This window comes from Streptomyces sp. NPDC050619 (genome assembly GCF_040654815.1).
Lineage (GTDB): Bacteria > Actinomycetota > Actinomycetes > Streptomycetales > Streptomycetaceae > Streptomyces.
This window is the reverse complement of sequence record NZ_JBFAIR010000026.1, coordinates 1-113963: the sequence shown is the minus strand read 5'-3', so window position 1 is coordinate 113963 and position 113963 is coordinate 1. Positions and strand designations below refer to the sequence as shown.

The window sequence follows — 113963 nt, the reverse complement described above, 5'->3', positions numbered from 1 at the left end:
TCGTGGTCGGCCCACAGGCGGCGGAAATCCTCGCTCTTGACGGAGAGTTCGCCGACAAGGTCGCACAGCTCACGGTCGTCGGGGTGGGAGCCCGCGTTCAGGCGCAGATGGGACGCGGTCTGGGCGGCCACCGCGGCCCAGTCGGGGTACAGGTCGCGGGCGCTCGGGCGAGGAAGACCTGCCGGGGGACGTTGCACTCGTCGGCCGGCAGCCGGCTGAAGCCGCCCACCGCGTCGCCGAGGGCGTTCCAGGCGAGGACGTCCATGCGGCGGCCCAGTACGAAGGCCGGAGTGCGGTCCATGCTGTCCAGCAGCAGCTGGACGCCGGGGCGGACGCGGGCCGCGGCCGGGCGGCGCGCGGCCTTTGTGCCGGGCCGGGCCACCGTGCGCAGGTACGTGTGCTCCGTCTCGTCCAGCCGCAGCACCCGCGCGATCGCGTCCAGTACGGCGTCCGAGACTCCCCAGACTTCGTCCGGAGGGGCCCCCAGGCCCGCGTCCCTGTTCCAGGCGGATGTTGTAGTCGACGCTCACCCCGGCCAGCTGCGCCACTTCCTCGCGGCGCAGTCCGGGCACGCGGCGCCGCCTGTATGAGGCCAGCCCCACCTCCGCCGGCTGGATGCGAGCGCGGCGCGAGCGCAGAAAGTCTCTACGCGGTCTACGGGGCCACCAAGGCCGCGGTCACCCATCTCTCCGCCTTGCTGCGCATCGAGTTCGGGCCGCGTGACGTCCGGGTCACCAACGTCGAGCCGGGGCTGACGGAGAGCGAGCTGAAGTCGCACATCGACAACCGCGAGCTGTCCGGGCAGCTGGACGGGATGTTCGACGCGCTGGGCGGGCTGGCGTCCGAGGAGGTCGCCGATGTCGTGGCGTATGTGGCGAGCCGGCCGCGGCGGGTGAATCTGCGGCAGATCGTCGTGCTGCCCACGCGGCAGGCGTGAGGACCGGGCCAGGGCTGCGGGAGCGTGCTCGTCCGTGGGCGGTCAGTCCTCCCAGTCGCTGTCCCGGGAGGACTTGCCGTGGCGCCGGCCCTGGAAGAGGCCCGGGTTGGTGCGGACGGCCTGCACGACGTTGACGCCGACGATGCCGGCCCAGGTGACCAGCAGGCCCGACAGGTCGGCGACGCCGGCGCCGATCCCGGACAGCGGGATCGCCAGGACCAGCGAGACGATGCCGAAGCCGTAGCGCTCGCCGAAGGAGTCGGTGGTCTTCGGCGACCGGGAGCCCCGGGCCGCGACCATCTGCTGCTCGGCGAGCTGCCGCCGCAACCGGCGCTCGACGGCGCCGTCTATGCGCTGGTCGACCTTCTCCAGGAACGAGTCGACCAGCGCGGACTCGTACTCCTCACCCAGTTCCCTGCGGGCCTGCAGGGTGGCGTCGAGTTCCTTCTTGATCTCGGTGTCCCGCGCGTCCATTCCGGTCATGGAAACCACGGTAGGCAGCGGGAAAGCCCGCCGCACTGGGGTTAGCCCCCCTGTTGGGCTGAGGTCTGCACGGCCTGCGGGCTACTTCGCCAGCCCATGCTGCTTCGCATACGCGTTCGCCACGTCCTCCGGGTCCTTCTTGTCCTTGTCGACCTGGCGGTTGAGCTCGGTGAGCTGGGCGGTGGTGAGGACGTTGCCGAGTTCGGCGAGGGCCTTGCGGACCGTGGAGTCGGCCTTGCGGTCGGCGATGAGGGGGACGACGTGCTGGCCGGGGATCAGGTTCTTCGGGTCCGTCAGCACCACCCAGTCGTTGGCCTGGATGTCGGTGTCGGTGGTGAAGAGGTTCGCCACGTCCACGTCGCCCTTCTTCAGGGCGCCCTTGACCAGCGGCCCGGAGGAGTCCAGCGACTTGAACTCCTTGAACTCGACGCCGTACACGTCCTTGAGGCCCACCACGCCCACCTGACGTGTCTTCACCTCGGCCGCGGCGCCGAGGACCAGCTTGCCGTTCTGCTTCTTCAGGTCGGCGAGAGAGGTCAGGCCGTACTTCTTGGCGGTCTCCTGGGTGACCACGAAGGCGTCCGAGTCCTCGGCCATGCCGTACGGCAGGACCTGGAGGCCGGCGGGGAGCGCGATGGCGAGGGCGTTCTGCATCTGGCCCTCCTCCGTCGCCGTCGCCTTCGGGGCGAGGTAGTGCAGGAGGGCGCCCTGGTACTCGGGCAGGAGGTCGATGTCGCCGCCCTTGAGGGCGGGGATGAGGATCTCGCGGGTGCCGAGGTTGGGGCGGACGGTGGTCTTCACGCCGGCCGCCTGCAACACGGCGGCGTACAGGTATCCGAGCACCTGGTTCTCGGTGAAGTTGGCGGTGCCGATGGTGACGCCGCCCTTGCTGGAGCCGCCGCCGGAGGTGGTGGAGCCCTGGTTGTCGAGGGAGGTGACGCCGCTGGAGCAGGCGGAGAGGGCGGGTACGGCGACGGCCGTGCCGGCGAGTGCGCCGAGGAGAGTACGACGGTTCATTCGGGGGTCCCTAGGCGGTGCGGTGGCGGAAGAGGAAGCGCTGGAGGCCGGCGAGGGCGCCGTCCAGGACTACGGCGACCGCGGCGACCAGCACCGCACCGCCGAGCACCTGCACGAGGTCGCGCTGGGCGAGGCCGTCGAAGACGTAGCGGCCCAGGCCGCCGAAGGAGACGTACGCGGCGATCGTGGCCGTGGCCACCACCTGGATCAGCGCGAGACGCAGGCCCGTCATGATCAGGGGGAGCGCGAGGGGGAGTTCTACCTGGAAGAGGACCTGGTGGCCGCGCATGCCCTGGCCGCGTGCCGCGTCCTTCACGTCCGGGTCGACGGCCGTCATGCCCGCGTAGGTGTTGGTGACGATCGCCGGGACCGCGAGGGCCACCAGGGAGACGTACACCGGAGTCATGGACAGGCCGCTGGCCAGGAAGACCAGGACGACGAGGCCGACGGTCGGCAGGGCGCGGCCGAAGGAGGCGAGGTTGATCGCGAGGAACGCGCCCTTGCCGGTGTGGCCGATCAGCAGGCCCAGCGGGAGGCCGATGACGGTCGCGATGAGCGTGGCAAGCAGCGAGTACTGGAGGTGTTCGGCCAGGCGGTGCGCGATGCCGTCCGAGCCGGCCCACTGGGCGCCGCTGGTCAGCCAGCTGCCGAGGTTCTTGAAGAGTTCGTACATCAGGCTCGCCGCCTCTTCCACGGGGTGAGGACGTACTGGACGGCGACCAGGAGCGCGTCCGCGACCACGGCGAGGAGGAGCGTGAGCACCACTCCCACGATCACCGGGGTGGGGAAGTTGCGCTGGAAGCCGTCGGTGAAGAGCTGGCCCAGGCCGCCGTCGCCGATGTAGGTGGCCACGGAGACGAGGGAGATCGACATGACCGTCGCGATCCGGACGCCCGCCATGATCACGGGGAGCGCGAGCGGGAACTCGACGGTGAGAAGCGTGCGCAGGGGGCGCGTGCCCATCGCCTTCGCGGCCTCCTTGGTCTTCACGGGGACCGAGTCGAGGCCCTCGACCGTGTTCCGCAGCAGGACGACCAGGGTGTAGATCGTCAGGCCGATGACGGTCGTGGTGCGGGTCAGGCCGCTGACCGGCAGCAGGAGCACGAAGATCGCGATCGACGGGATCGTGAACAGGACGTTCGAGGCGCCGAGCAGGAAGCCGCGCAGGGGGCGCACCCGGTGGGCGATCACCGCGAGCGGGAGCGAGATCAGCAGGCCGAAGAAGACGGCGGTCAGGGCGGCTTGGAGGTGGGAGATCGTGAGGGTGGTGAGGTCGTCGGTGTGGCCGGATATCCACGACCAGTCGATGGTCATGCGGCCACACCCGTCTCCGGGGTCTCCGCACGGGCTTCCGCGTGGGCCTGGCCCGCATGCGCGTGGATGTCGTCGCGGGAGGAGACGCCGGTGAGCGCTCCGGCCGCGTCGACCCGGGCGATCAGCCCGTTGGGCGAGGCGACGGATTCGTTGAGCGCCGCGAGCAGCGAGTCGTCGTCCCCCAGCGGTCGTACGGGTATCTCGGCGTCCTTCGACGCCCAGTGCAGCGGCTTGTTCGCCTCGTCGAGGACGAGGGCCCAGGGGCCGCCCTCGGGGGCCGGGCCCTGGGGGACGTCGGAGAGGGTCTTCAGCGACAGCAGTTTCAGGCCACGCTCGGCGCCGAGGAAGTCGGCGACGAAGTCGTCGGCCGGGCGGGCCAGCAGCTCGGTGGGCGTGGCGCACTGCACCAGGTGGCCGCCGGTGCGGAAGATCGCGATCTGGTCGCCGAGCCGGACCGCCTCGTCGACGTCGTGCGTGACGAAGACGATGGTCTTGTTCAGCTCCTGCTGGAGGCGGACCAGTTCGTCCTGGAGCTGGGTGCGCACCACCGGGTCGACCGCGCCGAACGGCTCGTCCATGAGGAGGACCGGCGGGTCGGCGGCGAGCGCGCGGGCGACGCCGACGCGCTGCTGCTGGCCGCCGGAGAGCTGGTGCGGGTAGCGGCGGCCGGACTCGGCGGTGAGGCCGACGGTCTCGAGGAGCTCCGCCGCACGGGCCCGTGCCTTGCGGCGGCCGTGGCCGAGCAGCAGCGGGACGGTGGCGATGTTGTCCAGCACCGTGCGGTGCGGGAAGAGGCCCGACTGCTGGATGACGTACCCGATGGATCGGCGCAGGTCAGCGGCGTCCTGCTGGGTGACGTCCTTCCCGGCGACCCGGATGGTGCCCGAGGTCGGTTCGACCATCCGGTTGATCATCCGCAGGGTGGTCGTCTTGCCGCAACCGGAGGATCCGACGAGGACGGTCACGCCGCCTTCCGGCATCTGGAGGCTGAGGTCGTGGACTGCTGTCGTGCCGTTGGGGAAGCGCTTGTGGACCGCGTCGAACTGGATCATGAGTTGTCCCTTGCCCGGGCTGCATAACGTCATGCAGAGTTCTCGGTAGGTGAATAGGTTGTCAACGCCTCGGTGTTAATCCGAGGTAACGGATGACCGGCAAGCAAGATCAGGTGTCCGGGTCGAGGAGGGTTTGGGCTTGATGTCGTCTCGTATCGTGGACGCCCCGTGGACTGCGGGCTCTGCTCTTGTCGTCCTCGACGGGGCCGCCCTCGGCGTCGCGGACGTCGTGCGCCTCGCCGACGGCGCCGCGCGGCCGGTCCCCGGGAGCGAGGCGACGCGGCGCGTCGAGGAGTCCTGGGACGCCGCCCGCCAGATCGCCGCGACCGGCCGCGTCTACGGCCGCTCCACCGGCGTCGGCGCCAACCGGAACGAGGACGTGCCCACCGAGGCGGCCGCCGAGCACGGCCTGCGCCTGCTGCGCAGCCACGCGGGCGCCATCGGCGAGGAGCTGCCCGCCCGGCAGGTGCGGGCCATGCTCGCCGTCCGGGCCAACCAGCTCCTGGCGGGCGGGGCGGGCCTGAGGCCCACCGTCGTCACGGCCCTGTGCGAGGCGCTGGAGAGCGGCGCGTACCCGGCCGTGAACGAGTTCGGGTCCGTGGGGACCGGCGACATCGCCGCCCTCGCCCAGGCCGGTCTCGCGCTCGCCGGGGAGCACCCCTGGCGGGGCACCGGCGCCCCCGAGCCCCAACCCCTCGACAACAACGACGCGCTGGCCTTCATCAGCAGCAACGCCCTCACCCTCGGCCAGTCCGCCCTCGCCCTGCACGAACTGCGCGGGCTCCTGGAGGCCACCCAGATCGTCGGCGCCCTCTCCCTGCTCGCCGTCGACGGCTCCCACGAGGCGTACGCCGCCCCCGTGCACGCCGCCCGCCCGCACCGCGGCTCCAGCGAAGTCGCGCGCCGGATGCGGGAGTTGATCGGTGCCGCCGACCGGCCGACCCCGCCGCTCGGCCGCATCCAGGACCCGTACGGCTTCCGCTGCCTGCCCCAGATCCACGGCCCGGCGCACGACGCGGCCGACGCCCTGGAAGGGGTCCTGGAGATAGAGATCAACGCGGCGGCGGAGAACCCGCTGATCTGCGCCGAGGACCTGGCCGCCTACCACCACGGCGGCTTCTACCAGGCCCAACTCGCCCTCGCCCTGGACCACTTCCGGCTGGCCATGACCCAGGTCGCCCGCCTGTCGACGTCCCGGCTGTCCTCCCTGAACGAGCCCGGGTTCACCAGGCTGCGGCCCTTCCTCGCCGACCAGGAGGCCGCCTCCTCCGGCGTGATGATCCTGGAGTACGCCGCCGGAGCCGCCCTCGGCGACCTGCGGGCCTTCTCGGCGCCCGCCTCGCTCGGCCACGCTGTACTCTCCCGAGGCGTCGAGGAACAGGCCAGCTTCGCCTCGCTCGCCGCACGTCAGACACTGCGGGTGTGCGGCGCGTACCGTCTCGTCATCGGCTGCGAACTCGTCGCCGCCGTACGGGCGCTGCGCCAGCGCGACCACAAGCCCGACCCGGAGCTCGGGGTGGGCCGCGCGCTGGAGCTCGCCGAGTCGGTACTCGACGAGGACCCGGCCGACCGGCCGCTCACGGACGACGTGACGACGGCGGCCCGACTGCTGGACCGGTTCACGGACATCTGGAGGGGGAGCGAGTCATGAGCGCGGACGTGGTGGACAGGGACGCGGACGGGGGCGTGGGTGTGGGTGTGGGTGCGGACGGGGGCGCGGGTATGGCTGAGGGCGTGCGTCCGGGGCCGGGGGTGGGTCCGGGTGGTCCGGGTGTGGGTCCGGGTGTGGCGGACAGTCCCGCAGGGCGGTTGCAGGCGCTGTTCGAGGGGCACCGGCTGACGCCGACCCAGCGGCGCATCGCGCACAGCATGGTGCGGCGGGCCGCCGACGTGCCGTTCCTGTCCAGCGTGGAGCTTGCCGAACTGGCCGGGGTCAGCCAGCCCTCCGTCACCCGCTTCGCCGTCGCTCTCGGCTTCGACGGCTACCCGGCCCTGCGCAAGCACCTGCGCGAGGTCGCGCCCCTCGAATCGTCGGCGGACTCGGCGTCGTACAACGAGTACCAGCAGGCCGTCGAGGCCGAGATCGAGAACCTGCGGCACCTGGCCGAGGTGCTGGCCGACCCGCGGCCGGTGCAGCGGGCGGGACGGCTGCTCGCGGCCTCCCGGCCGCTCCCCGTCCTCGGGCTGCGGGCGGCGGCCTCGCAGGCGTACGGCTTCGCGTACTTCGCCGCCAAGGTCCATCCCGACGTACGGCTGCTCCACGAGGGCGGCACGATGATCCACGACCGGATCGACGCCGCCGTGCACGCCGGCGCCTCGACGCTGCTGTGCTTCGCCCTGCCCCGGCACCCGCGCGAGGTCGTGGACACCCTCGCCTATGCGAAGGAGGCGGGGCTGACCGTGGTCACGGTCGCCGACTCGGCCTTCGCGCCGGTCGCCAAGGTGTCCGACCTGCTGCTTCCGGCGGCCGTCGGCACCGGGCTCGCCTTCGACACCGCCTGCGCGCCGATGCTGCTCGGCCGGGTCCTGCTGGAGGCGATGTGCGACGACCTGCCTCAGGCGCAGGCCCGGCTGGAGGAGTTCGACGCGCGCGCGGCGGCGCGGGGGCTGTTCGTGGAGTGACCGCGGTGTTCGTCGCGTGACGGCGGATTTGGCGTGCTCTCAGACTCGTCTCACGTTCCCTCGCTAATCTTCTTGGCCAGGAAATCGGCCAGGAAAGCTGTGCCGGAGCGACGAGGAGGCGGAACGTGACACGCGGAGATCGCAGAGCTCATGGCCTGGCTCGGGTGGCCGTCGTCGTACGGGCCGGAGCCGCGCCGATGTGGTGGCTCGGGGTGGTCGCGGCGGGTGTCGGCGTACTGGTGCCGGGCATCACGGGGCGGCGGATCGGGGTGATGGCCGGGGCGGTGCTGTTCATCGTCGCCGCGGCGGTGGTGGCGGGTCTGCACCGCAAGCGGTATGCCGCCCTGTCCCACGGCGCCGCCCGCGCGGCCAAGCACGACGTGCTCCAGGACCGTGCCGTGAGCGTGCGCAACTGGCGCCGGGGACACCGCTGGTGGCTGCTGCTCGCCTGGGTGGCCGCGCTGGGCAGCTCGTTCGCCGTGCCCGCCGCGGGCGGCATGCTGCTCGCCGGATGCGGCACCGGGCTGCGCCTGAAGGCCGCCTGGCTCGGCCGGCGCGAGCGGGCCGAGGAGGCGCTGCTGTGGGTGCGGGTGGACTGGCTCGCGGCGAACGGCGGCCGGCCGGCGGGGAAGGCCGTGAAGGCGTACCGGAGCACGGGCATCGCGGCGGGGGACGCGGCCCCGGGCGGGGCACGGCGGAAGACGGCGGCGTTGGTTTAGCCAGGATGGCCCTGCTGTTCTGATGCGGCAGGGACTGCTACGCCCTGGAGGGGCGCGGGGCTGTGACACTGTGCGGCTTCGCCGCGCGGGCGCGACCGGCCGGAGCGCACCCGGGTCTACGACCGGCCGGAGCGCACCGCGGTCTACGAATTGCTCGAGCCTTCACGGCGCGTAGCCGTCGGCAGTCCCGCGAGGGCGGACACTTGGGCACCTCCCGACTCCGCCACGATCTCCTCGACCGTCTGCGCCTCCCGTACGGTCGCGAAGGCGACGCCTCCAGCCCCGTCCGGTGCGAACCCGTAAATGGCCGGACGGGCCAGGGAGTTGTACGCGTAGTGGTGCGCGAAGTAGTACGCGCCCGTGTCCAGCGCCGCCGCGTAGTCGCCCTGCGCGAGGAGCGGCAGCGCCCGCCCCACGGCCAGCAGGTCGCCCGCGAAACACGCCGGACCGGCGATGTCCTGGACCACCTCGGGTCCCTCCTTCGGCCGCCCCTTGCCGTCGTACGCGGCGATCCTCAGCGGCCAGGCCCCCGGCACGTACACCGTCCGCGTCGCGACCTGCACGCCCGCGTGCGTGACCGCGACCGGCCTTCCGCCGGCGCTCTTGGCGTACTCGACCCGCGCCACCACCGTGCCGTGCTTGGCCAGCAGCGACCGCCCGAACTCGGTCACCAGCCCGTACCGCCCGTCGAACAGCCCCGGAACCTCCTCGCTCAGCACCCGCGCGTACTCCGCGTACGTCGGTGTCGTCGCCTCCGAGGCGAAGTTCACCGGCAGGCCGCCGCCGATGTCGATCGTGTCGATCTGCGGCCGCCCGATGCGCTCGTTGATCTCCTCCGCGAGCCCGTACGTCTCAGCCACCCCCTGCGCCATCAGCGACAGCGGGACGCCCTGCGACCCGGTGTGCGCGTGCAGCCGGGTCAGCCAGGGGCGCTCGGCGTACGCCCGGACCACCCACTCGCGCGCGCCCTCGTCCCGCAGCGCCACCCCGAACTTCGAGGTCGCCGTGGCGGTGGACAGGGCCTCGATGGATCCGGCCCCCACCTGCGGGTTCACCCGGATTCCGATGGGGGAGCGGCTGACCGCGGACCGCATCAGGCCGTCGATCCGGTCCAGCTCCTGCGGATTGTCCGCGTTGACGGCGATTCCGAGCGCCAGCGCCTCCCGCAGCTCGGCCGGCGTCTTGGCGGGCGAGTCGAGCACCGTCTGGGCCGGCGGCAGCCCCGCCGCCCGCGCCAGCGCCAGCTCGCCGGGGCTCGCCACCTCCGCGCCGATGCCCTCGTCCCGCAGCAGCCGCAGCACCGGCACGAGCGGGGTCGCCTTCACCGCGAAGGCGTGCAGCACGGGGGTGCCGGGCGCGGTGACCGCGTCGAAGGCCGCCCGCAGGGCCGCCGCGGACTCCCGGATGCCAGTGACGTCGAGAAGGCCCACGATGGGGGAGCCCGGGTCGAGCAGCCCCTGCTCCACCGCGGCCCGCACCGCCTCGTCCCGGCGGGTGGCCCGCTCGCCGTTGCCTTGGCTCAGGGCACCCGCGCTGCCGTTGTCCTTGCCCGTGTCCACAACATCCCCCGTCCTGTCGTTTTCTGCGCCCATGGGTCCAGCGAAACATCCCTGCCCCATCAACCCTGACGCCTGAACGTATTGACTAGTTCTATTCAGGAAGCCAGGATGTGAATAACGGCAGTAAACAATCCACTGGGAGCAATCCGCTAGGAGGCAGACCATGTCAGGACCCCTCCCACCCGTCTCCCGCCACCACCCTCAAACGAGGCCCTACGGGCCGCCCCATGGTTCTGTACGTGCGCCGCGCGGTACGGAACTGAGCGCCCTGGGATGGCAGCAGGAAGCCGCTCTGCGGATGCTGCAGAACAACCTCGACCCGGAGGTCGCCGAGCACCCCGACAAGCTCGTCGTCTACGGCGGCACCGGCAAGGCGGCCCGTGACTGGCGCTCCTTCGACGCCATGGTCCGCACGCTGCGGACCCTCAAGCAGGACGAGACCATGCTCGTCCAGTCGGGCCGCCCCGTCGGCGTCATGCAGACCCACGAGTGGGCTCCGCGCGTCCTCATCGCCAACTCGAACCTGGTGGGGGACTGGGCGAACTGGGAGGAGTTCCGCCGCCTGGAGGCGCTCGGCCTGACCATGTACGGCCAGATGACCGCCGGCTCCTGGATCTACATCGGCACCCAGGGCATCCTCCAGGGCACCTACGAGACCTTCGCCGCCGTCGCCGCGAAGAAGTTCGACGGCACCCTCGCCGGCACGATCACCCTGACCGCCGGCCTCGGCGGCATGGGCGGCGCCCAGCCCCTCGCCGTCACCATGAACGACGGCGTCGCGATCTGCGTCGACTGCGACCCCCGCGCCATCGAGCGCCGCATCGAGCACCGGTACCTCGATGTGAAGGCCGACTCCCTGGAGCACGCCCTCCAGCTCGCCGTCGAGGCCCGCGACGCCCGCCGCCCGCTCTCCATCGGCCTGCTCGGCAACGCGGCCGAACTGCTCCCGCGCATGCTCGCCGAGGGCGCCCCCATCGACATCGTCACCGACCAGACCTCGGCCCACGACCCGCTCGCCTACCTGCCGGTGGGCGTCGAATTCGACGACATGGCCTCGGCCGCGGCCAAGGACCCGGCCGGCTTCACCACCCGGGCGCGGGAGTCGATGGCCCGGCACGTCGAGGCGATGGTCGGCTTCATGGACGCCGGCGCCGAGGTCTTCGACTACGGCAACTCGATCCGCGGCGAGGCCCAACTCGCCGGGTACGACCGGGCATTCGCCTTCCCCGGCTTCGTCCCCGCCTACATCCGCCCGCTGTTCTGCGAGGGCAAGGGCCCCTTCCGCTGGGCGGCGCTGTCGGGTGAGGCCTCCGACATCGCGAAGACCGACAAGGCGATCCTCGAGCTCTTCCCCGAGAACGAGTCCCTCGCCCGCTGGATCAAGCTGGCCGGCGAGCGCGTCCACTTCCAGGGCCTGCCCGCCCGTATCTGCTGGCTCGGCTACGGCGAGCGCGACAAGGCCGGCGAGCGGTTCAACGACATGGTGGCCTCCGGCGAGTTGGCGGCCCCGCTGGCCATCGGGCGCGACCACCTCGACGCCGGGTCGGTGGCATCGCCGTACCGCGAGACGGAGGCCATGCTCGACGGCTCGGACGCGATCGCGGACTGGCCGCTGCTGAACGCCATGGTGAACGTGGCGTCCGGTGCGTCCTGGGTGTCCATCCACCACGGCGGCGGCGTCGGCATGGGCCGGTCGATCCACGCCGGGCAGGTGACGGTGGCCGACGGCACGAAGCTGGGCGGGGAGAAGATCCGCCGCGTGCTGACCAACGACCCCGGTATGGGTGTCATCCGGCATGTCGACGCCGGGTACGACATCGCGGAGTCGGCGGCCGAGGAGCGGGGTGTGCGGGTTCCTATGCGCGAAGGTGACGACGCGTGACCTTCCTCAGCATGTGGGCGGAGCTGCTGCCGATCGGCCGCAGCCCCGTCTCCGGCGGCTACCGCCGCTTTGCCTGGACCGGTGCCGACGCCGAATGCCGGGCCTGGTTCAAGGCGCAGGCCGAGGCGCGGGGGCTGACGTACGAGCTGGACCGGAACGGGAACCAGTGGGCCTGGCTCGGGGATCCCGCTGCCGGGGACGCCGTCGTCACCGGGTCGCATCTCGACTCCGTGCCCGATGGCGGGGCCTTCGACGGGCCCCTCGGCGTCGTGTCCTCCTTCGCCGCCCTCGACGAACTCCGCGCGCGCCAGGTCACGTTCACCAAGCCCCTCGCCATCGTCAACTTCGGCGATGAAGAGGGCGCCCGGTTCGGGCTCGCCTGTGTCGGGTCGCGGCTTGCCGCCGGGCAGCTCACCGTCGAGCAGGCGCATCGGCTGACCGACGGGGATGGGGTGACCCTGCCGCACGCCATGGAAGCCGCCGGGTACGACCCCGAGACCATCGGCCCGGACCCGGAACGGCTCGACCGCATCGGCGCCTTCGTCGAACTGCACGTCGAGCAGGGGCGGGCGCTCGACCTCAGCGGCCACCAGGTCGGCATCGCCAGTGCCATCTGGCCGCACGGGCGGTGGCGGTTCGACTTCCGGGGCGAGGCCAACCACGCCGGGACCACCCGGCTGGTCGACCGGCGCGACCCCATGCTGTCGTACGCCGAGACCGTGCTCGCCGCTCGCCGCGAGGCTCAACTGGCCGGCGCCGTCGCCACCTTCGGCAAGATCGTCGTCGAGCCGAACGGCGTCAACGCCATCCCGTCCCTGGTGCGCGGCTGGCTCGACTCCCGTGCCGCCGATCAGGCGAGCCTCGACACGGTCGTGGGCGGGGTCGAGAAGGCCGCCCGCGAGTACGCCGCCGCACACGGGGTCGACCTCGACGTGGTCCGGGAGTCCTTCACGCCCGTCGTCGAGTTCGACCACGCCCTGCGGGACGAACTCGCCCGGATTCTCGGCCAGGAGACGGATCTCAAGGTGCCCGTCCTGGGTACCGGTGCCGGACACGATGCCGGGATTCTCTCCGGGAGGATCCCGACCGCCATGCTGTTCGTGCGCAACCCCACCGGCGTCTCGCACTCCCCGGCCGAGTACGCCGCCGAGGACGACTGCGTGGCCGGGGTGACCGCACTCGCCGACGTACTGGAAGGGCTGGCCTGCACGTGACGTCAACGGAGCGGACTCGTACGTACTGGCTGGAGCACGCCTGGCTCGACACCCACGTCGAGCCGGGGGTGCTGCTGGAGGTGGCGGACGGCCGTGTCGCGGCCGTGAGGACGCAGACGCCCGCTCCGCCGCCCGGAGCGGAGGTGCTGCGCGGACTGACCCTCCCCGGTCTGGCGAACGCCCACTCGCACGCCTTCCACCGCGCCCTGCGCGGCACCGTCCAGGTCGGCTCCGGAACCTTCTGGACCTGGCGCGAGGTCATGTACTCCGTCGCCGACCGGCTGACCCCGGAGACCTACCACGCGCTCGCCCGCGCGGTGTACGCGGAGATGGCCCTGGCCGGCATCACGTCCGTCGGCGAGTTCCACTACGTGCACCACACCCCGGGCGGCACCCCGTACGCCGACCCCAACGCGATGGGCGAGGCGCTCATCGACGCCGCCGCCGAAGCCGGTATCCGCATCACCCTCCTCGACACCGCCTACCTTTCCTCCGGCTTCGGACAGCCGCCCACCACCCACCAGCTCCGCTTCTCCGACGGGGACGCGGACGCCTGGGCCGCTCGCTGTTCAGTTCTCAAGGATCGGGATCACGCACGGATCGGGGCCGCCGTCCACTCCGTACGGGCCGTGCCCGCACGGGAGTTGGCGACGGTGACGCGGTGGGCCGAGGAGCGGCGGGCCCCGCTCCATGTGCACCTGTCCGAGCAGACCGCCGAGAACGACGCCTGCCGGGAGGCGTACGGCCGCACGCCGACCCAACTCCTCGCCGAGCACGGGGTGCTGGGCCCGCGCACCACCGGAATCCACAACACGCACCTCACGGACGAGGACATCGCCCTGATCGGCGGCAGCGGCACGGGCACCTGTATGTGCCCCACCACCGAACGCGACCTGGCCGACGGCATCGGACCGGCGGCGGCGCTCCAGGGCCAGGGCTCCCCGCTCTCCCTCGGCTCCGACAGCCACGCCGTCATCGACCTGCTCGAAGAGGCACGCGCGATGGAGCTCAACGAGCGCCTGCGCACCCGCACCCGGGGCCACTGGACGGCCGCCGCCCTGCTGAGGGCCGCCTCCGCCGACGGGCACGCGGCCCTCGGCTGGGACGAGGCGGGCACCATCGAGACCGGCGCGCTCGCCGACCTCACCACGATCGCCCTCGACTCCGTCAGGACAGCGGGGCCGCTGCCCAGGCTCGGCGCCGAGACGGCCGTATTCGCGGCGACCGCGGCGGACGTACGGCACACGATCGTGGGCGGGCGGCACGTCGTACGCGACGGGGCGCACACGCTCGTACCGGATGTGCCGCAGGCCCTCGCTCAGGCTGTCGAAGCCCTGCGGTCCTGAATCCCACCGCCGCCCAAGCCCACGAGGACACGATGAGCAGCACTGTCATCACCAACATCGCCACGCTGGTCACCAACGACCCCTCCCTCGGTGACGGAACTCCCCTCGGTCTGATCCAGGACGCGGCCGTCGTCATCGACGGCGACCGCATCGCGTGGACCGGTGAATCAAGCAAAGCACCCGCCACTGACAATCGGGTCGACGCCGACGGCCGGGCGGTCCTCCCCGGCTTCGTCGACTCCCACTCCCACCTGGTCTTCGCGGGCGACCGCACGCAGGAGTTCAACGCCCGGATGTCCGGCCGGGCCTACAGCGCGGGCGGCATCCGTACGACGGTCGCGGCGACCCGCGCGGCCACGGACGCCGAACTGGAGGCCAACCTCACCCGCTACCTCGCCGAGGCCCTCCGCCAGGGCACGACCACCTTCGAAACCAAGTCCGGCTACGGCCTCACCGTCGCCGACGAGTCCCGCGCCCTGCGTATCGCCGCCGCGCACACGGACGAGGTCACCTATCTCGGCGCGCACATCGTGTCGCCCGACTATGCCGAGGACCCGGCCGCGTACGTGGCGCTGGTGACCGGAGAGATGCTCGACGCCTGTGCCCCGCACGCCCGTTGGATCGACGTCTTCTGCGAGAAGGGCGCCTTCGACGGCGACCAGGCCCGCGCGATCCTCACGGCGGGCAAGGGGAAGGGCTTGCATCCGCGGATCCACGCCAACCAGCTGTCGTACGGGCCGGGTGTCCAACTGGCCGTCGAACTGGACGCGGCGAGCGCCGACCACTGCACGCACCTTACGGACGTGGACGTCGACGCGCTGGCGAGCAGCCGTACGGTCGCCACCCTCCTCCCCGGCGCCGAGTTCTCCACCCGCGCCGAGTGGCCGAACGCCCGCCGCCTCCTGGACGCGGGGGTGACGGTGGCCCTGTCGACCGACTGCAACCCGGGCTCGTCCTTCACCTCGTCCGTTCCCTTCTGTATCGCGCTCGCCGTACGGGACATGGGGATGACGCCGGACGAGGCGGTGTGGTCGGCGACGGCGGGGGGTGCGCGGGCGCTGCGTCGCGAGGACGTCGGCCGTCTCACGCCGGGGGCGTACGCCGACCTGACGCTGCTTGATGCCCCTAGCCATGTGCATCTGGCCTACCGGCCGGGGGTTCCGCTGGTCAGCGGGGTGTGGCGGCGGGGGGAACGGGTGGTGTGACGCCGCTCAGCTTGTGTAAGCAGTTGTAATAAGGAGTTAGTTGTACAGGGAGCGATCTCCGCGCCCTACGACCCCAACTGGGCGGCGGCCGCGGTCCGCACCCGGGCGCCCAAAGTCTGCAACCGGGCGTATGCGGAGTCGAAGGTGACCCCGGGTGCCAGTTGGAAGTGCTGATGGGCGCCACCCTGGGCCCGCCACTCCCGCGCTTCCTTGACCAGTTCGGTCAGCAGCACATGGAACGTCGAGTTCGGGTCCCCGTACTGTTCGGACCAGACCATCAGATGGCTGAGCACCGTGTCGTATTCCTTGTCCGAGTGGGGCGCGGTGTGCCATTCCAGCTTGTTCGCGGTCTGCTCCTGCCATTTCGGCGGCAGCCCCGATTTGGGCAGTAGTTCGATGAGGTCGCCCGCCTTCTGGAAGACGTAGGTCGCATACTGCTCCTTGTCCTGCGGTGTGGGGCCGGCCGGCACCGCGTCCTGGCCGTACACCTCGTAGTTCAGGACATGGGTCATCTCATGGACGAGGACCGCGATCTGGTCCTCCCGTGATCCGTGCTGCATCATTTCGATGCGGTATTTGCCGGGGCGCGCGGGGACCGGAACGGTGGTTCCGCCCTGCGCCGGCGCATCAGCCTTGGTGACGTGGCGACCGCGTGGGCGGGTGGCTTCCGCCCCCGGACCCGTGAACTCCTCCACCTTTCCCACCTCTGGCATGAGGTCCCTGAGCAGCGTGCCGAGCTCGAAGTCGTTCGTCATGGACTCGTACCGCTCCAGCAGCTGGGAGACCACCGCCGGGGTCAGCTTGCCGAGCTTGTCCTCCATCTCGAATTCCTCGTCGGCACCTTGCTGGGCGGACTGCCCTTTGGGCATGCGCTGGACGGCCACGACAGGCCGGGAGGGTGCACGCTGCACCGAGCCGCCCGCGTCGCCGCCTTCGACAGGCGCCGCACTGGTCTGCCGGGGGACCGGCCCGGACATGACGCGTGCGGCGTTGGCCTCGGCTGCCTGCTCGAACTTGTCCGAGGGGTCGGACACCCGCAGACCGCCACCGTTGTCCGTGCCCGCCACCGGCCCCTGCCGTTGCTGGATCACGTGTGTGAGCTCGTGGGCGAGCGTGTGCTTGTCGCCGCCCCCGTCACCGATGACGACATGGCTGCCCGAGGTGTAGGCGCGTGCTCCGATCTCCGCCGCCGACCTCCGGGCCGCACCGCCGGTGTGGAGCCGCACATCGGAGAAGTCCGTGCCGAGGCGGCCCTCCATCTCCGTCCGGAGAGGTCCGGACAGCGGCGTTCCGGCAGAACGCAGCACCTCGTGCGCAGTGGAGCGCTGGACCGGCGCGGGCTCAGGATGTCCGCACGAGGAGTCGTGAACGTGCTGCTCCTGCTCCTGCTCCTCTTCCTTGCGCCGTTGCAGCATCCGTACCACTGCGTCGTTTCCCGCGCTGCGCTGTAGGGCGAGTAGTTCGGGCCCGGGGTCGACGTGCGCAAGGGGATCGGCGACCGGACCCGCGCCCTTCCGCCGCGCGGCGGCTCCGCCGTGCAAGGGGGCGTTGGGTGTGCGGGATGTGTGCTGGGCTGACGTCTCATGGGCACGCATGCACGAACCGCCTCCGTAGGCAACGCAAAGACTCAACCGTACTTGGGGGATCCAGGGCGCGAAACGATCGCCGGGGCAATCTTTCAGGGTGCGTCCATGAAATATCTGGGGCAACCTCAGAGGTTGGCCTGTTCATGACTCAAGGCCCGGCACCTCGCCCGTTATCCGACGAAGCCCTCTCCGACCTGCTCGGCAAGCAGCAGTTCGGCACCCTTGCCACGGTCAAGCGCGGTGGCCGCCCCCACCTGACCACCATGCTCTACAGCTGGGACCCTGAGGCCCGCGTGGTGCGGCTCTCGACGACGGCCGACCGCATCAAGCTCAAGCACCTGCGGCGCAACCCGTATGCGGCGCTGCATGTGCAGGGTGGCGACGTGTGGTCATTCGCCGTCGCCGAGGGCGAGGCCGAGGTTTCCGAGGTCACGACGGTTCCTGGCGACGCGGTCGGGCGGGAACTGCTCGGGGTGATCCCGAATGCTGCGAAACCGGAGGACGAGGACGCGTTCCTGGAGCAGTTGGTCGCCGAACGCCGGGTGGTCGTCCGGTTGAAGGTGGACCGGCTGTACGGGACGGCGCTCGACATCGACGGGTAGGTCATACGCCGAATATGCCCGACTTCAGGCCGCGTATGAGGTGGGCCAACGGGGCGGTGGTGGTGGTGAGTTCGGTGTCGGGGGTGTCGCTCTCGCGGAGGTGGAAGTGATCTGCGCGGGTGGCGACTTCGACGCAGGTGTTGCCGTCTCCGCCTTCCGAGAAGGAGGACTTCTGCCAGTGGGCGGCCTGGGTCATGCTGACGCCTCACAGTTCCATTGCGACTTGGTGGATGAAGTCCCGGGACGCAGCCGGGCCCAGTGCGGTCTTCTCCACCTTATGGAACAGCTGTCGGAAGCGCTTCAGTTGGGTTTCGGTGTCCAGGAAGGCTGTGCCGTGGGGTGAGTCCCGGAGCACCGTGTCCAGTCGGGCAATGGGCCCACCGACGTACATCATCGCGCTGCTGGCGCCGGCGAATCCGTCCGTGTCGAACGGGACGACGCGTACCGTTGCTCGTTCGTCCTCGATGTGGCGGACAACTTCAAGGAGTTGGGCGCGGGCGACCTTGCGGTCGGCGACACGGATCCGCAGTGCCGACTCGTGGATGATCGTCTCGTACGTGGCGGCGCTGTCGCCTTCGAGAGCCAACCTCCGCCGCATTCGATGCTCGACGCGCGGGGACAGTTCGCTCGGGGGCAGCTCCGGGACCATGTACTCGAAGACGGCGCGTGCGTAGTCCGGGGTCTGCATCAGCCCCGGAACATGGGTGATCACGACCTCACGCAAGAAGGTCGCGTGGTGCTCCAGCTCGGCCACGTCGAGGAAGACCGGCGGCAGAACGCCTCGGTACTCCTCCCACCAGCCCCTTGTCCGGTCGGCCGCCATTGCCACCAGGGCTTCGATCAGCGCTTGGTCCGCGCAGGCGCAGTGCGCCGCCAGCCTGCGCAGACGCTCCTCGCTGATGCCGGAGCTGCCTGCCTCGATCTGGCTCATGTGGGTCGAACTCGAACTCAGCAGGCCTGCGACTTCTTTGGCCGACAGCCCCGCCGCCTCCCGCAGCCTGCGCAGTTCTGCGCCTAGGCGCACTTGGCGTGCGGTGGGCCTGTTCCGCATCGTCATCCCGGCTGGATCTCCTCAATAACGGTTGCTCTGCGCGTGGTTGGGACGCCTCGTTCGGGTGTCAGATTACGCGATCGACTTGCAAGGGTTGGAATTACTACCCTACGGTCGGTGATGCGACGCACACACTGCGAAGTCACGAGATACCGGAAGCGCACCACTCCGTCCTGCCGCGACGGCTACGGCACTGCCACCGCCCGCACCTCGCAGTGATCCCATCCCTGCCGTCCCTTTGGAGTTGACGCATGCCCGAAACCGAAGCCTGGGAGTACTCCCTCTCCATCCCGCACGACCCTCGGGCCGTGACCGTCTGTCGCCGCACCCTGCGCCTGATCCTCACCATGCACGGCCTGATTCGCCTCGCGGACACCGCCGAACTCCTCGCGAGCGAACCGGTGGCCAACGCCGTACTCCACACCAAAGGCCCCGCTACCCTCCGCGTCCGCTGGTCGGCGGGCGTGCTGCGGATCGGTGCCTGGGACGCGGACCCCGAACCCCCGGATCCGCCCCGGGACTTGGCGAGCCTCACGGACGCGGAGGAGGGCAGAGGGCTCGCCCTGATCCGCGCCTGCGCCGACGTCTGGGGCTGGCAGCCGCTGGCCAGGAACGGCAGCCGGGGGCAAGTACGTCTGGTGCGAGCTGGCGGCTACGGCGATCTCCTGACTCCTGTCTTCGGGGTGCTGGGCATCGCGTTACCGGAGAGGGTGACGGTGTACGCGGTCCCCACCGGCGTACCGAAGACCAAAGGGTGCTGCAGAAGGGTGGGAACGTTCACCGCCTGCGGAACGACCAGTTCGAGCGGTTACTGAAGGCGGTCCGGGAACGCGTCGGCGAGGGGTGCGGGTGGGACCGGCTGTGGCGGCTGCCGCTGGCCGAGCGGGTGCTGCTGGTCGCGGTGTACTACTGCACCAACCTGACGTTGAAGGCTGAACTGCCTTGTCCGCACCCGCCGCATGGCAGGCGGCTTGGGCGCTGGTCTTGCGGCGGGCAACCCGGAAACGCGCAGCCACAGCCGCTTGATCCACCACCTCGCGCGATCAGTGCCAAGTAGCGCATACAGAGCGGGCGTGCCCAACCTGAAAAGAGACAGATGAGAAAGGGGGAACGATCATGAAGGTGCAGCGGGCAATTTTGACGCCTGTGGCCTACACGGCGGCGCTGGCGGTCGTCGGCCTCGCGGGCGGTGTAACGACGCAGGACTCAAACGGCATCGAGGACCTCCCTGCGAGCCGGATTGCGGAGAAAGCCTTTGACGCAACCAAGAGTGCGGACTCCTTTCGGCTGAAGGGAGGGACGACGAGCGGCCCGGATGAGATCCAGATGGATCTCGCTCTGAACCAGCAGGGTGATTGCAAGGGCACCATCGGCCCCCGAGAAAACGTCACCGCGGAGATCATCAAAGTCGCCGATGTCGCGTATCTCAAGGGAGATGAGAGCTTCTGGAAGGAGGTGGACGCCGGGAGTGATCGTGTTGCCCTTCTGGCTGATCAGTGGCTGAAGGTGTCCGCCCAGTCGGAGGGCTTCGATGACCTGGCCGAGGTATGTGATGCGGACCAGCTACTCAAGGGCGTTCCCGATCACGCTGCCCCTGGGCTGACCAAGGGCAAGATCCACGACGTCAGTGACCAGTCTGCGATTCCGGTTGTCAGAAAGGATGGCGGCGTCACTACCAGAATGGATGTTGCGACGGAGGGCGAGCCGTACATTCTGAGCCTCAACCAGACTGGGGGCGACGAGCCCATGGACCTGGTGATGAGTGACTACAACGAGCCTGTCAACGCCGAGGCGCCGCCCGCCGATGATGTTCTCGACGTGGAGGATCTGGAGTAGCCCGAATGAACATCCTCTGGCGCCGACACTCGGCGACTCACACTCGCCGGTTACACGGATTCCACGGTCTCCCACCGTGCAGCCGCTACCAGACGCCGGCTTCGTTCCAACCCTCGGAGCCGACAACATCGCCAAGACCACTCGGGCCATCCACCGCAAACACGAACACACACTCCGAATCCTGGGCGTCACAGGCGACCCGGACGCTCCAGGAACTTGATCAAGCCCTGCTTGACTACCGCTGCGGCAGCCGTCTGCGGGTCTTCACCTGATCCTTTCCACCGTTGATGTCGGTGGAAATATCGGCGTTGCCTGTCCGTTCATTCCACTCGCCGATGATGTGACCGGGGGCCGGGGAACGCGGCTGCGTACGGCCTTGGCTGGTAGAGGGTCAGCCATAAATGCGGATCACCGGAACGTCAGCCCGACACCCTTGGCGGCTCCATGACAGATACGGTGACGGATTCGCTTCGATCCCTTCGCCCGTAGGGCCGGTCGTGATCGGCATGCGCTACACCGGGAAACGTCATGGCCCCCAACGGGGATAGAGGCTTCTCGTTGCATGTGAAGCACATGTAGGGAAACGCAGGAGTGATCGTGGTTGCGGTTTGCGCCGACTGTATCGGCGTCAAGTCGACCAGATCCATCGAGAGAGTGGTGAACAGCTCAATGCTTAGTATGTGGCGCAAAGTCGCAGTAGTTGCGACCACCACAGCCGCCATCGGCAGTGTGGCGATGTCAGGACCGGCCTCCGCGGTGGATTTTCCGAGTGTTCAAATAAGGGTGGTCAACTCGGCTCCTTTTGCCCAGACCTTCCATATTATCGGCCGTAATGACAAGGACCGAGATGCTCGCACTGGTGAGTATACGGTTGGTGCTGGGGGGGGTGAACTTTGTTACGGTATGGGATTATTGGTGGAGGGCGGATGGCGCGTATCGGATTAATGTGGTACACGCGGACGTCGATGGCTCTAGCCCGGTATGGGAGACAACGAATCACACTTGGAATGGCGTAAAAAACGGACAAACCTGGGACATCGCGATTGACGATTCGGCACGGTCCTCGTGACTACCCGGACCCCGATCTTGCATGAGGGTCCGTCAGTTTACTGACGGATCCTTTTTGCTAGCGCGCCGATCAGTAGGGTCGGGGACTGGCGCGGTGGCCTGTGAGGCTCCGTTTTCAGCCCCCGCCCGTCACCGTGCATGCGCTTCTCGCGCACACGACTTTCTGCCCGGGATGCCGCGCTTGCGATTGTCGAAGATCGCGAGACGCTCGTGGACGTAGCTGTCGATCGTGGAGAACTTCCCGGCGGAACCGCCGTTACGGAGGTACGCCGCCCAGCCTCGCAGGACCGGGTTCAAGTCGGCGACCACGGCCGACAGCGACCGTTCCACGTGACGACGGTCGGTCACCGCCCGGATCTTGTCCCGCAGCACCCCCATCGCCCCGCTGAGACGGCCATCGTCGCAGTGGACAGTTCCTCGTACGCCGTCGTGCAATGGGCGCAGTGGCCATGTGGGCGTGCAGGTCGGGGCTCTCCCGCGGGCTGTACGGTCGTATGGACTCCTCGATGAGGCGGCGGAAGTCGGCGCAGCGTGGGTCGTCGGATGCGGCTGGGCGCATCTACACGCAAGCCTGGGTCATGGATTGCAGGGCCTGGTCCGTGCCGTACGTCACGTCCTCGCGGGTGAGGCTCAGGTAAGCGGCCGTTCTCTCCTGCGGCTCCTGTTCCAGTACGCCTTACCAGATCAGCCCTTGTGCTCGGGACCCAGCGACTGGAACGGGGCGAGGAGGGGTGGGGTCGGGGCGTCGACGCCCGTCGTGTTCAGGACCAGCAGCAGGTTCGCGTCGAGGCCGGCCGCGCGTTCGTCCGGGGCCCAGGAGGCCGCCAACCGTCCCGTCAGCAGCAGGAGTTGGTGCCGCCACAGGACGCCCGGTCGATGCCGCGTGCCGTCTCCCGCGCCGCGAGCGTGAAGGCCTGGGCCGCGAGTTGGCCTGCGGCCGACTCGCCGGTCGGGCTTAGGCGAGGACCGACGGGCGGTGGCGGGCGCGGAGTTCCTGGCGGGCCAGGTAGGCGGTGGCCGTGTCGGCGCGCAGCAGTTCGGTGAGCCGGGTGTCGGACGCGCCCGCGCGCACACCCGCGGACGACGCGCCTTCACTTTCGGCCCGCCTTCGCGAGCCATCCACCCGCCTCCTCGCCCACCTTCTCCTGACGGACCGGTCAGTCTGTGAAGGGTGCCCATAGTGGTGGACGGAACTGCAGCACAGCACAGCAACCCGGCCCGCCCCAGACCGGGTTGCCCATCACGACCCGACGGCCGCCGTCATCAATGGTCGACGGCCACCGTCGCCGTCGCCCTCACTCCTCGACCGTCAGCCCCTTCCGCAGCCGCACCAGCGTCCGCGACAGCAGCCGGGACACGTGCATCTGCGAGATGCCGAGTTCGTCGCCGATCTCGGACTGGGTCATGCCCGCGACGAAGCGCAGGGAGAGGATCTTCCGGTCCCGGGTGGGAAGTTCGGCGATCAGGGGCTTCAACGACTCGACGTACTCGATGCCTTCGAGCCCGTGGTCCTCGTAGCCGATGCGGTCCGCGAGGGCGCCCTCGGCGTCGTCCTCCTCCGGCTGGGCGTCCAGCGAGGAGGCGGTGTACGCGTTCGACGCGGCCATGCCCTCGACGACCTCGTCGTTGGTCAGGTCCAGGCGTTCGGCGAGTTCCGCGACCGTGGGTGCGCGGTCGAGCTTCTGGGCCAGTTCGTCGCCGGCCTTCGCCAGGTCGAGCCGGAGTTCCTGAAGCCGGCGCGGTACGCGCACGGACCACGAGGTGTCGCGGAAGAAGCGCTTGATCTCGCCGACGATGGTTGGCATCGCGAAGGTGGGGAACTCCACACCCCTGCTGAGTTCGAAGCGGTCGATCGCCTTGATCAGGCCGATCGTGCCGACTTGGATGATGTCCTCCATCGGCTCGCTGCGGGAGCGGAAGCGGGAGGCGGCGAACTTGACCAGCGCGAGGTTGAGTTCGACGAGTGTGTTGCGGACGTACGAGTACTCGTGGGTGCCCTCCTCCAACGACTCCAGGCGCCCGAAGAGCGTCTTGGACAGGGCCCGCGCGTCCACCGGCCCCACCTCGTCGTACGGCGGGATCTCCGGAAGCCCGGCGAGTACGTCGTCCTGCTGTGTGACCTGTTCGACGTCGACGAGTACGTCGTTGCCCTCGATGTTGCCCTCGATGGGATCCAGTTGTTCCGGGGGGGATGTCGACGTCGCTTCGTGGGTACGCGATGCGTCGAGCCGGGGTGACATGGTGTCCTCCATCGTTCTCGGCATATGGCTGCCGAAGCCAGTTCAGTGCACTGCGGAGTGCGGCGCCTCCAAAGCCGGCCGTGTTGATTTACGTGTCCCTACTAGCCCTACCCGCTTTCCCGAGCCCGCCGCAAGTGCGCGATGTTCGCAAATGTCCGTTTACGGGTGGTTGTTCGGGTGTCGAAGGACGTGTGGAAGGCGTAGTGTTCGAGGGCGTCAGTCAGCAGCCACGACGTCGGGAGAGTAGACGGCATGGACCGCGGGACAGTCGGCAGCGCACAGTCTGGCCGGCTTCTGGTCGAGGTGCGGGAATCAGGCCCCAGTGCCGTCGTGACCCCGGCGGGTGAGTTGGATCACCACACCGCCGATCTGTTGCGCGAGCCGCTGGAGGAATGCCTCGCCAAGGGATTCAGTCGGCTGGTGATCGACTGCTCGCGTCTGGAGTTCTGCGATTCCACCGGACTGAACGTGCTCCTCGGCGCACGGCTGAAGGCGGAGGCGGCCGGCGGTGGGGTGCATCTGGCGGGGATGCTGCCCGTGGTCGCGCGCGTCTTCGAGATCACCGGCGCCGACGCGGTCTTCACCGTCCACGACACCGTCGAAGCGGCCCTGGCCGATGAAGCGGGCGAGAGCGACGGGGCCGGCTGAGCCGACGGACCGGGCCGGGGCTCCGCCCCGCTCGCCCCCCTGTGACCGGCGCTTTTCAGGTGTCACGCCTTTGGTGCCGAATATGGGGGTGTTCGGTCGGTCCGGTCGGGCAGGAGACATCCGTACTCACTGTGTGGCCGGCTGTGTGGCGGCCGACCGCGCAGGCACTTTTGAATCGTGAACTGGTGAATCGGTGAGGTGAAGCGCTGATGAGCATCACCCGGCCTAACCCGCCGGGCGACCGCGGTCCGGAGCCCAGCGGCGCTTCCGGGGCGTCCGAGGGGGGCGCGCCCACGACTGGCGCGCCTGAAAGGGGCGCGGCCGTGTCGTCGGGGGGGCGTCAGGTCCGCACGCTGAGCTTCGACGGGCAGAGCGGTGTCGTCCCGCTCGCCCGCGACTTCACCCGCCAGGCGCTGTACGCGTGGGGCTGGCTGCCCGCCGCCACCGCCGACCAGCGGGCCGCGGCCGAGGACGTGCTGCTGGTCGTCTCCGAGCTGGTCACCAACGCCTGTCTGCACGCCGAAGGGCCGGACGAGCTGTGGATCGCCTGTGACAACAAGGTGATCCGCGTCGAGGTCTCCGACCGGGGCGCGGGCCAGCCGGCCCCGCGCACCCCGCACCGCGCCGGCCGACCCGGCGGCCACGGCATGTTCATCGTGCAGCGGCTGTGCCTGGACTGGGGTGTCGTGCGCACCCCTGGGGCGCCGGGCAAGACGGTCTGGGCCGAGCTCGGGGCGCCCGCGTAGCACCGACCGGCCCCTGCGCAACTCCGACCCTGGGGTTACCCGCGGTTCGCATCTTTCCCTGTCCCTCCCTCACCCTTTCTTCGTACGTCACCCCGTGCGCGCCGGATCGTCACACATCGGGCGCGCACTTTGTCTTCCCTCCACAAGACCCCGGGCGTACCTTGACGGCCCGATCTGATGTGCCGTCAGGAATGAGGGGACAGTGGGGCCAGTGTCGAACCGGACCTACCAGAAACGAACCGCCGCGCTCGCGTCCGCCGCGGCCCTGGCCGGCTCGGCGGTGCTGATGGCCGCCCCCGCGGCCCATGCCGAGGTGGTGGACGTCAACTACCAGTGCAAGACGCCGATCGGCGACAAGAGCGCCGTCTCGCCCATCGACATCAAGGGTGTCGAGAGCGGTGACGGCTACAAAGTGACCATGTCGTGGCAGAAGGGCGTCTCCTCCAGCCCGGTCGAACTGGGCAAGGGCTCGATGAACCCGAGCGCCACCATCAAGCTCGGCGGCGCCGACAGCGGCACCATGACGGTGACGGGCCCGCCCAACCAGGAGGCGATCCCCGCCAACACACCCATCAAGATCAGCGACCTCTCGGGCACGTACACCCCGAAGAAGACCGGCAAGGTCACCTTCACGGCGGGCGTGCTCACCATCAAGGCGCTCGGTACGACGACGACCTGTACGCCGACGAACAGCCCGAAGCCGTCGCTGTCCCTGGACGTGACGGCGGCGGGCGGCGCGGGCGAATCCGGCTCCGGTTCCTCACAGAGCGGTTCGGGCTCGGACTCGGGCTCGGCCTCAAGCGCCGAGGGCTCCGGCTCCGACGCCGCGCTTCCGCAGACCGGTCCCGAGGACTCCGCGATCGCCCTCGGCACGCTGGGTGGCACGGTGCTGCTCGCGGGTGCGGCGGGCACGTTGTGGCTGACGCGGAGGAACCAGGCGGCCCGCGTACGCCGCTGACCGGTCGTATCCCTCTGGAGCCGTCGGAGCCGCCGATGTCGTCCGCTGCCCGTGTCCTGTGTCTGTCTCTGTCCCTGCCTCTGCTGGTTCTGCTCGGTTCCGCCGCGCCGGCGTTCGCCGCCGGCGGCTGGTCCCTCGCGCCCTCCGGGGGCGGGCGGCCGTCCTTCTACGTCGAGGGCGCGCCCGGGGCGGTCCTCCAGGACACGGTGTCCGTGACCAACCGGGGCGACCGACCGATCACCGTACGGCTGTACGGCACCGGCGTCCCGATCGCCTTCGCGGACCGCACGGTAGGGGTCCCCGCCCGCACCCGCGCCGACGTCCCCTTCACGGTGACCGTCCCGGCCGGCGACCGCGCCGCCGAGATCGTCGCGCACGGCGCGGACGGCGGCGACCGGCGCATCCGCCTCCAACTCCGCGCCACCATCCCGGAGTTGTCCGCGCTGACCGTCGAGCACGTGGCCGTGCGCGGCGACCGTATCGCGTACGAGCTGGTCAACCGCGGTACGACGGCCCTGGCACCGAAGCTCGCCGTGCGCGCGGAGGGACTCCTCGGCCCGGTCCTCGACCGCGCCCCGCGCACCCTCCCCGTCGAACTGCCCCCGGGCCGCCGCCTCCGCCTCACCGAGCCCTGGCCCGACCGGCCCGCCCTGGACGCGGTCGACGTGCGGCTGACGGTGACGGCGGCGGGCGGGGCCCGCGACAGTGCGGGGACCTCGGCGCGGTTCGTGCCGTGGGGTGCGGTGGCGGCGGGGGCCGGGGGTGCGGTGGTGGCGGTCGTCGGCGGCTTCGTCGTCTTAGGACGCCGTGGACGCCGTAGGGACGACGACGGCGGCGCGTCCGAACCTCCGCGTACGGAAGTCGAGTTGACGGGAGCGATGACGTGAGCGGGAAGGTGCGGACCGCGGCGCTGGCGGTGGTGCTCGCGCTGCTCCTGCCGCCGCTGTCGGGGACCGCGGCGGCGGCCGAGAAGCCGACGGTGAAGCTGTCCAAGTCGCAGGCGGGGACCGGGGGTTCGATCACCGTGACCGGCAGTGGCTGGCGCGAGCGCGCGCTGCTGATGATCCTGATCTGCGGGCAGTCCGTGCCCTCGCGGGGCGTGCTCGGCGGCACCAACTCCTGTGCCAACGCGGACGGCCGGGCCGTGACGACCGACGCCGGGGGCCGCTTCAGCCGGAAGCTGCCGGTCGCCGAGCCGCCGGTGCCGTGTCCGTGCGTGGTGCACGTGGCGACGGTGCAGGGGGCGAAGGCCGAGGCCGACGCGATCTTCCAGGTCGCCGGACACGCGGTCGAACCACTGCCCGCCGAGCCGGCCGGCGGACGTCTGTCCGTGCTCACGGACACCCGGCTCGACGGGGCGAGCGGGCTGCTGACCTGGTTCGGGGCGGCGCCCGCGCGCACCCTCGCCTTCACCGTCGGCAACGTCGGCACGTCCGCCGTCAAGGACCCCGTCTTCCAAGTCGGCACCGCCCACGGCGTGTTCGCCCCGCAGTGGGAGGAGCAGCAGTGGCGCGGCACGATCCAGCCCGGGAAGCGGGCGCGGATCGAGCTGCCCATCGAGCTGTCGGCCGGCGCGCACGGCGACTACACGGTCTCGCTGAAGTACGGCGGGAAGGTCCTCGCCGAGCAGCCCTGGGGCGTGGGCCGGCCCTGGGGCGTGACCCTGTTCTGGGTCCTGGCCTGCCTGGTCGTGCCGGCCGCGGTGTTCCGCGCCGGGATGGCGGTGGTGGACCGGGTACGGCCGCGGCGCGCGGGCGCGGTCCGTGGGGGTCGTGGGGGCGGTGGCATCCGGGTGCCCGAACTCGCGCTGCGGTTGCCGGGAGGGCCGGGCGCGAAGGTCTCAGGTCCGCCGGGCGAGAAGGCCTCCTCGAAGGGCGCGAAGACTTCGAAGGCCTCGAAGGCTTTTGGTCTGCCGAGTCTGAAGGCCTTCGGTCTGCCGGGCGCGAAGACCGCCGAACAGGAACCCTCATCCGCTTCGACCCTGCCGTGGTTCACCCCGGACGCCGATCCGGGCGCGGCCGGTCGACTCTCCGCACCGCACGACGACAGCCCGACGAGTCCTGCGGCTCCCACGAGTCCTACGACTCCCACGACTCCCACCAGGAAGGGACCCCCGTGAGAAAGCGAAGGAGAGTCATACCCGCCGGCGTCGCGCTGGTGCTCGGCGGGGCCGGCGCCCTGCTGGGCGTCGCCGTCGCGCCCGCCCAGGCCGCGGAGGTGGCGTACGCGACGAAGTGCGTACCGCCCGCGGGCGTCGGGCTCGAACCGGTCGAGGGCACCACCAAGGTGGAGATCACCGCACCGGCCACCGCGAAGGTCGGCGAGGAGGTGGAGGTGGTCTGGAAGTTCGTGCAGGCCGCCTCGAAGAACCCCGACATCATCGACCTGCCGGCCAACTCGGTGCAGCCGTCCGGGACTTTGAAGGCGGCCGGCGCGCAGACCACCGACGTGGCGATGCAGGGGCCGCGCGAGAACCCGGCCATTCCCAAGGGCGGGAACATGGTGCTGTCCGACATGAAGGGCACGCTGAAGCCGACCACCCCCGGGCAGCTCACGCTGACGCCGGACGCGTACGTCGTCAACGCCATGTCGACGGACACGAAGTGCGCGCCGACGGCGACCGTGCAGCCGGCGGCGACCATCAACGTGACGGCGGGGGGCGGGACTTCGACGCCGACCGAGTCCCCCGACCCGACCGGCAGCGGCTCGGCGACCCCGACGGGCACGCCGAGCAGCACACCGACCGCCTCCGCCTCTGCCTCCGCGAGCGACGGGACGGGTACGGGCCAGACCGACTTCCCCGGCAAGGCGGTCCAGGTGCCGTACGCCTGCAAGACGCCCATCGGCGACAAGAACGCGACCTCGCCCGTGCAGATCAACGCCAAGAAGAACGGCGGGAGTTACGACCTCACCGTGCGGTTCGAGAAGTCGGTGATGGACAGCCCGGCCGACATCCCCAAGGGCTCGGTCAAGCCGTCCATGGAGGTGGTCCTGGGCGGTGCCGACAAGGGCAAGGTGCATGTGGAGGGTCCGGTGAACGCCGAGCCCATCAAGTCCGGCGACCCCATCGAGATCCCTGACCTGACGGGCACTTACAAGCCGGGCGCGAGCGGCAAGTCGACCCTCTCCCCGGGCGTCCTGACGGTCGAGGCCCTCGGCACGACCACGACCTGCACACCGACGAAGTCGCAGGTCTCCCTCACCCTGGACACCACCCAGCAGGCGAACGGGGCGTCCGGCGGCGGTTCGTCCACGTCCGGCGGCACGTCGGGCTCCGGCGGCGGCTCGTCGACGAGCGGCGGCCTGGCCGCGACCGGCGCCGAGGACGACAGCGCACTGAAGGCCCTCGGCCTGGTGGCCGGCACGGCGGTCCTCCTGGGCGGTGCGGTGTTCACGTTCCTGCCGGGGAGGCGGCGGACGCGGTAACGGCGGTCGGCGCGGGCAGTGCCCCTGGCCGGCACGCGGGGGGCACCGTCGCGTATCCAGCGGGGCGACACTGTCGTACCGCTCGGGCGTGGTGTAGTACGGCTGACCGGCCGGGCTGAACACCATACTTTCAGCCCGGACAGCTGTTGAGTGCGGCGGGCCTATCGCAGATCGTGGGTTTCGAGCCACTTGCCGCACAGGTCACGGGTCTCGATGAGTCCCTCCGGGCGGCCGCGGACGTAGTGGTCCACCCCGGCGATGAAGTGCACTTCCTTCTCCGAGTGCTTGATGCCCTCGTACAGGGCGCGGGTGTGGCTCGGCGGGCAGCAGTCGTCACCGTCCATCCCCACCACGAGCACCGGCTTGGTGACATCGCCGACGCAGGTCGGGCCGGAGCCCCGGGCGTCGTCGTAGCTCCACTGCGACAGCCAGCTGCGGAGCGTGGTGAAGCGGGCCAGACCGGTGGGCCCGTTGTTCACCATCCTGGGATCACCCATGTAGCACCAGTTGGGGCGCCGCCCGTTGGGGTCGAGGGCCGGGTCGAGCCAGCGAGGGTCGGCCATCGTGCCGTGCACGACGAAGCCGAACTCCTCGTGCGGTCGGCCGGTGTCGCGCAGGTGCTGGAGCTTGGCCTTCACCCAGGTCGTGATCCGGCGGTTGCGGGCGATCTGGGCCGCGCGGTAGCGCTCGACGAACTCCGCCGCATAAGGGGGTTGGTGGGTGGCGTCGGGAGCGTAGAGGTCCAGGTCCCGGTCGCGGATGTCGGGGTTGTGTTCGTCGAGGACCGAGGCGTCGATCCATTCGGTGAACATCTGGTGGCGGCTGGCGTGCGCGGCCAGCAGCATGACGCCGTCGGCGGGGGTGAGCCCCGCGTGCGTGAGGTCGTAGGGGTCGCCGGCCGGTGTGTGCGTGATCGTGGGGTTCTCGGCCTGCGACTGGTAGAAGGCCATCAACGAGCCGCCCCCGGACCAGCCGCCGAGCACGACTTTCTCGTAGCCGAGGTTCTCCTTGAGGTGGCGAATGCAGCCGCCCAGGTCGGTGAGGGCCTTCTCCATGATGAGCGCGGGGTCGTTGGCGTAGCGGGTGGGACAGCAGACGATGTGATGCCCCGCTGCGGCGAGCTCTTCGATCAGGGGGAGGTGGGCGAGGCTGCTGATCGGGTGCATGAACACGGTCACCGTCCGGGAGGGCCGACGGGGCCGGTAGTACGTGGCGGCGAGGTTGATGCGCTGGCGGGTATCGGCCGCGGCCGCCGGCTGGTGGTAGACCTCCTTCAGGACGCCGGTGTCCTCATAGTGGCCGAGAGCAAGTGAAACGCGCTCGTACTGTGCGTCGCCGGACATGGTTCCGTCACATCTCCTCGGCGCCCGCTGCCATGGCTTCCTCAGCGGCCTTGACCAGCGGCTCGTCGACGACGAGTGGCGCCTTGGCGTCGACGACGACGACCTCCCAGTTGAGCCATGCCTCCCTGGGGTACTCGTCGCGGATCCGCTGCTTGACCTTCTCGGGCGGACCGTGGTGCAGCCCCTGCGGGGTGTGCTGGAAGAGCCCCGGCGGTACGGGTGCGCCGAAGAACTCGCCGCCGTGCATGAAGGCCGCCTCGTCGTAGTCGGCGTTGCGGTGGTAGGGAGGCGCCTTCTCCACGCCCTCGGCCTGGGGCGCGCGATGGGGCTTGAAGAAGCCGAGGTAGACACCGCCGCCGGCGGTGCCGACGAGGGTGTGGGCGGTGGGCATGAGGTGCGCGGAGTCGGAGTTGAGCAACTTGAAGTCCCGGATGTTGTACTTCCAGGGGAAGTAGTCGCCGCGCCAGCCCTCGACGTCGCACGGGTTGTGGTCGTAGGTGATCGTCCAGTGCTCGCTGCCGTGCTTGAGACGCACCTCGTACTCGGCGTGGGGTGAGGGGAGTACCTCGGGCTCCGGTACGTAGATCAGGTTCGGGTCCAGCGGTGTGTAGCGGCCCACCGGGCCGAAGTCCGGGACCTCGAGTTCCTCGACGGTCTCGGTGATGAAGAAGACGTTGTCGGCGTGGTCGGGCACGATGCGGTGGGTCACGCCCTTCGGGATCACCACCAGGTCACCGGGCTCGTAGGGGATCGGGCCGAACTCGGTCTCGACCACTCCGGTCCCCCGGTGCACGAAGTGGGCCTCGTCGCCTTCGACGTTGCGTCGGTAGAACGGCATGGGCGTGCCGCGGCGGCTGATCCAGAGCTGAACGTCGGCATTGTGAACCAGTCGGAGTGGGGAACCGGCCGGGTCGTGCTCGTCACTCGGTGACAACTGCTGTTGGGCTGCGACGCGAGATTTGAAGCCCGCCTCAGACCGGTAGTCGGCGGGGTCGTTGCGGCGGTAGAGGTGGGCCTGGCGCCCCTGGAAGCCGCCGCGGCCCAGCAAGTCGTCCTTGAGGCCGCCGAGGTTCTGGTGAACCCCTCGGGGCAGCTGACCCTTCTGGTAGGTCACGATCGATGTCATGGCTCTCCTTGACAGGTGACGGGCTTCTGGTGGGGACCGAGCAGGCCGCCGCCGCAGCTCATAATAAAATTATTATTGTCCTCTGATTGTCTGTCAAGGATCTTTCGCCGCCCCGTTAGGGTGGTGGGATGGCAGACAGGCAGGATCCGACAGTCGGCTCCGCGGCGACCCGTCAAAGGCTCATCGATGCCGCCCGGGAGCTGTTGACCGAGAACGGTCCGGCGAAGCTGCGAGTCCAGGACATCGCCCGCCGTGCCGGTCTCACTACCGGCGCCCTGTACGCCCACTTCCGTGACCGGCAGGACCTGTTGGCTGAAGCGGTGCGCTCGGCTCAGGACGACTACCTGGCCGAGTTGGTGGCTCCGCTGCCCGCCGACGTGGCGGAGCGGTCGCTGGCTCAGCGTCTGCCCGTGCTTCAGCCCGTCGACGGCAGCGACCCGGCGCCGCAGTTGGCCGCTGTGCTGGTGAGCGCCCTGACCGGCGAGTTCAGTCCCTCCGCGGCGCTGCTCGTGGAGTCCTTCGCCATGGCCATCCATTCAGACAGTGCTCCTGCTCTGCGGAGCACTGCGGCGTCCCTCCATGAATCGCTGATGCGGCAGGCCGAGTCGCTTCACGCTGATGGCCTGCTGCCTGCGGATGTGCCTCCGGCCGCGTTCGCGACGTTCTGGGCTGCGGTGATGCATGGGTCCGCGGTACTCGCGGGACTGGGATTTCCCCGGTGCTCGCCAGAGGAGATCACTCCGCTCCTGCTGGCCGTCGCCAAGACGATGACCGTGCCCGGCGATGACGGGACGCCGGTCGGCCGGTAACTTTTCCGCTCCCGGCCGACCGGCCCCGGCTGCAGATATCTCCCCCGTGGCCGGCGCAGGCCGCCCCCGGCGATCCCGCGCGCTAGGTCAGGCTTCCGGGCGTACGTGGGCCAGTGCCGAGGGGATGCGGTCCAGGACGGGGAGAGGGGCCAGACCGTAGTGGTAGAAGTCGACGGCGTCGGCGGTCGCGGCGGCGGCGCCGACCTTTTCCGCCAGGTGTGCCGAGGACGAGGTGTCGGGGACTCCGGGGCGCAGTACGGCCCGCAGTGCGCAGTCGTCACCCACGGCGGTCCGGTAGGCGGTGAGGTCTTCGGTGATCCTGGCCGGGTCGCGGGCGTAGGCCAGGACCGCGTAGCCGGGGACGGTGGGCGCGACGGCCGCCGGATCGATACCGGTGCGCCATGCGTCGTCGACCGCCGGGCCGCCTGTCGGGAGGCCGTCCGCGTATCCCTTGATCGCCCCGGTCAGGTCGAGGAAGACCAGCCCGGAGCCTTCCTCCGCCACGGCCGAGGCCACGGACGCGACCAATGAGCCGACCGTCTCCCGGCGGCTGAGCGCGTACTCGGCGACGGATTTCCCCACTTGTTCGGCCAGGGTGTCAGGGCTCAGCCCGCCGGGCAGCGGGGCGGCGCCCTCCAGTACCCGGCGTACGGCTTGTTCGGCCTCCGTGCGGGCGGACCTGGCGTCCACCCCGGCGGACTCGGCGCGCTCCACGCAGAAGGGGCAGAAGCAGAGGCCCAGGAGGAAGTCCTCCAGCGGGCCGAACTCCACGAAGCTTCGCTCGTGGTGGTATCCGTGGCCGAATGTCCCGAAGTGGAGCGACTCGGCGACGACCCGGTCCACCCCCAGGCGGGCCACCGAGCGGGCGAGCGCGGTCGCGTAGGCCCGTACGTCCGGGTGCGCGGGACACAGGTCGGCGGGGGCGGCGCGGTCGCCGAAGCAGTTCTCCTGGGTGACATCGGGGTGCGCCAGGCCGAGCGTGGTGTTGTGCAGGAACACGGTCCAGCCGGACAGCCCGGCGCCCCGCTCCGAGGTGCTGCGCCGCAGCGCGCGCAGCGGCTCCTCCTCGGCGCCGGGCTGGACCGGAGGCTGGAGGCGGAGTGAGCCGAACAGGTCGGTGGGCGGGAGGAAGTGGACCCCGTCCTGGCGCAGGGTGACCCGTGACGCGCCGTGCGGTGTGACGTCCCGCGCCCGGTGGTAGGCGGCGGCGACGGTGAGGCCGTCGCAGCCGTAGGTGCCGAGCACCCGGTCGAGGACCAGGTCGGGCCCTTCGCCGCGCAGATCCTCCACGAAGGCGTAGACGGAGGACTCCGTCCGCCGCTCCCGCCGGTCCTTGCTCATATGACTCCCTTGGATCGACTGGATCGACTGGATCGACGCGTTCATCAGTGGCCCGCCTCGGGGCTCCGGGAGGAGCCGAGGGCATGGGAGATCTCCAGGCCGGTCCGGGCCACGACCGGGGCTATCTCACGGACTCGGGAGGGCGTCATCCGGGTGGCGAGCCCGGAGACGCTCAGCGCTCCGGTCACGCCGTCGGTGTGGTCGAAGATCGGCGCGGCCACGCACCGCACCTCGCGCTCGTTCTCCCGGTCGTCGATGGCGTAGCCCTGGCGCCGGACACGTTCCAGTTCGGCGCGCAGTCGCGTCGGGTCGGTGACGGTGTGCTCGGTGACCGGTGGCATGCCGGCGGCGACCACGACACGGAAGGCCTCTTCGTCGAGCCAGGCGAGGATGGTCTTGCCGACGGCGGTGCGGTACGCGGGGATCCGGCTGCCCACCCGGGAGGCCATGCGTACGTTGGTCTCGTTCTCGACCTTGTCGATGTAGACGACGTCCGGGGGCTCGTACACGACGAGATGGCAGGTCTCACCGGATGCCTGCTGGAGAAGGCGCAGTGGTTCGGCGGCGGCGGTGCGCAGGTCGAGCGAGGAGAGGTAGACCTGGCCGAGCCGGAGGGTTCCGTGGCCGAGCCGGAACCAGCCGGTTTCGCGGTCGCGGACCAGGAGGTCGGCCTCGATGAGGGGTGTGGTGAGCCGCAGCACGGTGCTCTTGTTGATGCCCAGCTCCTCGGCGATCCGGGCCAGGGACATGCCCCGGCCGGGCCCGGTGTCGTCGCGGATGTGGGCCAGGATGTCCAGCGCGCGGCGCAGGGAGGACGACTGGTTGCGGGGGGAAGGTGTGGCGGTCATGTCGTACTCCTCGGAAGAAGACCGCGTGCCACGGTGTCCCGGGCGGCCACGAGGTGCCGTCCGGCGCGGGCGAGCGAGATCTCGTGGTGCCCCGGGAACAGTGCGTCGATGTCGAGCGCGGCGAGCCGGGTCAGGCTCGCGGCGTACTCGGGGATCCGGCAGTCGTGCAGATTCTGGAGGGAGACCCGGCCGCCGGTGAAGACGCAGTCCCCGGAGAACAGGGCTCGGTAGCCGGGGGAGTCGAGAAGGTAGCAGGTGTGGCCGTCGGCATGGCCGGGCGTGGCGAGCGCGCGGAGTACGACGCCGCCGCCCAGGTCGATCTCCTCGCCGTCGGCGATCGGCGCGGTGACCGGGCAGGGCGGGAAGTCGTAGTCGGGCGGGTATACGCCCGCCGACCTGCCCCGGTCGAGGCTGATCGCCGCCTCGTCCCCCGCGGCGATCCACGCGTGCGCGGGCGCACCGGCGAGCACCCGCATCCCCGGCAGCCGCCCGGCCAGAGCGGCGGCACCGCCCGCGTGATCGGCGTGGCCGTGCGTGAGCAGCAGGTGGTCCGGCTCGGCGGCCCCGGCGGTCGCCGCGTTCCGGAGGATGTCGGCGGTGGAGCGCCCGGCCCCGGCGTCGATGAGGGCGCTGCGTCGGGTGCCGTGGACGAGGTAGACGTGGCAGTCCAGCGGGTCGGTGAGGTCGAATCCGGCGGCTCCGCTGGCCACGAGGGTGACGTGTTCGGTCAGTCGCACGGTCGCTCACTCTCGCGGCGGGCAGGTGCGTCCGGGGCTGGGGTCGTCGTGGCTGGGTCCGTCGTGCCTGGGGTCGTCGTGGCTGGGTCCGTCGTGCCTGGGGTCGTCGTGGCTGGGTCCGTCGTGCCTGGGGTCGTCGTGGCTGGGCCCGTCGTGCCTGGGGTCGTCGTGGCTGGGTCCGTCGTGGCTGGGTCCGTCGCGCCAGGGATCGTCGTGCCCGGGTTCGTCGTGCCTGGGACCGTCGCGCCAGGGGTCGTCGTGCCTGGGACCGTCGCGCCAGGGATCGTCGTGCCCGGGTCCGTCGTGCCTGCGACCGTCGTGCCCGGGATGTGCTGCGTGAGGCGGCGGACGGTGGTTGTGATGGTCCGGGCGGCGAGTGCCACGTCCGTGAGTGCGACCGATTCGTCGGCGGAGTGGGCGTCGGTGACCGAGCCCGGTCCGAAGACCACGGACGGTATGCCCGCGCGGGCGAGCTTGCTGGCGTCGGTGCCGAAGGGCATCCCCTGTACGGCTCCTGGCCGCCCCTCGTCGGTCAGTGCCTGGCACAGCGCGGCGACGACGGGGCTGCCGGGCGGGGTGTCGAGGGCGTAGTCGACGGTGAAGGGCTCGTCGACGGCGACGGGTGCGCCGCCCAGCGCGGTGAGTTCCGCGCGGTCCTGCCGCCAGACCTCCATCGGGTCCTCGCCGGGCAGGGTCCGCCGGTCCACGTCGACCTCGCAACTGCCGGGGACGGTGTTGGGCCCGGTGCCGCCCCGGATCCGGGTGACGCACCGGGTGGCGGTGCCCAGCAGCGGGTGCGCGGGGGGTGGTGGGGCGGTGGTCTCCAGGTGTGCGATCACCGGGGCCATCAGCGACACGGCGTTCACCGCCTCGGCCGGCCTGGAGCTGTGCCCGGCCCGGCCCGTCGTCCGTACGGTGTAGCGCACGACGCCCTTGTGGGCGGTGGCCGGGACGAGGTCGGTCGGCTCGCCGACGATCGCGCCGACGAAGGTGCCGACACCGGGCAGGTCCTCCAGGTCCTCCAGATCGGCCAGCAGCCGCAGCACTCCCCGATAGGCGTGTTCCTCGTCGCAGACCCCGGCGAGCACGACGGTGTGCAACGGCGGTTCGCCCTCGGCCAGTTCGGCGGCGGCCAGCATGAACGCGGCCAGCGGCCCCTTCGCGTCGCAGGCCCCGCGCCCGTACAGGCGGCCGTCGCGGACCCGGCCGTCGTACGGGCCGACGGTCATACCGTCCGTCTCCACCGTGTCCAGGTGCGATTCCAGCAGTACCGCTGACGCCTCGCGCCCGGGCACGACGGCGACCACGTTGCATCTGCCCGGCAGCACCTCGTGCAGGGCGGCCCTGATGCCCCGCCGCGCCAGCCAGTCCAGCACCCAGCGAGCGACCGCGCTCTCGCCGCCGTCGCCCTCGCCGTCCCGCGGATTGACGCTGGGAATCGCCACCAGGGCACGGAGCAGCGGCTCCACCTCCGCCGCGCTGACCGTCACGACCTGCGCTCCCGCGCGTACACCAGCAGCAGGGCGATGATCAGCACGCCGAGCACCACCTGCCGGACCCCTTCGGAGAGGTTCCAGGAGGTCAGGAGCGCGGTGAGGAGGGTGAGCAGCAGGGCCCCGGCCACGGTGCCGAGGAGGTGCCCTCGGCCGCCGAGGATGGAGGTCCCGCCGAGCACGACCGACGCGATGGACAGCAACTGGTACGGGGTGCCCATGGTCAGCGAGCTGGTGCCGGTGAACCCGAGCAGGACCAGTCCGGCCACTCCGGCCAGCAGGGCGCAGGCCGAGTACGCGATGAACGCCGTCGCGCCGAGCGGCACCCCGGAGGCGCGCGAGGCGGGCTCACTGCTGCCGAGCGCGAACGCGTACCGGCCGGTCCGGGACAGGTGGAGCAGCCATACGGCGGCGGCGCTGACCGCCAGCCACAGGACGAAGGAGTACGGCACGCCGAGCAGTTGGTCGTTGGCCAGCGAGTCGAGCAGCGGCACCTTCGCCGAGCTGGGGGAGCCGTTGGTGTAGACGAGCAGTGCGCCGGAGATGATCGTGCCGGTCGCGAGGGTCATCACCAGGGGCGGCACCCGCAGCCAGACCACCCCGGCCGCGTTGACGGCGCCGACCAGTGCGCTCAGGACCAGTGCCGCCGTGATGCCCGCCGCGCCGCCGCCCTCTCCGGCCACCTTGGCGCAGACGACCGCCGAGAGCGCCACCACGCCCGACACGGACAGGTCGATGCCGCTCATCATGACGACCAGCGTCTGGCCGACCGCCACGATGCCGAGGAAGGACGCGGTCTGCACGAGATAGCGGAAGCTCGACGTGCTGTCGAAGCCGCTCGCGAAGACCACGGCTCCCGTCCAGGTGAGGGCCAGCACGCCGAACGCCCAGGCGGCTCTGGAGCCGCGCAGCGCGACGAGCACCGGGTGGCGCACGGCCGCGCGTGCGCGTGCGGGTGCGGGTGCCGGTGCGGACGCCGTCATCGGGACATCCCCTCCCTTTCGTTCCTGGTGAGATACGTCTTCAGGGTGAGCGCCACGATGAGGACCACGCCCTGCACGATGAGCTGGTAGAAGGGCGAAATCCCGGTGAACAGCAGCAAGTTGGTGAGCAGCCCGATCACCAGGGCGCCGAGTACGGTGCCCCGCATCCGGCCGATGCCGCCGAAGAAGCTGATGCCGCCGAGCACGGCGGCGGCGATGGAGTTGAGCGTGTAGGGCGCGCCGATCGTGGGGTCGGCCGAGCCGGTCTGGATCGCCAGGCCGATGCCGGCGAGTCCGGTGAACACGGAGGACAGCGCGTATCCGCCGATTTTCACGCCCCGGGTGTGCAGTCCGCTGGCGTACGCCCCGTGCTCGTTGCCGCCCACGGCGTACAGGGCCAGGCCGTGTCGGGTCGTCCGGAAGAGCCGCCACAGGACGAGGGCCGCGACGACGCAGACCACCGGGAGCGCGATGCCGTTCCAGCCGTTGTTGTAGGCGTCCACCAGTCCGCCCGGCACGCTGCCGCCCGGCTGCGGCAGGACGACCAGGGTGACGCCGCCCCAGAGGAACGACGCCGCGAGGGTGACGATGATCGGCGGCAGTCCGGCGTACGCCACCAGTGTCCCGTTGACGGCGCCCGCCGCGACCGCCACGCACAGGGCGAGGGCCGCCGCCGTCGCGACGCCGCCCGCGCTGTGCGCCTCGTAGGTGGCGAAGACGGCCATGGCGAGCCCGAGCACCGCGCCGAGGGACAGGTCGATGCCGCCGAGGAGCATCACGGTCGTCTGGCCGGCGGCGGCCAGGATCAGCGGCAGGAACTGGGCGGAGAGGATGGTGATCGACGCGGGGGTGAGCAGGCTCGGGTCGTAGTGCTGGTAGGCGACGAGCAGTACGGCCAGCAGACCGAGCAGGGCGAGCAGGTCCGGGTTGCCCTTGGCGGTGGTACGGATCAGATCACGCACGGGCCACGCTCCCGGCGGCATCCGTCGGACGGCCATCGGTGTCCGGGTGCTGGGCGGCGCCCATGACGGAGGCCCGGACGAGCCGTTCCTCGGTCAGGGCCGCGCCACTGAGGCGTTCGACGATCGTGCCCTCGTACATCACCGCGACCTCGTCGCAGAGGCCGACCAGTTCCATGGTGTCTCCCGAGGTGACGAGCACCGCCGTACCGGCGTCGGCGAGGCGGCGCAGCAGGTGGTAGATCTCCCGTTTCGTTCCCACGTCGATGCCGCGGGTCGGCTCGGCGAGCAGCAGCACCCGGGGCTCGGCCGGCAGCCACTTGGCCAGGGCGACCTTCTGCTGGTTGCCTCCGGACAGCCGGCGGGCCTCCTGGCCGGGCGAGGACACCTTGATCTGCATGCTCGCGATCAACTCGTCGACGAGCCGGGCTTCGGCGCCCCGGGAGACGGTGGTCAGCCGCCTCGCCGGGGCGAGGCCGCGGAGATTGGTGAGCGCGAGGTTCGCCCGGACACTCTGCGCGACGTGCAGGCCCTCGGTCTTGCGGTCCTCCGGTACGTACGCGATGCGCCGGCGGATCGCCTCGCGCGGCGAGCCGATCCGGCACGGCCGCCCCTCGAGTTCCACCTGTCCGGTGTGCCGGACCAGGCCGAACAGGGCCCGCAGCACCTCGCGTTGCCCCTGGCCCTGGAGGCCGCCGAGGCCGAGGATGCGGCCGGGGGCGAGGTCGAGATCGATTCCGGAGCAGCCGCGGGGGACGGTCAGCCCGCGAACGCGCAGGCGCGGGCGGGCCTGTGCGGCAGCGGGTTCCCCGGCTTTGCCGGGGAACAGGTCGGACAACTCCCGTCCGACCATCAGCCGGACGATGTCGTCGTGGTCGGTCCGGTCGCGCACCCTGGTGGCCATGACCTCGCCGTCCTTGAGCACGGTCAACCGGTCGCTCACGGCGAACAGTTCGGCCATCCGGTGGCTGACGAAGATCACCGCGGAGCCCTGGTCCCGCAGCTCGCGGACGACGCGGAAGACGGCCTGCACCTGGTCCTCGTCGAGGGCCGAGGTGGCCTCGTCCAGGATGAGCAGGCGCGGTTCGTTCGCCAACGCCTTGGCCAGTTCCACCAGTTGCTGCGGGCCCAGCGGCAACCGCCCCGCCCTGGTGTGGGGGTCGATGTCGAGGCCGACCCGTTCCAGCAGTGGCCGGGCCCGGGCCGCCAGATCCCGGGCCCGCACCAGGCCGCGGCGGCTCGGCCAGGCGCCGAGGAACACGTTCTCCGCGACACTCTGGTGCGGGTTGAGGCTCAACTCCTGGTGTACGGAGCTGATCCCGGCGGCCCGGGCGCGGTGCGGCGACCACGCCCGGACCGGTTCGCCGCCGTAGACGACGCGTCCGGAGTCGGGGGTGAGGAGCCCGGTGACGAGCGAGAGCACGGTGCTCTTCCCGGCCCCGTTCTCTCCCACCAGAGCCAGCACCTCCCCGGCTTCGACGCCGAAGCTCACCTCACGGAGCACGCGGTTTCCGGCAAAGGACTTCGACACCTGTTCAACGCTCAGCACTGTCACGTGGCGCTCCTCGCCTGGGGCTGTCCGGCAGGGGGGCCGGCCGGGGGCTGCCCGGCCGGGGCTGTGGGGCCTCGGGCTACTTGCCGATGAGCTTGTCGATCTCGGCCTGCGGCAGGGCCGTGATCGGGTACGAGTCGTCCGGCTGGTCCGGCTTCACGTACTGGCTGAGGTTGCTGTCGGTGATGCTCGGCAGCGGGACCGTGATGTCGGAGGGGACCGCGACGCCCTCGGCCTTGGCCACGGCCGCCTCCAGGGCGATCACCGAGAGGTAGTTGGGCTGGGCGGTGGCCAGCGAGGAGAACCCGGACTTCAGGTTGCTCTGCCAGAGCTTGAGGAAGCCGTTGTAGTTCTCGCCGGTGATCGGGACCAGCTTCTTGTCCTGCTTGATCAGGGTCTGGAGCGCCGCGGCCGACAGGGCGCCGCCCTGCGAGAAGACGCCGTCGACGGAGGGGTTCGCGGAGTACGCGGAGGCGAAGGCCTGGGCGGCCGGGGCGACGTTGTACTCGCTGTGCACATTGCTGGCGATCTTGATCCCGGGGTACTTCTTGAAGACCGCCTCCGCGCCCGCCCACCGGTCCTCGCTGACGGCCACCCCGGCCGGGCCGTTCATCGCGATGATGCTGCCCTTGCCCTTGAGCTTGTCGGCCAGCCACTGGGCCGTCATCGCGCCCCACTTCTTCTGGTCGGTGCCGACCTTGATGACCTTGTCGCTGGTCACGAGGGAGTCGAACGACACGACCGTGATGCCCGCCGCGACAGCTTGTTCCAGCGCCGGGTTCAGGGCGGTGGAGGAGCCCGCGTCGACGAGGATGACGTCGTACTTCTGCTGGATCATCGCGCGGATCTGCGAGATCTGCTGCGAGGTGTCGCCGTTGGCGTTGAACGTCTTGAGCGAGGCCACCTTGCCGGCGGACTTCAGCTTGGCGGCGTCGTCCTCCAGCAGCTTCAGCGTCTGCTGCATCCACGAAGGCGTGAGATAGATCGTCGACCAGCCGACCTTGAGGGCCTTGGCGGCCGCCGGACTCCCGCTGCCCTCGGCAGCGACGCTGTCGTCCTTGGTCTGGACGTCACACGCCGTGGCAGCGGCGAATGAGCACAGGACACCGACCGCCACGACCCCACGTCTGAAACGTGCGTTCATCGAAACTCCTCGGGGAGAAGGCGCCCGGCCCTGAGAGGGCCGGTGCGTGCAGAGCACTCCTGCGATCGCGAGCGGGCCGGGAGCGGCCGGCCGGCAGCGAGTCACCAAGCCGGAACGTCGGCGTTCCGGACGAATTCGGAAGAACCGAATCTGTTGAAAGGTGAAAGTAGGGGGTGCCCGAGGTGCGGCGCTACGGTTGCAGAACAAAATTTTGTATTGCACAACGCCGCTGGTGGGCGCGAGGAAACATGGTTGGTACGCGCCGTTCGGCCGGCGGGCCGGGCGGATTTCAGCGAACGCTGCCCATCAGTTCCTTGACCTTGTAGAAGACGGTGAAGCCGCCGTCGCGGCGAAAGAAGGTCTGCTCGGAACCGGGGGTTCCCGGGGGCACCGAGTCCTTCGTCAGGCTGGGCGCCATCGTCGATCCTTGCTGGTCGGGGCGCGCCTGGGTGGGGGTACGCGCAGGTTCGTACCAGTTCGCCCGAAGGTAAGAATCACTCACCACGGATCGCAACCCAGCTCATGCAATCGGCGGACTACCATCACCTCATGACCCGTGTACTGCTCGCCGAGGACGACGCGTCCATCTCGGAGCCGCTTGCCCGCGCTCTGCGCCGGGAAGGGTATGAGGTCGAGGTCCGTGAAGACGGCCCCACCGCGCTCGACGCCGGCATCCAGGGCGGCATCGATCTGGTCGTGCTCGACCTCGGGCTGCCCGGCATGGACGGCCTCGAGGTGGCCCGCCGGCTGCGCGCCGAAGGCCACACCATCCCGATCCTCATCCTGACCGCGCGCGCCGACGAGGTGGACACCGTCGTCGGCCTCGACGCGGGCGCCGACGACTACGTCACCAAGCCCTTCCGGCTCGCCGAACTGCTCGCCCGCGTCCGCGCCCTGCTGCGGCGCGGCGCCGCCGAGCCGCAGCAGCCTCCCGCCACGCACGGCGTGCGGATCGACGTCGAGTCGCACCGTGCCTGGATGGGCGAGGAGGAGCTCCAGCTCACCGCCAAGGAGTTCGACCTGCTCCGGGTCCTCGTCCGTGACGCCGGCCGGGTCGTCACCCGCGACCAGCTGATGCGCGAGGTCTGGGACACCACCTGGTGGTCGTCGACGAAGACCCTCGACATGCACATCTCCTGGCTGCGCAAGAAGCTCGGCGACGACGCGGCGAACCCCCGCTACATCGCGACCGTGCGAGGCGTGGGCTTCCGCTTCGAGAAGAGCTGATCCCACGCACCGCGTGGGATCAGTCACCGTTGGATAGAGGACATGCGCCGTCGACTGATCCAGTCCACGCTCGCCGTGGTGCTCGTCGTGATCGCCGTCTTCGGCATCTCCCTCGTCATCGTCGAGACCCGCACCATCAGCACGAGCGCCCAGGAGCGGGTGGACTCCGAAGCCCAGCGGCTGGCCAGCATCGTGGACAGCAGGCTGGTCACCTCGGCGACCGTCGACGAGAAGGTGCTGCGCAAGCAGGTCGCGCAGGACCGTTACGCCGTGATCCGGATCCCCGGGGAGCCGAGCATCGAGGTCGGCACCCAGCCGTCCGGTGACGTCATCAGCGGCAAGGCCCAGGGCGAGGAGGGCGAGACGATCACCGTCCAGGAGCCCCGCTCCTCGGTGACCCGCGAGGTCGGCCGTACGCTGCTGATCATCGGGCTGGTGGCGCTGCTCGCGGTGGTCGCCGCGGTCGTGCTCGCGATCCGCCAGGCCAACCGGCTCGCCTCCCCGCTCACCGACCTCGCGGAGACCGCCGAACGCCTCGGCTCCGGCGACCCGCGCCCCCGCCACAAGCGGTACGGCGTTCCCGAGCTGGACCGGGTCGCCGACGTCCTCGACTCCTCCGCCGAGCGCATCGCCCGCATGCTCACCGCGGAGCGCCGCCTCGCCGCCGACGCCTCCCACCAGCTGCGGACACCCCTCACCGCGCTGTCCATGCGCCTCGAGGAGATCACCCTCACCGACGACCCGGACACGGTGAAGGAGGAGGCCACCATCGCGCTCGGCCAGGTGGAACGCCTCACGGACGTGGTCGAGCGGCTGCTCACCAACTCGCGCGACCCGCGCACCGGCTCCGCCGTCACCTTCGACCTCGACGAGGTCATCCAGCAGCAGCTCGCCGAGTGGCGCCCCGCCTACCGCAGCGTGGGCCGGGCCATCGTGAGCTCCGGCAAGCGGCACCTGACGGCGGTCGGTACGCCCGGGGCGGTCGCGCAGGTGCTGGCCGCGCTGATCGAGAACTCCCTCATGCACGGCGGCGGCACGGTCGCGCTGCGCACCCGCGTCACCGGCAACCAGGCGGTGATCGAGGTCACGGACGAGGGGCCCGGCGTCCCCGTCGACCTCGGGGCACGGATCTTCGAGCGCGCGATCAGCGGCCGCAACTCCACGGGCATCGGCCTCGCGGTGGCCCGGGACCTCGCGGAGGCCGACGGGGGCCGCCTGGAGATGCTCCAGATCCAGCCACCGGTGTTCGGTCTGTTCCTGTCGCGTACGCCGCTGAAGAAGAAGACGACGGATGCGGACGACGAGGAGCCGACGGTCCGGTAGGCCCGGTCGCCGCCGGTTTCCGGGACCTTAGGCCCGCTGCTTGGGGCGCGGCTTCTTCGGCTGCGTCTCCAGGAACGATTCCGCGCCCGCCACGGCCTCCCGGGCCGGCAGCGCCCGGAACACCCAGGTGCGGTACGACCAGAAGCGGAACAGCGTCGCGACGCCGATGCCGACGAACTTGAAGATGTTGCTCTGTAGCGAGCTGTCCCAGCCGAAGCCGTACGTCGCCGTGTAGAGCACGCCGTTCTCGATCACCAGCCCGACCGCGCTGAACAGCAGGAACAGTACGAGTTCCCGGGTACGGCCGCTCTTGTCGCGGTCCCGGTAGGCGAAGTAGCGAAAGCCGACGTAGTTGAAGACGATCGCCACGATCGTCGCGATGACACTCGCCCGCACGACCTGGAGGTCGGTCGTATGCCGCACCAGGTTGAACACGAGGAGGTTGACCAGGACCCCGGCCCCGCCCACCGCGCCGAACTTCGCCATCTCACGCACGAGCCGGTCGAAGCGCTCCCGCGCCGCACTACGATGCGTCGGAGGCGCCGTACCAGACCCTGAGGAACCACGTTCCATGGCCGTCCAGGCCCCCGTCCGTAGGTTTCGTCAACCCAGCCATGCTAACCACCCCCCTTCGTGATCGCCTGTGCGTGGGCTCTCAGGCCGGGAAACCGGCCAGCGGAGTGGCCGATACCCTAGGGGAGTGACGTTCCCGGTAGTCGGCATGGTCGGCGGGGGCCAGCTCGCTCGTATGACACACGAGGCGGGCATCCCGCTCGGCATAAGGTTCAAGCTCCTCAGTGACACTCCTCAGGATTCCGCGGCCCAGGTGGTGAGCGATGTCGTCGTCGGCGACTATCGCGACCTGGACACGCTGCGCGAGTTCGCGCGGGGCTGTGACGTGATCACCTTCGATCACGAACACGTCCCCACCGAACACCTCAGAGCCCTGGAGGCGGAGGGCATCCCCGTCCGCCCCGGCCCCGACGCGCTCGTGCACGCCCAGGACAAGGGCGTGATGCGGGCCAAGCTCGACGAGATCGGCGTGCCGTGCCCACGGCACCGGATCGTGAGCGACCCGCGCGACGTGGCCGCGTTCGCCGCCGAAGGGGAGGGCTTCCCGGTCGTCCTCAAGACCGTCCGCGGCGGCTACGACGGCAAGGGCGTATGGGTCGTCGACAACGTGGCGGAGGCCGAGGACCCCTTCCGCGCCGGCGTGCCCGTGCTCGCCGAGGAGAAGGTCGACTTCGTGCGGGAGCTGGCCGCCAACGTCGTACGGTCGCCGCACGGCCAGGCCGTCGCCTACCCGGTCGTCGAGTCCCAGCAGGTGGGCGGCGTCTGCGACACGGTCATCGCGCCCGCCCCCGGCCTCGACCAGGCCCTCGCCCTGCGCGCCGAGGAGATGGCGCTGCGCATCGCCAAGGAACTGGACGTCGTCGGCCACCTCGCCGTCGAGCTGTTCCAGACCGGCGACGGGCGCATCCTCGTCAACGAACTCGCGATGCGCCCGCACAACTCCGGCCACTGGACCCAGGACGGCGCGATCACGTCCCAGTTCGCCAACCACGTCCGCGCCGTCCTCGACCTGCCGCTGGGCGACCCGCGCCCGCGCGCGAAGTGGACGGTCATGGTCAACGTCCTCGGCGGCGACTACCCGGACATGTACTCCGCGTACCTGCACACCATGGCGCGCGACCCCCAGCTGAAGATCCACATGTACGGCAAGGACGTGAAGCCGGGACGTAAGGTCGGTCACGTCAACACCTACGGCGACGACCTGGACGACGTGCTGGAGCGCGCTCGTCACGCTGCCGGCTACCTGAGAGGCACGATCACCGAATGAGCCCCGAAGCAGGCCCCGTTGTCGGCATCGTCATGGGGTCGGACTCCGACTGGCCCGTGATGGAGGCAGCCGCCGAGGCCCTCGACGAATTCGAGATCGCGTACGAGGTCGACGTCGTCTCCGCGCACCGCATGCCGCGCGAGATGATCACGTACGGCGAGCAGGCCGCCGAGCGCGGACTGAAGGTCGTCATCGCGGGTGCCGGAGGCGCCGCCCACCTGCCGGGCATGCTCGCCTCCGTGACCCCGCTGCCGGTGATCGGCGTGCCGGTGCCGCTGAAGTACCTGGACGGCATGGACTCGTTGCTGTCGATCGTGCAGATGCCGGCCGGTGTCCCGGTGGCCACCGTCTCGGTCGCCGGCGCGCGCAACGCCGGCCTGCTCGCGGCCCGCATCCTCGCCACGCACGACGAGGAACTCCTCGGCCGGATGCGGGAGTTCCAGCAGGAGCTGAACGACCAGGCCGCCGAGAAGGGCAAGCGCCTGCGCGCCAAGGTCGACGGCTCGGGCAGCGGCTTCGGCTTCGGGAAGTGACCGCCATGACCTCCCCTTCGCTGGAGGAAGCCCGGGAGCTGCTGCGCGAGTTCCCCGTGGTCGACGGTCACAACGACCTGCCCTGGGCACTGCGCGAACAGGTCCGCTACGACCTCGACGTCCGCGACATCGCCACGCACCAAAGCGCCCACCTGCACACCGACATCCCCCGCCTGCGCGAGGGCGGGGTCGGCGCGCAGTACTGGTCGGTGTACGTGCGCTCGGACCGGCCCGACGCGGTCCCGGCGACCCTCGAACAGATCGACTGCGTACGGCAGTTGCTGGCGCGCTACCCGCAGGACCTGCGCCCGGCGCTGACGGCGGCCGACATGGAGGCGGCGCGAGGGGAGGGCCGTATCGCCTCGCTGATGGGCGCGGAGGGCGGCCACTCCATCGCCAACTCCCTCGGCACGCTGCGGGGTCTGTACGCGCTCGGCGTCCGGTACATGACCCTCACCCACAACGACAACGTGGCGTGGGCGGACTCCGCGACGGACAAGCCGGGGGTCGGGGGCCTGTCGGCCTTCGGCCGCGAGGTGGTGCGGGAGATGAACCGGGAGGGCATGCTGGTCGACCTCTCGCACGTGGCGGCGTCGACGATGCGGGACGCGCTGGACGTCACGTCCGCGCCGGTGATCTTCTCCCACTCCTCCTCCCGGGGCGTCTGCGACCATCCCCGCAACATCCCGGACGACGTGCTGGAGCGGCTGCCCGCGAACGGCGGCATGGCGATGGTGACGTTCGTACCGAAGTTCGTGCTCCAGGCGGCCGTGGACTGGACGTCCGCCGCCGACGAGAACATGCGCGCGCACGGCTTCCATCACCTGGCCACCACCCCGGAGGCGATGAAGGTGCACCGCGCCTTCGAGGAGCGCAACCCGCGCCCGGTCGCCACGGTGTCGACGGTGGCGGACCACCTGGACCACATGCGCGAGGTCGCCGGCATCGACCACCTCGGCATCGGCGGCGACTACGACGGCACGGCCTTCACCCCGGACGGCCTCAACGACGTCTCCGGCTATCCGAACCTGATCGCCCAGCTGCTCGACCGCGGCTGGTCCAAGCCCGACCTGGCCAAGCTGACCTGGCAGAACGCGGTACGGGTGCTGGGCGCGGCGGAGGACGTGGCGCGTGGCCTTCAGACCACGCGGGGACCGTCGAACGCCACGATCGAGTCCCTCGACGGCATCGACGGCATCGACGGCATCGACGGCTGAGGATCCAGGGTGGGGTAATCGGTGTAGCCGGTCGCCCCGCCCGTGTACATCAGGTACCGGTCCCGCACCGGGTTGAGCGGGGCGCCGAGCCGCAGCCGGGTCACCAGATCGGGGTTGGCGAGGAATGGCCGGCCGAGGGCGATCAGGTCGGCACCGGCGACGAGGAGCCTGGAGGCCGCGCGGCCGACCCCCTCCGCGGAGAACTCGTCGAGCACCGGGTTGGCGATCAGGGTCCCCGGCCAGCCGGCGCGGATCCGCCGGAAGACCGGTGCGTCCGGGTCGGCGTACACGAGGTGCAGGTACGCGAGCCCCAGCCCCCGCAGCCGTTCCAGAACTGCCGGGTAGAGGTCCTCCGTGTCGCCCTCCTCGATGCCGTTGACGGTGTGGCCGGGGGAGAACCGTACGCCCACCAGCTCGGGCCCGATCGTGGCGGCGACGGCCTCGACGACCTCCACCGTGAACCGGATCCGCCCGTCCACCGAGCCGCCGTAGGCGTCCGTGCGGCGGTTGGTGTTGCCGGCCAGGAACTGGTGCAGGAGATGGCCGTTCGCGGAGTGCACCTCCACGCCTTCGAAGCCGGCGTCGAGCGCGTTGCGAGCGGCGCGCGCGAAGTCGGCGACCGTGGCGCGGATGTCGTCGAGGGTCATCTCCCGGGGGACGACGGCTTCTTGGTGTCCTTCGGGTGTGAAGATGGTCTCCGGCAGCGGGACCGGCGAGGGGGCCACCGGCGTGTGCCCGCTGGTGGCCGGATGGCCGACGCGGCCGCCGTGCTGGAGCTGGAGGAACATCGGCCCGCCGCCGGACGCCCGCACCGCGTCGGTGACGCGCCGCCAGCCCGCCACGTGCGCCGGGGTGTGGATCGCGGTGATGTTGGGGTACGTCTGCCCGACCGCGTTCGGTGCCGAGGCCTCCGCGATGATCAGGCCGGCGGCGGCGCGCTGGGCGTAGTAGGTGGCCATGAGCGGGGTCGGAGTGCCGTCGGGCTCGGCCCGGTTGCGGGTGAGCGGGGCCATCACCAGACGGTTGGGGAGCTCCAGGGCGCCCAGCCGGGCGGGTTCGAAGATGTCTGTTGTCTGCGTCATGGAGGCACGGTAGAACTTGACATCAGTGTCAGATTCAAGCCGCGACTCCGGAGGCAAGCGTGCGGATCGGTGAACTGGCCCGGCGTACCGGTGTGAGCGAGCGGTCGCTGCGCTACTACGAGCAGCAGGGGCTGCTGGCCGCCGAGCGGACACCCGGCGGCCACCGCGACTATCCGGAGGCGGCCGTCGACCGGGTGATCCGGATCCAGGAACTGTTCGCCGCCGGGCTGCACAGCTCGAAGATCGCGCGGTTGCTGCCCTGCATACGGGACGCCGACGGCGGCCCCTCCGCCGTCGCCACGCCGAAACTCGTCGCCGACCTCACCGAGGAACGCGCCCGCATCGACGAGACGATCGCCGATCTGCGCCGCTCGCGGGAGACGCTCGACGAGGTGATCGACGCGGCGCAGGGTCGCTGAGCCGCCCGTCGCCCCATCTCCCCTGACCTCCCCGGCCTCAACCACGCGGCATCGTGTACCCGACGCCGCGCACGGTTCTTATCAGCGACTGGTCGGTGTCACCCAGCTTGCGGCGCAGGTAGTAGACGTATGTCTCGACGGTCCCCGCGCGATACGGCGTTCCCCAGATCCGGCGCAGGATCTGCTGCTTCGTGAGGACCTGGCCCGCGTTGTCCAGCAGGTAGCCGAGCAGCTCGAACTCCCGGGTCGAGAGCTCGATCCGGGTCTCCTCCCGCCAGACCTCGCGGCGTTTCGCGTCCAGCGCCAGGCCCCCGTGGCGCAGCAGCCGGCTCTCGTCGGCCCGGTCGCGGGCCAGCAGTTCGTGCGCGACGGCGACCGCCTCGGCGAGCGCGAAGGGCTTGGTGACATGGCCGTCGGCGTCCGTCATCACGCGGCGCACCGCGGCCTCGGCCTCGGGGTCGTCGCGGTCGGAGAGGAACAGCACCGGCGCGTGCACCTCGGCGGCGCGCAGCCCGGCGATCGTCTCGACGCCGTCGCCGTCCGGCAGGGCCACGTCCAGGACGACCAGGTCGGGCCGTACGGAGCGGCCCACAGGTATCGCGAACCGGCCGCGGCTGGCCGCGTACACCTCGGAGCCGAGCTCGGTGAACTCCGCGATCAGGGACTGGATGCGACGGTCGGCGGACACCACGAGGGCACGCTGCGGGGTGAGGTGGGGGGTTGTGTGGGGGGTTGTGTGGGGGGTCGTGCGGGGGGTGGTGTGGGGGGCGGGTCTTTGAAGGTTCACGTACTAAAGGACGCAAGATCCCGCGAGAAGGTGCCCTCTGCGCGAAAGTGCTCTTGAAATACCCCCGAACGCCCCGCCCACCAGGAAGGCCCCCGGGCTCCGTGCGACGGTGACGGTACTGCGATCACGACGTACGGAGCCCGTCATGGCAGACCTCCAGGACGAACTGCACGACACGACCGAGGTGGGCGGGCTGGACGACCTGCCGGAGTCCCTCCCGGACGCGTTCGATGGGGAGCCGTACACCCCCGTCTCCGACCCGGACGGCTCCCCCCTGGACCGGGCCCACGCGATCCTCGCCGCCCACCCCGTCGCCGACGGCTACAGCGGGCTGCCCTGGGCGCTGCGGCACCTGCCGCCCTGGTTCGACCTGGAGCTCGGCGAGAGCGCCGTCGACACGGACGTGCCCCGGCTGCGCGAAGGGCACGTCGGCGCGCTGCTGTGGTCGCTGCACCTGCCCGAGGGCCTCGACGGCGACCGGGCCGTCGGCGCCACCCTGGAGCAGCTGGACCTGGTGAAGACGGTGGTGCGCGCCCATCCCGAGGGCCTGCGCCTGGCCTACACCGCCGGGCAGACCACCGACGTACGCAACTGCGGCCGGGTCGCCGTCCTGCTCGGCCCCGCCCAGGCCGCCGCCCTCGGCGACTCGCTCGGCATCCTGCGCTCCCTGCACGCCCTCGGCCTGCGCGCCCTCACCCTGTCCGGGGTCTCGTGGGCGAGCGAGGCCGGGCTCACCCGGTTCGGCGAGGAGGTGCTGCGCGAGATGAACCGCCTCGGCGTGCTCGCCGACCTCTCCGGCGCCTCCGCGGACACCGTCCGGCGGGCGTTCGCGGTCTCCAAGGCGCCGGTCCTGTGCACCCGCTCCGCCGCCCGCGCGCTGCGCCCGCACCCCGCCAACCTCCCCGACGACCTGCTGGCCGCCCTGGGCGCCGCCAAGGGCCTGTGCATGGTGCCGCTGACCGCCGGGCAGACCGGTCCGACCGTCCGGGACGTCGCCGACCACCTCGACCATGTGCGCGCGGTCGCGGGCGCCGAGTGCGTGGGCCTGTCCGGCACCTACGACGCCGGCACCGCCCACCCCCAGGAACTCGGCGACGCCTCCTGCTATCCGCACCTCGTCGCCGAACTGCTCCGCCGTGGCTGGACCGAGGCGGACCTCGCCCTGCTGACCTGGGGCAACGTCCAACGCGTCCTGCGCGGCGCCGACTTCACGGCCCGCGCCGCCCAGGAGCGCCGGGACCCGTCCACGGCGAAGATCGCCGAGCTGGACGGCTGACGGACGGCCAGAACGGTCAGAACGGCCAGAACGGTCAGATGGGATCGATCCGGCAGAGGCAGAACGGGTGCCCCGCCGGATCGGCGTACACCTGGAAGTCCTTCTTCTCCCTGTCCTCCAGGTCCAGCGGGCGTGCCCCCAGCGCCAGGACCTTCGCGTGCGCCGTGTCCAGCTCCTCCCAGGTGGTCCCGGCGTCGAAGTCGATATGGAACTGCTGCGAGTTGCGGTCCCCGCGCGGCCACTGAGGCGGGGTGAAGTCCTCGGCCCGCTGGAAGGCGAGCCGGGGCCCGTCCGGAATCCGGAGGACGACCCAGTCGTCGTCCTCGGCCTCGGGCGTGCCGCCGCCGACCTGGGCGTAGAAGGCGGCGAGCGCGCGCGGGTCGGGGCAGTCGAGGACCACGGAACGGAAACGTGCCACGGGTGCCATGGAATCCTCCAGGCTCAAAAGGCGATCAGGGCGATCAAGGCGATCAAGAGGTCATCCAGCCGACGCAGAGACAGAACGGGTGCCCTGCCGGGTCCGCGTAAACCCGGAAGGTCCGGGTGCGGTCCTCGACGTCCAGCGCCTTGGCGCCCAGAGCGAGCACGCCCTTTTCGGCCGCGTCCAGGTCCTCCACGTCCAGGTCCAGATGGAACTGCTGCGACTGGTCGGGCGAGGGCCATTTCGGCGGTACGAACCCGGGGGCGGCCTGGAACGCCAGGGCCTGGCCGTCGGGCAGCTTCAGGTCCACCCACTCCCCCTGGTCCTCGATGGTGCCGCCGAGCACGCCGGCGTAGAAACCGGCGAGGGCGCGCGGGTCGGGACAGTCCAGGACGACGACACCCAGCTTGGCGAGAGCCATGGCTTCCTCCTCGAAGTCGCGGTTACCTATAGGCAACAGTAACCAGTAACCGTTACTGCATGCTCCCCCATTGGCGGTAACATCACAAGCGTGAGTGAGAGATCCCCCGCGCCCGGGGGCCTGGCCCTGGTCGAGTCCCTGGTGAACACGCTGGACATCGAGACGGGCGCCGACTCGCTGGCCGGGGCGGAGGGCCGGACGCGGCTCGGTGTCCCGGAGACCGAGCTGGAGGAGGCCCGCGAGCTGCGCGAATCACTGCGCGCGGCCCTGCTCGCCCACGCCGGCCATCCGCCGCACCGCCCGGTGACCCCGCTGGGCGACCTGCTGGCGCGGGCACCCCTCGTCGTGACGGTCGACGCGGGCGACGGCTCGGCCGCCCTCGCCCCGGCCGACGAGGGCCCGCTGCTCTCCCGGGTGGCGGCGGCCGTCGCCCAGGCCCTCGTCGAGGGCACCTGGACCCGGCTGAAGGCCTGCGAGGCCGCCGACTGCCACTGGGCGTACTACGACCGCAGCCCCGCCGGCCGCGGCCGCTGGTGCTCGATGCAGGTGTGCGGGGCGCGCGCGAAGATGCGCCGGTACCGCGCGAAGGACTGAGCTAGTGCCGCGGTACCAATACCAGGGCCTAGGCCTCCTCCTCCCGGGAAGACCGGGAGGAATGCCGAGGGCCCTGCGGAGCCGGGGATGCCTGGGCAGTCGCCGCCCGGGACCCGACCAGGAGCAGGCACAGGACCGCGACACCGGCGACGATGCCGGCCAGCACGAGCAGCGGATCGAGCGGGCGGGCCGCCGAGGCGGCGGGCTGGGTCTGGGGCAGCGGCGCCGTCTGGGGCGACTCGGACGTCTGCGGTGTCTGCGGTACGGCCGCCCCGGAGCCGGCGGGTGACGGCGACGAGGCCGGCATCCGCATCGTCGGCGGTTTGCTGCTCGCCGCGGTCCGGGTCGGCGTGGGCGCGTGGTGCTCGGAAGAGGAGCCCCCGGAGCCCCCGGAGCCCCCGGAGCCCCCGGAGCCGCCCGAGGACCCCGACGACCCCGAGGACCCGGAACCCTCCGAGTGCTCGTGCGTCGGCGCCGCCGATGTCGCCGGTGCCGCCGCGCGGACCGTCATCCGGGCCGTCATGTTCGGGTGGACGGTGCAGACGTAGCCGTAGGAACCGGCCGTGGTGAACGTGAAGCTCCAGCTCTGTCCCTTGTCGAGCATGGGCGAGTGGATCGAGACCGGGCCCGAGGTGGTCTTCACGTCGTGCGGGGCGGTGTCCTGGTTGGTCCAGGTCACCGTGGACCCCGCGGGGACGGTCAGGGACGCGGGCGAGAAGGCGTACCCCTTCATCGTGACGCTGAACGAGGCCGCCGACGCCTGCCCGGTCGGCAGCAGCGGCAGGGCGAGGAGCGCGAGGACGGCGGACGCGGCGGCACCCCGAGCCATGCGCCGGGTCACAGGACGGGTCACAGGACGTGTCATCGGCCGTGTCATCGGCCGTGCCGTCCGCCGGGCCGCCCTCACGCGAACTCCGCCGCGACGAGCAGCCGCAGCCGGCTGGCCGGACGGCGCCACCGCAGCCGGAATCCCGTGGCGCGGCGCAGCAGCCGGTACGGCAGCCGGGCGTGGCCCACGACGAGCAGCCGGTCCTCGGCCCGCTCGACGACCCGCAGGTGCAGCAGGACGGGGAAGGCGACGCCGTTCACGTCGAGGTCGCCGGTCACCTGGAGTTCGCCGCCGGTGTCGTCGATCCGCTCGGAGGTGAGGGTCGCCGTGAGGTCGGTCCCGTCGAACTCGAAAGAGAAGTCGGGGTGTTCGGATTCGGCGGGCACCGCGAGCGAGCCGGCGGCGAGGCGGACCCGGCGGCGCATGGTCGGCAACGGCCCGTACCAGGCGGTGAGTTCGCACAGCGAGCGGCCGGAGGCCACGGTGTACCGGCCGGGCAGGGGCAGCCGGCCGGGGTCGTCACGCGACTGAGGCGGGGGAGGGACGGTGGGCAGGGTGACGGTTGTCATCCCGGTCTCCTTGGAAGGCGGGTTCCCGAAGCGTGGCGGTGGTGTGGAGAATGGGGAGGGCGCCGCTCCGGCCGGCTGAGCCCCGGCCGGAGCGGCGTCCTTTGTCGCTTGCCTATCGCTTGCCTATTGCTTGACCGCGTCAGCAGTTGTTGGTGAGGAAGTCCGTGGTGGGCGCGAGCATCTGCCCGGCCCAGACCGTGTGCATCTTCACGTAGGCGTCGGGGTTGAGCAGATCGGTGACCTGCTGCCCGAGCGACTCCTCCAGGTGCGCCGAGTTGACGTGGTTCAGCAGCACACTGAGGGTGCTGTCGAGAATGCCGCTGCCGCCGTTGATGGCCGGCTTGAGGATGCTCTCGATCCACACCGTGTGCATCTTGATGTACGAGTCGAGCGCGAGAGCGTCCTGCACCTGCTCGCCCGGCGACCGCTCCAGGTGCGCCGCGTAGAGGTGCTGGAGGATCGGCAGCAGCACGTCCTCGACGCTGTCGCACTGCTCGCCGTCACCCGTGCCGCCCGTCGGGGTCGGCGTGGCCGTCGGTCCCGTGGTCGGCCCGGTGGTCGGCGTCGGGGTGGGAGTGGGCGTGGGCCCGCTCGTGGGCGTGCCCGTGGGAGTGGGCGTGGGCGTCGAGCCGCCGTCGTCGGCCGCGACGACCTTCACCGACGAGACCATGTCCGGGTGCACCGCGCAGTAGTACTCGTACGTCCCCACCTTGGTGAAGGTGTACGACCACGAGTCGCCCTGCTCGAGCGTCCCGGAGTCGAACTTCACCGGGGCCTTGGTGGTGGTGACCGTGTGCGGCACGCTGTCGTGGTTGGTCCACTGGACGGTCTCGCCGACCTTGACGACGAGCTGTTCGCCGGAGCCGAACTTGTTGCCCATGATGTCGACCTGGTAGTCGGCAGCAGCGGCGGCGGCGGGCTGTGCCTCGGCAGCGGCGGCGGGCACCTGAGCCGTGTCCGCGGTGTTCTGCGAGGAGTTCGACGTCGATCCAGAGGCCGCGCTCAGCAGCCCGAGGCTGAGCACGGCGGCCAGCGCCGCACCGAGCCCGGCGACCAGCAGGCCCCGGTTCCCGGTCGGCGACTTGCGCCGCTCACCGGTGTTGTTGCTTTGCTTCACTACAACTCCTTTGTGCATTGGGGGAGTTCAGCGGCCGGGGTCGGCCGTGACCAGCAGACTCGTCACGGCGAGGACGACGAGGACGAGCCCCGTCTCGACCGCGACCGAGTAACCGAAGGGCCGCACAGTGGCGGCGTCGCCGCGCAGCAGCACGGCGAGATCGAGGCGGGTGCGCACCCACTGGCGGCTGGCGTACGCCGCGAGCAGGACGCCCCCGAGAACCGCTGTCTTGATCAGCAGCAGATGCCCGTACGAGGTGTGCAGCAGGGCGTCGTACGACCCCACCACCTGCCAGGCGAGCACCAGCCCCGCGACGACGATGCCCGTGACGCTCACGGCCGCGAGCCGCGAGTAGCCCGGCACCACCGCGGCCAGCTCACCGGCCTGGCGGCGCGGCAGCACGGCCATCGCGAGCATGGCCAGCCCGCCGATCCACAGCGAGACGCCGAGCAGATGGACGAAGTCGGCGAGGGCACCCCAAGTGGGCTCACTGCCCTCGGAGTTGTGCCCCGCCATACCGGTCGTACGGAGCAGCCCGAACGTCACCGCGAGGGCGCCCACCCGCCAGCCGGGGGAGCGGGAGGTGCCGGCCCCGCCCTGGAGCAGCGAGCCGAGCACCACGGCGGCGAGCACCCACAGCAGTCCGCGTGACGCGATCACGATGCCGGGTTCGGTGGCCAGGACATCGGCGTACGTCGCCGGGCGCAGGGCGTCCCGCAGGCCGCCGAGCGCGGTGTACGCGCCCTGGAGACCGAGGGTCGCGACCGTCGCCAGCAGTCCGACCGTCCAGGCGAGCGCGAGCAGCGCCCGGGCTCGCGGATCATGTGCGCCGGGCGGCCACAGCAGCGCGACGAAGACGAGGCCGCCGACGAACAGGGCCAGCGAGAGGTAGCCGGCCCAGCGGGCGGCGACGAGACCTTTCCGTACCGAGGGGGACGGTGCGGGAGCGGCGATGGAGGCCTCGTCGCCGCTGGTCTTGGTGGCGGCGGCGGCCGGTGCGGCACCGATGGTGTAGCCGATCCGGCCGGAGGAGGCGTGGCCGTCCTCCTCGTCGACGACGGACCAGATGACGGCGAGTTCGCCGTGCTCCGGGGCGGAAAGGGCGACCCGCACGGTGTTGGCGCCCTTGCCCGCCGCACGGGTCACCGGGAGCCGGTCGCCGTCCATCGTCAGCGCGTGTACGTCCCCGAGGTCGACGCTCTCGTCGAAGGTGAGGGTGACATGGCCGGGGGCCTTCTTGAGGTCCGCGCCGTCCTTGGGGGAGGCGGAGACCAGCTCGGTGTGCGCGGAGGCGGCCTGGGGCGCGCCGACCAGGGCGTAGAGGAGCGGGGTGAGGACGAGCAGGAGGAGGGCGCGGCGGACGTTCGCTGATATCGAGACTGTTGAGACTGCCGGGGCTATCGGAGTTATAGGGGTCATGGGGTTGCCCCCGGCTGCGGGGACGGGCTGCCGCCGAGGAGGCTGGTGAGCGGTGGGAGGCCGATGCACGGCGAGGGCTGCGGCTCCGGGCTCGCGTCCGCGGGGTTGAGGAGTCCGAACACCGGCTGGGTGAGTCCGCCGAGGAGCGGCTGTGCGAGCGTGACCTCGCCGTCCTCGCAGGTGTCGCCGTCGGCCGGGGGCGAGGACGAATCCGACGGGCTGGGCGTGGGCGTGGTCGGTGCGGGGGAGGGGGTGCCGTTGCCGGGGGGCGGCGAGGACTCGTGGCCGGTGTGGCCGCTGTCGCCGGTCTGCCCGCCGGTGCCGCCGTACCCGGTGTCCGTGCCGCCTCCGCCGTACGACGGCCACTGCCCGAAGTCCACGGGGGACTGGCCCGGGTCGTAACCCGCGCTCTGCCCGCCGGGTTCGCCCGGTGCGACCGGTGTCGGACTCGCCGGTGCCGTGGCCGCGGGCGGTGCCGCCGGGGGAACTGCGGCCTCGGCGGAACCGGAGGGGGCGCCGATGCCGGACGCGTAGCCCAGCACGATCACCACGGCGCCGACGAGCGCGCCCGCCACCGCTTCGTCACGGTGGTCCCGTGGCCACTCCGCCCTGCGGAACAAGGGCATTTTCACTCCTGGCATGGTCAGGTCAACCCAATGGAGGGTGGGGCGAATGACGACCAGTGGAGTGGAGTGCGGATTCCGCGTGACTACGCGTCGGTTAAACGGCCGTTGCCTACCTCTCTTTCGTGGGGGCTCGGACTGTGAGAACGGTCAATTCGACAAAGTGATCGAAAGATAATCGAACTCATGTTGTTGATTTCGCGGACGAGAGCATATGCCGAGCCTGGTGAGGGCAGCGTTCCTTGTGGGATACGGCCGAACGCGGCTCGATCGCTGCGTGGCGCACGGGAATTCCCGTGACGGGCCTCCAGGAAATCCCCGTAAATGTGTGCGGGCCCTTCACGAAACCTGCGGAAATTCCATAAACACCTTCAGATCCGTCAGGAATTCATGGAACTCGGCCGCCCGGGTTTCCTCGGGCGGTCGGTCGTCTCGGGTTTCCTCAGGCGGTCGGGCGCCCCATCGCCCGGTAGGTCCAGCCGGCCTTCCGCCACACCTCGGGGTCGAGGGCGTTGCGCCCGTCCAGGATCAGCCGGCTCGTCGCGACCTCGCCGAGGGCCGCCGGGTCCAGCTCGCGAAACTCCCGCCACTCCGTCAGGTGCAGGACGACATCGGCGCCCCGCACGGCCTCGACCGCTGAGCGGGCGTACCCGAGCGTCGGGAAGATACGGCGGGCGTTGTCCATGCCCTTCGGGTCGTACACCGTCACCTGGCCGCCCTGGAGGTGGATCTGCCCGGCCACATTGAGCGCGGGCGAGTCGCGGACGTCGTCCGAGTCGGGCTTGAAGGAGGCGCCGAGCACGGCGACCCGCTTGCCCAGGAAGGGCCCGCCGCCCAGCGCCTGCCGCGCCAGCTCCACCATCTGCCCGCGCTGGCGCATGTTGATCGAGTCGATCTCGCGCAGGAAGGTCAGCGCCTGGTCGGCGCCGAGCTCACCGGCGCGGGCCATGAAGGCGCGGATGTCCTTGGGCAGGCAGCCGCCCCCGAACCCGATCCCGGCCCGCAGGAACTTCCTCCCGATCCGGTCGTCGTACCCGATGGCCTCGGCCAGCTTGGCGACATCGCCGCCCGCGGCCTCGCACATCTCGGCCATGGCGTTGATGAAGGAGATCTTGGTGGCGAGGAAGGAGTTCGCGGAGGTCTTGACCAGCTCCGCGGTGGGAAAGTCGGTGACGATGAAGGGCGAACCCTCCGCGACCGGCCTCGTGTACACCTCCCGCAGCAGCTTCTCGGCCCGCTCGCTGCGCACGCCCACCACGATCCGGTCCGGATTCAGCGTGTCCTGGACCGCGAAGCCCTCGCGCAGGAACTCCGGGTTCCAGGCCAGCTCGGCGTCCGCGCCGGCGGGGGAGTGGTCGGCGAGATACCGAGCCAGGCGGTCGGCGGAGCCGACGGGGACGGTCGACTTGCCGACGACGAGAGCGGGACGCTCCAGATGAGGTGCGAGCGCGGCGATGGCGGAGTCGACGTACGACATGTCGCTGGCGTACTCGCCGTGCCGCTGCGGGGTGTTCACACACAGGAAGTGGACATCGCCGAACGCCGCCACCTCGGCGAAGTCCATGGTGAACCGCAGCCGCCCGCTGGACCCCTCGATGCCCGCGACATGCTTGCGCAGCAGCTCTTCCAGCCCCGGCTCGTACATCGGGACCTCGCCCCGCTGGAGCATCTCGATCTTCTCGGGTACGACGTCCAGTCCCAGCACCTCGAAACCGAGCTCGGCCATGGCCGCGGCGTGCGTGGCGCCGAGGTAGCCGGTACCGATCACGGTGATCTTGAGGCTCATGCGGTGCTCCAGGTGGTGCGGCGTGGGGGTGGCGCTGGAAGAGCATAGTCGGGGCATGGGAAGGCCCTGGACGGGCGACTTGCCCACTGCCTCGCCCGCAGTCCTGCCCACTGTCTTGCCCGATGTCTTTCATGTTGTCGCGAAGCTCACGTATACCTCCCGTGGGCAGGCCCCTAAAATTTGGGTTACTTAACGGTAATTAGCGCCAGTACCGCAGCGTCTTTGGAGCGTGAGAGACCTTGGCCGGATCGGCTGATTTCGACCTGTACCGCCCGTCCGAGGAGCACGACATGCTCCGCGACGTGATCCGCTCGCTGGCCGAGGCGAAGATCGCGCCCTACGCCGCCGTGGTGGACGAGGAGGCCCGCTTCCCGCGGGAGGCGCTGGACGCCCTGGTGGCGAGCGACCTGCACGCGGTGCACGTACCCGAGGAGTACGGCGGCGCGGGCGCGGACGCGCTGGCGACGGTGATCGTGATCGAGGAGGTGGCGCGCGTGTGCGCGTCCTCCTCCCTGATCCCGGCGGTGAACAAGCTCGGCTCCCTGCCCGTGATCCTCTCCGGCTCGGAGGTCCTGAAGAAGAAGTACATGGCCCCGCTCGCCAAGGGCGACGGCATGTTCTCGTACTGCCTCTCCGAGCCGGACGCGGGCTCCGACGCGGCCGGCATGAAGACGAAGGCGGTCCGCGACGGCGACCACTACGTCCTGAACGGCGTGAAGCGCTGGATCACGAACGCGGGCGAGTCCGAGTACTACACGGTGATGGCGGTTACGGACCCGACGAAGCGCTCGAAGGGCATCAGCGCTTTCGTGGTCGAGAAGTCGGACGAAGGGGTGTCCTTCGGAGCCCCGGAGAAGAAGCTCGGCATCAAGGGCTCCCCGACCCGCGAGGTCTACCTGGACAACGTTCGCATCCCGGCCGACCGCATGATCGGCGAGGAGGGCACGGGCTTCGCGACGGCGATGAAGACCCTGGACCACACCCGCATCACGATCGCCGCCCAGGCCCTGGGCATCGCGCAAGGGGCTCTGGACTACGCCAAGGGCTACGTCAAGGAACGCAAGCAGTTCGGCAAGCCGATCGCCGACTTCCAGGGCATCCAGTTCATGCTCGCCGACATGGCCATGAAGATCGAGGCGGCCCGCGCCCTGACGTACCAGGCCGCGGCGAAGTCCGAGCGCGGCGACGCCGACCTCACCTTCCAGGGCGCGGCGGCGAAGTGCTTCGCCTCGGACGTGGCGATGGAGGTCACGACGGACGCGGTGCAGTTGCTGGGCGGGTACGGGTACACGCGGGACTATCCGGTGGAGCGGATGATGCGGGACGCGAAGATCACGCAGATATACGAGGGCACGAACCAGGTCCAGCGGATCGTGATGGCGAGGAATCTGCCGTAGCGCTGCCGTAGCGGTAAAGCTGCGGACTGCTTTGGTTTCGGTCGCCCTCCGCTCGCCTCGGGCGGAGGGCGACGTGTATATGCCGTCCGCTCTCACTGGTGCAGCTCGAACCAGGTGACCTTCCCCGCCCCGGCGGGCGCCGCCCGACTCCCCCAGGCCTGAGCGCACCGGCTGACCAATAACAGCCCGCGACCCCCGTCGAGCTCGATGCCCCCGCTGGTCGGACTCGGCAGTACGTCACTCTCGTCCCGCACGCCGACGTGCAGGGTGCCGTCCCTCCAGCGCACGTGCACGGTCGCGGGACCGGCGGAGTGCCGGTACGAGTTCCCGCACAACTCACTGGTCAGCAACTCTGCGGTGTCGACGAGGCCGGGCAGGGAATGGCGCGTGAGGATCGAGCGGACAGTGCTGCGGGCGACGCCGGAGCCGATGGCGTGGTGGGGGAGTGTGAGGCGGTACTCCCAGGAGTCGTCGGGCGGTGGTGGTGGGTTGCTCATCGTTGAACTCCCTTCCGTGTGGGGGCTATTGGGGTTGTTGAGGAACGCCCGGTCACGCGGTGGCGTTGTCGTCGGCCGCATGGCGTGCGGTGGCGGTGCTCTTCCGGGGTCGTGAGGGGCGAGGGGAGCGCTCTACTCTCGACGGTAGAAGTGGGATGTTCTGAGGTGCAACATTCTGGAGTAGCTTCACTCGACCGTGTGACTAGACGGTCGAAGCACTGGCCGGAAGACTCAACTCGCTCTACTAGCAAGGGAGTCCAGATGCCGCCCCGGAGGTATCCCACTGTCAGGCAGAAGCGCCTTGGGGCAGAGCTGCGCCGACTTCGAGAGGCCGCCGGCCTGTCTGGAGAACAGGCCGCCGATGCCCTTGAATGCAGCAAGGGGAAGATCAGCCGAGTCGAGAACGGCATGAGCGGGATCCGTATCGCCGAACTGAAGGCGCTGCTTCAGGCGTATGGCGTGGACGACGGCGACCTCGTCCAGGCCCTGGTGGAGATGGCGCGCGAGGGCCGCAGGAGAAACTGGTGGAACCAGTACGAGAGTGTCCTGCCACCGGGGTTCGCCGACCTCGCCGAGCTGGAGTCGAAGGCGCTGAGCCTGCACTCCTGGGAGACGATCCTCGTCCCTGGCCTACTGCAGACGCCCGACTACATGCGCGTCCTCTTCCGGCGCGGCCGACTTGAGCCTCCCGAGGCCGAGGTGGAGGCTCATGTACGCGGGCGGAGGCACCGCCAGCAGATCGTGTACGACGGCGACGAGACGCCGGAGTTGTGGTTCGTGCTCTACGAGGCGGTGCTGCACGCGCAGTTCGGCGGCCCGGACGTCATGCGCGAGCAACTGCTTCACCTGACGCAGATGGCACAGCGCGACCAGGTGACGGTGCAGGTGCTGCCGTACACGACCGAGTCCCACCGAGGCGTGAACGGGCCCTTCGGCATTGTCGGCATGCCGGACGTCGGAATGGACGTGGTGCGGACGGAGACCGCCTTGTCGTCCCTGTACGTTCAGGACGACGCCCAAGTCGTTGCCTATAAACTGATGTTCGACCAATTGAGGGCGGTCGCCCTCGGCCCCGGACCGTCGCTGAAGCTCATACGGGACCTGGCCGAACGGCTCCGATTCTGAGCGAGGTACAGGTGCCCGACCGCGTGTGGCAGAAGTCCAGCTACTCCGGGGACGACGCGAGCCGTGACTGCGTGGAAGTGGCCACGGCCCCCGGCGGAGAAGCGCTGCTGCTACGGGAGTCGGAGGACCCGGCCGCCGTCCTCCACGTGACGTCGCCCTCCCTGCACGCACTGCTGATCGCCTGCAAGGCGCCGCCTACCTGAGCGGACAGGCCAGCTCGGGGACGGCCCGGTTCGGTGAGCAGGTCACCAGCGCCAGGGACAGATACGAAGGGCGTTCCAGATAGAGGCCGAGTGACACATCCCCGCCACACCCCAGCCGCTCCACCACCGAGTTGACGAGCCTCGCCACGCGCGCGGTGTCGCGCTCCGCCTCGGAGGTGAACCGGGGCGCGTACTCATCCAGCCGTTCCCCGAGCCAGGCCGCGGCCTCCTTCGGCTCGTCCCAGGTCCCCCGCACCAGCGTGCGCGGCTTGATCAGCCAGTAGGCCGTCTCCAGCGGCGGAAGGTCCACGACGGGGAATTCGGCGGCCACTTCCCGGTACCGGTGGATCAACTCCGGCTTGCTGCTTGCCGGGGGCGGGTCGGGATGTGGGGGTCGTCGCAACGCTTCCTCGTCGAAACGCTGCTTGGAGCCGGTCCAGAGGTAACCGTGATGGTGCAACGTGCATCCCATTCCCGTGTGATGGGGGGCCTGGAGACCAACTGGCCCCGACCCGCCCAAAGGGCGAGCCGGGACCGCCTGGAGATAGGGAGGATCAGATCGACAGGCCGAACCGAGCCGGGTCGATACCGGCCGTGTCCAGCTCCTCCGTGGTGAATCGCAGCGGCTCGGCTTCCGGCCGCTTGCTGTCACCGAGAGCCCAGGATTCGTCACCGATCCGGGCCAGGGTCACGCATCCCTCAGTGCAGGGACCGCCGCACGCCTTCACGAACGAGGCCCCGCTGATGTCGAGCGCGTACAGGTCACTTCCGTTCAGCATCACTGCACATTCCTGCTCAACTGATCGCGGCCATGACTGACCGCCGCCGCCCAAACCGGGCGGGAGTTCATGGGACCGGAGGCAGGCGCCTTCAACGGTTGGAGGGCTTACCGGGCTCGGTGCAGCGTCGGCACTGGCACGGGGGCCACTGGTTGGTCATCAGGGGTGGGAGATCATCTGTGGCGAACACGCCCTGCTCGGGCTCCCACGTCCGCCCGGAGTCGCGAGACACCCGCAGCGTCAGCAAGGGCCGGTCAGCGAAGAGTCCGGAATCCTGTCTGCTGCTCATGACGCATGCGCTTCGTCCTGATGTCGCCGCAACTCCACGTTCGCATCAGAAACAGCGCTGTAGTCACCTCTGGACTGCGCGTTCTGTCGCCGTACGCAGATACCGAGACACGCGCCGCAGCCTGGTACTGGTTTCGGGTCCGGAGGCAGTTCCGTAAGTCCGTATCCCTGGGGCTTCTGGGTGCCCGCCATCGGTCCTCCCCAATTTTGCTTCCCAGTAATGATCGGCCACGTTTGGGGCGACGCCCAGCTTTATTGGCGTTGTCGGGTAAAGATCACGAGCGGAACTGGAGGGCCCATTCGGACAGTCGTTCCCGCCCTTCGTCACCGAACAATGCATACCCTTCGTACACAGAGAAATCCGCTATATATGCGGAAACGTCTCGATGGTCACGGAAAACCATCGCTCCAGTCTGCGTCTCAATCGTGGCTATCCGTGTGTCATAGACGGTGAAAGTGTTCAACGGGGCTACGGGCATATGGCCTTCCGATGGGATAACCCCAAGCTGAATGTTGGGCAGGAGGCTGACCGACATAAGTCGGTCAACTTGCATGGCCATGGCCGATGCGGGAAGGAAGGGCCACCGTACGGCCTGCTCGGTCAGTATGAAAGTGAAGCGCTTCGATGTGTCGTAAAGAACGGACTGACGTTCCAGCTTCTTCGCAATCGCCTTGCTGTGATCTCCTGGAATGTGTGCCAGGCTGGCTCTCACGTACTCTGGCGTCGCGAGCAGGCCGGTCACCATGGACAGCAGGAAGTAGCGGAATTCCGTGGAAGATCGCTCGAAACCGGCTAGCTCATTCTGCTTCTTCTCCAGGCCGGTTCGGCGCTGCGACCAGACGTCTTGCCATTCAGTGTTTGCGGTGCGGGCAAGGGCCGCTATGCGTGAGACGAGATCAGGAGGTGCGTCCAGAGCCTTGAGGATCAGTCGACATCGACAAGGCTCGGTGTCAGCTTCGCGCCTTCGATGTTGCTGATCTTGGTCTGGGACATATTGCAGCGCTGAGCGAGCCGGGTCTGAGTGATCCCGACTCGCCTGCGTAGCATCTTGAGCGTGTCGGCCAGGTCCGCTCTGGACTGTCCTAGCTCTTCCGGTTCAAACGTCAAGGCCCTTCACGTATTCCTCAAAGGGCACCGACTCGGCCAGCGCGATACGCTGGTATTCGATGAAAGGTGTCACGTCGCCGTCGTACACTTCCCGGCTGATCTGTGTGCCGTCTGCCTCGTAGTTCATGAGGACGACTTCCCCTTTGTCGAACATCCAGAAATCTTGAACGCCGGTCAGCGGATTTGCCCGGTCGGTTACGTCCATGATTCTGATGTCCTCGCCGGCCCATACATGCGGCCGGTAGAACATGAATTCGTACCGAAGGTAAGTGGTGAGAGGGCGCGTGACGATGTGAACGCGTCCTTTGCTCTTTCCCTCGCGACGCACCCTCTTCAGGTCTTCCGTGTAGGCGTTCGAGTGTGTGTGCGGGTCAATGCGTTCACCTGCCAGATAGGCCCGGATCTCGTCCGCCTCCTGCGGGACGTTGTAGACGGGAAGCGTCTCCAGTCGCCACGCCTCGCTCTGGAAGTGCCGGAACTTGGCCTGCCAGGCTTCACCATCCAAGAACACGAACAGCCTCCCTGAGAACCGCTTCGGGGATCTCCACCAGTGCCTCACCCTCCGGCGGCTGGAACGCGGCGGACAGGTCTCCCTGGACGATGATCGAGCCGCTTGCCGTGCGGTAGACGTTGGGGCAGTCGTTCTGATTGCACTCCCCGTTGCCGGTACCGGTGAGCCGGGTCAGTTCCTCGCGCGCCATGCTGAAACCCCCTCAGTCAGCCCCCTGTTGGGGCCCCTTGGGGACGACCGTATGGGGGTGGCTCATGGCCGTCCACGCGGCAGCGCCAATATTCGCGTTGTCGGGTAAGGATCTTGGTTGTAGTGGGTGCGGCCACACGGAAGCGCTTCAGCCGTCGAGATAGCTCGCGTGCCCGTCATCGTCGACCTCGAACGACCCTGGCGGGATGATGCAGAATTCGTTCCCCTCGGGATCGGCCATGACCAGGAAGCCTCCAGCCGCATACTGGTCGAGCAGCCGACCGCCCAACTCCTCGACTCGCGCCTGCTCGGAAGCCGGGTCCGGCGAGGCAACATCGAAGTGGATGCGGTTCTTGCCGGCCTTTGTCTTGGCGACCTTCTGGAAGCCCACTCCCGGACCGTCGCCACGCGCGAGCCAGACATATGGGCCCGTCCTGGCCGTGATCGGTCTGTCCAGGAGATCGGCCCAGAACGATGCCAACCGTTCCGGGTCAACGCAGTCGATGACGAGGTCCTTGATCTTCAGGTGCGTGCCAGTCATGGAGCGATCTTCGCAGGTTACGGGGCTCACCTCGGTCGGCATCGACATGGACCTCCATCGAGGTCCGGCCCGCCCAAGAGATTCGATATGACCGGAATCTACGCTTCCACATCCAGTGCCCGCTCTGTCACGCCCCCCACCATATGACCGAGGCGACATCCGGGGAATTTGTGTCAGCTTGGCAACAGCAGTGCTCTTATTTTCCGACGAACCTTGTAAGGCACGTAGCACTGACCGGCACACTGGGGCGCATGAACGATTGGCCCGAGGCATGGTCCGACGACAACCGCGGCGGCCGGTACGGACGCGGCAGCGCGAACGCACAGCCTGAGGGCGCGCGCGTGATGCGGCAGGTCCGCCGCGGCTCGGGGGCGCCTCCCGGGCAGGGCGGCGGGGGGTACGGGGGCGGCCCCGGCCCATCCGCACCGCCGTACGGCGGCGGGGTCCCGCAGCAGCCGTCGTACGTCGACGGCGGCGCCGCACCCGGCTACGGCAACGGGTACGACAGCGGCTACAACACCGGCCAGGTTTACGGATCGCCAGGCGGCCCGGGCGATCCGGGCGGCCCGGGTGACGGCTACGCCCGAGGCCCGCGCCCCGCGCCGAACTGGCGCCGCCGTATCAAGTGGACCGCGATCACGGTGGTCACGGTGCTGGTGGCGACGACCATCGGCACGTACTTCTGGGCCGACTCCAAGCTCAACCGCGACGTCGACCTGTCCAAGGTCATCGACCGGCCGGAGACGGGCGCGGGCACGAACTACCTGATCGTCGGCTCCGACAGCCGCGCCGGGCTGTCCGACGAGCAGAAGAAGAACCTGCACACCGGCTCCGCCGAGGGCAAGCGCACGGACTCGATGATGATCCTGCACACCGGAGACAACGGCGACACGCTGATCTCCCTGCCCCGCGACTCGGACGTGGAGATCCCGACGTACAAGGGCTCCGACTCCGGCAAGACCTACGAGGGCACGGGCCGCCATGTGAAGCTGAACGCGGCCTACGCCGAGGACGGCCCCGAACTGCTGGTCCGCACTGTCGAGTTCAACACCGGCCTGCACATCGACCACTACGTCGAGATCGGCTTCGCCGGCTTCGCGAACATCGTGGACGCGGTCGGCGGCGTCGAGATCGACATCCCGAAGGGCGGCATGAAGGACACCAAGTCCGGCGCCGACTTCGAGGCGGGCAAGCAGACCCTCAACGGCGACCAGGCGCTCGCCTTCGTCCGCACCCGGTACGCGCTCGCGGGCTCCGACCTGGACCGTACGAAGAACCAGCAGAAGTTCCTCAACGCCCTCGCCAACCAGGTCGCCAACCCGAGCACGATCCTCAACCCCTTCAAGCTCTACCCGACGATGGGCTCGGGCCTGGACTCACTGGTCGTCGACAAGGACATGGGTCTGTTCGACCTGGCCTCCATGTTCTGGGCGATGAAGAGCGTCAACGGCGGCGACGGCAAGTCCATGAACATGCCGATCTCCGGTTCCACGGGCGGCAACCTCGTCTGGGACAAGGCGAAGGTGAAGACGCTGGTGGACGAGCTGAAGAACGACGAGAAGGTCACGGTGTCGGGGAACTGACGCCGAACACGACGCCATAGGGCACGCCTTCAAGCGGCTTCAAGCACCTTCAAGCGGCTTCAAGCGACTTCAAGCGACTTCAAGGGCACCCCAAAGGGTGCCCTTGAAAGCTGTCCGGCCGGAGTCACATCGTGGCGCCCGCCATCGCCCGGCAGGTCTCGGCGCAGCGGCGGCAGGCCTCGGCGCACTTCATCATCTGGGGGTCCTCGGGCTGGGACATGCACGCCTCCGCGCACATGTCGCAGGCCCTGGCGCACAGGGCGCACATCTCCGCCGACATCGGCGAGCGGCGCATCATCATGTCCGAGCACATGCGGGTCGTCTCGGAGCAGTCGATCAGCGCACTCATGATCTGCAGCTGCGCCTGACCGCCCCGCTGCATACAGGAGCTCATGGTCTCCTCGCACGCGCTGTGACAGGACATGCACGCCTCGACGCAGTCCTGCATCTCCTTGCTCATCTGTGTCATGCCGGTGGGCTGCATGGTTCCTCCTTCGAGGGGCGGGAACCGCGGGATCGGCTCCCGCCCTTCCGTCCTACGCCTGCCCGGACGGAACCGCCACGGGAAGGACCGCCACGGGAGGGACCGGAGGAATCCGTTCCGCGTGCCCGGCGGATGGCGACTTCCGCGGGTCTACGGCTTCCTGCCCACTCCGCCGAAGTGGGTGACGTCGGTGATCTCGGCGTCCGGCGCCCCGGGGCGCCAGCGGGAGCAGGAGACGAGGCCGGGTTCGAGCAGTTCGACCCCGTCGAAGAGACGGAGGAGGTCGTCGCGGCTGCGCAGGGTCATCGGAGACGAGCCCTGGCCGTTCCAGTACTCCACCGCCGTCGTCATCGCCTCGCCGTCGACCTCCGTGGTGGGGTGGGAGACGACCAGGTAGCTGCCGGAGGGTACGGCGTCCAGGAGGCGCCCGACGATCGAGACGGCCTCGTCCGTGTCCATGACGAAGTTCAGGATGCCCAGCATGGTGATCGCGACGGGTGCGTCGAAGTCGAGGGTGCGCGCGGCGCTCTCGATGATCGCCTCGGGGCTGTGGACGTCGGCCTCGATGTAGTCCGTGACCCCCTCGCGCGCGCTGGTGAGCAGGGCGTGCGCGTGGGTGAGGACGAGGGGGTCGTTGTCGACGTACACGATCCGGCACGTCGGGTCGACGCCCTGCGCCACCTCGTGGGTGTTGTCGGCGGTCGGCAGCCCCGTGCCGATGTCCAGGAACTGCCGTACGCCCGCCTCCCCGGCCAGGAACCGCACGGCCCTCGCCAGGAACTGCCGGTCCGCGACGGCCGAGCGCGGCAGCGCCGGCACGAAGGAGATGATCTGGTCGCCGACCTCCTCGTCGACCGGGTAGTGGTCCTTGCCGCCCAGCCAGTAGTTCCAGATCCGCGCCGAGTGGGACACGTCGGTCCGCAACCGGGCCGTGCGGGCGACGCCTTCGTCGCGGGACGCTGAGGGGTCGGACATGGGGCCTGGTCTCCTTCGGACAGCACTGATCCATCACTGAACTGATCAGGATGTGTCTAAACCTAGCCGCAACTTAGACACAAGTCGTCGGTGATGGTGGGCACTTGACCAACTTCATCCCACGGACAGATTCAGGTTGGTCACATACCAGGAGCCGTCGATGTCGGTGGCCTCGATCTTGATGCCGACGTCGCCCTTCTGCACTCCGGTGGAGTGGGACAGGACGATCGCGGTGAGGGTCTGTCCGTCGATCGTGACCTGTTTCCCGGGGACGACCGCTGTCTTGCCCTTCACCGGGACCTTGGCGACGGTCACCTTCGGGTCGCTCGTCGAGGACTCGGGCGCGAAGGAGGCGTGCAGGGAGTGGATCTGCTGTTCCATCTTCTTCGCCTGCGAACCGCTGCCCGAACATGTCGCCTCGGTGTTCGCCCGCGCGGGCGACGAGGAGGTGGCGGGTGTTCCCATCACCAGGCAGGCGTTCTTCGGGCGGTCCTGGACGATCGCTGTGACCCACCCGGCCACCGCCCCCTGGACGGTGGACTGGTCAGCGGTCTGCCCCTTGGTCGGGGTCGGGGTCGGGGTGCCGGCCTCAGCGGTCGAGCTCGAGCTCGAGCCCGGTTCGGCCTGCTGTGCCGTGGAGTCGTCCGAACACGCCGTGACGACCGACATCGCCACCACCGCCCCGGCACCGGCGATCCAGCTCATGGCGCTGTTCCGTAAGTTTGCTGGGTTCATCTGATCATCAGATCAGATTCAGCGCACCAGAGGAAAGAAGACCGTGTCGACGATCTCTTCGAGGACGTCGTCGGGCACGGGGGCGAAGGTCGTGAGGAATTCGTGGCGCAGCAGGTCGAAGGGGAGGGACTTGATGCGTTCGGTGAGGAGCTCCGGTTTGATCTCGCCGCGGTCGACGGCGCGCTCGAAGAGCACGTCGAGGGCTTCCTTGCGTCCCGTCACCAGGGGGTCGCGCAGGTCGCCGGGGCTGGTTCCGGTCTCCTGGTAGTAGCCGGCCAGTTGCACGCTCATGACGGTGACGAACTGGACGCGGGTGGCGTTGATCTCCCGCATGAGGGTGAGGATGTCCTCCCGCAGGCTTCCCGTGTCGGGGGTGTCGAGGCGGTGCTCCTTCATGGTGTGGACGATGGCCGCCCGGACGAGTTCGTCGCGGTCGGACCAGCGGCGGTAGAGAACGGGAGGGCTGGTGCCCGCGCGCTGGACGACGGCGTCCATGGTGAACCTGGCGTAGCCGTTGGCCGCGAGTTCTTCCCAGGCCGCATCGAGGAGCGCCTTCTCCAGTGCCGCTCCCCGGCGTCGCTCGGGCATCCGAACCTCCTTGGATAGACTTGCCTATCTTATTCTAGGGCCTTAGTCTGACCGCCGTAAGATAGATATCTGTATCTTAAGGTGATGCTGCTCGTGAGTACTCGCACCGACCCCGACCGTATGGACCCCGACCGTATGGACCCCGACCGTATGGACCCCGACCGTATGGACCCCGCCGTGTGGCGCATGGCGTTGACCGTCATCGTGGGCGCCCTCGCCGTCGTCTTCGACACGACCATCGTCAGCGTCGCCCTCAACGACCTGGCGAAGGATCTCGATGCGCCGCTGTCCACCATCCAGTGGGTGAGCACCGGCTACCTGCTGGCCGTGTTCGTCACCATCCCGCTCGCCGGATGGGCCCAGTCACGGCTCGGCGGCAAACGTCTGTGGATCGCGGCCCTGGGCATGTTCCTGATCGGCTCGGTCCTGAGCGCGCTGGCGTGGAACGCGACCAGCCTCATCGCCTTCCGTGTCGTCCAGGGCATCGCGGGCGGCATCATGATGCCGCTCACGGTCACACTGATCATGCAGGCCGCCAAGGGTCGCGACATCGGCAAGGTCATGGCCGTCATCACCGTGCCCACCGCACTCGGCCCGATCCTCGGCCCGGTCCTGGGCGGCCTCATCCTGCATCTGGCCGACTGGCGCTGGCTGTTCTTCGTCAACATCCCCTTCTGCCTCGTCGGCGGCCGGCTCGCCTGGCGCAACCTGCCCGACGACCGGCCCGCACCCGGCAGCCCCCGCGCCCGCCTGGACGTCGTCGGCCTGCTCCTGCTCTCCCCGGGTGTCGCCGCCCTCATCTACGGCCTCTCCCGGGTCGAGGGCGGCGCGGGCTTCGCCGGCGCCGAGGTCCTCATCCCGCTGATCGGCGGACTCGCCCTGGTCGGAGGCTTTGTCGCGTGGGCACTGCCGCGGGCCGGCGCGCTGGTCAACCTGCGGCTGTTCCGCCACCGCGCGGTGGCCTCCTCCGCCGCCCTGCTCTTCCTGGGCGGGATCTCCCTGTACGGGGCGATGATGCTGCTGCCCCTGTACTTCCAGCAGGTCCGCGGCCAGGACGCCCTCGGCGCCGGACTGCTGCTCATCCCGCAGGGCGTCGGCGCGCTCCTCGCCCGCGGCCTGGCAGGCAGGTACACCGACCGCATCGGCCCTCGCCGGGTCGCCTTCGCCGCGTTCGCCTGCGTCGCCGCAGCCACCGTGCCGTTCGCCTTCGTCACCGCCGACACCAGCGAGGTCCTGCTCACGGCCGCACTGCTCGTCCGCGGCATCGGCCTGGGCGCCGCCATGATCGCGCTCAGCGGCGCCGCCTACGTCGGTCTGGCACACGAGGAGATCCCCGGCGCCAGCATCATCACCCGCGTCGCCCAGCAGATCGGCGGCTCGGTGGGCATCGCCGTACTCGCCGTCATCCTCCAGCACACCGCCGCCGACGCCCGCACCCCGGGCGCCCTGGCCGACGGCTTCGACGACGCCTTCTGGTGGTCGGTGGCCCTCACCGCGGTCGCCGTCCCGCTGTGCCTGCTCCTGCCCGGCCGCCCCGAGCCACTGGCCCCCGCCGGCAAAGCCGAAGACGCGGCTGCCGCCGAGGTCCAGACGCAATTGCCGGTGACTGACGAGTAGTTCCGACGCGGGTCAGTCGGTCAGGAACCCAAGCGCACCCGCGACGCTTCGGTCAGGAACCCAAGCTCCCCCGCGACACTACGGACACACCACCTCGTCCCCCGTCACCACCCCGGACTCCCCTTGATACACATCCTGGGCCTGCACCTTCCGCACCTGCCTGAAGTCCGACCCCGCGATCACCTTCAGCGTCGCCCCCAAGCCCTTCACCGCGCGCAGTTCGCTGCCGGGCAGGGCCGCCGCCAGGGACTTCGCCGAGCGGTCCCAGCCGGGGTCGTGGGCGACGACCGTCCGCTTCACGGCGCGGTCCGTCGCGTTGACCGGCGTCCGGGTCGTCCTGAAGCCCGTCGCCGCCAGTGCCGTGTCCACGCGCTTGCCGAGGCCGGCCGTGGTCGTGCCGTTCTCCACCTGGACGCGGATCTGCTGCGGGGCCACCGCCACCCGGACCGCCTTGGGGCGCGGCCGGTGCACGGTCAGCGGCTTGTCGTCGCGCAATGAGCGGAAGAGGCGTGCCGACTTCTCGGGGTCCCACTTCAGCGTCGAGCCGACGCCCTTCACGACGTAGCCCATCTGCCCGATCGGCACGGTCGTGAATTCCGAGGAGGAGGGGGAGAAGCTGCGCATCGCCCGGCCCAGGGCCAGCAGTTCGTCCGTGCCGAAGCCCTTGTCGGCCCGTACGGAGCCCAGTACGGCCCGCGTCACGTCCCGGAACTTCATCGGGTTCAACAAGATCCCCGACGAGGTCGCCCGCTCGATCAGCGCCGCCAGGAAACGCTGCTGACGCTGCATGCGGCTCAGGTCGGAGGCGCCGTCGACGTGCCGGGCGCGGACGTACTGGAGGGCCTGTCCGCCCTCGAGCGTGTGCGTACCCGGCGCAAGGTCGAGTCCCGTGTACCTGTCCTTCAGCGGGTCCGCGGTGCAGATCTTCACCCCGCCGACCACGTCCACCGTCTTCATGAAGCTGGTGAAGTCGACCTCCAGATAGTGGTCGATCTTCACGTGGGTCATCTTCTCGACCGTGCGCACGGTCAGCTGCGGGCCGCCCTCCGCGTACGCCGCGTTGATCTTGATGGGGTGGCCCTCGTGCTGTTTCCCGCTCGTCGGGTCGGTGTGCGCGGGCGTCACGGCGTACGAGTCGCGCGGCAGGCTGACCACGCTCGCCCGCTCCCGGTCCTCCGAGATGTGCACGATCATGATCGTGTCGGTGCAGTGGCAGGGGTCGCCGCCCAGCCGGTACCTGCGGCGCTCCCGCTCGCTGACCTTGTCCCGGCCGTCCGTGCCGACCAGCAGCACGTTCATGCCGTGGCCCGCCCGCGGACGGTTCTTCATGTCCTTGAAGGGGTCGACCCGGGCGATGTCCTCGTCGAGGCTCGTGACCACCGCGTGGCCGATCCCGGCGGCGGCGAGGACGACCACCGACAGCGTGGTCACCGCCCGCATGGCCCAGCGCGGTTTCTTCCGCCGTACGGGCGGTCGCGGCGGGCGGCGCTGTGGGCGGGCGGCGGGGGAGCGGGGCGACTTGGGGGGCAAAGGGGAGACACCTCCGCGAGGGCCGTACGTGGGATCCTGGGCACCGTAGGCCCATACGATCTGTGGACCGGTGCACCACCCGGGCGGGGCGCACCGCTGTCCCCCGTTCGCGGTAACGTTTGCTCCCTATGAACGCCAAGCCCGACGTGCGACTCCCCGCCGTTTCTGTGATCATGCCCGTCCTCAACGAGGAGCGGCATCTGCGCGGAGCCGTCCAAGCGATCCTCGCGCAGGAGTACGACGGCGAGATGGAGGTCGTGATCGCCATCGGTCCGTCCACGGACCGCACGGACGAGATCGCGGCCGAGCTCGTCAGCGAAGACCCCCGCGTGCACACGGTCCCGAACCCGACCGGCCGTACGCCCGCCGCCCTCAACGCCGCGATCAAGGCCTCGAGCCATCCGGTCGTCGTGCGCGTCGACGGGCACGGCATGCTCTCGCCGAACTACATCGCGACCGCCGTACGGCTCCTGGAGGAGACCGGCGCGCAGAACGTCGGCGGCATCATGCACGCCGAGGGCGAGAACGACTGGGAGCACGCGGTCGCCGCCGCCATGACCTCGAAGATCGGGGTCGGCAACGCCGTCTTCCACACGGGAGGCGCCGCGGGCGAGGCCGAGACCGTCTATCTCGGGGTGTTCCGGCGTGAGGCGCTGGAGCAACAGGGCGGCTACAACGAGGAGTTCATCCGCGCCCAGGACTGGGAGCTCAACTTCCGGATCCGGGAGGCGGGCGGGCTGATCTGGTTCTCGCCCGAGCTGAAGGTGTCGTACCGGCCGAGGCCCAGCGTCAGGGCGCTCGCCAAGCAGTACAAGGACTACGGCCGCTGGCGGCACGTCGTCGCCCGCTACCACGAGGGCTCGATCAACCTGCGTTACCTCGCCCCGCCGACCGCGGTGTGCGCCATCGCGGCGGGGATCGTGGTCGGCGCCGCCCTCACCCCGTGGGGCCTCGTGATCCCCGGCGGTTACCTGGCGGCGATCGGCCTCGGGTCCCTGCCAGCGGGCAGGGGGCTGCCGCTGAAGGCGCGGCTGCGGATCCCCGTCGCGCTGGCCACCATGCACATGTCGTGGGGCTGGGGCTATCTGACCAGCCCGCGCTCGCTGGCCCGCAAGGTGATCGCGAGCCGGCGCCCCGCGGTCCGCGCGGAGGCCGCCCCGAGGTGACCTGCGTCACCCGGCTCAGGACCAGGTGAACGCCGGGTTCACGTGCATGCAGGCGTCCTCGTCGGCGCCGTTGAGCGCCTCGGCGGACTCCGGGGTCGTGTCGTTCTGCTTGGGCGCCTTGTACGTCGTACCGTCACGCCAGTCGGCGCCCACGACGACCGTGACGCCGGAGACGTCCGTCGACCGCTCCACCGAACTCGCCGGAATCCCGAGGGACTTGGCGACGCGCCGGGCGTCGCCCGCCAGTTCGGCGCTCGGGTAGCGGACGACCGTACGGTCCTCGCTCAACGCGGAGGTGGTGTCCGCAGCCGCCTCGGTGAAGCCTTTCTCCATGAGCAGTTCGGTCACCGCGCTCGCGCGTCCGTTCGCCGCGCGGCGGGTGTCGGTGCGGGTGCCGTTCTGGACGAGGATGCCGATCTCGGCGTCGTCGGCGGCCGGGTCGCCGGAGGGTGTCGCCGACGGGCTCGCCTTCTTGGTGTCCTTGGCGTCCTTGCCGTCCAGGGCGATGTCCTCCCGCACCAGCCGGAAGAGCTGCTCGGCGTCCTCGGTGGGCTCCACGCGCGCACCCACGTACCGGTTGGGCATCGTGGTCATGGTGATGCGCCCCGGCTTCGGCTTGCGCAGTTCGTTGCTGAGGTCGTAGAGCTTCTTGACGGTGTTCAGGCCCGGGTCGACCGTGATGGCCGCGGTGGCCTTCTCGGCGAGCGTGCGCAGCTTGTTCGGACTGCTCAGGGTGGCGTTCTCGCGCAGCGTGCGGACCAGCGAGTTCAGGTACATGTGCTGGGCCTTGGCGCGGGCGAGGTCGCTGCCGTCCTCGAAGCCGTAGCGGGTGCGCAGCCACTGAAGGGCCTGCTCGCCCTTGACCGGATGCGTGCCCTTCTCCAGCTTCAGGCCGGAGCCGTGGCCCTCGCTGTCGCGCGACAAGATGTTCGCGTCCACGCACACCGGGACCCCGCCGACGGCGTCCGCCATCGACACCACACCCGCGAAGTCGACCATCATGAAGTGGTCGATGTGGATTCCGGTGAGCTTCTGCCAGGTGGCCACCGTGCAGCCGGGACCGCCGCGGCCGAGGCTCCGGTTGGTCATCGTCCGGCCCTCACTGGCCGGGTAGACCTCGTCGTCGTCCGGGTCGGTGCACTTCGGTATCTCCACGAGGGTGTCGCGGGGCATGCTGACGACCGACATGTTGGTGCGGTCGGCGGACAGGTGCAGCAGCATCTGGACATCGGCCAGCGGGGTGGCGCCGAACGTCTCGCGGGCGCCGCCGAGTTTCTGGTTCTCCTCGGTGTCCCGGGCGTCGGAGCCGATGAGCAGGATGTTCAGCGGGGTCTGGCCCTTGGCGTTCGGCGTCGGCTCGGGGACCTTGTTGTCGCCCAGGTTCAGGTCGGCCTGCTTGATGTTGTCGTTCAGGTGCTGGTAGTAGAGGTACCCGGCGGTGGCCGTACCGAGTATCAGGACGGCGAGGGTGCTCGCGGTCCATCTGAGCACGCGGAACCCCCGCGGCGACCGCACCCCGTTCTGCGTCACTTCCTCGTCCTCCCCGCCATCACGCCAGCATGGCGCAGGCCCGTCCTATGTCCTGAAGACATACGACGGGCCCGACAGGTTGCTCTAGAACGTCAACTGGCGTCTCGACTGACGTATCGACTGACCTGTCAACTGGCGCACTGGGCCTTGTCGGCCGTGGACTTCTCCACGTCCGGCGCCGGCGCCGAGGAGGAGTTGAGCTTCACGCCCGCGCCCTTGAAGTCCTTGCCCAGGGTGAGGGTCATCGTCGGCAGGCCCTGGGAGTTGATCTCGCTCTCGCCCGGCGTCATCGCGGACCCGGACAGGCCCATGATGTCGGCCAGTCGGCGGGCCTGGTCGGCCTGGTCGGGGGCGTACTCGAGAGTCGTCTTCGCCTGCTCCTGCTCCGCGTTGCCCGCGTTCTCGGACTTGTCGACGCCCGCCTCGGTCTGGAGGTAGGCGAGCTGCTGCTGGGCGCTGCCGCCGGGGGCGCCGCCGTTGAGGATGCGCACCCGCACGTCGGAGGCGGCGGACTTGGCGCCCTTGAGGCGGGCGGCGACCGCGGCCTTCTCCTTCGCCTGCTGCTGCTTCACCGCGGTGAAGGAGACGTCGTTCTTGATCATGTCGAAGACCTGGGGCGCCGTCGTCTCGTTGACGACCACCGTCGCCTTGATCTCCTCGGTCGGGTTGTCCGTCACCGGGATCGTGGTGAAGGTGATGTTCTTCGTGGGCACCTTCTTCAGCTCCAGGGCGATGTCCTTGAGCGTGCCGACCTTGCCGATGGCCTTGTCCACGGTCAGCGCCTTGGTGGCGGCGTCGGCCAGCTTCAGCAGCTTCCTCGGGCTGGTGAGGGTGTCACTGGAGGCCATCTTGCGCATGAGCGAGCCCAGGAACTGCTGCTGCACCTTGATCCGGTCGAGGTCGCCCTGGTTGCCGAAGCTGTGCCGGGTGCGGACGAAGGCGAGGGCCCGCTCGCCCTCGACCTTGGACGTGCCCGCGGGCAGCACCAGCTTCGACTCCTTGTCGTTGACGGCCTTCTCCACGCACACCTCGACGCCGTCCACCGCCGTGGTCAGCGTCTTGACCGCGTTGAAGTCGGCCATCATGAAGTGGTCGGGCTTGATGCCGGTGGTCTCCTCCACCGTGCGCATGGTGCAGCCCGGGTCCCGGCCGCTCTCGCCGAGGCTCCGGTTGAAGCGGACGTCCTGGAGTCCGGCGATGACCTCCTCGCTGCCGTCCTCCTGCACCGTGGGGCAGTCGGGGATGTCGACGATCAGGTCGCGCGGGATGCTGAGCGCGGTCGCGTTCGTCCGGTCCTGGGAGACGTGCAGCAGGATGTTGGTGTCGGCGTGCCCGACGCTGCCTTTGTCGCCGTAGCCCTCGTTGCCCTCACCGGTGCGCTTGTCGGTGCCGATGATGAGGATGTTGAAGGCCTCGTCCTTGCTGAAGTCGCTCGCGCCCGCGCTGCCGATGTCGGTCGTCGCGACGTTGCCCTCGAGGTGCTTGAGGTAGGCGTAGCCGCCGATCGCCGCGGCGGCCATGACGAACGCCATGCTGCCGCCGGTCCACAGCAGGACCTTCTTCGCCTTCGGCTTCTTCTTCACCGGCCGGCGTCCGCGCCGCCCCGCGACCGGTTCGTCGGCCGCGGGGCCACGCCTGCGCTGCGGCGGAACCTCGCGGCCGGGGGCCCCGGGAGCCGTACGACGGCGCACCGGAGCGCCGGGGTCACGGGAGGCGTTCCGGGATGTCTCACGGGGGGTGTCACGTGATGTGTCCCGGGCAGGAGATCTGCGCGGCCCCGGGACGGCCGACTGCGGTGCGGAAGGGGTCAGTCGCAGTTCGTATTCGCCGGTGTTCGGATTGAGTACCCACTGGTCTGCGGGGTCGATGTTCTCCGCCCGCCCACGGCTTTGCGCGTCCACGGTTGTCCGAATCCTCCGTCAGGGCCACGACCCCGGGGCAGGTCTCATGGCCGGGGATCACTGGATCGCTCACACTATCCGCCCGGTTCGCCGACGAGTGACGGCATGGCAAATTACACGTCCCTACAACCGGCCAATCCACCCCAATTGCTTGGGAATTCATCGCCCGGGTGTGCGAGTTCCCCTTGGCCCTTGAGTACGTACGCCGACGGCGCCGCGTTCGACTACCACTGATAGGGCTTGTACACGTCCATGCACTGCCCGGTGTCCGATCCGTTGATGGCGTCGGAGTTGCCGGGGAGGTCTCCGGCCTTCGGCGCCGACTGCTTCGGATACGTCGTGCCGGAGCGCCAGTCGGCGCCGACGACGACGGTGACACCGGAGACGTCCGTGGACCGCTGCACCGAACTCACCGGAATTCCCAGGGACTTGGCGACGCGCTGGGCGTCGCCCCGCAGATCGGCGCTCGGGTAGCGCACGACGGTCCTGGCCTCGGAGAGCGCTGTCGAGGTGTCCTTGGCCGCCTGGGCGAAGCCCTTGTTCACGAGTGCCTCGGCGATCGCGCCGGCGCGCCCGGAGACCGGGCCGAGGGTGGCGGACTGCGTGGCGTTCTGGACGAGGACGCCGATCTCGTCGTCCGCCGCGGCGGGCTCGGAGGATGCTGTCTGCGCGGATGTGCCGGCTGTCTGCGTGGAGGCGCCGGGCGTCTTCGCGCCCTCTCCGCCCTTTCCGTCCTTGCCGCCCTTGTCGTCGAAGGGCACGTCGTCGCGGACCATCGCCCACATCTTCTCGGCGTTGTCCTCGTCCGGCAGCAGGTGGTTGTCGTCCTCGGGGTCCTGGACGGTCGGCATCGTCGTCATGGTGATGCGGTTCGTGGGCACCGTCTTGAGCTGCATGCCCAGGTCGTACAGCTCCTTGACCGTGCCGATCTCCTCGGAGACCTTCAGGGACTTCGTCGCCGCCTCGGCCAGGTCCATCAGCCGGCCGCCGTCGGTGAAGACGTTCTGGCTCTTCAGCGTGCGGATCATCGAGTTCATGTACATGTGCTGGGCCCGGGCCCGCAGCGGGTCACTGCCCCAGGCGTGCCGGGTGCGCAGCCACTGGAGCGCCTCCTTGCCCTTGACCTTGTCGGTGCCGGCCTTCATCTTCAGGCCGGAGCCGCCGGGCACGCCCGGCAGCGGGCGGTCCCACACGTTCTGGTTCACGCACACCTCGACGCCGCCGATGGCGTCCGCCATGCTCACCACGCCCGAGAAGTCGATCGTCATCCAGTGGTCGATGTAGATCCCGGTGAGGTTCTCCCAGGTGGCCAGCGTGCAGCCCGCTCCGCCGCGGCCCAGCGACGCGTTGATGATGGTGTTGGTCGCCGGGTAGGTGTCACCGGTGTCCGGATCCTTGCACTTGGGGATGTCGACCCGGGTGTCGCGCGGAATGCTCACCACCGCGGCGCTCTTGCGGTCCGCGGACAGGTGGATGAGCATCTGCACGTCGGCCAGCGGCGGGTTGCCGCGGTCGTTCTTGCCGCCGCCCAGCGCCACGTTGGCGTCGGAGCTACGGCTGTCGGAGCCGATCAGCAGGATGTTCATCGGCGTCTGTCCGGCGGCGTTCGCCTCGGTCTTCTTCGCCTTGGAGTCGCCGCTGCTGCGCTCGCCCTTCTGGATGTTGTCGTTCAGGTGCTGGTAGTAGAGGTATCCGGCGCCGGCCGTGCCCAGTATCAGCACCGCGAGAGTGGTCGCGGACCACCTGAGCACCCGGTGCTTGCGCCCCGGCCGCCGCCGCCCGCGCCGCCCGCCGTGCCCGCCCCCTGTGCCGCGTCTACCGGCGTCGTCCCCGCGCCCCGTGCCGCGTCTGCCGGCGCCGTCCCCGCCGTCCCCCTTACGGCCGCCCTCCCAGCCAGGTTCACCAGCGGGCCGGACGCCTGTTCGCGCCCCCTCCCCGTGCACACCGCTGTACGTCATGTCCCCTGGTCTCCCCACCCTCGCGCTCAGCGCCACTCGACGAACGGGCCTGTCGTACGTCCTGTTAGACGCACGACAGGCCCCTCAGGTCACTTCGCGCACTCGACCTTGTCCGCGGTGGACTTCTGCACTCCCTCCGGCGTCGCTCCCGAGGAGGAGTTGAGCTTCACGCCCGCGCCCTTGAAGTCCTTGCCGAGAGTCAGCGTCATCGCCGGCAGACCCTGGTCGTTGGTCACGCTCTCGCCCGGCTTCATCGCGGAGCCGGACAGGCCCAGGATGTCGGCGAGGCGGCGGGCCTGGTCGGCCTGGTCGGGCGCGTACTCCAGCGTGGTCTTGCTCAACTCCGCGTCCGCGTTGCCCGCGTTCTCGGACTTCAGCACGTCCTCGTCGTTCTGGAGCCAGGTGAGGGTCTCCTGCGCGCTGCCGGCCGGGGCGCCGCCGTTGAGGATGCGCACCCGCACCTCGGAGGCGGCGGCCTTGGTGCCCTTGAGGCGGGCGGCCACGGCGGCCGCCTCTTTCTTCTTCTTCGCCTTGACCGCGGTGAACGAGATGTCGTTCTTGATCATGTCGAAGACCTGGGGAGCCGTCGTCTCGTTGACGACCACCGTCACCTTCACCTTCTCCGCCGGGTTGTCGATCACCGGCACGGTGGTGAAGGTCAGGTTCTTGACGTTGAGCTTGCCCAGCTCCAGGCCGAGGTCCTTCAGCTTGGTGATGCTGTCGAGCTGGGAGTCGACGGTCAGCGCCTTCGTGCCCGCCTCGGCCAGCTTGATCATCTTGGTCGGGCTGCTGAGCGTGTCGTTCGACTTCAGCTTGCGCATCAGCGCGCTGAGAAAGTTCTGCTGCAACGTGATCCGGCTCAGGTCGCCGCCGAACCCGACGGCGTGCCGGGTGCGCACGAAGGCGAGCGCGGTCTCGCCCTGGATGTGCTGCATGCCCTTCTTCAGGTTCAGGTGCGAGTCCGGGTCGTCGATGTCCTTGCCGAGACACACGTCGACCCCGCCGACCGCCGTGGTCAGCGTCTTGACCGCGTTGAAGTCGGCCACCATGAAGTTGTCCGGCTTGATCCCGGTCAGCTCGGTCACGGTCCGCGCGGTGCAGCTGGGCGTACGTTCGTCCTGGCCGAGGCTCGTGTTGAAACGGACCTGGTCGGTGCCCTGGATGTTCTTCTCGGTGCCGTCGGGCAGCGTGGTCGGGCAGTTCGGGACGTCGACGATCAGGTCGCGCGGGATGCTGAGCGCGGTCGCGTTCGTCCGGTCCTTGGAGACGTGCAGCAGGATCGTGGTGTCCGCGTGGCCGACGCTGCCCGCGTCGCCGTAGTTCTCGTTGCCCGCGCCCGTGCGCTTGTCGGTGCCGATCAACAGGATGTTGATCGCCTTGTCCTTCTGGAAACCGCCGGTGCTCGCCCCGTCGTCGGCGACGGCGGTGATGTTGGAGTTGAGGTGCTCGATGTAGAAGTAGGCGGCGCCCGCCGCGGCCACCAGCACGAAGGCCATCGTGCCGCCGGTCCACAGCAGGATCTTCTTCGCCCTCGACTTCTTCTTCACCGGCCGGCGCCCGCGCCGCCCCGGCGGCGGCTCGGGGGGCGCGCCGCGCCGCCTGCGCGGAGGCGGCACTTCGCGGTCGGGGGCCGCGGGGGATGCCGTACGGCTGGAGACCCTGCCCGCCTGGCCGGGGGCGGAGCCGCGTGGTCTGGGCACGGACGGTTGCGGCCACTGCGGCGACTGCGGTGCGGAAGGGGTCAGTCGCAGTTCGTATTCGCCGGTGTTCGGATTGAGTACCCACTGGTCTGCGGGGTCGATGTCGTCCGCCCGCCCTCGGCCTTGCGCGTCCACGGTTGTCCGATCCTCCGTCGGGGCACGCGGCGCCTTCCCCCCTCGCAAGGCGCCCGGGTCTCGGTCACTCAGTGCACGACCCAAGGACGGACCTCGTGGTCGGGTGCACTGGGTCGCTCACACTAACTGGCTCATATTGCGTCCAACGACGCCGGTGACATATTCCACGTCCCTACAACCGGGCATACCGCCCATTTGCTCGGGCGGCAGTTCGTCACCTTGGTGAATGCTTTACTCACAGGTGTCCTCGGCGGCCGTGTTCCCGCGGAACGTGGGCGCGGGGGAAAGGGTGGCCGACGGTTCCCCAGGCCGCTTTCCGCCCGCCTTCTCGTCGTCGTACGGATCGCCGGATGAGTCCTGGTAGGCGTACTCGCTGTAGTCGTACGATTGCGCGGGCGAATCATCGCCGATGCCCATGGGCGAGTTCTCGTCGTTTTTCTGGGCGTCCTCGGCGGAATTGCGGCTTTTCGCCGCCGAATCGCGCCGATCCCCTTCCGGCACCGCCTTCGCCACCTCGATCGGCGCGTCCACGCGCAACCGTTCGAAAAGCCTCTCCGCCTCGGGTTCCACGAGCTGGTCGCGATTGGCGTCGTAGACGTACGACTCCCGGGGCACCGTCAGGAATTGCACACGTTCGGTGGGGATGTCGCGCAGCCCGCGCACGAGTTCGTACAAACCACGCAAGCTCGCCAGCCCCGGGTCGGTCGTCAGCGACGAAGTGGCCGCGTCCAGCACCGGGTAGAGCTTCACCGGATTCAGCAGAACGTCGTTGTCGCGAACCTTGTTGGCGAGCGCCCCGAGAAAACGCTGCTGCCGGTCCATCCGGTCGGTGTCGCTGCCGTCGCCGAGGGACTTCCGGGCGCGTACGAACCCGAGGGCCTGCTCACCGTTGAGCGTCACCCGGCCCGCCGGGAGCCTCAGCTTGGCGGCCTTGTCGTGGATCGGCTTCTTCAGGCACACCTCGACGCCGTCGACCGCGTCGACCATGTCCTTGAACCCGTGGAAGTCGACGACCACGTGGTGGTCGACCCGGATGTTCGTGAGCTTCTCGACGGTCCGGATCGTGCAGGCCGAACCGCCCACCTGGAAGGCGTGGCTGAACATCGCGAACATGGGCTCGGAGCGCGTGCCGTCCGGCCGCCGGCAACCCGGCACGTCCACCATCAGATCGCGGGGCAGGGACATGGCGGTGGCGCTGCGCCGCCCAGCCGCCAGGTGCAACAGGATCGTGGTGTCCGACCGCTCGGTCCCGGAGTCCCGCCCGTACCGCCGGTTCCCGTCCCCGGACCGTGAGTCCGACCCGATCAGCAGGATGTTCCGCGCGCCCCGGACGAGCGTGGTGGGCCGATCCTTCTCGTACCGCGCGAGCTCGGCCGCGGCCGCCTCGTCCGACGTGATGTTGCCGTCCAGCTTCGCGTAGAGCGCCCACCCGACCCCGGCCGCCACGACGACCACCACGGCGACCACGAGCCCCGTCCACCGCACCCACCGCCGCCGACGCCGCCGCGCCAGCCCACGGCCACTAGCGGACGCGCCTGCGGTGTCGGTCACGACTGGATCCACCCCTCATGACGTACGAGCGTGTGGTGCGGGCTGCTCTTACGACGATGGCGTGGATGGGGGCCGGGGGGCGGGTGGAGCTGGGCCGAACGGGTGTCACTTCTCGTCCGAGGGGTCGGGGCGGTGGGCGGGCGGCATAGCTCCGACGGGTGTCACTTCTTGCCTGACCGGTCCGGGGCGGTGGGTGGGCGGCATGGGCCCCACGGGTGTCACTTCTTGCCCAACCGAGTCGGGGTGGTGGGTAGGCGGCATAGATCCCACGGGTGTCACTTCTCGCCCAACCGAGTCGGGCGGTGGGTGGGCATAGGTCCGGGGGTCTGGGGGCGGAGCCCCCAGGGCCGGTCACCGAGACGCAGGGTGCGCAAAAAGCAGGCGGTCACCCACCTCTACCTAGCGGTAACAGAAACCCGCTCGCTCTCAATCCGCTTGGCCAACGCCTCTTCCCCCAACTGCCCCAGATTCCGGCAAAGCACCACAGACCCCCCCGTAGCCAGCGGAGCGTACAACCCGGCGTTCAGCCCGTCCCACGTCTCGTACGACAGCCCAGACAAAATCCGCGACCCCGGCCCGATAAGCCCCAGCTCCGACGCCTCGGCCCGGGCCCGCTCAACCACCTCGGCCCCGCTGAACTCCCGCCCGGCCACGATCAGCGCGGGCTCCTCGGGATCCACCGGCGCGAACGGCACGAATCGGTCCCCCTGACTCGGCACCTCGACGGCGTAATCGGCGAAGCCCTCCGGCGTTTGCGGGAACCTCCCGCCCAGCGGCCGCAGCGCGAGGGCGACTCGCTCACCGTTGCACGCCCGCGCTGCGGACAGCGTGTCCGGCCCGCTCACCACGACGTCGGCCGCGGCCGGATCCCCGTCGACGTCCGCGATCGCGCCCACCGAGGCACACGCCAGCAGCCACACCGCCGTCTGCCAGTGCGCGGGCAGCAGCAGCGCGACCCGGTCGCCGGGTGCGGCGGCGAGCTCGCCCTGGAGGAGGTTCGAGGTCTTGGCCACCCAATTGGCGAAGGTGGCCACGGACAATTCGACCCGTTCGCCCGTGGCGTCGTCGTAGAAGGTGATCAGCGGGCGCCCGGGATCCGCGGCGAGCGCGGAACGCAGCAGGTCGGCAGGGGTGCGGTCGGTGGCGTTCACCCGCAAAAGCGTACGCGTGCGTGCGGACGCGCATCGAGTGGTGGGGCCGCCGGATCGCCACCGGTTCGGCGGAACGCCGGCCGATGGTCCGTCAATTCCCCGATGGACAGATATGTATGACTATGTCCAAGATCAGGAGCATGCGTGGATTCCTTGCTTCCTCGATCGGTGTCACTTGTGCGGCCGCCCTGGCCCTTCCGCTGACCCCGCCCGCCGCCGCGGTGAGCGCGCCGGCCGAGACGACCGCGAGAACGGCGCCGACCGCGGAAGCGCCCGGCCACACCCAATCGCTGCCCCTCGCGCCCCTCACCCGCGACCGCACCCTCGGCCCCGCGGCCGAACAGGGGCTGCCGCGCCGGGACGTACGGCACTTCTCACTCGTCGGCGTCGTCTGGGAGGACCCGGACGCCGAACTGCACGGCCGGGTCCAGGTCCGTACCCGCGCGGCCGGCACGGACAACTGGTCCGGCTGGCAGGACGTCGAGACGCACAACGCCGACCACGCGGCCGACCCCGACACGGCCGAACGCACCTCCGGCCGGGCGCGCGGCGCCACGGCACCGCTGTGGGTGGGCGACTCGGACGGCGTGGAGGTCAGGGTCCGGGCGGAGACCGAAGGCGGGTCGGCGGAGACAACTCGGAGCACGGGCACGGGCACGGGGGCGGAAGCGGCGACGGAAGTGTCCCCGCTGCCGTCCGGGATGCGCCTCGAACTGGTGGACCCGGGGGAGGAGTCGGCGGGGGCGGTTCGGGAGGCGCCGGCCGAGCCTGGCGCGGCCCAGGCGGTATCCAGCGTCACGCATGCGCGGTGGATGCCGGCCCCGGCCCCCGGCGTCCACCGCGACATCGCCCCGACCGCCGAACCGGCCGAGGCCCTGGCCGCCGCTCAGACCTCCGCTCAGGCATCCGCCCAGACGGCCGCTCAGGCATCCGCCGAGGCCTCCGCCGTCAACGCCGCCCTGGCCCCCTTCGGCGCCAGCGAGATCCCGGCGCTCGGCCGGAACCAGACCGAGCAGGAGCTGTTCGCCCTGCGCGCCGGCGAGTTGACGCAGCCGCAGCGGGCGAAGCCGTACATCGGCCCGCGCCCGCGTATCGTCATGCGCCGCGGCTGGGGCGCGAACGAGAAGCTGCGGGAGAAGAAGTTCGTCTACACCAAGAAGGTCAAGGCGGCCTTCGTCCACCACACGGCATCCGGCAACGGATACCGCTGCGCGCAGGCTCCCTCCGTCATTCGCGGTATCTACCGCTACCACGTCAAGAGCATGGGCTGGCGCGACATCGGCTACAACTTCCTCGTCGACAAGTGCGGAAACATCTACGAGGGCCGTGCCGGTGGCGTGGCGAAGCCGGTCCTGGGCGCACACACGCTCGGTTTCAACACGAACAGCATGGGGATCGCCGTCCTCGGCAGCTTCGGCGCCACCAAGCCGTCCGGCGCCGCGGTGAAGGCCGTCGCCCGGCTCACCGCGTGGAAGCTCGGCCTGCACGGCGCCAATCCGAGCGGAAAGACATACCTGAAGTCCGGCGGTGGAAATCTCTACCGAAAGGGAAAGAACGTACGACTGAATGTGATCTCCGGCCACCGGGACGGGTTCCTCACGGCATGCCCCGGATGGCAGCTCTACCGCAAGCTCGGCACGACCCGTACGACGGCGGCCCGTTACCAGGGGCGCTAGGGACAACTCGGGAACCATCCGTCCCTCACCGGAGTCTGTCCGTTTGTCACAACGGTCTGCATACACTGGCCGGCCGAAAGACAGTTCGGCCGGTCCCGGCAGGAAGCAGAGACGACAGGTGACAGAAGCGATCCTCCTGGTCGGCGGCAAGGGCACCCGGCTGCGCCCGCTCACCGTGCACACCCCGAAGCCCATGGTCCGCGCGGCCGGGGTCCCCTTCCTCACGCACCAGTTGGCGAGAGCGAGAGCGGCGGGCGTGGACCACATCGTCCTAGCGACCAGCTATCTGGCGGAGGTCTTCGAGCCGTACTTCGGCGACGGCTCCTCCCTGGGCCTCCACATCGAGTACGTGACCGAGGAGGAACCGCTCGGCACGGGCGGCGCGATCCGCAATGTCGTGTCCCGGCTGCACTCGGGCCCCGACGACCCGATCCTGGTCTTCAACGGCGACATCCTCACCGGCCTCGACATCAGGGCCCTGGTCGACACCCATGAGACGACCGGCGCGGACGTCTCCCTCCACCTCACCAAGGTCACCGACCCGCGCGCCTATGGCCTGGTCCCCACGGACGAGACGGGCAGGGTCCTGGCCTTCCTGGAGAAGCCGCAGACCCCCGAGGAGATCGTCACCGACCAGATCAACGCGGGCGCCTACGTCTTCCGGCGCTCGCTCATCGACACGATCCCGACGGGCCGCCCGGTCTCGGTGGAGCGGGAGACCTTCCCGGACCTGCTGTCGGCAGGCGCCCATCTTCAGGGCATGGTGGACTCCACGTACTGGCTGGACCTCGGCACCCCGGCCGCCTTCGTCCGCGGCTCGGCCGACCTGGTCCTGGGCCGGGCCCCGTCCCCCGCGGTCCCCGGCCGCTGCGGCGACCGCCTCATCCTCCCCACGGCCACGGTCGCCCCCGACGCGAAACTGACGGGCGGCACGGTGGTGGGAGAGGGCGCCCTCGTCGCGGAGGGCGCGCGGGTCTTCGGCTCGACCATCCTCCCCGGCGCCGTCATCGAACCCGGCGCCGTCATCACCGACTCCCTCATCGGCACCCGCGCCCGCGTCGGCGAACGCTCCTTCCTCACCGGCACGGTCATCGGCGACGGCGCGATCATCGGCGCCGACAACGAACTGCGCGACGGTATGCGGGTGTGGTGCGACGCGAGGATCCCGGCGGGGGCGGTGCGGTTCTCTTCGGACCAGTAGCGATCGTCCGACCGAGACGGGTGGTGGGTGGGCATAGGTCGGGGGCTCTGGTCCTCTGGGGGCTGAGCCCCAGAGCCGGTCACCGAGACGCCGGTCACCGAGACGCCAGTAACCGAGACGCTGGTCACCGAGACGCCAGTAACCGAGACGCCAGTAACCGAGACGCCGGTCACCGAGACGCCGACCGCCGTCACAACCGCCCGATGTCCCCCCGAGGCATGCGCGGCGCCCGCCGAGCCGGCCCCTTCCCGCTCAGCAAGATCAACCGAGCCGCCCGATGCCGCTGCCCCGCATACGGCTCCAGCAGTTCCAACATCACCGCGTCATCCGCGAACCGATCCCCGGCGAGCGCCCACCCCACGATCCCCGGCAGATGCAGATCCCCCACGGTCACCGCATCCGCCGCCCCATGGCTGCGCTGCACCACCTCCGCGGACGTCCACGGCCCGATCCCCGGCACGACCTCCAACCGAGCCTGTGCGGCCGCCGGAGACATCCCCACTGCCTGCTCCAGCCGCCCCGCCACCCGTACAGCCCGCAGAATCGTCGACGCCCGCTTGTTGTCGACCCCCGCCCGATGCCACTCCCACGACGGAATCAGCGCCCACGTCCGAGGCGCCGGCATCACCCACAGCCGCCCGCCCGCCGCGGGCCCCGGCGCCGGCTCCCCGAACTTCCGTACCAGCGACCGCCACGCCCGATACGCCTCATCGGTCGTGACCTTCTGCTCGAGAACCGACGGAATCAGCGACTCCAGCACCAGCCCGGTCCGCGTCAGCCGGAGCCCCGGCCGCCGATGCCGCGCCATCGCCACCACTCGGTGCCGGGGCGCGAAAACGGACGGATCGTCGGCGGCCCCGAGCAGCTCGGGCAACTTCTCCAGCAGCCACTCCGCCCCCGGGCCCCAAGCCTCTCCGCGCACTTCACCGCCGTACGCCACAACCCGCAGCGTTCCCGGCCCGGTAGGGGTGAGAGTGGCCCGCCACACCGACCCGTCCGGCATCGCCCGGAACGTCGGATCCGCCGGCCCCCGTCTGAGCGGCCCGAGCACCAGCCCCAGATCCAGCGGCCCGTCCGGCACCCACGTCCGCACGCGCCCCGCGGCCACCGGTGCCCCCCGGCGCGCGGCGGGCACGACGACCCCGCCACCGCGCACAGTCGTACGCGTGGGCCGAGGAGCGAACCGTCCAGCCACGAATGAGATCCCGGAGAAGTCGGAGGCGTCGGATGTCCTAAGAGACTAGGCGGTCGTACGACGAACAGGTGGCCGTACGCCCCGGCTCACCGCACCTCGATGAACGCCCCCGCATCCCGCTCCGCCCGGGGCCGAGGCTCCTCGGCCGGATGCCCCACCGCCACGGCCCCCATCGGATCCCAGTCCTCCGGCAGGCCCAGCACCTCCCGAACGGCATCCCGGCAGAACATCGTCGACGACACCCACGCCGATCCCAGCCGCTCCCCGGCCAGCGCGACCAGGAAGTTCTGCACACCGGCGCCCGCGGCGACCACGAACATCTCCCGCTCGGCCCCGTCCCGCCGCGGGTCGCCGTAGGTGTGCGACCCGTCCATCACCAGGCAGGGCACCACCAAGTACGGCGCATTGCGCAGCACATCGCCCCGCCGCACCCGCTTGGCCATCGACTCCTCGCTCTTCCCGTCCCGCCGCAGATCGGCGATCCAGGCCTCGCGCATGGCGTCCAGCAGCTCGGTCCGCGCGGCCTGCGACTCCAGCAGCACGAACCGCCACGGCGTCGTGTGGTGCGGCGCCGGCGCAGTGACAGCCGCCGCGACCGCCCGCCGTACGGCACCCGGGTCGACGGGCTCGTCGGTGAAGGCCCGCACCGTGCGCCGCTGGGTGACCGCTTCCCGAACCGCCTCCGACGTCCCCAGCCGGAACATGTCGTCGCGCGCGCCGCGCACCATGGCCCGCGCCCCCTCCCCGTGGTCCTCGGCCACCACGTGCGGCAGCCCGCGCACCACGGCGACGGGCAGCCCGGCGGCCTTGCCCTTGACCAGATCACCGGCGGCGGCCAGCTCGTCCGCCGTCGCCACGACCGTCGCGCTGAGCGGATTGCCGTACGCGTCCGTGCCCCCGCGCAGATCGTCCAGCACGCGCACGCCGGCGGCGCCGATCGCGATGTCCGTGAGCCCCGTGCGCCACGGTCGCCCGAAGGTGTCGGTGACCACGATCCCGACATTGACGCCGAGGGCGTCCCGCAGCCCGTCCCGGATCGCCCGCGCGGACGCGTCCGGATCCTCGGGCAGCAACAGCACTGTCCCGGAAGGGGTGTTGGAGGCGTCGACCCCGGCGGCGGCCATGACGAGCCCTTGCCGGTTCTCGACGATCCGCAGCGCACCGCGCCGCGCCACGACCCGTACGGTCTCCGCGTCGATCGCGGCTTCCCGGTCGGCCGCCTCGACGATGCGCCCCTCCGCCTTGGACACGATCTTCGAGGTGACGAGCAGGACGTCCCCGTCGGCCAGTCCGGGTTCGGCGGCGGCGATCAGCTTCGCGAGGTCGTCGCCGTGCGCCACCTCGGGAAGCCCGGGCACCGCCCAGACGCCGTAGCCGTTCGCGGACGCGGCACTCGCTTCGGTTGCCTCGCTCAAGCCGCCCGCACCTCTTCCGCCAGTTCCAACGCCTCCCGCGCCATCCGCGCCGCCGCGTCGAGGTCGGTCATCATCAGCGGTACGGCACGGCAGCGGATCCCGGCCGACTCGACCCGCTCCACCACGCCCGCGTCCACGCTGTCGACGAGCCAGCCGTCCAGCAGCCCCGAGCCGTAGTGCTCGGCGACCGCCGCGGCCGTCGACTCCACGCCGACCGCCGCGAGCACCTTGTCGGCCATCCCGCGCACGGGCGCGTCCCCGACAATGGGGGACAGGCCCACCACCGGCACCCCGGCATCGGCGATCGCCTCGCGGATACCCGGCACGGCGAGGATCGTGCCGATGGAGACGACCGGGTTGGACGGCGGGAACAGCACGACGTCGGCCTCCGCGATCGCCTCCAGGACGCCGGGCGCCGGCTTGGACTGTTCCGCCCCGACCGGCACGACGGCCTCGGCCGGCACCGAGGCCCGCAGCCGTACCCAGTACTCCTGGAAGTGGATCGCCCGGCGCTCGCCGTCCATCTCGACGGCCACATGCGTCTCGACCCGGTCGTCGGTCATCGGGATCAGCCGCACGCCCGGTTTCCACCGATCGCACAGCGCCTCGGTCACCGCGCTCAGCGGGTATCCGGCGCCGATCATCTGCGTCCGCACGATGTGCGTGGCGAAGTCCCGGTCACCGAGTCCGAACCACTCGGGCCCGACGCCGTACGCCGCCAGCTCCGCCTTGACATGGAAGGTCTCGTCGGACCGCCCCCAGCCCTGTTCCTCGTTGATGCCGCCGCCGAGCGTGTACATCACCGTGTCGAGGTCCGGGCAGACCTTCAGCCCGAAGAGGTGGATGTCGTCCCCGGTGTTGCCGATGACGGTGATGTCCGCGTCCGGCGCGGCCTGCTTCAGACCGCGCAGGAACCGGGCACCACCGATGCCGCCTGCCAGAACCACAATGCGCATGGGAGCAAGTCTGGCAGGCGGGTACGACAACGCGTCAGGCGGTTACGACGTCCACCTCGTCCTGTGCTTCCCGGGCTGTGCATGCCGAGTGCATCGGCATCTCCGTCAGCCCCGGGTAGTAGACGTGCAGGCTCACCGCCGGCTCGAGTGCGTCGTTGACCACGTCGTGCACGTAACCCGGTGCGAACACCCGCTGCGAACCGGCGCTCAACGCGCGCGTGCCCCGCTCGGTGCGCTCGGTCAGCGCGCCCTCCAGGACGGTCAGTACTCCGGAGGAGCGGCCGTGGTCGTGCGGTCCGCTGCCCTGGCCGGGCACCCAGGACAGCAGCCACACCTCGTAGCCGGGACCGGTGCGCAGCCGGTGGTACCAGCGCGTGGTCGCGTCGTACTGGACGAGGTGCTCCCACTGGGAGCGGTCGGCGGCGATGGAGCGGGCCAGGCCGGCGAACTCGGCGACGGTGGCCGGGTGCTCGCGCGGTGGCTGGAGAAGGTGCGGGACTTCGAGGATGTCGCCGGCGATCTGGAGGTCGCTGTCGCTGTTCATGGGATGCGGTGGTTCCTCGGCGAAGAGTGTGGGGGAGGGCTGGATGTCACGTACCGTCCGCCCGGATCGCGGGCGGGAGAGATGCCCTGGTGGGGGCTTCAGGGAACAGCAGCCGAGTCGCGGTGGACTCAGGCGCAGCTGGAGCGCGTTGGGCTCAACAGCTGGGACAGCAACAACAGCTGCGGCGAGCGCGGGCAGCACCGAGGGACCCGGCGGAGCGGGTCGAGGTGAGTGCCGAGTTCGCGAGCATGCCCACAAGGACACCGGTTCACACCTGCACTGTCAACTCGAGGTCCGGCAGGTGGGACATCTTTCACCTCATCCGGTCCATCTCTGTGGCGAAAGGTTTGTTCAGGCGGCACTCGGGACACATGGCGCACAACCGGGCGCACACGCCTCGTTGCGATCCCGTGATCCGAATGTGATCCGGTTCGCTTCGTCGCGCGCGCGGAACGAGATCGAACTTCTGGGCGTCCTTCCCCGTACAGGCCCGGATCAGCTGCGCGCGGGACGGCAGGCCCTCTCGGGTCTCATCTGCTTGTCAAGGTTTATGCCGATTTGAACACTTTCCGCTAGGCCTTGGTTCCGCAGAGTGAATAAGGGGCTCAATAGCAGATCTCGGCTTGACTCGCCCGGAGCAGCACACTTGTAATTTCACTCGTGTCGTTCAGCCGAAATCGGTAACGGCCACATCACGGGGACGCGAAAGACAGACGAGGGGCGCACATGACCGAGCTGGTGCAGCAACTGCTGGTCGACGACGCGGACGAGGAACTCGGCTGGCAGGAGCGCGCGCTGTGCGCCCAGACCGACCCCGAGTCCTTCTTCCCCGAGAAGGGCGGCTCCACCCGCGAGGCCAAGAAGGTCTGCCTGGCCTGTGAAGTCCGCTCCGAGTGCCTCGAGTACGCCCTCGCCAACGACGAACGCTTCGGCATCTGGGGCGGCCTGTCCGAGCGCGAGCGGCGCCGGCTGAAGAAGGCCGCGGTCTGACCGGAGGGCGCACACCCTCACGTACGCCCGTAGACGCACAACGAACGCCCGCAGACGCACATACACACGTCACGTACGGCCCGTCGCGAAGGGGTTATCCACAGGCGGCGGGCCGCCGTCATGCCCAGCCGATAGTGTGGGCGCTCGTCCGAGACGCACCGCTGCCCCCTCGGGGCACAGGCGTCCACCGCAGTCCACCGAACCGGGGCCCGTACCTCGATGTCCGTGCACAGCCACACGGCAGCTCACCACGACGCTGCCACTCCCGAGTTTCCGCGTCATGTGGTGACCGCGGTCCTCGTCTCTCACGACGGCGCCCGCTGGCTGCCCGACGCGCTCGCCGGCCTGCTCGGCCAGGAGCGCCCGGTGCAGTTCGCCATGGGCGCCGACACCGGCAGCGCGGACGACTCCGCCCGGCTGGTCACCGACGCCCTCGGCGCCGACCGGGTGCTGCACCTGGCCCGTCGCACCAGTTTCGGCCAGGCCGTCGAGGAGGCGGGCCGCACCGCCCCCGTCCTCACTCCGGAGGAGCTGCCGTACCTGAAGCGGCCCAGCGGCTGGGACCCCGTCACGCGCACATGGCGCGACGACGCCTACGACCTGCCCGACCTCCCGCACGGAGAGCCGGTGCAGTGGCTGTGGCTGCTGCACGACGACTGCGCCCCCGAACCCGACGCCCTGGCCCAGCTGCTGCGCGTCGTGGAGGACGAGCACGAGCTGGGCCGGGACGACATCGCCGTCGTGGGCCCCAAGCTCCGCGGCTGGTACGACCGCCGGCAGCTGCTGGAGATCGGCGTCAGCATCGCCCACTCCGGCCGCCGCTGGACCGGCCTCGACCGCCGCGAACAGGACCAGGGCCAGCACGACCACGTCCGGCCGGTGCTGTCCGTCTCCACCGCCGGCATGCTGATCCGGCGCGACGTCTTCGAGCAGCTCGGCGGCTTCGATCGCCGGCTGCCCCTGATGCGCGACGACGTCGACCTGTGCTGGCGTGCCAACGCGGCCGGCCACCGCGTCCTGATCGCCCCGGAAGCCGTCGTACGACACGCGGAGGCCGCCTCGCGCGAGCGCCGCACCGTCGACTGCGCGGGCCGTACCACCGCCTCCCCGCACAAGGTCGACAAGGCAGGCGCCGCCTACACCCTGCTCGTCAACACGCGCGCGGCCGGGCTGCCCTGGGTGCTGCTGCGCCTCGTCGTCGGCACCCTCCTGCGGACCGTCGCCTACCTCGTCGGCAAGGTCCCCGGACAGGCCGTCGACGAGATCCGCGGCCTGCTGGGCACCCTGCTGCGACCCGAGCGGATCCTCGCCGGGCGCCGCAGGCGCGGCCGTCCGGCCGTCGACAAGGACGAGCTGCGGCCGCTGTTCCCGCCGCCCGGCGCGACCATCCGCGCCACCGTGGAACAGGCCGCGGGCAGCCTCGCCGGCAGCTCCGACCCCGAGGTGACCTCCGGGGCCGGGCGGCACGGCGCCGCGGTCGAGTCCGGGCCCGGCGGCGACGACGCCGACTTCCTGGAGGTCGAGCAGTTCGTCCGCCTCAAGCGCGTCGCCCGCAAGCCCGGCCCGGTGCTCTTCCTGGTGCTGCTGTTCGTCTCGCTGATCGCCTGCCGCAACCTGCTCGGCGGCGGCGCGCTCGCCGGCGGCGCCCTGCTGCCCGCCCCGTCCGACGCCGGCGAGCTGTGGTCGCGCTATCTGGACGCCTGGCACACGGTGGGCACCGGCGGCACCCCGTCCCCGCCGCCGTACCTCGCGATCGTCGCGATGTTCGCCTCCGTGCTGTTCGGCTCGACCGGCCTCGCGGTCACGGTCCTGCTGGTCTGCTCGGTGCCGCTGGCCGGTTTCACCGCGTACTTCGCCTCCCGCCCGCTCGTCGAGTCACGCCTCCTGCGCGCGTGGGCGGCCGTCGTCTACGCCTTCCTGCCCGCCGCGGCGGGCGCCCTCGCCGGCGGCCGCATCGGCACCGCGGTGCTGGCCATCCTGCTGCCGCTCATCGCGCGCGCGGGCGTCGCGGCCAGCGGACTGGCGAACACCTCCGGCACGCGCGGCAGTTGGCGCGCCACCTGGGCGTACGCGCTGCTGCTCACCATCACCACCGCGTTCACCCCGATCATCTGGCCCATCGCGCTGGTCCTCGGCATCGGCCTGCTGGCCGTGCGCCGCGCCGAGATCACCACCTACGGCCTGCGCTTCCTGGCCCAGCTCGGCACGCCCCTGCTCGTCCTCGCGCCCTGGTCGCTGTCGCTGCTGCCGTTCGGCTTCTTCGACCAGGCCGGCATGGAGTACGGCTCCTCGGCCGCCTCCGCCCTCGACCTGCTCGGCGCCAGCCCCGGCGGCCCCGGCACGGTCAGCGGGCTGATGCTCATCGGTGTCGTGCTGGCAGCGCTGGCCGCCCTGCTGCGCTCCGAGCGGCAGTTCTCCATCTGGACGGCCTGGGCCGCCGCCCTCGTGGGCCTCGTCTTCGCGGTCCTGTCCAACGCCTCCACCTGGGCCGGGCCCGCCACCCTCGTCTACGGCCTCGCCCTCCTGGCCGCCGCCACGCTGGGCGCCGACGGGGCACGCGCGCGCGTGGCCGAGCAGAGCTTCGGCTGGCGCCAGCCGGTCGCCGCGCTGATCGCCTTCGCCTCGGCCGCGGGCCCGCTGCTCGTCGCCGCCGGCTGGATGATCGGCGGCGCCGACGGACCGCTGGAGCGGCGCGACCCCGTACAGGTGCCCGCGTTCGTCGCCGAGGAGAGCGGCACCAGCGACCAGGCCCGCACCCTCGTCCTCGACAGCGACTCCGCGGCCCACGTCGGCTACATGCTGGTGCGCGGCTCCGGCGCCCGCCTCGGCGACGCCGAACTCGCCGCGGCCGACGGCGAGAACAGCGGCCTCGACAAGATCGTCGCCAACCTCGTGGCCGGCTCCGGCGCCGACCAGGCCGACGAGCTCGGCAAGTTCGCCGTGAGCTACGTCCTCGTCCACAAGGGCGCACCCCGCGAGGTCACCCGCGTCCTGGACGCCACACCCGGCCTGAGCAGGCTCAGCCAGCAGGACGGCAGCGGGCTGTGGCGGGTCAACCAGGAGGTCGCGCGCGCCACCATCGTCTCCAGGACCGGGGGACCGCAGCCCGTCGCCGCGGGACCCGTGGAGATCCACACCACCGTCCCGGCCGGCTCCGACGGCCGGATCCTGCGCCTGGCCGACACCGCCGCCGAGGGCTGGACGGCCACCCTGGACGGCAAGCCGCTCACCCCCACCACGGTCGACGGCTGGGCCCAGGGCTTCGAACTGCCCACCACCGGCGGCACACTGGACGTCACCTTCGACGCCCCCTTCACGCACACCGTCTGGCTGTGGATCCAGGGCGCCCTGGCCGTCGTCCTCGTCGTGCTGGCCCTGCCCGGCCGCCGCCGCGACGTCGACGACGACCTCCCCGAGGAGCCGTCCGTCCCCGCCCAGCCCGTCGCCGGCGAGGGCCGCCGCGCCCGCCGTCTGCGCGCCCAGGCGGAGGCCGAAGAGACGGGCCAGGCCGGAGACTTCCCGCCTCCTCCTCCGGAGGAGGCCCCCGTCGCCGTCCCCCAGCAGCAGCCCTACGACGAGTGGGACTCCTCGACCTACGCGGGAGCCCAGTACGGCGGCTACGGCGGCGAGCAGTACCAGGGCGGCCGGCAGTACCCGGCGGGCACGTACGACCAGCAGCCGTACCCCGATCCGTACCAGGGCGGCCAGTACGACCCGTACGCGTACGGCGGCCAGTCCTCGACGCCGTACGACCAGGGCTACGGCCAGCAGCCGTACCAGCAGGGCTACGACGAGGGCTACGACGCGCCGTACGACCCGGCGCAGCCACCGCCGCAGCCGCATCCGCACAGCCCCGGCAGTGAGCGCCCCGACGGGAGCCAGCAGTGAACCGCACCACCCTGTCCCTGATCGTCGGCGCCGCCGCGCTCGCCGCCGTCACCGGATTCGCCGTACTCGACACACCGGACACCGCGGGCGCGGACACCGCCAAGGCGGCCGCCGTACTGCCCGTGGAGCGCACCAGCCTGCTGTGCCCGGCGCCCAGCCTCTCCGACCTCGCGGACACGTCCTACACGTCCTTCACGCCCGTCACCAAGGGCACCGGGAGCGACGGCAAGGCCGAACTCAAGACCGCCACCGAGCAGTCGGCGGAAGGCGGGGGCGGTGGGAAGCAGAAGGCGGACAAGCCGGTCCTGGAGTCCAAGGAACCCGGCACCCCGGCCACCGAGGACGCCTCCGGTTCCGACTCGCCCGCGCTCGTCGGCACCGCCGAGGGGAAGTTCGCGCCCGGCTGGACCGTCCAGGAGACCACCGAGGTCGCCGCGGGCACCGGCCGCGGCCTCCAGGGCGTCAACTGCACCGCTCCGGACACGGAGTTCTGGTTCCCGGGCGCCAGCACGGCCGCCGACCGCACGGACTACGTGCACCTGACCAACCCGGACGACTCCGCCGCCGTCGTCGACATCGAGCTCTACGGCAAGGACGGCGCCCTGGAGTCCACGGTGGGGGAGGGCATCACGGTCCAGCCGCACTCCAGCGAGCCGGTCCTGCTGTCCACGCTCACCGACGAGAAGCAGGACAACCTCACCGTCCATGTGAACGTCCGCAGCGGGCGCGTGGGCGCCGCCATACAGGCGCTGGACGACAAGCTCGGCGGAGACTGGCTGGCCGCGTCGAGGGATCCGGCCAGCAGCCTGGTCCTGCCCGGCATCCCGAAGGACGCCACGGCCGTGCGCCTGATCGCCTTCACGCCCGGCGACTCCGACGCCGACCTGAAGGTGCGGCTCGCCTCGCCGTCCGGTTCGATCACCCCCGCCGGGAACGAGACGCTGCACGTGAAGGCGGGCATGACGACCGCGATCGACCTGGGCGACGTCACGCGCGGCGAGGCCGGCTCACTCATCCTGACGCCCACCGACCAGTCCGTGCCGGTGGTCGCGGCCCTTCGGGTCGTACGTGGCAAGGGGAGCGACCAGGAGACGGCGTTCATCCCCGCCACGAGCCCGGTCGGCACGCGCGCGACGTCCGCCGACAACAGCTCCAAGGGCTCCACGCTCTCCCTGGCCGCCCCCGGTCGCGCGGCGAAGGTCAAGGTCACCGCGTCGGCGGGCAGCGGCGGCGGTACGGCCGTGTCCAAGACGTACACGATCAAGGCGGGCACCACCGAGGACATCGAGGCCCCGGTGCCGAGCGGCCTGAAGGGCACCTACGCCCTGACGGTCGAGCCGCAGTCGGGGGGCCCGGTCTACGCGGCCCGCATCCTCGAGGCGACGGAGGACGGCGTCCCGGGCTTCACGATCCAGACCCTCCCGGACGACCGGAGCACGGTGGAGGTACCGCAGGCGGACCAGGACCTGTCGGTACTGCAGAAGTAGGAGGCCGCAGAGGCTGTAGGAGGGGGAAAGCAGGGCGGGGCCGGCGGGTCAGTCCTCGCCGTACCGCGGATCCACCGTCTCCGGAGTCAGCCCGAGCACCTCGGCCACCTGCTCCACGACCACCTCGTGCACCAGCGCCGCCCGCTCGTCCCGCCCTTTGGTGCGGATCTCGACCGGCCGCCGGTAGACGATCACCCGGGCCGGCCGCCCGTCCCGGGAGGGAACCGTGCCGCCCAGGGGCACCGCCTCGTCGTTCCAGGCCTGCTCGGGCCCCGCCAGCCGGGGCACCTCGAGGACGAGGAAATCGATGTCGGCGAGCTGCGGCCAGCGTCGTTCCAGCCGCTCCACGGAGTCCTGCACCAGGTCCGCGAACGCCTCGGCACGGCTCGCGGCAAGCGGTACCTGCGGCGGAGCGATCGGGCCACGCATGCCCCGTCCGTGGCGATCACGACGGCGGGGCCCGGGGTCGGCGGCACGGGGCGGTACGGGGTTGTCCATCACTGGTGAAGCGTAGTCCTCACCGGTGCCGGGTGCCCGACCCCCACGCGGCGACACGGACGGCGTACGCCCGTCCCCCACGGCATGTCGCCAGTTGACCATTCCAGCCAAGGTTGGGCTCGATTCCGCACCCCTCCGGACCGTCGATATCAAAGTCATTGGTGGGTTTTGTGTTGAGTGGTGACCGGATCCAGAATCGTTCGACCCCTCGGAAGCAGGTGTCCGTGCAGGTCAGCGAGGTGTGTGGGGAGTGCCGTGTGGGGCGTTTCACAACACGACACGGTGGAGTGACCGGGGGGAGAGTCGTCGCGGCCCGCTCAAGAGTGCGGTACCGTCCAACGTCGTGAGCCCTGTACGTCGCTGTTCGCGCACCGCGTGCGGCCGTCCCGCCGTCGCGACACTGACGTACGTCTATGCCGACTCGACCGCGGTCCTCGGCCCGCTCGCCACCTACGCCGAACCCCACTGCTACGACCTGTGCGCCGAGCACTCCGAGCGCCTCACCGCCCCGCGCGGCTGGGAGGTCGTCCGCCTCCTCGACGGCTCGGCTCCGGCCCGGCCCAGCGGCGACGATCTGGAAGCGCTTGCCAACGCCGTGCGCGAGGCGGCCCGCCCTCAGGAACGCGCGGCCCAGGCCGGCGGCGGGGGCCGCGCGGCGGACCCGAGAGAGGTCGCACGCCGCGGCCATCTGCGGGTGCTGCGCTCGCCGGACAACTGACCTCCCCTTTTCTGACCTCCCTTTTTCTGATCGCGTCGCACCGAGTCGTGCACGCCCATTGACGTGCCGTTGGCGCGGACACGACCATTCCGGTAAGTCGAAAACGAGAAATCGCTTTCCGCATGGCGGAATCGGGGGCGCCCGTGTACGTCCAGGAACTGGAACCCGTCGCCGGCTCGCTCGGCCTGTCCGCCCTCGTGGCGGCCCTGCCCCTCGTCCTCGTCCTCGTCCTGCTCGGCGGCCTCAGAGTGAAGGCACATCTGGCCGGTCTGACGGGCCTCCTGGCGGCCGCTCTGGTCGCCTGGCTCGCGTACGGCATGCCGTTGGAGCAGACGCTCTCCAGCGCCGCCCAGGGAGCCGTCTTCGGCCTCTTCCCCATCCTGTGGATCGTCGTCAACGCCCTGTGGGTGTACCGGATGACGGTCCGTACCCGGCACTTCGACATCCTGCGCCGCTCCTTCGGGCGGCTGTCCGACGACCCGCGCATCCAGGCCCTCGTCGTCGCCTTCTGCTTCGGCGCGCTGCTGGAGGCCCTCGCCGGCTTCGGGGCACCCGTCGCGATCTGCTCGGTCATGCTCGTCGCGCTGGGCTTCGAGCCGGTGCGCGCGGCGGTCGTCGCGCTCGTCGCCAACACCGCTCCGGTCGCCTTCGGCGCGATGGGCACACCCGTCGTGACCCTCGCCCAGGTCACCGGGCTGCCGCTGGACGACGTGGCCTCCGTGGTGGGCCGTCAAACCCCCCTGCTGGCCCTTGTGGTGCCGCTGGTGCTGGTCGGCCTGGTCGACGGCCGCCGGGGCCTGCGCGAGACCTGGGTGCCCGCCCTCGCCTGCGGAATCGCCTTCGCCGTCGCCCAGTTCGCGGCCTCCAACTACGTCTCCGCCCAACTCGCCGACATCGGCGCCGCCTTGGCCGGCGCGGGCGCCCTGGTCGCCGTACCGCAGGCACGCAGGCCCGCCGCCGAGCCCGTACGCGCGGCCGTGCTGACCGGCGTACGGAGCGAGGACCTGGACGAGACCGACCCGCGCGGTGAAGTCGTGCGCGCCTACGCCCCGTACGCGCTGATCGTCGTGATCTTCTCCGTCGCCCAGATCCCGGCCGTCAAGGACTGGCTGGCCGAGGCGACCCAGACGTACGACTGGCCCCTGCTGAACGTTGCCGACCCGGAGGGGAATCCGGTCGGCGGGAACGTCTTCAGCTGGCCGATCGTGTCCACCGGCGGCACGCTCGTGCTGCTCGCCGGGGTGTGCACCGCGGTCGTCCTCGGCGTGCACGCGCGCGTGGCGGTCAAGGAATGGGCCGCCACGGTGCACGAGTTGAGGTTCGCGATCCTCACCGTGACGTCCGTGCTGGCCCTCGCCTACGTCATGAACCTCTCCGGACAGGCCGCCACCATCGGCTACTTCGTGGCCGCGGCCGGCGCGGGACTCGCCTTCCTGTCACCGGTGCTGGGCTGGTTCGGCGTGGCCGTCACCGGCTCGGACACCTCGGCCAACGCGCTGTTCGGGGCGTTGCAGGTGACCGCGGCCCGCGAGTCGGGACTGTCCCCGGAACTCCTGGCCGCCGCCAACAGTTCGGGCGGTGTCCTCGGCAAGATGATCTCGCCGCAGAACCTCACCATCGCGTGCGCGGCCGTGGGCCTCGCGGGCCGCGAGGGGGACGTGCTGCGCAAGGTGCTGCCCTGGAGCATCGGATTGCTGCTGGTGATGTGTCTGATAGTGGTCGGGCAGAGTTCCCCGGTGCTGGACTGGATGCTGCCCTGACCTGAGGTAACGGCTGGGAGTCCACTCTGCTACCGCACGGCCCATTGTCGGTGGGTGCGGGTAGTTTGTGGTGACCGACAGGACTTTCAGAAGGGTTGGCCGTGGCTGCTGATTTGTCACAGCTCGTGAAGGCGTACGACGTGCGCGGGGTCGTCCCGGACCAGTGGGGCGAGCCGCTGGCCGAGCTCTTCGGGGCGGCCTTCGTCCAGGTGACCGGCGCGAGCGCGATCGTGATCGGGCACGACATGCGGCCTTCGTCGCCCGGCCTTTCGCGGGCTTTCGCGCGCGGGGCAGCGGCGCGGGGCGTCGACGTGACCGAGATCGGCCTGTGCTCGACCGATCAGCTGTACTACGCCTCGGGCGCGCTGAACCTGCCGGGCGCGATGTTCACGGCCTCGCACAACCCGGCCCAGTACAACGGCATAAAGCTGTGCCGCGCGGGCGCCGCCCCGGTCGGCCAGGACACGGGCCTCGCCGAGATCCGCGAACTGGTCGAGCTGTGGAGCGAGTCGGGCGCCCCCGCGGCCCCGGCCGCGTCGCCGGGGACGATCACACAGCGGGACACGTTGAAGGACTACGCGGCCCACCTGCGCACCCTTGTCGACCTGACCTCCAACCGCCAGCTGAAGGTCGTCGTCGACGCGGGCAACGGCATGGGCGGCCACACCGTCCCGACGGTCTTCGCCGGCCTGCCCCTGGACCTCGTTCCCATGTACTTCGAACTGGACGGCACCTTCCCCAACCACGAGGCCAACCCCCTCGACCCGGCGAACCTCGTGGACCTCCAGAAGCGGGTCCGCGAGGAGGGCGCCGACCTCGGCATCGCCTTCGACGGCGACGCCGACCGCTGCTTCGTCATCGACGAGCACGGCGACCCGGTCTCGCCGTCCGCCGTCACCGCCCTCGTGGCCGCACGCGAACTCGCCAGGCACGGCGGCAAGGGCACGATCATCCACAACCTGATCACGTCCTGGTCGGTGCCGGAGGTGGTGAAGGAGAACGGCGGCACGCCGGTACGCACACGCGTGGGCCACTCCTTCATCAAGGCCGAGATGGCCAGGAGCGGCGCGATCTTCGGCGGCGAGCACTCCGCGCACTACTACTTCAAGGACTTCTGGAACGCCGACACGGGCATGCTGGCGGCCCTGCACGTCCTGGCGGCCCTCGGCGGCCAGGAGGGCCCCCTCTCCGCCCTGTTCGCCCAGTACGACCGCTACACCGGCTCCGGCGAGATCAACTCCACGGTCGACGACCAGACCGCCCGCCTGGCGGCCATCCGCTCCGCGTACGAGGGCCGCGAGGGCGTGACCCTGGACGAGCTCGACGGCCTGACGATCACCACCGCCGACTGGTGGTTCAACGTCCGCCCGTCCAACACGGAACCGCTGCTGCGACTGAACGCGGAGGCACGGGACGAGCCGACGATGGCGAAGGTGCGGGACGAGGTGTTGGGGATCATCAGAGGTTGACATTCGGGTGCCGGTCAGCTGATTTCAGCCCGTCCGGCGTTTGAGGACGAGGCCGTTCAGGCCGAAGCGGGGGTCTGGGGGCGCAGCCCCCAGGGACGGGACGGGAAGGGGCGGCGGGGGCGAAAACCCCGACGCCGTCACCCACCCCGACCACCCACCAACCCCGCCCGCCCCAACCCCCCGCACCCCACCCCCACCGGCGGTACCCTGACCAGGCACATCCGCGTACACCCACGCCCGGCCCCCCGAAGGGAACCCCCATGCCGCTCGAAGCCGGCCTCCTGGAGATCCTCGCCTGCCCGGCCTGTCACGCCCCCCTCAAGGAGCAGGACACCGAGCTGGTCTGCACCGGCCAGGACTGCGGCCTGGCGTACCCCGTCCGCGACGGCATCCCCGTCCTCCTCGTCGACGAGGCCCGCCGCCCCGCGTAGCGACAACCAGGCAACCGGAGACCCGCACCCGACGACCCGGCGACCGGAGGCTGCCCGCCCATGCTCGACGAATCGCTGCTCGACACCCCCGAGGCCCTCTCGGAGGCCGACCACCGCGGACTGCTCCGCGGCGCCGCCGAGGCCGGCGCCCGCGTCCGCACCGCCGCACGGCACGCCGCCGAGGCCGGCGTGGGCGACCTCAAACCGGACGGCCGCCCCCGCGCCGTCCTCATCGCGGGCCCCGGCGCCGCCGCGACCTGCGTCGCCGACCTCCTCGGCACGCTCGCCGGCCCCGGCAGCCCCGTCACCCGCCTGGCCCCCACCGGCGTGGCCCCCGCAGCGGGCGCCCTGCGCTGGGAACTGCCCGGCTGGGTCGGCTCCGTGGACCTGCTCCTGATCGCCACCCCCGACGGCACCGAACCGGGCCTGTCCCTGCTCGCCGACGCGGCCTACCGCCGCGGCTGCACCGTCGTCGCCGTGGCCCCCGCCGACACACCGCTCTCCGAAGCGGTCGAGGGCGCCCACGGCTTCTTCGTACCGCTGGCGACCGCGCCGTACGAACAGGACGAACCCGCCGCGTCCGCCCCCGGTGTCCTGTGGGCGCTGCTCACCCCGCTCCTGGCGCTCCTCGACCGCACCGGTGTGCTCACCGCTCCGCCCGACGCCCTCGAAAAGGTCGCCGACCGCCTCGACCAGATCGCCGAGCGCTGCGGACCCGTCGTGGTGACCTACAGCAACCCGGCCAAGACCCTGGCTGCCGAACTCGCCGACTCCCTTCCGGTGATCTGGACCGAGGGCACCTCCGCCGGCCCCGCGGGCCGTCGTTTCGCCGCCGCCCTCGCCGAGCTCTCCGGCACCCCCGCGGTCGTCGCCGAACTGCCCGAGGCGCTCGCCGCGCACAGCACCCTGCTCGCGGGCCCGCTCGCCGCCAGCGCCGACCCCGAGGACTTCTTCCGCGACCGCGTCGAGGAGCCACCCGCCCTGCACGCACGCGTGGTGCTGCTGCGCGACCGCCCGATCGGCGGCCTCACCGCCGCCCCCGCCGCCCGTGACCTGGCCCTCAGCCACGACACGCCGATCAGCGAACTGGAGCCGGAAGCCGGCGGCGAACTGGAGACCCTCGCGGAACTGATCGCCATGACGGACTTCGCCGCCGTCTACCTGGCGCTCGCTTCGAGGGCCTGAGGCTCAGGCCTACCCATCAGCGCCTTCCCACCAGCGCCTTCTGACCAGCACCCCCTGGGCAGCGTACGTACGGAGAAAACGACACAACATGGACCGCCTCGACAACACCATCCGCCCCTACGCCTGGGGTTCCACCACCGCGATCCCGCGGCTGCTCGGCATCGAGCCGACCGGCGAACCCCAGGCGGAGATGTGGATGGGCGCCCACCCGGGCGCGCCCTCCCGCACGGAGCGCGGCACGCTCGTCGAGGTCATCGAGGCCTATCCGCAGCGTGAGTTGGGCGCTGAGGCCGTCGCCAAGTTCGGCCCGCGTCTGCCCTTCCTCCTCAAGATCCTCGCCGCCGGCGCCCCCCTCTCCCTCCAGGTGCACCCCGACCTGGAGCAGGCGAAGGAGGGGTACGAGGACGAGGAGCGCCGCGGCATCCCCGTCGACGCCCCGCACCGCAACTACAAGGACGCCAACCACAAGCCCGAACTCATCTGCGCGCTCACCGAGTTCGACGGCCTGTGCGGCTTCCGCGACCCGTCGCAGGCGGCCGACCTGCTCGACGGCCTCGGCGTCGACAGCCTCAAGCCGTACGTCGACCTGCTGCACGCCCACCCCGAGGACGCCGCCCTGCGCGAGGTCCTGACGGCGATCCTCACCGCCGACCCGGACGAGATGTCCCACACGGTCACGGCGGCCGCGACCGCCTGCACCCGCCTCGGCGGCGACTACGCCCCTTACGCCGACATCGCCCACCACTACCCGGGCGACCCCGGCGTCATCGCCGCCATGCTCCTCAATCACGTCCGTCTCCAGCCCGGCGAGGCCCTGTTCCTCGGCGCCGGCATCCCGCACGCCTACCTCAGCGGCCTCGGCGTCGAGATCATGGCCAACTCCGACAACGTCCTGCGCTGCGGCCTGACCCCCAAGCACGTCGACGTCCCCGAACTCCTGCGCATCGTCCGCTTCGAGGCCGGCGACCCCGGCGTCCTGCGCCCCGAGGCGGCTCCGGACGGCGAGGAGGTCTACGAGACCCCGATCGACGAGTTCCGGCTGTCCCGGTACGTCCTCCCCGAGGGCGCCGCCGCCCACGACCTCACCCGCGCGACCCCGCAGATCCTGCTCTGCACCGCAGGTTCCGTGCGAGCCGGGGAACACGAACTGACGCCCGGCCACTCGGTCTTCGTCCCGGCGGGCGAAAAGGCCGAAGTGTCCGGAGCCGGTACGGTCTTCCGGGCCACGGTCGTCCCCTGACCGAGGCCCAGCGGGTGGCCCGGCGAGCCGTCGTCGGACCGGGCTGCAACAATGGCCCACCGGCAAAGGACGGGCAAAACCACGGGCGGCGCCTCGAGCGGCGAACCGAGCGGCGTACTGAAGGGACAACGCGAACACATGAGCGCGTCAGGCGGCACCAAGGCGATCGTGGCGGCACTCGCCGCCAACCTCGCGATCGCGGTAGCGAAGTTCGTGGCGTTCCTCTTCAGCGGCTCTTCGTCGATGCTCGCCGAGTCCGTGCACTCGCTCGCGGACTCCGGCAACCAGGCGCTGCTGCTCGTCGGCGGCAAGAAGGCCCAGCGCGAGGCGACCCCGCAACACCCCTTCGGCTACGGCCGCGAGCGCTACATCTACGCCTTCCTCGTCTCGATCGTCCTCTTCTCGGTCGGCGGCATGTTCGCGATCTACGAGGGCTACGAGAAGATCAAGCACCCGCACGAGATCGAGCACTGGTACTGGCCGGTCGGCGTCCTCGTGTTCGCGATCATCGCCGAGAGCTTCTCCTTCCGTACGGCCATCAAGGAGTCCAACCCGCTGCGCGGCACCAAGTCCTGGAAGGACTTCGTCCGTCACGCCAAGGCCCCCGAACTGCCCGTCGTCCTCCTGGAGGACCTCGGCGCGCTCGTCGGTCTGATTCTGGCGCTGGTCGGCGTGAGCCTCGCCCTGGCGACCGGAGACGGCGTCTGGGACGGCATCGGCACCCTCTGCATCGGCATCCTGCTCATCCTGATCGCCCTGATCCTGGCCGCCGAGACCAAGTCCCTGCTGCTCGGTGAGGCCGCGGGCGTCGAAGAGGTCCAGAAGATCGAGGCCGCGATCGTCGACGGCGACACCGTCACCGGCATCATCCACATGCGCACGCTCCACCTCGGCCCGGAGGAACTGCTCGTCGCCGCCAAGATCGCCGTCCAGCACGACGACACCGCCGCCGAGATCGCCGCCGCGATCAACGCCGCCGAGGCCCGCATCCGCGAAGCCGTCCCGATCGCCCGCGTGATCTACCTCGAACCCGACATCTACAGCGAGGCCGAGGCCGCCAAGGGCGCCGACCGCGAGGCGGCCCCAGGGGGACCGGCCCAGCACGACGCCGGGCACTGATTTCTCGTACGACAGCGGGGTCCGCCGAGTCGTTCGGCGGACCCCGCTGCGCGTGCGAAACCGGAGTCCAGCGTGTTCGGGGGGCCCGCCGACTACCGGATCTCGCTCAGCACACGCAGGACAGCCCTCTCGTCCGGCGCGGTGGTGAGCCGCTCCCGGAATCCGGCGTCCATCAACTTCCGCGACAACAGCGCCAGAATCCGCAGATGCTCGTCGCCCGCGGCCGCTTCCGGTACGGCGATCATGAAGATCAGCCTGGCCTTCGTACCGTCCAGGGAGCCCCACTCGACACCCCCGGTGGACCGTGCGAAACCGACGACGGGAGCGGTCACCGCGTCCGTCTTGGCATGTGGAATCGCGATCTCGTCACCGAGCCCGGTCGTCCCCTGCTCCTCACGCCGCAGGGCGGTCGCCACGAGCTCGTCCACCTCCGCGACCCGACCGGTCCGTGCCAACAGCCCCGCTATCTCCCGGATGGCGGCCTCCTTGTCCCGCGCATCGAGCCGGACCTTGACGGTCTGGCCGGTGAGATAGTCGGAGAGGACCGCGTCGTCGGAGCCTGCGTCCGAGTCGGCGTCTGGGCCGGCGTCGGACCCGGTGGTCTCAGCGGTTTCGGCCGACACGGCCCCCGCGGCGGGCGCGCTCACGGACGCCGCCGCGGCCCCGGCGACGTCCCGCCGCGATACGACGGCACCGACGCCCGGCGCGCCCGCACCCGCCGCCCCTCGGTCCCGCGCACTCGGCCCACTCGCCGCACCCGCGCCCACCCCGACCAGCGCGGGCTCGGGCCCGACCGCACCCCCGCCGACGACCGGCGCTCCACCCCGCCGCCGCTCACTGACGTCGACCAGCGCGACCGTCGTCAGCGCTGTGACGACCGTGCCGATCACCACGGCCACGAAGAACATCGGTACGCCGCTCACCGCGCCCAGCACCGCCACGATCGGCCCGCCGTGCGGCACCGCGTCCTCGACCCCGGCCTGCCCCGCGATCGCACCGGCCACCGCGCCGCCCAGCATGTTGGCCGGGATGACCTGAGCGGGCCGCGCCGCGGCGAACGGGATGGCGCCCTCGGAGATGCCGAAGCAGCCCATGAACAGCGCGGCGAGCCCCGTCTCACGCTCCTGCTCGCTGTACAGCCGCTTGCGTATCAGCGTGGCCATGCCCTGCCCCAGCGGCATGACCGGGATCGCGGCCGCACACATGCCCATGACCGTCTGGTTGCCGGTCGCGATCAGGCCGGTGCCGAAGAGGAACGCCGTCTTGTTGACCGGCCCGCCCATGTCGAACGCGATCATCAGCCCGAGTATCGCGCCCAGCAGGATCGCGCTCGTGCCCGTCATCCCGCTGAGCCAGTCGGTCAGCTGCTCGAAGACCCACGAGATCGGCTGGCCGATGACGTAGATGAAGAACAGCCCGAGCGCCGTGGTCGCCACGATCGGGATCACGATGATCGGCATGATCGGCTGCACGAACTTCGGGACTCTGACCTTCTTGATCCCCAGGACCAGATACCCGGCCAGGAACCCCGTCACGATCGCCCCGATGAAACCGGCGCCCGCTTTCGAGTCGTACAACTCCCCGGTGTTCGCGATCCACCCGCCGATCATGCCCGGCACCAGCGCGGGCCGGTCGCCGATCGCGTAGGCGATGTATCCGGACAGAATCGGCACCATCAGCGTGAAGCCGATGACGCCGACGTTGTTCACGTCCATCCAGAAAGAGTCCTTCGGGATGACGAGTCCCCCGGAGGGGTCGGTGTGCCCACCGAGCGAGAGCGAGATGGCGATCAGCAACCCGCCGACCACCACGAACGGAATCATGTAACTGACCCCGTTCATCAGCGCCTTGTACCCGACACTCCGCTCCTTGCCGCCGCCCTCCGCCGAGGGCTTGATCGCGCCACCCTGCGTGTGCACCGGCGCCGACTGCACCCGCTCGATCAGCCGCTCAGGGTGGTGAATGCCCTCCGCCACCCCGACCGCGAGGACCCGCTTGCCCGCGAAGCGGCTCAGATCCACGTCCTTGTCCGCGGCGACGATGATGCCGTCCGCGGTGCTGACATCGTTGTCGTCGAGAATATTTTCGGCCCCGATGGATCCCTGCGTCTCCACCTTCATGTCGATGCCACGGCTCTCGGCGGCCTGCGCGAGCCTCTCGGCCGCCATATACGTGTGTGCGATGCCGGTCGGGCACGCGGTCACCGCGAGCAGCTTCAACCGTCTGCGTTCGCCATCGCCGCCGCCCGTGGGGGGAGGGCCGGCCGGACTGGTCACGTCAATCTCCTCACGCCTTCGTCACGCGGAACGCCGTCCCGGACGCCCCGCGAGATCGATCAGATGTTCCGATCTCCTCGCATCCTGCAACACCTCCGCTCAGCCTCAAAGGCGCAAGAGCCCTGTTTGTGCGGGCCCGCCGGCTCCTCTTCCGCCGTTCGCAGGTGTCCTGTTATCGCTCTCGCGGCTGCCCGCCCGAACCCGGTACGAACCTTCGCCGCGGAGTCGGGTTGGCGTGATGTGTTCGGAGGCGGACTGGGGACGCCCGGGCAGACCGGTGTAGCTTGGGTCGGAGCCAGACGTCGCTGCTGATGGCGGTCGGGCGGTCCCACCGCGGACCGACCGAGGGAGAGAGGGCCTCCGACGGACTGCGCTGCGCACACGCGGGCATGCCTGTGTCCTCCTTCGGGGCACCCCTGTGTCCGCCGCCGCGCAGACCAGCCGTACCCACCTCGTCCCAACCCCGAGGAGCAGCTCGCAATGACGACTGTCGACAACCGACAGGACTTCAAGGTCGCCGACCTCTCCCTGGCCGAGTTCGGCCGCAAGGAGATCACTCTCGCCGAGCACGAGATGCCGGGCCTGATGGCGATCCGCAGGGAATACGCCGACGCCCAGCCCCTCGCCGGCGCCCGCGTCACCGGCTCACTGCACATGACCGTGCAGACCGCCGTCCTCATCGAGACCCTGGCCGCCCTGGGCGCCGAGGTCCGCTGGGCCTCCTGCAACATCTTCTCCACCCAGGACCACGCGGCCGCCGCCATCGCCGTCGGCCCGAACGGCACGCCCGACAACCCGCAGGGCATCCCGGTCTTCGCCTGGAAGGGCGAGACCCTGGAGGAGTACTGGTGGTGCACGGAGCAGGCGCTGACCTGGCCGAACACCCCCACCGGCGGCCCGAACATGATCCTGGACGACGGCGGTGACGCCACCCTCCTCGTCCACAAGGGCGTCGAGTACGAGAAGGCCGGCAAGGTCCCGTCCGTCGACACTGCCGAGAACGACGAGCACCGCGTCATCCTCGAACTCCTGCACCGCACCATCATCGACGGCTCGCAGAAGTGGACCCAGCTCGCCTCGGAGATCCGCGGCGTGACCGAGGAGACCACGACCGGCGTCCACCGCCTGTACGAGATGCACCGCGACGGCACCCTCCTGTTCCCGGCGATCAACGTCAACGACGCTGTCACCAAGTCGAAGTTCGACAACAAGTACGGCTGCCGCCATTCCCTGATCGACGGCATCAACCGCGCCACCGACGTCCTCATCGGCGGCAAGACCGCGGTCGTCTGCGGCTACGGCGACGTGGGCAAGGGCTGCGCGGAGTCCCTGCGCGGACAGGGCGCCCGCGTGATCATCACCGAGATCGACCCGATCTGCGCCCTCCAGGCGGCGATGGACGGCTACCAGGTCACGACCCTCGAAGAGGTCGTCGACAAGGCCGACATCTTCATCACCACGACCGGCAACAAGGACATCATCATGGCCAGCGACATGGCCAAGATGAAGCACCAGGCGATCGTCGGCAACATCGGCCACTTCGACAACGAGATCGACATGGCCGGCCTCGCGCAGATCCCGGGCATCGTCAAGGACGAGGTCAAGCCGCAGGTCCACACGTGGAAGTTCCCCGACGGCAAGGTGCTCATCGTCCTGTCCGAGGGCCGCCTGTTGAACCTGGGCAACGCCACCGGTCACCCCTCGTTCGTGATGTCCAACTCCTTCGCGGACCAGACCCTGGCCCAGATCGAGCTGTTCACCAAGCCCGACGAGTACCCGACCGACGTCTACGTGCTGCCCAAGCACCTCGACGAGAAGGTCGCCCGCCTCCACCTGGACGCACTCGGCGTGAAGCTGACCACGCTCCGCCCCGAGCAGGCCGCGTACATCGGCGTGGAGGTCGAGGGCCCGTACAAGTCGGACCTCTACCGCTACTGACCGGACCTCTACCGCGGCCGGGTCCGCACCGCGGCTTGTGACGAGCACGTCCGTGCACTGACGCGCTCCCACAGCAGCAGATCCTCCGAGGCAGGCCCCCGCACCCCCGTGTCGGGGGCCTGCCCCTTTGGCCGGACCGGCCCGTCAAGCCCCAGGACCAGGACGACAACCCCCATGCCCCGCGGCCGCTATTCGCTCCACGATCCGCACGATCACACCCCCCTCGCAGAAGAGCACTTCCACTGCGCCCCCGGCCCCTCCGGCTGGCGCTACGTCTCCCAACTGACCACCCCTGCGGGCGACCACAGCGGCTCCGTCGACCTCACCCTCGACGAACTCGGCCGCCCCATCCGCCTCGAACTCCACGCCGCGAGCTGGCAGGTACGCGGCGCGGCCCTGGACGGCGTCACCTGGGTCCGTACGGACCCCACCGGGGCTCATGCCACGGAAGGCAACGTCCGCGCTCACTCCTTCACCGGCACATCCCCCGCATTCCTCATCGCCACCACCCTTCTCCTACGCCTCACCCCTTCCAGCTCGGCAACCCGCGTACGCCTCGTCGCCTTCACGGATCCGGTCCTCGCCCCGCGCACCGTGGACCAGTCCTGGGCCTTGCTGAAAAGAGAAGCACACGCCACTGACAACGGCCCTCTGACCGTGGACGAATACCAGGTCACAGCCTTGGACACGGGCGAGCAGCACACGGTTCACATCGCAGGCGACGTGGTGCTCGCGGCCCCCGGCATCGAGCTCGAAGACCTCGAGTCGCCGCCGTCGACATTCGCCTGAGCCCACTCACACGCCGTCTCGGTGTTTCGGCTCCCGCTGGTTCCCGCACGCTCTCGCTGACTTACGTCGGCGGCACGAAACCGGTCCCGCTCCCGGTCCCGGTCCGGGCACGGTCGGTAGACGGCATCTCTTGCGGAACCTCGGACTCGGACTCGGTCTCATGCGCCGGAGCCCCGAGCTGACCAACCACCGGAGCCTCCGGCCGGCCAGGACCCGCCGGAGCAGCCCCCGGGGCATACACGGCAGGCTGAGTAGCGGCTGCGGGCTGCCCCGGCCGAGGTCCGTACATACCCGGCGCACCACTCGCGGCCCCGGCACCGACCGACGGCACAGCGGCAGCCGTACGCCCAGCCCCACCGCCACCGAAGGCCCGCCGAGCCTCCCGGGACTGCCGCTCCTGCACAACCGCCGCCAGATACGCGGCCGGCGGAACGCCCTGCGGCGCGGGAGCCCCCGTACGGGCTGCGAGGTCGGCGGCCAGGCTCTCCGCCATGCTCCAGCCGACCTGGGGGTCCAACTGCTGTATCCGCGTCAGGTACTGGCGGATGGCAAGCCACAAGCCGTCGGGCACCGCCGACAGGTCAAGCGCAGAGAAACGCCCGGCAAGCCAGGGCGGCGGCGGAGGCACGAAGCCGATGCGTGCGACCGGTATCCGTTCCCGTACGACCAAGGTCCCGGCGAACACGTCGCCCAGTCGCCGCCCACGCGCCGAGACGAGCGACGCGATGACGGCGACGACCCCGAACGTCATCACAATCTCGACCGTCCCGATCGCCCCGCGCACCAGCGCATGCCGGAACCGTATCGGCCCGCCGTCGTCCCGCACCACGCGCAGCCCGCACGCCATCTTGCCGAGCGAACGCCCGTGGCTGAGCGTCTCGACCGCTATCGGCCCGCCCACCAGCACCAGAAGGAACACCGCGATCGACAGCGCCACCTGTGCCGCCTCGTCCAGGGAAGCGGTGGAGGCCACCAGAACGATGGTCACGACCACGTAGGCGGTCATTGCCACGGCCAGATCGATCAGCACGGCCAACGCCCTGCTGGGCAGCCTCGCAGGGCGCAGCTCCAGCGCCACCGCCTCGCCCGTCACCAGCTCACTCACGTCCGCCGTCCTTCCCCTGACCTGCCCCGAGAACGGCCAGTCTGCCAAGCTGAAGGCGCATCGCGCCGCAGTACGACAAGCTGATTCCCACGACGAACCGCCGACGACCAGCCGAGGAGCAGGCAAACCGATGGACCTCGACGTCTTCGTCACCGCCCACCGGGCCGAATGGGACCGCCTCGACGCCCTGCTCCGGCGCCAGCGTCGCCTCACCGGCGCCGAGACCGACGAACTCGTCGCTCTCTACCAACGCACCGCCACCCACCTCTCCCTGATTCAGTCCAGCGCCCCGGACCCGCAGCTGACCGGCAGGCTCAGCCAACTGGTGGCACGCGCGCGTAGCGCCGTGACTGGCACCCGACGCGCCTCCTGGCGCGATGTCACACGCTTCCTGGCCCACGGTTTCCCCGCCGCCGTCTACAGGTCCCGCCACTGGTGGGTACCCACCGCGCTCCTGTCCACGGTCGTCGCGATCCTCCTGGGGTGGTGGATCGGTACCCACCCCGAAGTACAGGCCACCATCGCGGCCCCCAGCGAACTGCGCGAACTCACCCGCCCGGGCGGCCAGTACGAGACGTACTACTCGAGCCACCCGGCAGCCTCCTTCGCCGCCCAGGTCTGGACGAACAACGCCCAGGCCGCCGCCATGTGCCTGGTCCTGGGTGTCTTCCTCGGCCTCCCGGTGCTCTGGATCCTCTTCCAGAACATGCTCAACCTGGGCGTCGGCATCGGCCTGATGTCGTCGGCCGGGCGCCTCGACACCTTCCTCGGTCTCATCCTCCCGCACGGCCTGCTCGAACTGACCGCGGTCTTCGTAGCCGCCGGCACCGGGCTACGTCTGGGCTGGACCCTGATCGACCCCGGCCCGCGCTCCCGGCGCTCGGCCCTGGCCGAGGAGGGCAGAGCCGCGGTAGGCATGGCGATAGGTCTCGCGTTGATCCTCTTCATCTCTGGCGCCATCGAAGGCTTCGTCACCCCGTCCGGCCTGCCCACCTGGGCCCGCATCGGCATTGGAGTCCTCGCTGAGCTGGCTTTCCTCGCATACGTCTATGTCCTGGGCGGCCGCGCGGCCCGCACCGGAGACACGGGCGACGTAGAGGCTGCCGAGCGCAGCGCCGCCGTTCCGACGGCTGCCTGATGTGCGGACAGCTCGGCTGAGCTGCTAGTCTCTCCTTCGCCCCACAAGAGCCGTTGACACGGAGCGCGTGGGGAGGTAGATTCAAACAGTTGCCTGGAGATCGGACATCCGGCTCGGCGACAGTGAGTGTCTGTCGGCTTCTGGAAACATCGATTTCAACGAAGCCCATTCCTGATGAATCGGAAATGGATGGCCGGTCAGTCCGGCTGAAAACCTCTGATAATGTCGGAACCGCCGGAAAGGGAAACGCGAGAGCGGGAACCTGGAAAGCACCGAGGAAATCGGATCGGAAAAGGATCTGGTAGAGTCGGAAACGCAAGAACCGAAGGGAAGCGCCCGGAGGAAAGCCGCGAGAGAGTCTCTCGGGTGAGTAC

At 70.3% G+C, this 113963-nt stretch carries 102 protein-coding genes and 5 pseudogenes (1 of these 107 running past the window's edge); 47 read left to right on the top strand and 60 right to left on the bottom strand.

The features are described 5' to 3' along the window. A pseudogene (locus AB0I77_RS35035) lies at window positions 1–617 on the bottom strand (helix-turn-helix domain-containing protein); its annotated part reaches 25 nt to the left of the window's first position; the annotation flags it as partial. A 29-nt stretch (window positions 618–646) separates the two neighbouring features. On the opposite strand from AB0I77_RS35035, the pseudogene AB0I77_RS35030 reads away from it, so the two are divergent. Then, window positions 647–937 (top strand): annotated as a pseudogene (locus tag AB0I77_RS35030) (SDR family oxidoreductase); the annotation flags it as partial. Between the two features lie 42 nt (window positions 938–979). Here the strand turns inward: AB0I77_RS35030 and AB0I77_RS35025 are convergent. The 5 genes from AB0I77_RS35025 to AB0I77_RS35005 all read right to left on the bottom strand — a co-directional run bounded on the left by AB0I77_RS35025 (window position 980) and on the right by AB0I77_RS35005 (window position 4803). Beyond that, a complete protein-coding gene (locus AB0I77_RS35025) occupies window positions 980–1420 on the bottom strand; it encodes a hypothetical protein (protein ID WP_363286804.1) in 441 nt (146 codons plus the stop codon). Window positions 1421–1501: 81 nt separating this feature from the next. Then, window positions 1502–2437, bottom strand: a complete 936-nt coding sequence (locus tag AB0I77_RS35020) for an ABC transporter substrate-binding protein (protein ID WP_363286803.1) — start codon at window positions 2435–2437, stop codon at window positions 1502–1504. Between the two features lie 10 nt (window positions 2438–2447). Beyond that, complete coding sequence (locus AB0I77_RS35015) at window positions 2448–3110, bottom strand: ABC transporter permease (protein WP_363286801.1); 663 nt, start codon at window positions 3108–3110, stop codon at window positions 2448–2450. After that, window positions 3110–3751 carry an ABC transporter permease gene (locus tag AB0I77_RS35010; RefSeq protein WP_363286800.1) on the bottom strand — a complete coding sequence of 214 codons (642 nt, stop codon included), beginning with the start codon at window positions 3749–3751 and terminating at the stop codon, window positions 3110–3112. The genes AB0I77_RS35015 and AB0I77_RS35010 overlap by 1 nt, the downstream gene beginning before the upstream one ends. Then, window positions 3748–4803 (bottom strand): ATP-binding cassette domain-containing protein, encoded by a 1056-nt coding sequence (locus AB0I77_RS35005; protein WP_363286799.1) that lies wholly within the window; start codon window positions 4801–4803, stop codon window positions 3748–3750. The genes AB0I77_RS35010 and AB0I77_RS35005 overlap by 4 nt, the downstream gene beginning before the upstream one ends. Window positions 4804–4945: 142 nt before the next feature. Between AB0I77_RS35005 and AB0I77_RS35000 the strand changes: the two genes are divergently transcribed. From AB0I77_RS35000 to AB0I77_RS34990, 3 genes are all read left to right on the top strand, one after another. Further along, entirely contained in the window at window positions 4946–6454 is a 1509-nt protein-coding gene (locus AB0I77_RS35000) for an aromatic amino acid ammonia-lyase (protein WP_363286798.1), read from the top strand. A gap of 71 nt (window positions 6455–6525) precedes the next feature. Further along, window positions 6526–7425: a MurR/RpiR family transcriptional regulator gene (locus AB0I77_RS34995; RefSeq protein WP_363286847.1), complete on the top strand. Its 900-nt coding sequence runs from the start codon at window positions 6526–6528 to the stop codon at window positions 7423–7425. 197 nt (window positions 7426–7622) lie between these two features. Next, the gene (locus AB0I77_RS34990; RefSeq protein ID WP_363286846.1) at window positions 7623–8144 is read left to right on the top strand and encodes a hypothetical protein; all 522 of its coding nucleotides are present in this window, start codon (window positions 7623–7625) and stop codon (window positions 8142–8144) included. Between the two features lie 143 nt (window positions 8145–8287). Here the strand turns inward: AB0I77_RS34990 and AB0I77_RS34985 are convergent, their stop codons facing one another. Then, window positions 8288–9736, bottom strand: a complete 1449-nt coding sequence (locus AB0I77_RS34985; RefSeq protein WP_363286797.1) for a diaminopimelate decarboxylase — start codon at window positions 9734–9736, stop codon at window positions 8288–8290. A 130-nt stretch (window positions 9737–9866) separates the two neighbouring features. Between AB0I77_RS34985 and hutU the strand changes: the two genes are divergently transcribed. From hutU to hutI, 4 genes are read left to right on the top strand one after another with little or no spacing between them, the layout of a single operon-like run. Beyond that, window positions 9867–11585 carry a urocanate hydratase gene (hutU, locus tag AB0I77_RS34980; protein ID WP_363286796.1) on the top strand — a complete coding sequence of 573 codons (1719 nt, stop codon included), beginning with the start codon at window positions 9867–9869 and terminating at the stop codon, window positions 11583–11585. After that, complete coding sequence (locus tag AB0I77_RS34975; RefSeq protein WP_363286795.1) at window positions 11582–12799, top strand: allantoate amidohydrolase; 1218 nt, start codon at window positions 11582–11584, stop codon at window positions 12797–12799. The genes hutU and AB0I77_RS34975 overlap by 4 nt, the downstream gene beginning before the upstream one ends. Next, the gene (locus AB0I77_RS34970; protein ID WP_363286794.1) at window positions 12796–14145 is read left to right on the top strand and encodes a formimidoylglutamate deiminase; all 1350 of its coding nucleotides are present in this window, start codon (window positions 12796–12798) and stop codon (window positions 14143–14145) included. Before AB0I77_RS34975 ends, AB0I77_RS34970 begins: the two co-directional genes overlap by 4 nt. Window positions 14146–14177: 32 nt before the next feature. Next, entirely contained in the window at window positions 14178–15350 is a 1173-nt protein-coding gene (gene hutI, locus AB0I77_RS34965) for an imidazolonepropionase (RefSeq protein ID WP_363286793.1), read from the top strand. Between the two features lie 65 nt (window positions 15351–15415). Here the strand turns inward: hutI and AB0I77_RS34960 are convergent, their stop codons facing one another. Then, window positions 15416–16765, bottom strand: coding sequence for a DUF4157 domain-containing protein (locus AB0I77_RS34960; RefSeq protein WP_363286845.1), 1350 nt, complete (start codon window positions 16763–16765; stop codon window positions 15416–15418). A gap of 314 nt (window positions 16766–17079) precedes the next feature. On the opposite strand from AB0I77_RS34960, the gene AB0I77_RS34955 reads away from it, so the two are divergent. Next, window positions 17080–17538, top strand: a complete 459-nt coding sequence (locus tag AB0I77_RS34955; protein WP_363286792.1) for a TIGR03618 family F420-dependent PPOX class oxidoreductase — start codon at window positions 17080–17082, stop codon at window positions 17536–17538. Window position 17539: 1 nt separating this feature from the next. On the opposite strand, the gene AB0I77_RS34950 is transcribed toward AB0I77_RS34955, so the two are convergent. Further along, entirely contained in the window at window positions 17540–17734 is a 195-nt protein-coding gene (locus AB0I77_RS34950; RefSeq protein ID WP_363286791.1) for a DUF397 domain-containing protein, read from the bottom strand. A gap of 9 nt (window positions 17735–17743) precedes the next feature. Further along, window positions 17744–18595, bottom strand: coding sequence for a helix-turn-helix transcriptional regulator (locus AB0I77_RS34945; RefSeq protein ID WP_363286790.1), 852 nt, complete (start codon window positions 18593–18595; stop codon window positions 17744–17746). Window positions 18596–18840: 245 nt separating this feature from the next. Between AB0I77_RS34945 and AB0I77_RS34940 the strand changes: the two are divergent. After that, a pseudogene (locus AB0I77_RS34940) lies at window positions 18841–19258 on the top strand (ATP-binding protein). Window positions 19259–19705: 447 nt separating this feature from the next. Further along, window positions 19706–20425 carry a hypothetical protein gene (locus tag AB0I77_RS34935; protein WP_363286789.1) on the top strand — a complete coding sequence of 240 codons (720 nt, stop codon included), beginning with the start codon at window positions 19706–19708 and terminating at the stop codon, window positions 20423–20425. 1197 nt (window positions 20426–21622) lie between these two features. Here AB0I77_RS34935 and AB0I77_RS34930 read toward each other — a convergent pair. The 3 genes and pseudogenes from AB0I77_RS34930 to AB0I77_RS34920 all read right to left on the bottom strand — a co-directional run bounded on the left by AB0I77_RS34930 (window position 21623) and on the right by AB0I77_RS34920 (window position 23733). Next, window positions 21623–21871, bottom strand: coding sequence for a group II intron maturase-specific domain-containing protein (locus AB0I77_RS34930; RefSeq protein ID WP_363286788.1), 249 nt, complete (start codon window positions 21869–21871; stop codon window positions 21623–21625). A gap of 32 nt (window positions 21872–21903) precedes the next feature. Continuing rightward, window positions 21904–22616: pseudogene (locus tag AB0I77_RS34925) on the bottom strand (ricin-type beta-trefoil lectin domain protein); the annotation flags it as partial. Between the two features lie 172 nt (window positions 22617–22788). Further along, on the bottom strand, window positions 22789–23733 hold the full coding sequence (locus tag AB0I77_RS34920; RefSeq protein WP_363286787.1) for an RNA polymerase sigma factor SigF: 945 nt from the start codon (window positions 23731–23733) through the stop codon (window positions 22789–22791). Window positions 23734–23985: 252 nt separating this feature from the next. On the opposite strand from AB0I77_RS34920, the gene AB0I77_RS34915 reads away from it, so the two are divergent. From AB0I77_RS34915 to AB0I77_RS34890, 6 genes are all read left to right on the top strand, one after another. Beyond that, window positions 23986–24381 carry an STAS domain-containing protein gene (locus AB0I77_RS34915; RefSeq protein WP_363286786.1) on the top strand — a complete coding sequence of 132 codons (396 nt, stop codon included), beginning with the start codon at window positions 23986–23988 and terminating at the stop codon, window positions 24379–24381. A gap of 209 nt (window positions 24382–24590) precedes the next feature. Continuing rightward, on the top strand, window positions 24591–25127 hold the full coding sequence (locus AB0I77_RS34910) for an ATP-binding protein (RefSeq protein WP_363286785.1): 537 nt from the start codon (window positions 24591–24593) through the stop codon (window positions 25125–25127). A 211-nt stretch (window positions 25128–25338) separates the two neighbouring features. Beyond that, the gene (locus AB0I77_RS34905) at window positions 25339–26085 is read left to right on the top strand and encodes an LPXTG cell wall anchor domain-containing protein (RefSeq protein ID WP_363286784.1); all 747 of its coding nucleotides are present in this window, start codon (window positions 25339–25341) and stop codon (window positions 26083–26085) included. A 35-nt stretch (window positions 26086–26120) separates the two neighbouring features. Continuing rightward, window positions 26121–26972 carry a hypothetical protein gene (locus AB0I77_RS34900; RefSeq protein WP_363286783.1) on the top strand — a complete coding sequence of 284 codons (852 nt, stop codon included), beginning with the start codon at window positions 26121–26123 and terminating at the stop codon, window positions 26970–26972. Next, entirely contained in the window at window positions 26969–28204 is a 1236-nt protein-coding gene (locus AB0I77_RS34895) for a hypothetical protein (protein ID WP_363286782.1), read from the top strand. The genes AB0I77_RS34900 and AB0I77_RS34895 overlap by 4 nt, the downstream gene beginning before the upstream one ends. Window positions 28205–28242: 38 nt before the next feature. Next, a complete protein-coding gene (locus AB0I77_RS34890; RefSeq protein ID WP_363286844.1) occupies window positions 28243–29511 on the top strand; it encodes a hypothetical protein in 1269 nt (422 codons plus the stop codon). A gap of 161 nt (window positions 29512–29672) precedes the next feature. Here AB0I77_RS34890 and AB0I77_RS34885 read toward each other — a convergent pair whose 3' ends face one another. After that, on the bottom strand, window positions 29673–30854 hold the full coding sequence (locus AB0I77_RS34885; RefSeq protein ID WP_363286781.1) for a hypothetical protein: 1182 nt from the start codon (window positions 30852–30854) through the stop codon (window positions 29673–29675). Between the two features lie 7 nt (window positions 30855–30861). Next, window positions 30862–31980 carry a homogentisate 1,2-dioxygenase gene (locus AB0I77_RS34880; RefSeq protein ID WP_363286780.1) on the bottom strand — a complete coding sequence of 373 codons (1119 nt, stop codon included), beginning with the start codon at window positions 31978–31980 and terminating at the stop codon, window positions 30862–30864. Between the two features lie 128 nt (window positions 31981–32108). On the opposite strand from AB0I77_RS34880, the gene AB0I77_RS34875 reads away from it, so the two are divergent. After that, window positions 32109–32789 (top strand): TetR/AcrR family transcriptional regulator, encoded by a 681-nt coding sequence (locus tag AB0I77_RS34875; protein ID WP_363286779.1) that lies wholly within the window; start codon window positions 32109–32111, stop codon window positions 32787–32789. Between the two features lie 87 nt (window positions 32790–32876). Here the strand turns inward: AB0I77_RS34875 and AB0I77_RS34870 are convergent, their stop codons facing one another. From AB0I77_RS34870 to AB0I77_RS34830, 9 genes are all read right to left on the bottom strand, one after another. Beyond that, window positions 32877–34130: a hypothetical protein gene (locus AB0I77_RS34870; protein ID WP_363286778.1), complete on the bottom strand. Its 1254-nt coding sequence runs from the start codon at window positions 34128–34130 to the stop codon at window positions 32877–32879. 44 nt (window positions 34131–34174) lie between these two features. Then, window positions 34175–34978, bottom strand: coding sequence for an IclR family transcriptional regulator (locus AB0I77_RS34865; RefSeq protein ID WP_363286777.1), 804 nt, complete (start codon window positions 34976–34978; stop codon window positions 34175–34177). Beyond that, on the bottom strand, window positions 34975–35715 hold the full coding sequence (locus AB0I77_RS34860; RefSeq protein ID WP_363286776.1) for an MBL fold metallo-hydrolase: 741 nt from the start codon (window positions 35713–35715) through the stop codon (window positions 34975–34977). Before AB0I77_RS34860 ends, AB0I77_RS34865 begins: the two co-directional genes overlap by 4 nt. Further along, complete coding sequence (locus AB0I77_RS34855) at window positions 35706–37205, bottom strand: M20 family metallopeptidase (RefSeq protein ID WP_363286774.1); 1500 nt, start codon at window positions 37203–37205, stop codon at window positions 35706–35708. Before AB0I77_RS34855 ends, AB0I77_RS34860 begins: the two co-directional genes overlap by 10 nt. After that, window positions 37202–38191 carry an ABC transporter permease gene (locus tag AB0I77_RS34850; RefSeq protein WP_363286772.1) on the bottom strand — a complete coding sequence of 330 codons (990 nt, stop codon included), beginning with the start codon at window positions 38189–38191 and terminating at the stop codon, window positions 37202–37204. The genes AB0I77_RS34855 and AB0I77_RS34850 overlap by 4 nt, the downstream gene beginning before the upstream one ends. Continuing rightward, window positions 38188–39153, bottom strand: coding sequence for an ABC transporter permease (locus tag AB0I77_RS34845; RefSeq protein ID WP_363286771.1), 966 nt, complete (start codon window positions 39151–39153; stop codon window positions 38188–38190). Before AB0I77_RS34845 ends, AB0I77_RS34850 begins: the two co-directional genes overlap by 4 nt. Next, a complete protein-coding gene (locus tag AB0I77_RS34840) occupies window positions 39146–40705 on the bottom strand; it encodes a sugar ABC transporter ATP-binding protein (protein ID WP_363286770.1) in 1560 nt (519 codons plus the stop codon). Before AB0I77_RS34840 ends, AB0I77_RS34845 begins: the two co-directional genes overlap by 8 nt. Before the next feature lie 76 nt (window positions 40706–40781). Next, entirely contained in the window at window positions 40782–41846 is a 1065-nt protein-coding gene (locus AB0I77_RS34835; protein ID WP_363286769.1) for an ABC transporter substrate-binding protein, read from the bottom strand. Between the two features lie 289 nt (window positions 41847–42135). Further along, window positions 42136–42264: a hypothetical protein gene (locus AB0I77_RS34830; protein WP_363286768.1), complete on the bottom strand. Its 129-nt coding sequence runs from the start codon at window positions 42262–42264 to the stop codon at window positions 42136–42138. 131 nt (window positions 42265–42395) lie between these two features. Here AB0I77_RS34830 and AB0I77_RS34825 point away from each other — a divergent pair, with 131 nt between their 5' ends. Both AB0I77_RS34825 and AB0I77_RS34820 read left to right on the top strand, forming a co-directional pair. Continuing rightward, a complete protein-coding gene (locus AB0I77_RS34825) occupies window positions 42396–43073 on the top strand; it encodes a response regulator transcription factor (RefSeq protein ID WP_363286767.1) in 678 nt (225 codons plus the stop codon). A 42-nt stretch (window positions 43074–43115) separates the two neighbouring features. Further along, on the top strand, window positions 43116–44396 hold the full coding sequence (locus AB0I77_RS34820; RefSeq protein WP_363286766.1) for an ATP-binding protein: 1281 nt from the start codon (window positions 43116–43118) through the stop codon (window positions 44394–44396). A gap of 27 nt (window positions 44397–44423) precedes the next feature. On the opposite strand, the gene AB0I77_RS34815 is transcribed toward AB0I77_RS34820, so the two are convergent. Then, the gene (locus tag AB0I77_RS34815) at window positions 44424–44969 is read right to left on the bottom strand and encodes a GtrA family protein (RefSeq protein ID WP_363286765.1); all 546 of its coding nucleotides are present in this window, start codon (window positions 44967–44969) and stop codon (window positions 44424–44426) included. Between the two features lie 127 nt (window positions 44970–45096). Between AB0I77_RS34815 and AB0I77_RS34810 the strand changes: the two genes are divergently transcribed. Genes AB0I77_RS34810 through AB0I77_RS34800 form a run of 3 tightly spaced genes read left to right on the top strand, consistent with a single transcriptional unit; the run spans window position 45097 to window position 47986 of the window. Then, a complete protein-coding gene (locus AB0I77_RS34810) occupies window positions 45097–46236 on the top strand; it encodes a 5-(carboxyamino)imidazole ribonucleotide synthase (protein ID WP_363286764.1) in 1140 nt (379 codons plus the stop codon). Continuing rightward, complete coding sequence (purE, locus tag AB0I77_RS34805; protein ID WP_363286763.1) at window positions 46233–46769, top strand: 5-(carboxyamino)imidazole ribonucleotide mutase; 537 nt, start codon at window positions 46233–46235, stop codon at window positions 46767–46769. The genes AB0I77_RS34810 and purE overlap by 4 nt, the downstream gene beginning before the upstream one ends. Before the next feature lie 5 nt (window positions 46770–46774). Next, entirely contained in the window at window positions 46775–47986 is a 1212-nt protein-coding gene (locus AB0I77_RS34800) for a dipeptidase (protein ID WP_363286762.1), read from the top strand. On the opposite strand, the gene AB0I77_RS34795 is transcribed toward AB0I77_RS34800, so the two are convergent. After that, window positions 47908–49068, bottom strand: coding sequence for an alkene reductase (locus AB0I77_RS34795; protein ID WP_363286761.1), 1161 nt, complete (start codon window positions 49066–49068; stop codon window positions 47908–47910). The two genes, AB0I77_RS34800 and AB0I77_RS34795, sit on opposite strands and share 79 nt — an antisense overlap. 59 nt (window positions 49069–49127) lie before the next feature. On the opposite strand from AB0I77_RS34795, the gene AB0I77_RS34790 reads away from it, so the two are divergent. Further along, a complete protein-coding gene (locus tag AB0I77_RS34790; RefSeq protein ID WP_363286760.1) occupies window positions 49128–49487 on the top strand; it encodes a MerR family transcriptional regulator in 360 nt (119 codons plus the stop codon). A 37-nt stretch (window positions 49488–49524) separates the two neighbouring features. On the opposite strand, the gene AB0I77_RS34785 is transcribed toward AB0I77_RS34790, so the two are convergent. After that, a complete protein-coding gene (locus AB0I77_RS34785; RefSeq protein WP_363286759.1) occupies window positions 49525–50178 on the bottom strand; it encodes a response regulator transcription factor in 654 nt (217 codons plus the stop codon). Between the two features lie 241 nt (window positions 50179–50419). On the opposite strand from AB0I77_RS34785, the gene AB0I77_RS34780 reads away from it, so the two are divergent. Next, complete coding sequence (locus AB0I77_RS34780) at window positions 50420–51550, top strand: dipeptidase (protein WP_363286758.1); 1131 nt, start codon at window positions 50420–50422, stop codon at window positions 51548–51550. A 34-nt stretch (window positions 51551–51584) separates the two neighbouring features. Here AB0I77_RS34780 and AB0I77_RS34775 read toward each other — a convergent pair whose 3' ends face one another. Together AB0I77_RS34775 and AB0I77_RS34770 are read right to left on the bottom strand one after the other, a co-directional pair. After that, window positions 51585–51977 carry a VOC family protein gene (locus AB0I77_RS34775; protein ID WP_363286757.1) on the bottom strand — a complete coding sequence of 131 codons (393 nt, stop codon included), beginning with the start codon at window positions 51975–51977 and terminating at the stop codon, window positions 51585–51587. Window positions 51978–52020: 43 nt separating this feature from the next. Then, window positions 52021–52392, bottom strand: coding sequence for a VOC family protein (locus AB0I77_RS34770; protein ID WP_363286756.1), 372 nt, complete (start codon window positions 52390–52392; stop codon window positions 52021–52023). 90 nt (window positions 52393–52482) lie between these two features. Between AB0I77_RS34770 and AB0I77_RS34765 the strand changes: the two genes are divergently transcribed. Continuing rightward, entirely contained in the window at window positions 52483–52986 is a 504-nt protein-coding gene (locus AB0I77_RS34765) for a CGNR zinc finger domain-containing protein (protein ID WP_363286755.1), read from the top strand. Between the two features lie 28 nt (window positions 52987–53014). On the opposite strand, the gene AB0I77_RS34760 is transcribed toward AB0I77_RS34765, so the two are convergent. From AB0I77_RS34760 to AB0I77_RS34735, 6 genes are all read right to left on the bottom strand, one after another. Then, window positions 53015–53839 carry a plastocyanin/azurin family copper-binding protein gene (locus AB0I77_RS34760; protein WP_363286754.1) on the bottom strand — a complete coding sequence of 275 codons (825 nt, stop codon included), beginning with the start codon at window positions 53837–53839 and terminating at the stop codon, window positions 53015–53017. Window positions 53840–53889: 50 nt separating this feature from the next. Beyond that, window positions 53890–54384 carry a YceI family protein gene (locus AB0I77_RS34755; protein ID WP_363286753.1) on the bottom strand — a complete coding sequence of 165 codons (495 nt, stop codon included), beginning with the start codon at window positions 54382–54384 and terminating at the stop codon, window positions 53890–53892. Between the two features lie 139 nt (window positions 54385–54523). Then, window positions 54524–55501 carry a cupredoxin family copper-binding protein gene (locus tag AB0I77_RS34750; protein WP_363286752.1) on the bottom strand — a complete coding sequence of 326 codons (978 nt, stop codon included), beginning with the start codon at window positions 55499–55501 and terminating at the stop codon, window positions 54524–54526. Window positions 55502–55528: 27 nt separating this feature from the next. Next, on the bottom strand, window positions 55529–56920 hold the full coding sequence (locus AB0I77_RS34745; RefSeq protein WP_363286751.1) for a CopD family protein: 1392 nt from the start codon (window positions 56918–56920) through the stop codon (window positions 55529–55531). Then, complete coding sequence (locus AB0I77_RS34740) at window positions 56917–57546, bottom strand: hypothetical protein (protein ID WP_363286750.1); 630 nt, start codon at window positions 57544–57546, stop codon at window positions 56917–56919. The genes AB0I77_RS34745 and AB0I77_RS34740 overlap by 4 nt, the downstream gene beginning before the upstream one ends. A 439-nt stretch (window positions 57547–57985) precedes the next feature. Further along, on the bottom strand, window positions 57986–59329 hold the full coding sequence (locus AB0I77_RS34735) for a UDP-glucose/GDP-mannose dehydrogenase family protein (protein ID WP_363286749.1): 1344 nt from the start codon (window positions 59327–59329) through the stop codon (window positions 57986–57988). A gap of 239 nt (window positions 59330–59568) precedes the next feature. On the opposite strand from AB0I77_RS34735, the gene AB0I77_RS34730 reads away from it, so the two are divergent. Next, window positions 59569–60726 (top strand): acyl-CoA dehydrogenase, encoded by a 1158-nt coding sequence (locus AB0I77_RS34730; RefSeq protein ID WP_363286748.1) that lies wholly within the window; start codon window positions 59569–59571, stop codon window positions 60724–60726. Between the two features lie 92 nt (window positions 60727–60818). On the opposite strand, the gene AB0I77_RS34725 is transcribed toward AB0I77_RS34730, so the two are convergent. Further along, window positions 60819–61223, bottom strand: coding sequence for an ATP-binding protein (locus AB0I77_RS34725; RefSeq protein ID WP_363286747.1), 405 nt, complete (start codon window positions 61221–61223; stop codon window positions 60819–60821). 261 nt (window positions 61224–61484) lie between these two features. On the opposite strand from AB0I77_RS34725, the gene AB0I77_RS34720 reads away from it, so the two are divergent. Both AB0I77_RS34720 and AB0I77_RS34715 read left to right on the top strand, forming a co-directional pair. After that, the gene (locus AB0I77_RS34720; RefSeq protein WP_363286746.1) at window positions 61485–62348 is read left to right on the top strand and encodes a helix-turn-helix transcriptional regulator; all 864 of its coding nucleotides are present in this window, start codon (window positions 61485–61487) and stop codon (window positions 62346–62348) included. A gap of 11 nt (window positions 62349–62359) precedes the next feature. Then, window positions 62360–62551, top strand: a complete 192-nt coding sequence (locus tag AB0I77_RS34715; protein ID WP_363286745.1) for a DUF397 domain-containing protein — start codon at window positions 62360–62362, stop codon at window positions 62549–62551. Here the strand turns inward: AB0I77_RS34715 and AB0I77_RS34710 are convergent. From AB0I77_RS34710 to AB0I77_RS34685, 6 genes and pseudogenes are all read right to left on the bottom strand, one after another. Then, window positions 62544–63011, bottom strand: a complete 468-nt coding sequence (locus tag AB0I77_RS34710; protein WP_363286843.1) for a hypothetical protein — start codon at window positions 63009–63011, stop codon at window positions 62544–62546. The genes AB0I77_RS34715 and AB0I77_RS34710 overlap by 8 nt on opposite strands. 94 nt (window positions 63012–63105) lie before the next feature. Beyond that, window positions 63106–63330, bottom strand: coding sequence for a DUF397 domain-containing protein (locus AB0I77_RS34705; protein WP_363286744.1), 225 nt, complete (start codon window positions 63328–63330; stop codon window positions 63106–63108). A gap of 563 nt (window positions 63331–63893) precedes the next feature. Next, a pseudogene (locus AB0I77_RS34700) lies at window positions 63894–64726 on the bottom strand (helix-turn-helix transcriptional regulator). After that, complete coding sequence (locus tag AB0I77_RS34695) at window positions 64716–65237, bottom strand: DUF6879 family protein (RefSeq protein WP_363286743.1); 522 nt, start codon at window positions 65235–65237, stop codon at window positions 64716–64718. The pseudogene AB0I77_RS34700 and the gene AB0I77_RS34695 overlap by 11 nt, the downstream one beginning before the upstream one ends. Beyond that, window positions 65221–65427 carry a hypothetical protein gene (locus tag AB0I77_RS34690; protein WP_363286742.1) on the bottom strand — a complete coding sequence of 69 codons (207 nt, stop codon included), beginning with the start codon at window positions 65425–65427 and terminating at the stop codon, window positions 65221–65223. The genes AB0I77_RS34695 and AB0I77_RS34690 overlap by 17 nt, the downstream gene beginning before the upstream one ends. 147 nt (window positions 65428–65574) lie before the next feature. After that, window positions 65575–65967, bottom strand: a complete 393-nt coding sequence (locus AB0I77_RS34685; RefSeq protein ID WP_363286842.1) for a VOC family protein — start codon at window positions 65965–65967, stop codon at window positions 65575–65577. Between the two features lie 251 nt (window positions 65968–66218). On the opposite strand from AB0I77_RS34685, the gene AB0I77_RS34680 reads away from it, so the two are divergent. After that, on the top strand, window positions 66219–67550 hold the full coding sequence (locus tag AB0I77_RS34680) for an LCP family protein (RefSeq protein WP_363286741.1): 1332 nt from the start codon (window positions 66219–66221) through the stop codon (window positions 67548–67550). A 124-nt stretch (window positions 67551–67674) separates the two neighbouring features. On the opposite strand, the gene AB0I77_RS34675 is transcribed toward AB0I77_RS34680, so the two are convergent. The 4 genes from AB0I77_RS34675 to AB0I77_RS34660 form a co-directional block, all read right to left on the bottom strand. Then, on the bottom strand, window positions 67675–68034 hold the full coding sequence (locus AB0I77_RS34675) for a four-helix bundle copper-binding protein (protein ID WP_363286740.1): 360 nt from the start codon (window positions 68032–68034) through the stop codon (window positions 67675–67677). A gap of 150 nt (window positions 68035–68184) precedes the next feature. Continuing rightward, window positions 68185–69009, bottom strand: coding sequence for an SAM-dependent methyltransferase (locus AB0I77_RS34670; protein WP_363286739.1), 825 nt, complete (start codon window positions 69007–69009; stop codon window positions 68185–68187). A 114-nt stretch (window positions 69010–69123) separates the two neighbouring features. Further along, entirely contained in the window at window positions 69124–69714 is a 591-nt protein-coding gene (locus AB0I77_RS34665) for a hypothetical protein (RefSeq protein ID WP_363286738.1), read from the bottom strand. Between the two features lie 48 nt (window positions 69715–69762). Then, window positions 69763–70332, bottom strand: a complete 570-nt coding sequence (locus tag AB0I77_RS34660; RefSeq protein WP_363286737.1) for a TetR/AcrR family transcriptional regulator — start codon at window positions 70330–70332, stop codon at window positions 69763–69765. A gap of 135 nt (window positions 70333–70467) precedes the next feature. Between AB0I77_RS34660 and AB0I77_RS34655 the strand changes: the two genes are divergently transcribed. After that, complete coding sequence (locus AB0I77_RS34655; protein WP_363286841.1) at window positions 70468–71949, top strand: MDR family MFS transporter; 1482 nt, start codon at window positions 70468–70470, stop codon at window positions 71947–71949. Between the two features lie 78 nt (window positions 71950–72027). Here the strand turns inward: AB0I77_RS34655 and AB0I77_RS34650 are convergent, their stop codons facing one another. Then, complete coding sequence (locus AB0I77_RS34650; RefSeq protein WP_363286840.1) at window positions 72028–73389, bottom strand: LCP family protein; 1362 nt, start codon at window positions 73387–73389, stop codon at window positions 72028–72030. A gap of 218 nt (window positions 73390–73607) precedes the next feature. On the opposite strand from AB0I77_RS34650, the gene AB0I77_RS34645 reads away from it, so the two are divergent. Further along, on the top strand, window positions 73608–74645 hold the full coding sequence (locus tag AB0I77_RS34645; protein WP_363286736.1) for a glycosyltransferase family 2 protein: 1038 nt from the start codon (window positions 73608–73610) through the stop codon (window positions 74643–74645). Window positions 74646–74660: 15 nt separating this feature from the next. On the opposite strand, the gene AB0I77_RS34640 is transcribed toward AB0I77_RS34645, so the two are convergent. The 6 genes from AB0I77_RS34640 to AB0I77_RS34615 all read right to left on the bottom strand — a co-directional run bounded on the left by AB0I77_RS34640 (window position 74661) and on the right by AB0I77_RS34615 (window position 84571). Beyond that, window positions 74661–76175, bottom strand: a complete 1515-nt coding sequence (locus tag AB0I77_RS34640; RefSeq protein WP_363286735.1) for an LCP family protein — start codon at window positions 76173–76175, stop codon at window positions 74661–74663. A 128-nt stretch (window positions 76176–76303) separates the two neighbouring features. Further along, window positions 76304–78076, bottom strand: coding sequence for an LCP family protein (locus tag AB0I77_RS34635; protein ID WP_363286734.1), 1773 nt, complete (start codon window positions 78074–78076; stop codon window positions 76304–76306). Window positions 78077–78300: 224 nt separating this feature from the next. Then, window positions 78301–80034: an LCP family protein gene (locus tag AB0I77_RS34630; RefSeq protein ID WP_363286733.1), complete on the bottom strand. Its 1734-nt coding sequence runs from the start codon at window positions 80032–80034 to the stop codon at window positions 78301–78303. 89 nt (window positions 80035–80123) lie between these two features. Beyond that, the gene (locus AB0I77_RS34625; protein WP_363286732.1) at window positions 80124–81869 is read right to left on the bottom strand and encodes an LCP family protein; all 1746 of its coding nucleotides are present in this window, start codon (window positions 81867–81869) and stop codon (window positions 80124–80126) included. A 231-nt stretch (window positions 81870–82100) separates the two neighbouring features. Further along, on the bottom strand, window positions 82101–83420 hold the full coding sequence (locus AB0I77_RS34620) for an LCP family protein (protein WP_363286731.1): 1320 nt from the start codon (window positions 83418–83420) through the stop codon (window positions 82101–82103). 395 nt (window positions 83421–83815) lie between these two features. After that, window positions 83816–84571 (bottom strand): TIGR03089 family protein, encoded by a 756-nt coding sequence (locus AB0I77_RS34615; protein ID WP_363286730.1) that lies wholly within the window; start codon window positions 84569–84571, stop codon window positions 83816–83818. Between the two features lie 140 nt (window positions 84572–84711). On the opposite strand from AB0I77_RS34615, the gene AB0I77_RS34610 reads away from it, so the two are divergent. Together AB0I77_RS34610 and AB0I77_RS34605 are read left to right on the top strand one after the other, a co-directional pair. Further along, the gene (locus tag AB0I77_RS34610; protein WP_363286729.1) at window positions 84712–86247 is read left to right on the top strand and encodes a peptidoglycan recognition protein; all 1536 of its coding nucleotides are present in this window, start codon (window positions 84712–84714) and stop codon (window positions 86245–86247) included. A 118-nt stretch (window positions 86248–86365) separates the two neighbouring features. Next, on the top strand, window positions 86366–87448 hold the full coding sequence (locus AB0I77_RS34605; RefSeq protein WP_363286728.1) for an NDP-sugar synthase: 1083 nt from the start codon (window positions 86366–86368) through the stop codon (window positions 87446–87448). 190 nt (window positions 87449–87638) lie between these two features. On the opposite strand, the gene AB0I77_RS34600 is transcribed toward AB0I77_RS34605, so the two are convergent. The 4 genes from AB0I77_RS34600 to AB0I77_RS34585 form a co-directional block, all read right to left on the bottom strand. Then, a complete protein-coding gene (locus tag AB0I77_RS34600; RefSeq protein ID WP_363286727.1) occupies window positions 87639–88643 on the bottom strand; it encodes a DNA-3-methyladenine glycosylase 2 family protein in 1005 nt (334 codons plus the stop codon). Window positions 88644–88729: 86 nt separating this feature from the next. Beyond that, window positions 88730–90058, bottom strand: coding sequence for a coenzyme F420-0:L-glutamate ligase (locus tag AB0I77_RS34595; protein ID WP_363286726.1), 1329 nt, complete (start codon window positions 90056–90058; stop codon window positions 88730–88732). Next, window positions 90055–91014, bottom strand: coding sequence for a 2-phospho-L-lactate transferase (gene cofD, locus AB0I77_RS34590; RefSeq protein WP_363286725.1), 960 nt, complete (start codon window positions 91012–91014; stop codon window positions 90055–90057). The genes AB0I77_RS34595 and cofD overlap by 4 nt, the downstream gene beginning before the upstream one ends. A gap of 34 nt (window positions 91015–91048) precedes the next feature. Next, window positions 91049–91558, bottom strand: coding sequence for a cysteine dioxygenase family protein (locus AB0I77_RS34585; RefSeq protein ID WP_363286724.1), 510 nt, complete (start codon window positions 91556–91558; stop codon window positions 91049–91051). A gap of 726 nt (window positions 91559–92284) precedes the next feature. Here AB0I77_RS34585 and AB0I77_RS34580 point away from each other — a divergent pair. From AB0I77_RS34580 to AB0I77_RS34570, 3 genes are all read left to right on the top strand, one after another. Beyond that, on the top strand, window positions 92285–92548 hold the full coding sequence (locus AB0I77_RS34580; protein WP_003975777.1) for a WhiB family transcriptional regulator: 264 nt from the start codon (window positions 92285–92287) through the stop codon (window positions 92546–92548). Between the two features lie 219 nt (window positions 92549–92767). Next, window positions 92768–96436, top strand: a complete 3669-nt coding sequence (locus AB0I77_RS34575) for a glycosyltransferase (protein ID WP_363286723.1) — start codon at window positions 92768–92770, stop codon at window positions 96434–96436. Further along, window positions 96433–97923, top strand: a complete 1491-nt coding sequence (locus AB0I77_RS34570) for a DUF5719 family protein (RefSeq protein ID WP_363286722.1) — start codon at window positions 96433–96435, stop codon at window positions 97921–97923. Before AB0I77_RS34575 ends, AB0I77_RS34570 begins: the two co-directional genes overlap by 4 nt. A gap of 48 nt (window positions 97924–97971) precedes the next feature. Here the strand turns inward: AB0I77_RS34570 and AB0I77_RS34565 are convergent, their stop codons facing one another. Then, on the bottom strand, window positions 97972–98421 hold the full coding sequence (locus AB0I77_RS34565) for a metallopeptidase family protein (RefSeq protein WP_363286839.1): 450 nt from the start codon (window positions 98419–98421) through the stop codon (window positions 97972–97974). A gap of 343 nt (window positions 98422–98764) precedes the next feature. On the opposite strand from AB0I77_RS34565, the gene AB0I77_RS34560 reads away from it, so the two are divergent. The 7 genes from AB0I77_RS34560 (at window position 98765) to AB0I77_RS34530 (ending at window position 106343) form a co-directional block, all read left to right on the top strand. Further along, the gene (locus AB0I77_RS34560) at window positions 98765–99139 is read left to right on the top strand and encodes a DUF3499 domain-containing protein (RefSeq protein ID WP_363286721.1); all 375 of its coding nucleotides are present in this window, start codon (window positions 98765–98767) and stop codon (window positions 99137–99139) included. A 143-nt stretch (window positions 99140–99282) separates the two neighbouring features. Then, window positions 99283–100899 (top strand): L-lactate permease, encoded by a 1617-nt coding sequence (locus tag AB0I77_RS34555; RefSeq protein ID WP_363286838.1) that lies wholly within the window; start codon window positions 99283–99285, stop codon window positions 100897–100899. Window positions 100900–101000: 101 nt separating this feature from the next. Beyond that, window positions 101001–102368, top strand: a complete 1368-nt coding sequence (locus AB0I77_RS34550) for a phosphomannomutase/phosphoglucomutase (RefSeq protein ID WP_363286720.1) — start codon at window positions 101001–101003, stop codon at window positions 102366–102368. 260 nt (window positions 102369–102628) lie between these two features. Further along, window positions 102629–102799 carry a Trm112 family protein gene (locus AB0I77_RS34545; protein ID WP_141360461.1) on the top strand — a complete coding sequence of 57 codons (171 nt, stop codon included), beginning with the start codon at window positions 102629–102631 and terminating at the stop codon, window positions 102797–102799. A 60-nt stretch (window positions 102800–102859) separates the two neighbouring features. Further along, window positions 102860–103984, top strand: a complete 1125-nt coding sequence (locus AB0I77_RS34540; RefSeq protein ID WP_363286719.1) for an SIS domain-containing protein — start codon at window positions 102860–102862, stop codon at window positions 103982–103984. Window positions 103985–104072: 88 nt separating this feature from the next. After that, a complete protein-coding gene (gene manA, locus AB0I77_RS34535; protein WP_363286718.1) occupies window positions 104073–105224 on the top strand; it encodes a mannose-6-phosphate isomerase, class I in 1152 nt (383 codons plus the stop codon). Window positions 105225–105362: 138 nt separating this feature from the next. After that, on the top strand, window positions 105363–106343 hold the full coding sequence (locus tag AB0I77_RS34530; RefSeq protein ID WP_363286717.1) for a cation transporter: 981 nt from the start codon (window positions 105363–105365) through the stop codon (window positions 106341–106343). A gap of 92 nt (window positions 106344–106435) precedes the next feature. On the opposite strand, the gene AB0I77_RS34525 is transcribed toward AB0I77_RS34530, so the two are convergent. Next, window positions 106436–108619, bottom strand: coding sequence for a fructose-specific PTS transporter subunit EIIC (locus tag AB0I77_RS34525; RefSeq protein ID WP_363286716.1), 2184 nt, complete (start codon window positions 108617–108619; stop codon window positions 106436–106438). Between the two features lie 480 nt (window positions 108620–109099). Here AB0I77_RS34525 and ahcY point away from each other — a divergent pair, with 480 nt between their 5' ends. Together ahcY and AB0I77_RS34515 are read left to right on the top strand one after the other, a co-directional pair. After that, the gene (gene ahcY / locus AB0I77_RS34520; RefSeq protein WP_363286715.1) at window positions 109100–110557 is read left to right on the top strand and encodes an adenosylhomocysteinase; all 1458 of its coding nucleotides are present in this window, start codon (window positions 109100–109102) and stop codon (window positions 110555–110557) included. A 174-nt stretch (window positions 110558–110731) separates the two neighbouring features. Beyond that, entirely contained in the window at window positions 110732–111346 is a 615-nt protein-coding gene (locus AB0I77_RS34515; protein ID WP_363286714.1) for a hypothetical protein, read from the top strand. A 61-nt stretch (window positions 111347–111407) separates the two neighbouring features. On the opposite strand, the gene AB0I77_RS34510 is transcribed toward AB0I77_RS34515, so the two are convergent. Continuing rightward, window positions 111408–112451 carry an RDD family protein gene (locus AB0I77_RS34510; protein ID WP_363286713.1) on the bottom strand — a complete coding sequence of 348 codons (1044 nt, stop codon included), beginning with the start codon at window positions 112449–112451 and terminating at the stop codon, window positions 111408–111410. A 130-nt stretch (window positions 112452–112581) separates the two neighbouring features. Here AB0I77_RS34510 and AB0I77_RS34505 point away from each other — a divergent pair, with 130 nt between their 5' ends. Next, complete coding sequence (locus AB0I77_RS34505; RefSeq protein WP_363286712.1) at window positions 112582–113589, top strand: stage II sporulation protein M; 1008 nt, start codon at window positions 112582–112584, stop codon at window positions 113587–113589. Window positions 113590–113963 lie beyond the last annotated feature (374 nt).

Bases quoted from the DNA above. Each gene is read 5' to 3' on its own strand.
- AB0I77_RS34870 (WP_363286778.1), bottom strand. From the start codon at position 34,130: ATGAGCAAGGACCGGCGGGAGCGGCGGACGGAGTCCTCCGTCTACGCC.
- AB0I77_RS34780 (WP_363286758.1), top strand. From the start codon at position 50,420: ATGGCAGACCTCCAGGACGAACTGCACGACACGACCGAGGTGGGCGGG.
- AB0I77_RS34580 (WP_003975777.1), top strand. From the start codon at position 92,285: ATGACCGAGCTGGTGCAGCAACTGCTGGTCGACGACGCGGACGAGGAA.
- AB0I77_RS34630 (WP_363286733.1), bottom strand. From the start codon at position 80,034: ATGACGTACAGCGGTGTGCACGGGGAGGGGGCGCGAACAGGCGTCCGG.
- AB0I77_RS34920 (WP_363286787.1), bottom strand. From the start codon at position 23,733: ATGTCACCCCGGCTCGACGCATCGCGTACCCACGAAGCGACGTCGACA.
- AB0I77_RS34820 (WP_363286766.1), top strand. From the start codon at position 43,116: ATGCGCCGTCGACTGATCCAGTCCACGCTCGCCGTGGTGCTCGTCGTG.
- AB0I77_RS34650 (WP_363286840.1), bottom strand. From the start codon at position 73,389: ATGCGGGCGGTGACCACGCTGTCGGTGGTCGTCCTCGCCGCCGCCGGG.
- AB0I77_RS34830 (WP_363286768.1), bottom strand. From the start codon at position 42,264: ATGGCGCCCAGCCTGACGAAGGACTCGGTGCCCCCGGGAACCCCCGGT.
- AB0I77_RS34745 (WP_363286751.1), bottom strand. From the start codon at position 56,920: ATGACCCCTATAACTCCGATAGCCCCGGCAGTCTCAACAGTCTCGATA.
- AB0I77_RS34670 (WP_363286739.1), bottom strand. From the start codon at position 69,009: ATGTCCGACCCCTCAGCGTCCCGCGACGAAGGCGTCGCCCGCACGGCC.
- AB0I77_RS35000 (WP_363286798.1), top strand. From the start codon at position 4,946: ATGTCGTCTCGTATCGTGGACGCCCCGTGGACTGCGGGCTCTGCTCTT.
- AB0I77_RS34795 (WP_363286761.1), bottom strand. From the start codon at position 49,068: ATGACGCAGACAACAGACATCTTCGAACCCGCCCGGCTGGGCGCCCTG.
- AB0I77_RS34945 (WP_363286790.1), bottom strand. From the start codon at position 18,595: ATGACGATGCGGAACAGGCCCACCGCACGCCAAGTGCGCCTAGGCGCA.
- cofD (WP_363286725.1), bottom strand. From the start codon at position 91,014: ATGCGCATTGTGGTTCTGGCAGGCGGCATCGGTGGTGCCCGGTTCCTG.
- AB0I77_RS34665 (WP_363286738.1), bottom strand. From the start codon at position 69,714: ATGAGCTGGATCGCCGGTGCCGGGGCGGTGGTGGCGATGTCGGTCGTC.
- AB0I77_RS34645 (WP_363286736.1), top strand. From the start codon at position 73,608: ATGAACGCCAAGCCCGACGTGCGACTCCCCGCCGTTTCTGTGATCATG.
- AB0I77_RS34960 (WP_363286845.1), bottom strand. From the start codon at position 16,765: ATGCTGCAACGGCGCAAGGAAGAGGAGCAGGAGCAGGAGCAGCACGTT.
- AB0I77_RS34675 (WP_363286740.1), bottom strand. From the start codon at position 68,034: ATGCAGCCCACCGGCATGACACAGATGAGCAAGGAGATGCAGGACTGC.
- AB0I77_RS34990 (WP_363286846.1), top strand. From the start codon at position 7,623: ATGTGGTGGCTCGGGGTGGTCGCGGCGGGTGTCGGCGTACTGGTGCCG.
- AB0I77_RS34575 (WP_363286723.1), top strand. From the start codon at position 92,768: ATGTCCGTGCACAGCCACACGGCAGCTCACCACGACGCTGCCACTCCC.
- AB0I77_RS34885 (WP_363286781.1), bottom strand. From the start codon at position 30,854: ATGTCCGGCGACGCACAGTACGAGCGCGTTTCACTTGCTCTCGGCCAC.
- AB0I77_RS34690 (WP_363286742.1), bottom strand. From the start codon at position 65,427: ATGGCGCGCGAGGAACTGACCCGGCTCACCGGTACCGGCAACGGGGAG.
- AB0I77_RS34505 (WP_363286712.1), top strand. From the start codon at position 112,582: ATGGACCTCGACGTCTTCGTCACCGCCCACCGGGCCGAATGGGACCGC.
- AB0I77_RS34545 (WP_141360461.1), top strand. From the start codon at position 102,629: ATGCCGCTCGAAGCCGGCCTCCTGGAGATCCTCGCCTGCCCGGCCTGT.
- AB0I77_RS34565 (WP_363286839.1), bottom strand. From the start codon at position 98,421: ATGGACAACCCCGTACCGCCCCGTGCCGCCGACCCCGGGCCCCGCCGT.
- ahcY (WP_363286715.1), top strand. From the start codon at position 109,100: ATGACGACTGTCGACAACCGACAGGACTTCAAGGTCGCCGACCTCTCC.
- AB0I77_RS34910 (WP_363286785.1), top strand. From the start codon at position 24,591: ATGAGCATCACCCGGCCTAACCCGCCGGGCGACCGCGGTCCGGAGCCC.
- AB0I77_RS34610 (WP_363286729.1), top strand. From the start codon at position 84,712: ATGCGTGGATTCCTTGCTTCCTCGATCGGTGTCACTTGTGCGGCCGCC.
- AB0I77_RS34900 (WP_363286783.1), top strand. From the start codon at position 26,121: ATGTCGTCCGCTGCCCGTGTCCTGTGTCTGTCTCTGTCCCTGCCTCTG.
- AB0I77_RS34815 (WP_363286765.1), bottom strand. From the start codon at position 44,969: ATGGAACGTGGTTCCTCAGGGTCTGGTACGGCGCCTCCGACGCATCGT.
- AB0I77_RS34880 (WP_363286780.1), bottom strand. From the start codon at position 31,980: ATGACATCGATCGTGACCTACCAGAAGGGTCAGCTGCCCCGAGGGGTT.
- AB0I77_RS34660 (WP_363286737.1), bottom strand. From the start codon at position 70,332: ATGCCCGAGCGACGCCGGGGAGCGGCACTGGAGAAGGCGCTCCTCGAT.
- hutU (WP_363286796.1), top strand. From the start codon at position 9,867: ATGTCAGGACCCCTCCCACCCGTCTCCCGCCACCACCCTCAAACGAGG.
- AB0I77_RS35015 (WP_363286801.1), bottom strand. From the start codon at position 3,110: ATGTACGAACTCTTCAAGAACCTCGGCAGCTGGCTGACCAGCGGCGCC.
- manA (WP_363286718.1), top strand. From the start codon at position 104,073: ATGGACCGCCTCGACAACACCATCCGCCCCTACGCCTGGGGTTCCACC.
- AB0I77_RS34835 (WP_363286769.1), bottom strand. From the start codon at position 41,846: ATGAACGCACGTTTCAGACGTGGGGTCGTGGCGGTCGGTGTCCTGTGC.
- AB0I77_RS34720 (WP_363286746.1), top strand. From the start codon at position 61,485: ATGCCGCCCCGGAGGTATCCCACTGTCAGGCAGAAGCGCCTTGGGGCA.
- AB0I77_RS34875 (WP_363286779.1), top strand. From the start codon at position 32,109: ATGGCAGACAGGCAGGATCCGACAGTCGGCTCCGCGGCGACCCGTCAA.
- AB0I77_RS34865 (WP_363286777.1), bottom strand. From the start codon at position 34,978: ATGACCGCCACACCTTCCCCCCGCAACCAGTCGTCCTCCCTGCGCCGC.
- AB0I77_RS34995 (WP_363286847.1), top strand. From the start codon at position 6,526: ATGGCTGAGGGCGTGCGTCCGGGGCCGGGGGTGGGTCCGGGTGGTCCG.
- AB0I77_RS34655 (WP_363286841.1), top strand. From the start codon at position 70,468: ATGGACCCCGACCGTATGGACCCCGACCGTATGGACCCCGCCGTGTGG.
- AB0I77_RS34705 (WP_363286744.1), bottom strand. From the start codon at position 63,330: ATGCTGAACGGAAGTGACCTGTACGCGCTCGACATCAGCGGGGCCTCG.
- AB0I77_RS34775 (WP_363286757.1), bottom strand. From the start codon at position 51,977: ATGGCACCCGTGGCACGTTTCCGTTCCGTGGTCCTCGACTGCCCCGAC.
- AB0I77_RS34685 (WP_363286842.1), bottom strand. From the start codon at position 65,967: ATGACTGGCACGCACCTGAAGATCAAGGACCTCGTCATCGACTGCGTT.
- AB0I77_RS34935 (WP_363286789.1), top strand. From the start codon at position 19,706: ATGAAGGTGCAGCGGGCAATTTTGACGCCTGTGGCCTACACGGCGGCG.
- AB0I77_RS34680 (WP_363286741.1), top strand. From the start codon at position 66,219: ATGAACGATTGGCCCGAGGCATGGTCCGACGACAACCGCGGCGGCCGG.
- AB0I77_RS34955 (WP_363286792.1), top strand. From the start codon at position 17,080: ATGACTCAAGGCCCGGCACCTCGCCCGTTATCCGACGAAGCCCTCTCC.
- AB0I77_RS35025 (WP_363286804.1), bottom strand. From the start codon at position 1,420: ATGACCGGAATGGACGCGCGGGACACCGAGATCAAGAAGGAACTCGAC.
- AB0I77_RS34755 (WP_363286753.1), bottom strand. From the start codon at position 54,384: ATGACAACCGTCACCCTGCCCACCGTCCCTCCCCCGCCTCAGTCGCGT.
- AB0I77_RS34915 (WP_363286786.1), top strand. From the start codon at position 23,986: ATGGACCGCGGGACAGTCGGCAGCGCACAGTCTGGCCGGCTTCTGGTC.
- AB0I77_RS34825 (WP_363286767.1), top strand. From the start codon at position 42,396: ATGACCCGTGTACTGCTCGCCGAGGACGACGCGTCCATCTCGGAGCCG.
- AB0I77_RS34950 (WP_363286791.1), bottom strand. From the start codon at position 17,734: ATGACCCAGGCCGCCCACTGGCAGAAGTCCTCCTTCTCGGAAGGCGGA.
- AB0I77_RS34850 (WP_363286772.1), bottom strand. From the start codon at position 38,191: ATGACGGCGTCCGCACCGGCACCCGCACCCGCACGCGCACGCGCGGCC.
- AB0I77_RS34930 (WP_363286788.1), bottom strand. From the start codon at position 21,871: ATGGGGGTGCTGCGGGACAAGATCCGGGCGGTGACCGACCGTCGTCAC.
- AB0I77_RS34530 (WP_363286717.1), top strand. From the start codon at position 105,363: ATGAGCGCGTCAGGCGGCACCAAGGCGATCGTGGCGGCACTCGCCGCC.
- AB0I77_RS34735 (WP_363286749.1), bottom strand. From the start codon at position 59,329: ATGAGCCTCAAGATCACCGTGATCGGTACCGGCTACCTCGGCGCCACG.
- AB0I77_RS34985 (WP_363286797.1), bottom strand. From the start codon at position 9,736: ATGGGCGCAGAAAACGACAGGACGGGGGATGTTGTGGACACGGGCAAG.
- AB0I77_RS34585 (WP_363286724.1), bottom strand. From the start codon at position 91,558: ATGAACAGCGACAGCGACCTCCAGATCGCCGGCGACATCCTCGAAGTC.
- AB0I77_RS34725 (WP_363286747.1), bottom strand. From the start codon at position 61,223: ATGAGCAACCCACCACCACCGCCCGACGACTCCTGGGAGTACCGCCTC.
- AB0I77_RS34770 (WP_363286756.1), bottom strand. From the start codon at position 52,392: ATGGCTCTCGCCAAGCTGGGTGTCGTCGTCCTGGACTGTCCCGACCCG.
- AB0I77_RS35010 (WP_363286800.1), bottom strand. From the start codon at position 3,751: ATGACCATCGACTGGTCGTGGATATCCGGCCACACCGACGACCTCACC.
- AB0I77_RS35005 (WP_363286799.1), bottom strand. From the start codon at position 4,803: ATGATCCAGTTCGACGCGGTCCACAAGCGCTTCCCCAACGGCACGACA.
- AB0I77_RS34515 (WP_363286714.1), top strand. From the start codon at position 110,732: ATGCCCCGCGGCCGCTATTCGCTCCACGATCCGCACGATCACACCCCC.
- AB0I77_RS34800 (WP_363286762.1), top strand. From the start codon at position 46,775: ATGACCTCCCCTTCGCTGGAGGAAGCCCGGGAGCTGCTGCGCGAGTTC.
- AB0I77_RS34740 (WP_363286750.1), bottom strand. From the start codon at position 57,546: ATGCCCTTGTTCCGCAGGGCGGAGTGGCCACGGGACCACCGTGACGAA.
- purE (WP_363286763.1), top strand. From the start codon at position 46,233: ATGAGCCCCGAAGCAGGCCCCGTTGTCGGCATCGTCATGGGGTCGGAC.
- AB0I77_RS35020 (WP_363286803.1), bottom strand. From the start codon at position 2,437: ATGAACCGTCGTACTCTCCTCGGCGCACTCGCCGGCACGGCCGTCGCC.
- AB0I77_RS34540 (WP_363286719.1), top strand. From the start codon at position 102,860: ATGCTCGACGAATCGCTGCTCGACACCCCCGAGGCCCTCTCGGAGGCC.
- hutI (WP_363286793.1), top strand. From the start codon at position 14,178: ATGAGCAGCACTGTCATCACCAACATCGCCACGCTGGTCACCAACGAC.